Origin of the sequence: Pseudomonas sp. MTM4, assembly GCF_019355055.1 — a bacterium.
In the GTDB taxonomy this organism is placed as follows: domain Bacteria; phylum Pseudomonadota; class Gammaproteobacteria; order Pseudomonadales; family Pseudomonadaceae; genus Stutzerimonas.
In genome coordinates this window covers 1,605,664-1,718,184 of record NZ_CP048411.1, presented here as the reverse complement: position 1 = coordinate 1,718,184, position 112,521 = coordinate 1,605,664, and the positions used below count along the sequence as shown (strand labels likewise).

Annotated in this window: 107 protein-coding genes, 1 tRNA gene and 3 pseudogenes (2 of these 111 cut by a window edge); 78 read left to right on the top strand and 33 right to left on the bottom strand. The window is 60.0% G+C overall.

Annotation, left to right across the window (positions count from 1 at the left end; all coding sequences use genetic code 11):
• The 6 genes and pseudogenes from GYM54_RS07790 to GYM54_RS22005 all read right to left on the bottom strand — a co-directional run.
• Positions 1-396 carry the 5' portion of an SDR family oxidoreductase gene (locus GYM54_RS07790; RefSeq protein ID WP_197445603.1) on the bottom strand. 342 nt of this gene lie to the left of the window's left edge, so 396 of the gene's 738 nt are visible here — the first part of the coding sequence; it begins with the start codon at positions 394-396; its stop codon lies beyond the left edge, outside the window.
• Positions 397-577: 181 nt separating this feature from the next.
• Positions 578-2,104: a sialate O-acetylesterase gene (locus GYM54_RS07785; protein WP_197445604.1), complete on the bottom strand. Its 1,527-nt coding sequence runs from the start codon at positions 2,102-2,104 to the stop codon at positions 578-580.
• Positions 2,105-2,240: 136 nt separating this feature from the next.
• Complete coding sequence (locus GYM54_RS07780; protein ID WP_197445605.1) at positions 2,241-3,842, bottom strand: response regulator; 1,602 nt, start codon at positions 3,840-3,842, stop codon at positions 2,241-2,243.
• An 82-nt stretch (positions 3,843-3,924) separates the two neighbouring features.
• Positions 3,925-5,448 carry an ATPase domain-containing protein gene (locus tag GYM54_RS07775; RefSeq protein WP_197445606.1) on the bottom strand — a complete coding sequence of 508 codons (1,524 nt, stop codon included), beginning with the start codon at positions 5,446-5,448 and terminating at the stop codon, positions 3,925-3,927.
• A gap of 378 nt (positions 5,449-5,826) precedes the next feature.
• Positions 5,827-6,345 (bottom strand): annotated as a pseudogene (locus GYM54_RS22010) (methyl-accepting chemotaxis protein); the annotation flags it as partial.
• Between the two features lie 336 nt (positions 6,346-6,681).
• Positions 6,682-7,818: pseudogene (locus tag GYM54_RS22005) on the bottom strand (cache and HAMP domain-containing protein); the annotation flags it as partial.
• A gap of 213 nt (positions 7,819-8,031) precedes the next feature.
• On the opposite strand from GYM54_RS22005, the gene GYM54_RS07765 reads away from it, so the two are divergent.
• Entirely contained in the window at positions 8,032-8,976 is a 945-nt protein-coding gene (locus GYM54_RS07765; protein WP_197445608.1) for a class I SAM-dependent methyltransferase, read from the top strand.
• Positions 8,977-9,142: 166 nt separating this feature from the next.
• Positions 9,143-11,503 carry a PAS domain-containing sensor histidine kinase gene (locus GYM54_RS07760; RefSeq protein ID WP_231752220.1) on the top strand — a complete coding sequence of 787 codons (2,361 nt, stop codon included), beginning with the start codon at positions 9,143-9,145 and terminating at the stop codon, positions 11,501-11,503.
• A gap of 65 nt (positions 11,504-11,568) precedes the next feature.
• Here GYM54_RS07760 and GYM54_RS07755 read toward each other — a convergent pair whose 3' ends face one another.
• From GYM54_RS07755 to GYM54_RS07725, 7 genes are all read right to left on the bottom strand, one after another.
• Complete coding sequence (locus GYM54_RS07755) at positions 11,569-12,375, bottom strand: outer membrane protein OmpK (protein WP_197445609.1); 807 nt, start codon at positions 12,373-12,375, stop codon at positions 11,569-11,571.
• A gap of 555 nt (positions 12,376-12,930) precedes the next feature.
• The gene (locus tag GYM54_RS07750) at positions 12,931-14,205 is read right to left on the bottom strand and encodes a hypothetical protein (protein WP_197445610.1); all 1,275 of its coding nucleotides are present in this window, start codon (positions 14,203-14,205) and stop codon (positions 12,931-12,933) included.
• Positions 14,206-14,257: 52 nt separating this feature from the next.
• The gene (locus tag GYM54_RS07745) at positions 14,258-14,734 is read right to left on the bottom strand and encodes a curli production assembly protein CsgB (RefSeq protein WP_197445611.1); all 477 of its coding nucleotides are present in this window, start codon (positions 14,732-14,734) and stop codon (positions 14,258-14,260) included.
• A gap of 279 nt (positions 14,735-15,013) precedes the next feature.
• Positions 15,014-15,850, bottom strand: coding sequence for a CsgG/HfaB family protein (locus GYM54_RS07740; RefSeq protein ID WP_197445612.1), 837 nt, complete (start codon positions 15,848-15,850; stop codon positions 15,014-15,016).
• An 18-nt stretch (positions 15,851-15,868) separates the two neighbouring features.
• Positions 15,869-16,282, bottom strand: coding sequence for a curli assembly protein CsgF (locus GYM54_RS07735; protein ID WP_197445613.1), 414 nt, complete (start codon positions 16,280-16,282; stop codon positions 15,869-15,871).
• Complete coding sequence (gene csgE, locus GYM54_RS07730) at positions 16,279-16,662, bottom strand: curli production assembly/transport protein CsgE (RefSeq protein WP_197445614.1); 384 nt, start codon at positions 16,660-16,662, stop codon at positions 16,279-16,281. The genes GYM54_RS07735 and csgE overlap by 4 nt, the downstream gene beginning before the upstream one ends.
• On the bottom strand, positions 16,659-17,309 hold the full coding sequence (locus GYM54_RS07725) for a response regulator transcription factor (protein WP_197445615.1): 651 nt from the start codon (positions 17,307-17,309) through the stop codon (positions 16,659-16,661). Before GYM54_RS07725 ends, csgE begins: the two co-directional genes overlap by 4 nt.
• 240 nt (positions 17,310-17,549) lie before the next feature.
• On the opposite strand from GYM54_RS07725, the gene GYM54_RS07720 reads away from it, so the two are divergent.
• The 4 genes from GYM54_RS07720 (at position 17,550) to GYM54_RS07705 (ending at position 20,617) form a co-directional block, all read left to right on the top strand.
• On the top strand, positions 17,550-18,185 hold the full coding sequence (locus GYM54_RS07720; RefSeq protein WP_197445616.1) for a LysE family translocator: 636 nt from the start codon (positions 17,550-17,552) through the stop codon (positions 18,183-18,185).
• Between the two features lie 91 nt (positions 18,186-18,276).
• Positions 18,277-18,738, top strand: coding sequence for a VOC family protein (locus GYM54_RS07715; RefSeq protein ID WP_197445617.1), 462 nt, complete (start codon positions 18,277-18,279; stop codon positions 18,736-18,738).
• The gene (locus GYM54_RS07710; RefSeq protein ID WP_197445618.1) at positions 18,738-19,562 is read left to right on the top strand and encodes an aldo/keto reductase; all 825 of its coding nucleotides are present in this window, start codon (positions 18,738-18,740) and stop codon (positions 19,560-19,562) included. The genes GYM54_RS07715 and GYM54_RS07710 overlap by 1 nt, the downstream gene beginning before the upstream one ends.
• Before the next feature lie 83 nt (positions 19,563-19,645).
• Complete coding sequence (locus GYM54_RS07705; protein WP_197445619.1) at positions 19,646-20,617, top strand: SDR family oxidoreductase; 972 nt, start codon at positions 19,646-19,648, stop codon at positions 20,615-20,617.
• A gap of 11 nt (positions 20,618-20,628) precedes the next feature.
• Here the strand turns inward: GYM54_RS07705 and GYM54_RS07700 are convergent, their stop codons facing one another.
• Entirely contained in the window at positions 20,629-21,504 is an 876-nt protein-coding gene (locus tag GYM54_RS07700) for a DUF6279 family lipoprotein (protein ID WP_197445620.1), read from the bottom strand.
• A 209-nt stretch (positions 21,505-21,713) separates the two neighbouring features.
• On the opposite strand from GYM54_RS07700, the gene GYM54_RS07695 reads away from it, so the two are divergent.
• Positions 21,714-21,905 (top strand): hypothetical protein, encoded by a 192-nt coding sequence (locus GYM54_RS07695; RefSeq protein ID WP_197445621.1) that lies wholly within the window; start codon positions 21,714-21,716, stop codon positions 21,903-21,905.
• Positions 21,906-21,911: 6 nt separating this feature from the next.
• Here the strand turns inward: GYM54_RS07695 and GYM54_RS07690 are convergent, their stop codons facing one another.
• The 4 genes from GYM54_RS07690 to GYM54_RS07675 form a co-directional block, all read right to left on the bottom strand.
• Positions 21,912-22,445: a hypothetical protein gene (locus tag GYM54_RS07690; protein ID WP_197445622.1), complete on the bottom strand. Its 534-nt coding sequence runs from the start codon at positions 22,443-22,445 to the stop codon at positions 21,912-21,914.
• Between the two features lie 77 nt (positions 22,446-22,522).
• Complete coding sequence (locus GYM54_RS07685) at positions 22,523-23,284, bottom strand: ABC transporter substrate-binding protein (RefSeq protein ID WP_197445623.1); 762 nt, start codon at positions 23,282-23,284, stop codon at positions 22,523-22,525.
• Between the two features lie 158 nt (positions 23,285-23,442).
• Positions 23,443-24,165 (bottom strand): RNA pseudouridine synthase, encoded by a 723-nt coding sequence (locus GYM54_RS07680; protein WP_197445624.1) that lies wholly within the window; start codon positions 24,163-24,165, stop codon positions 23,443-23,445.
• A gap of 117 nt (positions 24,166-24,282) precedes the next feature.
• Entirely contained in the window at positions 24,283-24,462 is a 180-nt protein-coding gene (locus GYM54_RS07675; protein WP_197445654.1) for a hypothetical protein, read from the bottom strand.
• Positions 24,463-24,614: 152 nt separating this feature from the next.
• On the opposite strand from GYM54_RS07675, the gene GYM54_RS07670 reads away from it, so the two are divergent.
• The 14 genes and pseudogenes from GYM54_RS07670 (at position 24,615) to GYM54_RS07610 (ending at position 40,967) form a co-directional block, all read left to right on the top strand.
• Positions 24,615-25,772, top strand: coding sequence for a PQQ-dependent sugar dehydrogenase (locus GYM54_RS07670; protein WP_197445625.1), 1,158 nt, complete (start codon positions 24,615-24,617; stop codon positions 25,770-25,772).
• Between the two features lie 23 nt (positions 25,773-25,795).
• A pseudogene (locus GYM54_RS22000) lies at positions 25,796-25,922 on the top strand (hypothetical protein); the annotation flags it as partial.
• Positions 25,923-26,045: 123 nt separating this feature from the next.
• Complete coding sequence (locus GYM54_RS07665; RefSeq protein ID WP_197445626.1) at positions 26,046-26,882, top strand: S1 RNA-binding domain-containing protein; 837 nt, start codon at positions 26,046-26,048, stop codon at positions 26,880-26,882.
• A gap of 428 nt (positions 26,883-27,310) precedes the next feature.
• A complete protein-coding gene (locus GYM54_RS07660) occupies positions 27,311-28,468 on the top strand; it encodes an outer membrane beta-barrel protein (protein ID WP_197445627.1) in 1,158 nt (385 codons plus the stop codon).
• 42 nt (positions 28,469-28,510) lie between these two features.
• On the top strand, positions 28,511-29,044 hold the full coding sequence (locus GYM54_RS07655) for a polysaccharide biosynthesis/export family protein (RefSeq protein ID WP_197445628.1): 534 nt from the start codon (positions 28,511-28,513) through the stop codon (positions 29,042-29,044).
• Positions 29,044-31,242 (top strand): polysaccharide biosynthesis tyrosine autokinase, encoded by a 2,199-nt coding sequence (locus GYM54_RS07650; RefSeq protein ID WP_197445629.1) that lies wholly within the window; start codon positions 29,044-29,046, stop codon positions 31,240-31,242. The genes GYM54_RS07655 and GYM54_RS07650 overlap by 1 nt, the downstream gene beginning before the upstream one ends.
• Positions 31,243-31,383: 141 nt before the next feature.
• A complete protein-coding gene (locus GYM54_RS07645; RefSeq protein WP_181100714.1) occupies positions 31,384-32,730 on the top strand; it encodes a UDP-glucose/GDP-mannose dehydrogenase family protein in 1,347 nt (448 codons plus the stop codon).
• Between the two features lie 14 nt (positions 32,731-32,744).
• Complete coding sequence (locus tag GYM54_RS07640) at positions 32,745-34,124, top strand: lipopolysaccharide biosynthesis protein (RefSeq protein ID WP_197445630.1); 1,380 nt, start codon at positions 32,745-32,747, stop codon at positions 34,122-34,124.
• Positions 34,121-35,350: a glycosyltransferase family 4 protein gene (locus GYM54_RS07635; protein WP_197445631.1), complete on the top strand. Its 1,230-nt coding sequence runs from the start codon at positions 34,121-34,123 to the stop codon at positions 35,348-35,350. The genes GYM54_RS07640 and GYM54_RS07635 overlap by 4 nt, the downstream gene beginning before the upstream one ends.
• A 168-nt stretch (positions 35,351-35,518) precedes the next feature.
• The gene (gmd, locus tag GYM54_RS07630; protein WP_197445632.1) at positions 35,519-36,643 is read left to right on the top strand and encodes a GDP-mannose 4,6-dehydratase; all 1,125 of its coding nucleotides are present in this window, start codon (positions 35,519-35,521) and stop codon (positions 36,641-36,643) included.
• Position 36,644: 1 nt separating this feature from the next.
• On the top strand, positions 36,645-37,613 hold the full coding sequence (locus GYM54_RS07625) for a GDP-L-fucose synthase (protein WP_181100727.1): 969 nt from the start codon (positions 36,645-36,647) through the stop codon (positions 37,611-37,613).
• A 340-nt stretch (positions 37,614-37,953) separates the two neighbouring features.
• Positions 37,954-39,198 (top strand): hypothetical protein, encoded by a 1,245-nt coding sequence (locus GYM54_RS07620; RefSeq protein WP_181100729.1) that lies wholly within the window; start codon positions 37,954-37,956, stop codon positions 39,196-39,198.
• The gene (locus tag GYM54_RS07615) at positions 39,161-39,925 is read left to right on the top strand and encodes a glycosyltransferase (protein ID WP_131650550.1); all 765 of its coding nucleotides are present in this window, start codon (positions 39,161-39,163) and stop codon (positions 39,923-39,925) included. Before GYM54_RS07620 ends, GYM54_RS07615 begins: the two co-directional genes overlap by 38 nt.
• A gap of 61 nt (positions 39,926-39,986) precedes the next feature.
• Positions 39,987-40,967 carry a phosphoribosyltransferase family protein gene (locus GYM54_RS07610; protein ID WP_181100732.1) on the top strand — a complete coding sequence of 327 codons (981 nt, stop codon included), beginning with the start codon at positions 39,987-39,989 and terminating at the stop codon, positions 40,965-40,967.
• 41 nt (positions 40,968-41,008) lie between these two features.
• Here the strand turns inward: GYM54_RS07610 and GYM54_RS07605 are convergent, their stop codons facing one another.
• Entirely contained in the window at positions 41,009-42,055 is a 1,047-nt protein-coding gene (locus GYM54_RS07605; RefSeq protein WP_181100735.1) for a glycoside hydrolase family 5 protein, read from the bottom strand.
• Positions 42,056-42,169: 114 nt separating this feature from the next.
• Here GYM54_RS07605 and GYM54_RS07600 point away from each other — a divergent pair, with 114 nt between their 5' ends.
• Positions 42,170-43,033: a WecB/TagA/CpsF family glycosyltransferase gene (locus tag GYM54_RS07600; protein WP_231752222.1), complete on the top strand. Its 864-nt coding sequence runs from the start codon at positions 42,170-42,172 to the stop codon at positions 43,031-43,033.
• Positions 43,034-43,115: 82 nt separating this feature from the next.
• On the opposite strand, the gene GYM54_RS07595 is transcribed toward GYM54_RS07600, so the two are convergent.
• The 3 genes from GYM54_RS07595 to GYM54_RS07585 all read right to left on the bottom strand — a co-directional run bounded on the left by GYM54_RS07595 (position 43,116) and on the right by GYM54_RS07585 (position 45,434).
• Positions 43,116-44,339, bottom strand: coding sequence for a lipopolysaccharide biosynthesis protein (locus GYM54_RS07595; RefSeq protein ID WP_181100738.1), 1,224 nt, complete (start codon positions 44,337-44,339; stop codon positions 43,116-43,118).
• 316 nt (positions 44,340-44,655) lie between these two features.
• Positions 44,656-45,222 carry a DUF488 family protein gene (locus tag GYM54_RS07590; RefSeq protein WP_181100741.1) on the bottom strand — a complete coding sequence of 189 codons (567 nt, stop codon included), beginning with the start codon at positions 45,220-45,222 and terminating at the stop codon, positions 44,656-44,658.
• The gene (locus GYM54_RS07585) at positions 45,219-45,434 is read right to left on the bottom strand and encodes a DUF2945 domain-containing protein (RefSeq protein WP_131650545.1); all 216 of its coding nucleotides are present in this window, start codon (positions 45,432-45,434) and stop codon (positions 45,219-45,221) included. Before GYM54_RS07585 ends, GYM54_RS07590 begins: the two co-directional genes overlap by 4 nt.
• A gap of 517 nt (positions 45,435-45,951) precedes the next feature.
• Between GYM54_RS07585 and GYM54_RS07580 the strand changes: the two genes are divergently transcribed.
• The 6 genes from GYM54_RS07580 (at position 45,952) to GYM54_RS07555 (ending at position 52,089) form a co-directional block, all read left to right on the top strand.
• On the top strand, positions 45,952-47,757 hold the full coding sequence (locus GYM54_RS07580) for a glycoside hydrolase family 5 protein (RefSeq protein WP_181100744.1): 1,806 nt from the start codon (positions 45,952-45,954) through the stop codon (positions 47,755-47,757).
• A 446-nt stretch (positions 47,758-48,203) separates the two neighbouring features.
• On the top strand, positions 48,204-49,052 hold the full coding sequence (locus GYM54_RS07575) for a hypothetical protein (RefSeq protein WP_231752223.1): 849 nt from the start codon (positions 48,204-48,206) through the stop codon (positions 49,050-49,052).
• Entirely contained in the window at positions 49,049-49,489 is a 441-nt protein-coding gene (locus GYM54_RS07570; protein WP_177493054.1) for a phage holin family protein, read from the top strand. The genes GYM54_RS07575 and GYM54_RS07570 overlap by 4 nt, the downstream gene beginning before the upstream one ends.
• Entirely contained in the window at positions 49,486-50,295 is an 810-nt protein-coding gene (locus GYM54_RS07565; protein ID WP_197445633.1) for a DUF3618 domain-containing protein, read from the top strand. Before GYM54_RS07570 ends, GYM54_RS07565 begins: the two co-directional genes overlap by 4 nt.
• 95 nt (positions 50,296-50,390) lie before the next feature.
• Positions 50,391-50,466, top strand: a tRNA-Thr gene (locus GYM54_RS07560).
• 300 nt (positions 50,467-50,766) lie between these two features.
• Positions 50,767-52,089: an amidohydrolase gene (locus GYM54_RS07555; RefSeq protein WP_197445634.1), complete on the top strand. Its 1,323-nt coding sequence runs from the start codon at positions 50,767-50,769 to the stop codon at positions 52,087-52,089.
• 318 nt (positions 52,090-52,407) lie between these two features.
• Here GYM54_RS07555 and GYM54_RS07550 read toward each other — a convergent pair whose 3' ends face one another.
• Entirely contained in the window at positions 52,408-53,649 is a 1,242-nt protein-coding gene (locus GYM54_RS07550) for a polysaccharide pyruvyl transferase family protein (protein WP_197445635.1), read from the bottom strand.
• A complete protein-coding gene (locus GYM54_RS07545) occupies positions 53,646-54,917 on the bottom strand; it encodes a lipopolysaccharide biosynthesis protein (RefSeq protein ID WP_197445636.1) in 1,272 nt (423 codons plus the stop codon). Before GYM54_RS07545 ends, GYM54_RS07550 begins: the two co-directional genes overlap by 4 nt.
• Before the next feature lie 395 nt (positions 54,918-55,312).
• Here GYM54_RS07545 and GYM54_RS07540 point away from each other — a divergent pair, with 395 nt between their 5' ends.
• The 5 genes from GYM54_RS07540 to GYM54_RS07520 all read left to right on the top strand — a co-directional run bounded on the left by GYM54_RS07540 (position 55,313) and on the right by GYM54_RS07520 (position 59,523).
• Positions 55,313-56,188 carry a YihY/virulence factor BrkB family protein gene (locus GYM54_RS07540; RefSeq protein ID WP_197445637.1) on the top strand — a complete coding sequence of 292 codons (876 nt, stop codon included), beginning with the start codon at positions 55,313-55,315 and terminating at the stop codon, positions 56,186-56,188.
• 171 nt (positions 56,189-56,359) lie between these two features.
• The gene (locus tag GYM54_RS07535; protein WP_131650539.1) at positions 56,360-57,475 is read left to right on the top strand and encodes a glycosyltransferase family 1 protein; all 1,116 of its coding nucleotides are present in this window, start codon (positions 56,360-56,362) and stop codon (positions 57,473-57,475) included.
• Entirely contained in the window at positions 57,468-58,232 is a 765-nt protein-coding gene (locus tag GYM54_RS07530; RefSeq protein ID WP_181100768.1) for a DUF2334 domain-containing protein, read from the top strand. Before GYM54_RS07535 ends, GYM54_RS07530 begins: the two co-directional genes overlap by 8 nt.
• Positions 58,229-59,224 carry a lysylphosphatidylglycerol synthase transmembrane domain-containing protein gene (locus tag GYM54_RS07525; RefSeq protein WP_131650537.1) on the top strand — a complete coding sequence of 332 codons (996 nt, stop codon included), beginning with the start codon at positions 58,229-58,231 and terminating at the stop codon, positions 59,222-59,224. The genes GYM54_RS07530 and GYM54_RS07525 overlap by 4 nt, the downstream gene beginning before the upstream one ends.
• A gap of 107 nt (positions 59,225-59,331) precedes the next feature.
• Positions 59,332-59,523 carry a CsbD family protein gene (locus tag GYM54_RS07520; protein ID WP_131650536.1) on the top strand — a complete coding sequence of 64 codons (192 nt, stop codon included), beginning with the start codon at positions 59,332-59,334 and terminating at the stop codon, positions 59,521-59,523.
• A gap of 204 nt (positions 59,524-59,727) precedes the next feature.
• Here the strand turns inward: GYM54_RS07520 and rne are convergent, their stop codons facing one another.
• A complete protein-coding gene (gene rne / locus GYM54_RS07515; RefSeq protein ID WP_197445638.1) occupies positions 59,728-62,898 on the bottom strand; it encodes a ribonuclease E in 3,171 nt (1,056 codons plus the stop codon).
• Positions 62,899-63,447: 549 nt separating this feature from the next.
• Here rne and rluC point away from each other — a divergent pair.
• The 3 genes from rluC to GYM54_RS07500 are packed head-to-tail and all read left to right on the top strand — an operon-like array spanning position 63,448 to position 66,062.
• Positions 63,448-64,401, top strand: a complete 954-nt coding sequence (gene rluC, locus GYM54_RS07510; RefSeq protein ID WP_181100771.1) for a 23S rRNA pseudouridine(955/2504/2580) synthase RluC — start codon at positions 63,448-63,450, stop codon at positions 64,399-64,401.
• Complete coding sequence (locus GYM54_RS07505; protein WP_181100773.1) at positions 64,394-65,083, top strand: HAD-IA family hydrolase; 690 nt, start codon at positions 64,394-64,396, stop codon at positions 65,081-65,083. The genes rluC and GYM54_RS07505 overlap by 8 nt, the downstream gene beginning before the upstream one ends.
• Positions 65,073-66,062 carry a S49 family peptidase gene (locus tag GYM54_RS07500; RefSeq protein WP_181100777.1) on the top strand — a complete coding sequence of 330 codons (990 nt, stop codon included), beginning with the start codon at positions 65,073-65,075 and terminating at the stop codon, positions 66,060-66,062. The genes GYM54_RS07505 and GYM54_RS07500 overlap by 11 nt, the downstream gene beginning before the upstream one ends.
• Before the next feature lie 3 nt (positions 66,063-66,065).
• On the opposite strand, the gene GYM54_RS07495 is transcribed toward GYM54_RS07500, so the two are convergent.
• The gene (locus GYM54_RS07495; RefSeq protein WP_181100780.1) at positions 66,066-66,644 is read right to left on the bottom strand and encodes a nucleoside triphosphate pyrophosphatase; all 579 of its coding nucleotides are present in this window, start codon (positions 66,642-66,644) and stop codon (positions 66,066-66,068) included.
• Between the two features lie 103 nt (positions 66,645-66,747).
• Between GYM54_RS07495 and GYM54_RS07490 the strand changes: the two genes are divergently transcribed.
• The 14 genes from GYM54_RS07490 to GYM54_RS07425 all read left to right on the top strand — a co-directional run bounded on the left by GYM54_RS07490 (position 66,748) and on the right by GYM54_RS07425 (position 78,497).
• On the top strand, positions 66,748-67,275 hold the full coding sequence (locus tag GYM54_RS07490; RefSeq protein WP_131650057.1) for a YceD family protein: 528 nt from the start codon (positions 66,748-66,750) through the stop codon (positions 67,273-67,275).
• Between the two features lie 11 nt (positions 67,276-67,286).
• On the top strand, positions 67,287-67,469 hold the full coding sequence (gene rpmF, locus GYM54_RS07485; RefSeq protein ID WP_037021568.1) for a 50S ribosomal protein L32: 183 nt from the start codon (positions 67,287-67,289) through the stop codon (positions 67,467-67,469).
• A 3-nt stretch (positions 67,470-67,472) separates the two neighbouring features.
• On the top strand, positions 67,473-68,543 hold the full coding sequence (gene plsX, locus GYM54_RS07480) for a phosphate acyltransferase PlsX (protein ID WP_131650058.1): 1,071 nt from the start codon (positions 67,473-67,475) through the stop codon (positions 68,541-68,543).
• A 61-nt stretch (positions 68,544-68,604) separates the two neighbouring features.
• A complete protein-coding gene (gene fabD, locus GYM54_RS07475) occupies positions 68,605-69,543 on the top strand; it encodes an ACP S-malonyltransferase (RefSeq protein ID WP_131650059.1) in 939 nt (312 codons plus the stop codon).
• A 14-nt stretch (positions 69,544-69,557) separates the two neighbouring features.
• Complete coding sequence (gene fabG, locus GYM54_RS07470; RefSeq protein WP_131650060.1) at positions 69,558-70,301, top strand: 3-oxoacyl-ACP reductase FabG; 744 nt, start codon at positions 69,558-69,560, stop codon at positions 70,299-70,301.
• A 191-nt stretch (positions 70,302-70,492) separates the two neighbouring features.
• Positions 70,493-70,729: an acyl carrier protein gene (acpP, locus tag GYM54_RS07465; RefSeq protein ID WP_003283670.1), complete on the top strand. Its 237-nt coding sequence runs from the start codon at positions 70,493-70,495 to the stop codon at positions 70,727-70,729.
• Positions 70,730-70,909: 180 nt separating this feature from the next.
• Positions 70,910-72,154: a beta-ketoacyl-ACP synthase II gene (fabF, locus tag GYM54_RS07460; protein ID WP_197445639.1), complete on the top strand. Its 1,245-nt coding sequence runs from the start codon at positions 70,910-70,912 to the stop codon at positions 72,152-72,154.
• A gap of 2 nt (positions 72,155-72,156) precedes the next feature.
• Positions 72,157-72,972, top strand: coding sequence for an aminodeoxychorismate lyase (gene pabC, locus GYM54_RS07455; RefSeq protein ID WP_197445640.1), 816 nt, complete (start codon positions 72,157-72,159; stop codon positions 72,970-72,972).
• Complete coding sequence (gene mltG / locus GYM54_RS07450; RefSeq protein WP_197445641.1) at positions 72,969-74,036, top strand: endolytic transglycosylase MltG; 1,068 nt, start codon at positions 72,969-72,971, stop codon at positions 74,034-74,036. Before pabC ends, mltG begins: the two co-directional genes overlap by 4 nt.
• Positions 74,033-74,665: a dTMP kinase gene (tmk, locus tag GYM54_RS07445; RefSeq protein WP_181100794.1), complete on the top strand. Its 633-nt coding sequence runs from the start codon at positions 74,033-74,035 to the stop codon at positions 74,663-74,665. The genes mltG and tmk overlap by 4 nt, the downstream gene beginning before the upstream one ends.
• On the top strand, positions 74,658-75,647 hold the full coding sequence (locus tag GYM54_RS07440) for a DNA polymerase III subunit delta' (RefSeq protein WP_231752225.1): 990 nt from the start codon (positions 74,658-74,660) through the stop codon (positions 75,645-75,647). The genes tmk and GYM54_RS07440 overlap by 8 nt, the downstream gene beginning before the upstream one ends.
• Before the next feature lie 32 nt (positions 75,648-75,679).
• Positions 75,680-76,036, top strand: coding sequence for a PilZ domain-containing protein (locus tag GYM54_RS07435; protein ID WP_131650066.1), 357 nt, complete (start codon positions 75,680-75,682; stop codon positions 76,034-76,036).
• Positions 76,037-76,126: 90 nt separating this feature from the next.
• Positions 76,127-76,912, top strand: coding sequence for a TatD family hydrolase (locus tag GYM54_RS07430; RefSeq protein WP_131650067.1), 786 nt, complete (start codon positions 76,127-76,129; stop codon positions 76,910-76,912).
• A 187-nt stretch (positions 76,913-77,099) separates the two neighbouring features.
• Positions 77,100-78,497 (top strand): amino acid permease, encoded by a 1,398-nt coding sequence (locus GYM54_RS07425; protein WP_181100799.1) that lies wholly within the window; start codon positions 77,100-77,102, stop codon positions 78,495-78,497.
• 220 nt (positions 78,498-78,717) lie between these two features.
• On the opposite strand, the gene GYM54_RS07420 is transcribed toward GYM54_RS07425, so the two are convergent.
• Positions 78,718-79,851 carry an aminotransferase class V-fold PLP-dependent enzyme gene (locus GYM54_RS07420; RefSeq protein ID WP_197445643.1) on the bottom strand — a complete coding sequence of 378 codons (1,134 nt, stop codon included), beginning with the start codon at positions 79,849-79,851 and terminating at the stop codon, positions 78,718-78,720.
• 70 nt (positions 79,852-79,921) lie between these two features.
• Here GYM54_RS07420 and GYM54_RS07415 point away from each other — a divergent pair, with 70 nt between their 5' ends.
• Positions 79,922-80,542 (top strand): TetR/AcrR family transcriptional regulator, encoded by a 621-nt coding sequence (locus GYM54_RS07415; RefSeq protein ID WP_181100806.1) that lies wholly within the window; start codon positions 79,922-79,924, stop codon positions 80,540-80,542.
• Between the two features lie 158 nt (positions 80,543-80,700).
• Here GYM54_RS07415 and GYM54_RS07410 read toward each other — a convergent pair whose 3' ends face one another.
• The gene (locus GYM54_RS07410) at positions 80,701-81,768 is read right to left on the bottom strand and encodes a M20/M25/M40 family metallo-hydrolase (RefSeq protein ID WP_197445644.1); all 1,068 of its coding nucleotides are present in this window, start codon (positions 81,766-81,768) and stop codon (positions 80,701-80,703) included.
• Positions 81,769-82,252: 484 nt separating this feature from the next.
• On the opposite strand from GYM54_RS07410, the gene GYM54_RS07405 reads away from it, so the two are divergent.
• Positions 82,253-82,858: a DUF4823 domain-containing protein gene (locus tag GYM54_RS07405; protein ID WP_197445645.1), complete on the top strand. Its 606-nt coding sequence runs from the start codon at positions 82,253-82,255 to the stop codon at positions 82,856-82,858.
• 10 nt (positions 82,859-82,868) lie between these two features.
• Positions 82,869-83,435 carry a DUF1285 domain-containing protein gene (locus GYM54_RS07400; RefSeq protein ID WP_197445646.1) on the top strand — a complete coding sequence of 189 codons (567 nt, stop codon included), beginning with the start codon at positions 82,869-82,871 and terminating at the stop codon, positions 83,433-83,435.
• A gap of 92 nt (positions 83,436-83,527) precedes the next feature.
• Here the strand turns inward: GYM54_RS07400 and GYM54_RS07395 are convergent, their stop codons facing one another.
• The gene (locus GYM54_RS07395) at positions 83,528-85,183 is read right to left on the bottom strand and encodes an electron transfer flavoprotein-ubiquinone oxidoreductase (protein WP_131650074.1); all 1,656 of its coding nucleotides are present in this window, start codon (positions 85,181-85,183) and stop codon (positions 83,528-83,530) included.
• 325 nt (positions 85,184-85,508) lie between these two features.
• Between GYM54_RS07395 and GYM54_RS07390 the strand changes: the two genes are divergently transcribed.
• The 7 genes from GYM54_RS07390 (at position 85,509) to GYM54_RS07360 (ending at position 91,515) form a co-directional block, all read left to right on the top strand.
• Complete coding sequence (locus GYM54_RS07390) at positions 85,509-86,258, top strand: electron transfer flavoprotein subunit beta/FixA family protein (protein ID WP_131650075.1); 750 nt, start codon at positions 85,509-85,511, stop codon at positions 86,256-86,258.
• Complete coding sequence (locus GYM54_RS07385; RefSeq protein ID WP_219232619.1) at positions 86,259-87,218, top strand: electron transfer flavoprotein subunit alpha/FixB family protein; 960 nt, start codon at positions 86,259-86,261, stop codon at positions 87,216-87,218.
• Positions 87,219-87,333: 115 nt separating this feature from the next.
• Positions 87,334-88,167: an ABC transporter substrate-binding protein gene (locus GYM54_RS07380; RefSeq protein WP_181101479.1), complete on the top strand. Its 834-nt coding sequence runs from the start codon at positions 87,334-87,336 to the stop codon at positions 88,165-88,167.
• Positions 88,168-88,216: 49 nt separating this feature from the next.
• Positions 88,217-88,528 carry a DUF4398 domain-containing protein gene (locus GYM54_RS07375; protein WP_131650510.1) on the top strand — a complete coding sequence of 104 codons (312 nt, stop codon included), beginning with the start codon at positions 88,217-88,219 and terminating at the stop codon, positions 88,526-88,528.
• Positions 88,525-89,331 carry an OmpA family protein gene (locus GYM54_RS07370; protein WP_231752257.1) on the top strand — a complete coding sequence of 269 codons (807 nt, stop codon included), beginning with the start codon at positions 88,525-88,527 and terminating at the stop codon, positions 89,329-89,331. Before GYM54_RS07375 ends, GYM54_RS07370 begins: the two co-directional genes overlap by 4 nt.
• Positions 89,332-89,443: 112 nt before the next feature.
• Positions 89,444-90,886: a PLP-dependent aminotransferase family protein gene (locus GYM54_RS07365; RefSeq protein WP_131650077.1), complete on the top strand. Its 1,443-nt coding sequence runs from the start codon at positions 89,444-89,446 to the stop codon at positions 90,884-90,886.
• A 116-nt stretch (positions 90,887-91,002) separates the two neighbouring features.
• Entirely contained in the window at positions 91,003-91,515 is a 513-nt protein-coding gene (locus GYM54_RS07360) for a hypothetical protein (protein ID WP_131650078.1), read from the top strand.
• A 31-nt stretch (positions 91,516-91,546) separates the two neighbouring features.
• Here the strand turns inward: GYM54_RS07360 and GYM54_RS07355 are convergent, their stop codons facing one another.
• Both GYM54_RS07355 and GYM54_RS07350 read right to left on the bottom strand, forming a co-directional pair.
• Positions 91,547-94,114, bottom strand: coding sequence for an EAL domain-containing protein (locus tag GYM54_RS07355; protein WP_197446036.1), 2,568 nt, complete (start codon positions 94,112-94,114; stop codon positions 91,547-91,549).
• A 130-nt stretch (positions 94,115-94,244) separates the two neighbouring features.
• On the bottom strand, positions 94,245-94,412 hold the full coding sequence (locus GYM54_RS07350) for a DUF2897 family protein (RefSeq protein ID WP_131650080.1): 168 nt from the start codon (positions 94,410-94,412) through the stop codon (positions 94,245-94,247).
• 162 nt (positions 94,413-94,574) lie between these two features.
• On the opposite strand from GYM54_RS07350, the gene pyrF reads away from it, so the two are divergent.
• Positions 94,575-95,270, top strand: coding sequence for an orotidine-5'-phosphate decarboxylase (gene pyrF, locus GYM54_RS07345; protein ID WP_131650081.1), 696 nt, complete (start codon positions 94,575-94,577; stop codon positions 95,268-95,270).
• Between the two features lie 44 nt (positions 95,271-95,314).
• Here pyrF and GYM54_RS07340 read toward each other — a convergent pair whose 3' ends face one another.
• A complete protein-coding gene (locus GYM54_RS07340; protein WP_197446035.1) occupies positions 95,315-96,319 on the bottom strand; it encodes an NADP-dependent oxidoreductase in 1,005 nt (334 codons plus the stop codon).
• A gap of 216 nt (positions 96,320-96,535) precedes the next feature.
• On the opposite strand from GYM54_RS07340, the gene GYM54_RS07335 reads away from it, so the two are divergent.
• Positions 96,536-97,297, top strand: coding sequence for an SDR family oxidoreductase (locus tag GYM54_RS07335; protein WP_197446034.1), 762 nt, complete (start codon positions 96,536-96,538; stop codon positions 97,295-97,297).
• Between the two features lie 539 nt (positions 97,298-97,836).
• Here the strand turns inward: GYM54_RS07335 and GYM54_RS07330 are convergent.
• Positions 97,837-99,024, bottom strand: a complete 1,188-nt coding sequence (locus GYM54_RS07330; protein WP_197446033.1) for a benzoate/H(+) symporter BenE family transporter — start codon at positions 99,022-99,024, stop codon at positions 97,837-97,839.
• Positions 99,025-99,244: 220 nt separating this feature from the next.
• Here GYM54_RS07330 and fliE point away from each other — a divergent pair, with 220 nt between their 5' ends.
• The 16 genes from fliE to fliQ all read left to right on the top strand — a co-directional run.
• Entirely contained in the window at positions 99,245-99,574 is a 330-nt protein-coding gene (gene fliE / locus GYM54_RS07325; protein ID WP_181100831.1) for a flagellar hook-basal body complex protein FliE, read from the top strand.
• Positions 99,575-99,589: 15 nt separating this feature from the next.
• Positions 99,590-101,374 (top strand): flagellar basal-body MS-ring/collar protein FliF, encoded by a 1,785-nt coding sequence (fliF, locus tag GYM54_RS07320; protein WP_197446032.1) that lies wholly within the window; start codon positions 99,590-99,592, stop codon positions 101,372-101,374.
• The gene (gene fliG / locus GYM54_RS07315; RefSeq protein ID WP_131650088.1) at positions 101,367-102,383 is read left to right on the top strand and encodes a flagellar motor switch protein FliG; all 1,017 of its coding nucleotides are present in this window, start codon (positions 101,367-101,369) and stop codon (positions 102,381-102,383) included. The genes fliF and fliG overlap by 8 nt, the downstream gene beginning before the upstream one ends.
• A gap of 15 nt (positions 102,384-102,398) precedes the next feature.
• Complete coding sequence (gene fliH, locus GYM54_RS07310; protein WP_181100837.1) at positions 102,399-103,175, top strand: flagellar assembly protein FliH; 777 nt, start codon at positions 102,399-102,401, stop codon at positions 103,173-103,175.
• The gene (gene fliI, locus GYM54_RS07305; protein ID WP_131650090.1) at positions 103,165-104,523 is read left to right on the top strand and encodes a flagellar protein export ATPase FliI; all 1,359 of its coding nucleotides are present in this window, start codon (positions 103,165-103,167) and stop codon (positions 104,521-104,523) included. Before fliH ends, fliI begins: the two co-directional genes overlap by 11 nt.
• 3 nt (positions 104,524-104,526) lie before the next feature.
• Positions 104,527-104,979 (top strand): flagellar export protein FliJ, encoded by a 453-nt coding sequence (gene fliJ / locus GYM54_RS07300; RefSeq protein ID WP_131650091.1) that lies wholly within the window; start codon positions 104,527-104,529, stop codon positions 104,977-104,979.
• Between the two features lie 144 nt (positions 104,980-105,123).
• Positions 105,124-105,429 (top strand): STAS domain-containing protein, encoded by a 306-nt coding sequence (locus GYM54_RS07295; RefSeq protein ID WP_181100843.1) that lies wholly within the window; start codon positions 105,124-105,126, stop codon positions 105,427-105,429.
• Positions 105,429-107,135: a fused response regulator/phosphatase gene (locus GYM54_RS07290; RefSeq protein WP_197446031.1), complete on the top strand. Its 1,707-nt coding sequence runs from the start codon at positions 105,429-105,431 to the stop codon at positions 107,133-107,135. The genes GYM54_RS07295 and GYM54_RS07290 overlap by 1 nt, the downstream gene beginning before the upstream one ends.
• A gap of 29 nt (positions 107,136-107,164) precedes the next feature.
• A complete protein-coding gene (locus GYM54_RS07285; RefSeq protein WP_131650094.1) occupies positions 107,165-107,521 on the top strand; it encodes an Hpt domain-containing protein in 357 nt (118 codons plus the stop codon).
• 119 nt (positions 107,522-107,640) lie between these two features.
• Complete coding sequence (locus tag GYM54_RS07280; protein ID WP_197446030.1) at positions 107,641-108,879, top strand: flagellar hook-length control protein FliK; 1,239 nt, start codon at positions 107,641-107,643, stop codon at positions 108,877-108,879.
• A 301-nt stretch (positions 108,880-109,180) separates the two neighbouring features.
• Entirely contained in the window at positions 109,181-109,711 is a 531-nt protein-coding gene (gene fliL, locus GYM54_RS07275; RefSeq protein ID WP_181100846.1) for a flagellar basal body-associated protein FliL, read from the top strand.
• Positions 109,712-109,723: 12 nt separating this feature from the next.
• A complete protein-coding gene (gene fliM, locus GYM54_RS07270) occupies positions 109,724-110,695 on the top strand; it encodes a flagellar motor switch protein FliM (RefSeq protein ID WP_197446029.1) in 972 nt (323 codons plus the stop codon).
• A 39-nt stretch (positions 110,696-110,734) separates the two neighbouring features.
• Positions 110,735-111,202, top strand: a complete 468-nt coding sequence (gene fliN / locus GYM54_RS07265; RefSeq protein ID WP_131650098.1) for a flagellar motor switch protein FliN — start codon at positions 110,735-110,737, stop codon at positions 111,200-111,202.
• Position 111,203: 1 nt separating this feature from the next.
• The gene (gene fliO / locus GYM54_RS07260) at positions 111,204-111,623 is read left to right on the top strand and encodes a flagellar biosynthetic protein FliO (protein WP_131650099.1); all 420 of its coding nucleotides are present in this window, start codon (positions 111,204-111,206) and stop codon (positions 111,621-111,623) included.
• The gene (gene fliP, locus GYM54_RS07255; protein ID WP_131650100.1) at positions 111,623-112,399 is read left to right on the top strand and encodes a flagellar type III secretion system pore protein FliP; all 777 of its coding nucleotides are present in this window, start codon (positions 111,623-111,625) and stop codon (positions 112,397-112,399) included. The genes fliO and fliP overlap by 1 nt, the downstream gene beginning before the upstream one ends.
• 16 nt (positions 112,400-112,415) lie before the next feature.
• On the top strand, positions 112,416-112,521 hold the beginning of the coding sequence (gene fliQ, locus GYM54_RS07250; protein WP_131650101.1) for a flagellar biosynthesis protein FliQ. The gene runs 164 nt beyond the window's last position; the window shows 106 of its 270 coding nt (coding positions 1-106); it begins with the start codon at positions 112,416-112,418; the stop codon falls past the right edge of the window.

The following is a 112,521-nucleotide window of genomic DNA, read 5'->3' as shown; positions in this document are numbered from 1 at the left end:
CTGACGCTGCATGAGCGGCAGTCCAGCGGCGATACCGTGCAGCACGCCGCGGATGTTCACGTCGATCATCCGGTCCCACTCGTCGACTTTCAGCGCTTCGAGCTTCGAAAGCGGCATCACGCCGGCGTTGTTGACGATGACGTCGACACGCCCGAACTGTTGTTCAGCGAAATCGATAAAACCTTGCATCTCGGCGCGGTTCGTAACGTCCAGCGCTCGGACCACCGCACTGCCACCGTCATCGATGATCGAGGCGGCCAGCGCTTCGAGGCGTTCCAGCCGCCGTGCGCCCAGAATCACTCGCGCGCCCTGGCTGGCCAGCAGGCGCGCCGTCGCTTCACCGATGCCGCTGCTGGCACCGGTGATGGCGATGACTTTTCCGTTGATGTTCGACATGCGCAGACCCTCCGATTGCATTCATGGATGCAGCACTGCTGTGCTGTGGAGTGAATGCTAGGGAGGCGTGCAGACCGGGCGTTAGGCGGATTCTGCCCAGTACTTGCCTGATTCTGGCGGTCCGGATTGCTGGATCGAAGTCCGGGCGCTGACGTCGCGCTCGGGGCGGATGTATCAGCTGTCAGCGCGTTCGCTCGGCCTCGTTGGCCTTGGCCTCGATCTCGAACGCGATGCTCCAGTTATGCAGCGGGTAGGGTTCGTCCACCAGCGCGTCGATATTGGCTTCCGGCCACATGCCTTTGTCCGGCAGGTACTCGTAGTGGGCGTCAGCCAGGGTCGGATCGCTGTCACGCAGTTCGCCGGCGCCGCCGACCGCGCGGCTGGCGTAACGGATGCGCGGCGTACCGCTCAGATCACGTCCGGCGGTCAGACGCACAATCGTACCGGCGGCGATCTCGACTCTTTCGATCGGCACCTCACCTTGCTCGTCGCTCATGGTGAAACCCCGGCCGTCGATCATTCGCGCCTGATGGCCAAGGTAGGGTTCTTCGAACGTCAGCGGAGGATGCGGGACGTGAAAATCGATGAGGATTTCACGGCCCTCGACCGTGGCGCCGAGCGGCGACAAAGGCACCCAGTTGCGGCGCTCGACCACGACCTGGTGGTAAACCTTGCCAAGCATCTGGCCGAACCAGCGATAACCGTTGGCCGAAAGATGCGTGCCCTTGTCCACGTAGGGGTAAACCGGACCGGCCAGGTACCAGTTGGGCTCTTCCTGCGCCAGTTCCCACTGGGCCATGCCGATGTCGAGGCTGCCGTTCACGACCGACGTCTTGGCATCGGTCTGGTAGCTGATGAAGGCAGGCATGCGTTGCTGCCCGATGGCCTGCGCGGTGTCGGCGTAAAGGTCATCGCGCAGCTGGCGCATCATTGCCTTGTAGGTTTCCTTGTCGTTGATCCCGCCCTGAACCTCGGCGTAATCGTACTCACCCTGTAACCAGAACAAAGCGCTGAGGCTGTAGCTCGCGCCTTCGTCATCCGCCAGTTGCTTGGCCTGATCGACGGCTTGCAATACCCGATGGTACTCGTTGGTGCCACCAACCTTGGACAGTTGCGCAATGGAACGTCCCGAAGTGGCGGCGTTGCTGGCGACGAACAGATGCTCGGGATCGGCCTCGACGCGGTGCTTTTCCAGATACAGCCGGCGCGCCATGTTCAGCGCGCCGACTTCAACGGACTCGCCTTCTTCCTGGGCGTGCTTTTCCAGCTTCGCGATGGCATCGCCGTCGAGAATGATCTTGGGATCGCGCTTGAACTGCACCACCGCCTTGAGCGGTTTGAATGCTGCCCCTCCGATCGGTACGAAGCGATCGCCGCTGAAGGTTGCCGAACGTGTTGCATCGCCCAGCATCAGATTGTCGTAGCCCGGCTGTTTCGACAGTGCTGGCCAGCCTTCGGCGGCAGAAGCCAGCGACTGGCCGTAGGTGATGATGTGGTTGTACTTGGCGCTCGGGGCGGGGGAGAGGTGATTGGGCTTGGCCATCAACTGTTCAGTGAGGCGCTTGTTCTGCGCATCGCGGTCGATCAGAGATTGCGTGTCGGCCAACGAGGGTAGCGAGCAGGCCATTAGCCACACGCCCAGCAGCGCTGCGGTGCTCCGTTTAGTGGGGCGGGCAAGCGGACAGGGGATATACCGAGGGGCGGGCATGGGCGATTCCTTCTGATTGACACAGGCGAATGGCATAAGTCAGGGCGAACCGCAGCGGCTCGGAACACGCGTTTCGACGGCCCTGCATGTGCTTAGTTCGCGGCGCGGCGAGTCTCGTCGGACAACCGCAGGCGGATCAGAGTGCGGCCAGGCTCGTCAGTTCGGCGCTTTCCATGGCAAGTTTCAATGCCGCGCCCAGCTCTTCGAGGCGGTAGGGCTTAGCCAGCACATGCACGCCTTCGGCCTCCGCCGACTTTCTCGCCGCCTCGGCGTAACCGCTGGTGAGCAGGACAGGAATGCCGAGTTGCCGCGTGCGGATTTCTCGCGCCAGTTCTACGCCGTTCATGCCGCCGGGCATCATCACGTCGGAAAAGACAACGTCTACTCGGTGCCCGTTCGCCAGTGCCCCGAGGGCAGCGGCAGCGCTGGCAGAATGGATCACTTGGTAACCGAGGTGCTCGAGCATCTCGCCCACCAGCGCGGCGACTTCTTCGTCGTCGTCGACCAGCAGGACGCTACCTGCGGACACGTCGGGAGATTCATCGATGCGGGCATCCTCGATGGGCACTTGATCCGGCACATGCGCCGAGCGAGGCAGCATCATGATCACGCTGGTGCCTCGCCCGCATTCGGTATCGAGCCACACCGTGCCGCCGGACTGGCGGGCGAAACCGTAGACCTGGGCAAGCCCCAGGCCGGAGCCTTTGCCGATTTCCTTGGTGGTAAAGAAGGGGTCGAACACCCGCTCGCGCAGATCATCCGGGATACCGGTACCCGAATCGATCACCGCCAGCCTGACGAAATCACCCCGGCAGCCCAGCACCTGCTCGTTCGGCGCATTGGTTGCCTGCAGCAGAATCGAGCCACCTTCGGGCATGGCATCGCGAGCATTTACCGCCAGGTTGAGGATCACCAGCTCCAGTTCACCGGGATCGACCTCGATTGGCCAAAGGTCCGGCGCAAACTGCACCTGAACATGAATATCACCGCGCAGGCTACGGTCGAGCAGTTCGCGCATCTGGCTGATGCGTAAGGCAAGGTCCACCGGCTCGGGGGCCAGCGACTGGCGTCGTGAAAACGCAAGCAACTGGCGGGTCAGGGCGGCGCCGCGTTGTGCGGCCTGACGCATACCGTCCATCAGGCGCTGGCGGCGCTCCGGGTCCGCTCGTCGGTCGATCATGTCGAGGCCACCTGAGATGACCATCAGCAGATTGTTGAAATCGTGAGCGACGCCGCCGGTGAGCTGGCCGATGGCTTCGATCTTTTGTGTCTGGCGCAGCGTTTCTTCGATATGCGCGCGCTCGGCCATTTGTGTGCGAAGTTCGAGGTTGGCCTTTTCCAGTTCGCTGGTGCGCTCCATGACCAGCGCCTCCAGTTCGAGGGATGCCTGTTCGCGCTCCTCGATCAGCGCCCGTACCTCGTACTGGCGATGCCTTCCACGCAACGCGGTCTGGAGCGCACTGCTGAGGGTAATGCTTTGTACTGGGCGTTCGAGCAGTGAGACGTTGCGCAACGCCGCCACCATGCGCTGACGCCAGGCGGCGACGGCCGGTTGTTGATGTTTGCTGGTCAGAACTACGAACGGGAAATCGGACCAGGTCGGTTGTTGATCGACCCAGGCCGACAGCGCATCGAGGTCCTGGCCGAAAAGACCTTCCTCGGCAATGAATACCGCGTCGACATTCGTGTCGGCGTGCTTCAGCACTTCATCGACGCTGTGGCAGACAATAGCGTCCATGCCGCTGCGGCGGAGTAAATCGGCTGAGGCGGGACCGTCCCGCCCAATAGGGGCGTAAATGGCTACGGTCGAGCTTTTTGGCTCAGGCGTCGTCATGCTCGTCTTTCATGAGGGGAGTGGCATCGCCAGTGTACTCAGGTGTGCCCAACAATATGCCGCTGAAGTTTGACAGCGGCGGCCCAACCTTGATGCCGGAAGCGCCAAGCCTGAATTCCCGGATGGTGCTTTCGTGGCGACCACTGCGTTTCTTGACCACCGACAACGCGCGGCGAACGACGCTGGCATGCTCGAAATAGCGCAGCATGATAACCGTATCACTCAGATAGCTGAGATCCACGGGCGTTTCCATCGGTCCGATCAAGCCATGCTGAGCCATTACCATTACGCTCATCACGCCTTGCTGGCCCAGATAGCTGAGCAATTCGTGCATCTGCAATATCAGAAAGCGGCCATCAGGCATTGCATTCAGATAGCCGTTGAGGCTGTCCAACACAACCACCCGCGCGCCCTGTTCTTCGACGCTATGGCGCACTGCGGCAGTAAATTCGCCAGGTGAAAGCTCGGCGGGATCGACCTGTTGCAGGTGCAGCAGCCCTTTTTCGATCCAGGGCTCGATATCGAGTCCCAGCGCCCGACCACGGGCCAGCAGCGTGCCGATACCTTCATCGAAGATGAAAAACCCAACCTGCTCGCCGCGTTGGCACGCCGCGATGGCATAACCCAGCGCCAGCGAAGACTTGCCAACGCCGGCCGCGCCGATCAGCAACGCGTTGGTGCCGCGCTCCAGGCCGCCGCCGAGCATCTTGTCCAGCTCGGCATTGCCGCTGGAGATCAGTTCGCCGATAAAGGTTGCATGATGTTCGGCAGCGATCAGCCGCGGATAAATTTCCAAACCACCCTTTTTGATACTGAAGTCGTGGTAGCCGCCGCGGAACTGGATGCCGCGCATCTTGACCACCCGCAGCCGCCGCCGCTCGGCGCCGTAATCGATGGCCAGCTGCTCGAGCATCACGACGCCGTGGGAGATCGAATGCAGCTGCAAATCTCCGCTTTCCGAGGTCTGGTCATCGATCAGGATGACCGTGCAGCGTCGGGTCGTGAAGAAATGCTTGAGGGCCAGCACCTGCCGCCGATAGCGCAGCGGGCTTTGCGCGAGCAGGCGCATCTCGGACAGGCTGTCGAATATGACTCGGGTCGGGTTGGTTTGGCTGACGCGATCAAACACCTGCCTGATGGTCTCGCTCAGTTCCATCTCGGCCGGGTGCAGCACCGTCAGCTCAAGTTCGGGGTCGAGGCTGGCTTCCGGTGACACCAGTTCGAACACATCGATACCTTCGAGCGTCCAGCCGTGGCGCTTGGCAACGAGCTCCAGTTCCTGCTTGGTTTCTGAAAGGGTCACATAAAGCACCTGTTCGCCTTTGCGCACGCCTTCGAGCAGGAACTGAAGCGCGAGGGTGGTCTTGCCGGAGCCGGGGCTGCCCTCGTAGAGGTACATCCGGTTGGGGTCCAGCCCACCGCCGAGGATGTCATCCAGGCCTTCGCTGCCGGTTGAGATACGCAGCGAGTCGTCGTCTTGGGTGAAGGTAAAATCAGGGGATTCGGTCATTCCATACTCCTTTCGCGGGCTCTGCATAAGGTCGCCGCGTTCCTGTACTTCTGGCGCTCCGACCATCGAGCAGTTGCCGATTGCGAGGCAAAGTATGCCCAACAATAGCCGGGCTAAAGCCGCTCGATAGACGCCTGCGGGGGGATATTGCGCAAATGATATGCGAGAGGCGCCGTTATTCAATCCGACTCGGCTTTTACCAGGCCGTTCCGCATAGCCAGCGCGTTAGCGCGGCATTCCTGGCGTCGCCGCGACGGCGACGCCAGGTGAAAAGCCGGGGTGGTGGGCGTTTCGCTGACGCGGACAGATGCTCGAATGGGGCAGCACTGAAGCCCTCATCACCCATCGTCGACCGCAGCGTTTCCACGCGCTTTCGCGTTACAGCTTGAAGCGGCTCACCATGGCGATCAGGCGGTCGTTGGATGCGGACAGGCCATCGGTGCTCTTGCTCACCGTCACGCCGGATTCCACCAGTTCGTCGACCATATCCCGCACCGCAACCATGTTCTGGTTGATTTCCCCGCTGACGGCACTCTGCTCCTCGGCAGCCGCGGCGATCTGCGCGCTGAGATCGTGGATGCGGTTGACCGAGTCGGCCATTTCATCGAGCCCGCTGTTGACGCGCGTGGTCCGCTCGGCGGTGGCCTGGCAGCTGCCTTTGGTTTTTTCCATCGCGTCTACCGCAGCATCGACAGCGCTCTGCAAGGCCGCGAGCATCTCGTTGATTTCCGACGTGCTCTGCTGCGTCCGCCCGGCGAGCGCGCGGACTTCGTCTGCGACCACGGCGAATCCGCGACCCTGCTCGCCCGCACGGGCGGCTTCGATGGCGGCGTTCAGCGCGAGAAGGTTGGTCTGCCCTGCGATTTCGCCGATCACGCCCAATACATCATTGATGCGGCGGGCGTCCTGCTGCATCGCCTGGACGCGCGCGGTGGCCGAGTCGACTTCATTGACCAGTGCCAGCACGCTTTGCGCCGCTTCGTCGACAGTACGACGCGAATGCGCGGCGTGGTCGTTGGCGGCCTGGGTGAAGCTCGCGGTTTCGTTGGCGCTTTGTGCGACCGAGTCGGCCGTGGAGCTCATTTCGGTGATGGCCGTCACCGCCTGATCCGTTTCGCTGGCATGGCGAGCCAGAATGCCGTTGGTGTGATCAGATTGCTGCTTGAGCTGTTCGAGTTCGACCGAAATCTGGCGGGACGAGGTGGCCAGGTCGGCGATCATTTCCTGCAGGTAAGCGATGAAGCGGTTCACTGCGACACCGATGCGGTCGACTTCATCGTCGCCCTTGATCTCGATGCGGCGGGTCAGATCCGCGTCACCGGACGACAGCGACTGGATGTTGGCCGACAGCAGATGCAGCCGACGCATCAGATTGCGCAGCGCGACGACCATCAGCAGCAAAAGGAAACCCACCAACGGCAATTGCAGCCAGCCCAAGGTGCCGAGCACCGAGCGGGTCTTCTCGGTCAGCAGGTGGCTGGGCAGCGCGGTAGCGAGCAGCCAGGGCGTGCCCTCGATGGGCTTGAGGAAGAACGAGGTCTGCTCGCCATTCTGGCCTTCGAACTCGGTGAAGCTGCGCTGGTCGCCACGGTCCAGCGCGGCCTTGATCTGCGCCACGAACGGCGTGCGTGACGCCAGCTCGGAGACGTTTTTCAGGACGATCTGTTCGCTCAGGGCGGGCAGGTTGCTAAGAATCTTGCCGTCCGCTTCGACGATCATGATCTGGCCCTGGATTTCCCTTTCCTTGGTCGCGACCAGTTCGTTGAAGAAGCCCAGCGTCAGGTCGATGGTCGATACGCCGTAGACGCTGCCGTTCTTGTTGATCGCCATGGCGCAGTTGGTGCGTGGTTCGGCACTGGCGTCGTCCTTGTAGGCGGCCGCCCAGGCGCAGCGCCCGCTTGGTGTTTGCGCGCCGGCCCGGTGCCAGGGCTGCTCGAAGTAGTTCAGCGACTCGGCGCTGTTCCAGTGCGTGTTGATCTTCAGCTGACCGCTGGCGTCACGGTGATAGAAGGTGCTGTGTTTCGCCACGCCGGGCGTCCGTGCGTTGGGCAGCGGCCAGATGCCGCCGCCGAACACCTTCTGATCGCCGTACTGGTCAATCAGGCCCGGCAACACCGCGTCGATCTGGTCGCTGTCGAGCAGCGCGACGGTTTGGGTAATAGCGCGGGATTGGCTTTCGATCCGCGCCAAATTGAGCCGAATTGCCTGGGCGATTTCGTCGACTTTTTCTTCCACTAACTGGACTTCGGTGGCTTTCAACTGGGGCGCGACGAATTGGTTGATGCCTAACAGCGTCAGCCCGATGGCGACGAGGATGAAGGCCGCAAAAGTGGTGAGGTAGCGTGCCTGGATCGTTTTCAAGAAGGTCATGGTTGTGCTCGTTACAAGGGGCTACGGCGGAAGAACGCCCATACGTTTGCGTTATCGGCGCACCCTACTGAAGCTGTAGGGCTATTGGTCGACTCGGTACGTTTGGCGAGCCGGCGACACGAGCTTTTCGGGGTGGTTGCATGGGCGGCAGGCCCGCAAGCGCTTCGAATCCTGTTTAAAATCGCGCGCTTTCTCTAATTAACGATGACCTTCATGCACGCCGATGCCCTTGTCACTTTGCAGAACCACCTCGCCACTGCCTTGGTGCAGCTGCCCGATGAGACCCGCCGTCTGTTTCATGGGCGCGGTCGCTGCTGGGAGGGGCTTGAGCATGTGACGGTCGATTGGCTGCAGGGCATCGTGCTGGTTTCGTTGTTCCGCGCACCGGCGGACGCCGAGCTGGATGCGCTAAGGCTCGGCTTGTCGGCACTCACCCAAGGCGCCGAGTGGCAGAACAGTGGGGCGCATAGCCTGCTGTTGCAGCACCGCTATCTGCCCGACAGCCACATGGAACAGCTGTTGGGCGAGCCAGTCAGCGAATGGCTGATCAGCGAGAACGGGCTGCGCTACAAGCTCGATCTCGGCATCAAGCAGAACAATGGGCTGTTTCTGGACATGCGCTACGGCCGTCGCTGGGTGCAGGAACAGGCGCAGGGCAAGCGGGTACTGAACCTCTTCGCTTACACCTGTGGTTTTTCAGTAGCGGCCATCGCGGGCGGCGCCGAGCATGTGGTCAACCTCGACATGGCGCGCGCAGCGCTCAGTCGCGGGCGCGACAATCATCGGCTCAACGAGCATGACCTGAGCAAGGTCAGCTTTCTCGGCCACGAGCTGTTCAAGTCGTGGGGCAAGGTGAAGAAAAGCGGCCCTTACGATCTGGTAATCGTCGATCCGCCATCGTTCCAGAAAGGTAGCTTTGCGCTCGACAAGGATTACCGGAAGATCCTTCGGCGCTTGCCGGAGCTGCTGACCTCCACCGGCACGGTGCTGGCCTGCATCAACGATCCCGACGTGGGCCCCGAATTCATCATCGAAGGCGTTGCGGCCGAGGCGCCGGACTTGGTGTTTCAGCAGCGTTTGCCGAACCCGCCGGAATTCCCGGATGTCAGCCCCGACAGCGGGCTGAAGGCGCTGGTCTTCAGCCGCACGCCGGGTTAGCGTCGCCTGCGTGGCATGGAGTCGTTACATCAAAGTCACTAGGTATGGCTGCTATCCTTTTTTGCTGAAGCTTCACCGGCAAATTGCCAGCAGCTAATCTTGGCGCCTTGCATCTTGGCAAGGCCAGCCGAACTCCACACCAACCGTCGCGGGGTCTCGAGGATCTGTGACTCGACCAGCTACAGGAGACAACGCCATTCCTGAACCAGAACGGCAAGTGCAGGCAATCTTCGATGCCGCCAGCGATTGCGCCATGCTCACCACCGATCGCGAAGGCATCATCACGGCGTGGAGCGTGGGCGCCGAGCGTGTCTTCGGTTGGACAGCGCAACAGATGTGCGGACAGCCGTTCGATCATCTATTCAGCGGCGGTGAGCGCAATGCGGAACTGCTGCGCGAGCAGATGCAACGCGCGCTGAAGGATGGCAGCACCAGCCATGAACGCTGGTATATCCGTGCTGATGGATCACGCTTACGCGGGGCGGGCACGCTCACGCCACTGCTTGGCGAGGAGGGCCATTTCGGTTTCCTGAAGATCCTGCGTGACCGCACGGCGGAAGACGAGGCCGCGCGCCGGCTGGCCGAGAGCGACGACCGTTATCGACTGCTGTTCGAGGCGATCGATGCGGGCTTCTGCATCATCGAGATGAAATTCGATGCGCAGGGCAAGCCGATCGACTATAGCTTCGTCGAAACCAATCCGGCCTTCGAGCGCCAGACCGGGCTGGTCGATGCGGTCGGCAAATGGATGCGCGACCTAGCGCCTGCTCACGAGCAGCACTGGTTCGATATTTACGGCGAGGTGGCGCTGAGCCGCCGCCCGGTGCGTTTCGAGAACAATGCCGAGGCGTTGCAGCGTTGGTTCGAGGTGCAGGCTATGCCGATCGGCGAGCCGTCCGAACAGCGTGTCGCGATTTTGTTCAACGACATCTCCGCACGTCGCAACGCGGAGCAGGCCCTGCAAGCCCTGACCGTCTCGCTGCGCGAGGATGTCGCAACCCGTACCAAGGACCGCGACCAGCTCTGGGAGTTGTCCAGCGACGTGATGCTTCGCTGCCGTATCGATGGCAGCATCGTTGCGGTCAATCCGGCCTGGGAACAACTGCTGGGCTGGTCGGAAGAGCAACTGCTGGGCGCCAATATTCTCGACTTCATACATGCGGACGACCTGGCGGACACAAGCGCGACCGTTCGACAGTTGTCGGAGGGGCGTTCTTTTCTGCATTACGAGAATCGCTACCGCTGCACCGATGGCAGCTATCGCTGGCTCACCTGGTCGGCCCGGCCGGCGGATGGTGTGATAAATGCCGTGGGGCGTGACATCACCGCCGAAAAGGAACAGGCACAGGCGCTCGCTCAGGCAGAGGCGCAACTGCGCCAAAGCCAGAAGATGGAAGCCGTCGGCCAATTGACCGGGGGCCTGGCGCATGACTTCAACAACCTGCTGACCAGCATCGGCGGCAGCCTTGAACTGCTCGAAAAGCGCATCGAGCAGGGCCGTGTCGAATCGATCGCTCAGTACGTGACAGTCGCCCAGAACGCGACCCGCCGAGCGGCGGCGCTGACACACCGATTGCTGGCATTTTCTCGCCGCCAGACGCTCAACCCGATGGGTACCGACGTCTGCGAACTGGTCAGCGACTTGCGCGAACTGCTCAGCCGCACGGTCGGGCCTTCGATCTTGCTTGAAACGCAGTGCGCTGAGGGTCTTTCGCCAACGCTGGTGGACCGTAATCAGTTGGAAAACGCCTTGCTCAATCTTGCCATCAATGCGCGTGATGCGATGCCTGACGGCGGGACGCTGTCGATCGGCGTCAGCAATACCTGGCTGAAAGACAGCGAGGCGTTGGAGCTCGATGTGCCGGCTGGGCAGTACGTGCGCATATGCGTCGCGGATACCGGCGTCGGCATGTCCAAGGAAATCGCAGCGCAGGCATTCGATCCGTTTTTCACCACCAAACCCTTGGGCATGGGAACCGGTCTGGGATTATCGATGGTGTACGGCTTTACCCGACAATCGGGCGGGCAGGTGAAGATCCAGTCCGAGCCGGATAATGGCACCACGATCTGCCTGTATCTGCCGCACGTGGTCGCTAATGTGCAGCGGAGCGATACGGTAATCGACCCCAGGGCGGCATTTCAGGTAAGCGGTGGGGCAGGCGAGACGATCCTGGTCGTCGATGATGAGCCGGCGGTGCGCCTGCTGGTGGTGGAGGTTCTCGAGGAGCTGGGCTATCGGGTGCTGCATGCCATCGATGGCAAGAGCGCGCTGAGCATTCTCCAGAGCGATGAGCCGGTTGCGCTGCTTGTCACGGACGTCGGGCTGACGGGCGGTATGAATGGCCGTCAGTTGGCCGATGCTGCTCGCCAGACCGACCCCGCACTGAACGTGCTGTTTATCACCGGATACGCGGAAAGTGCGGTGATGGGCAAGGGCCAACTCGAGCCAGGCATGGGCCTGTTGACCAAACCCTTCACGATCGATGCGTTGGCAGAGCGCATCGAAGAGCTGCGTGGCCGAAACTGATGCCGCCTCCGAGCCACCCGTTTTCGGCGGTTTGGCTCGCGGCGACACCTGAAGGACCAGTGAGGTCAGTAGTGGGCCTTGACGATGAAGTTGGTGACGTTGTTGTTGGTGTTGAACGCAGCGCTGTCCTGCACGCCATATTTGTCCGACCAGTAGTCGTACTCGATACCGACGTAGAGCTTGCCCGGGGTGTAGTCCAGCGCCTTGCCCAGGTCGTACTTGATCTGCGGGTTGATGTGCAGGTTCTTGGCGACGAAATCGTTGCTGGATTTGGAGCCGGCATCGTTGACCACCCAATCGATATAGCCATCGAAGAGGATGTCGGATTTGCCCAGCGGGAACGTCATGGCCCAGGTTGGCGTGATCTGCCATTGGCCACTGGCCTGGCCGGTGATGCCGTCCGGCTTGCGGTAGTAGGTGTTGATCGACAGACGATCGAAGCCCGGTACGGCCAGGTCGATGGCCGGGCCGAGCAGGTAGTTGCGATTGCGTCCTTCGCCTCGCTCGTAGGTCGCCGAAAGCAGGACGTCGGTGACCGGCCCAAACGATAGGTCTCGCCCGGTGATCTTGCCCAGTGACAGACGCGGGCTGAATTCGCCGTAATACGTGCGTCCGTCGTTGCCCGAGTGACCGTTGAACCACTTGTGATCGACGAACAGGAACATGTCGCCCCAGGTCCAGCCACTGGCGTGTTCGAAGGTAATGGTCTGCTGGATATCGGCCTCACGCCCGTCCTCGCCTGAGTCGACGGCGAAATTTTTGCCGTAGAGGTAGGTCAGGCTGTTGTTCTGCCAAAGCATTGGGTCGGCCATGGCCTGGCTGGCGAAAGTCAATCCCGCCGCGAAGACGGCGGTGCTGAGGCTGCATTTCATCGATGTGCTCCCTTGTTGCAGTTGCGGCTGCTTTATTTTGAGCGTTGTCCAAACGGGCGGGCGTTGTGCTCGAAGCAGTACCGCGCCAGTCGATCAAGCGCAGCGGAAATACCACAGAAATCGTTTTATTTCATTGTTTTGTGGAGGCGCAACGCTGTCCCGTGCGGTGGTTTTAAGACGGTGGCAGATACACGCAAGCTCGAAGCGTTTAGCTGTTCGCTGCGATTCGGCCGCAGACGAAGTGCCCAAGAGAAGATTGATTTGGTGGAGCGCACACTGCTGCGGCTAGGTGTTTGGTCCCGTTTCAGCCTAAACGGCTGGGCTAAAAAGATTGTTTTGGACGCTCAAGTCCGTAGGGCCGAATTTATTCGGCCAGAGGTTTGTGAAGGCCGAACAAGTTCGGCCCTACGGTGATGCGTTCACCCGAAGAGCCGAAAGCGTGGGTTCCGTCGAGAGCGCAGCAAAACGGGAACAGTCTCTAGCAGAAGCACTAATCGCTGCCGCAGAAAACGAAACTGCCGGCGCAGGGCCGGCAGTTGTGGGTATTGCAGGGGATCAGTGTTGGGTAACGATCGCCATGTTGTTGAGGCCAGCCTGGCTTATTAACGCGTTGTTGCCCATACCGCTCTGGTCGACCAACGCCTCGTGGCCGGTGCCATTCTGAATGACGGTCGCCAGATGGCTTTCGCCGTACTGGGACAGGATGGCCATGTTGTTTACACCGTCCTGGGTGATGCTGGCCAGGTTGAGGTCGCCGTCCTGGACGATATCGACGTCGTTACCGGCGTTGTTGCTGGATCCGGTGATGCGGTTGCCTTCACCTTCCTGTACGGCGCTGAGCATGTTGTGCATGCCGGACTGGTTGAAGTTCAGCTCATTGGCATTGCCTAACTGATCGACCGTAGCGTCGTTGTAGCTGCCATGTTGATTAACCGTGGCGACCTGATGACGACCGTCCTGATCGATCACTGCCTCGTTGCCGAATCCGTACTGATTGGCAGTGGCGGTGTTGCCATTGCCGCGCTGGGCGAGGTTGGCGTCGTTCTCGTTGCCCTGCTGATAGACGAAGGCATTCTGGTAGCGGCCTTGCTGATCTACGTTCAGGTTGTTGTCGTTCCCGCCCGAGTAGGTGTAAGCCTCTTGGTTGGCGCCAGTCTGGCTGACATGTGCGGTGTTGAGGTTGCCGACCTGCTCGACTTCGGTGATGGAGCCGGAGCTCCAGTTCTGAGCGATTACCGCAGCGTTCTCTTTACCTTGCTGGTCGATCATGGCGCGGTCATTCGAGCTGAACGACTGGCTGACGCTTGCATCGTTGAGGTTACCGTCTTGGTAAAGCTCGGATTTGCTGCCGTTGGCCAGCGCCTGATAGCTGTTGGCGTAGTTCCGGTTGCCCAGCTGCTCTGTAACGGCGTCGGCGCCACGGGTGGCGACCTGTTCGGTTTCGGCGATGTTGGCGTTGCCCTGCTGATGCTGGTCAGCGCTGCTGTCCCAAGTACCGCCCTGGCTGATGCTGGCCTCGTTGCCTTTACCGTTCTGCCATTGCTCCGCGGTGCTGCGCAAAGCGACCGTCTGGTTGACCTCGGCCTTATGGAAGTTGGCTATCTGGGTTTGCAGGACCGAGGACGAGAACGAGCTGTTCTGCTCGACCATCGCGTGGTTGCCCAAGCCGCTCTGCAACTGAGTGGCGGTGTTCGAGCTGCCAGCGATTTGACTGACCTCGGCGATGTTGTCGATGCCGTTCTGGCGTTGTTCGGAGGTGTGCTCAGCGGCGAAGGCCTGGGCAGTGGCGATAGTCAGGATGGCAGCTACAAGGGGTTTGATCTTGAACATTGTTATCTCTCCATGGAATGTTTTCAGCGGTACTTCCTGGTGGTGCTTTGTTTCAGCGGTACTGGCGAACCAGCACGCTCAGACCCTGGCCGTTCTGCGTGACGCTACTGCGATGCCCGGTACCGGTCTGTTCGATCAGCGCGTTGTTGTGCGCGCCGCATTGCTCGATCCGGGCCTGGTTGTAGGCGCCTGATTGAACAATCAATCCCTGGTTGTGGTTGCCGTGCTGCTCGATGGATGCCTCGTGCGCATAGCCGCTCTGGAGGATGAGGGCTTCCAGTGCGTTGCCGATCTGCGTGATGTCCCCGGTCAGGCTGTTTCCGGCCTGGGCAATGAAGGCGAGGTTGCCGGCTATTGGGGCGACGGCTGGCCGGGAGAGTGCAATTGCGTGGACCTGACTAGCGGCGAATTCATTGGTAGCCAGATCGAGCGAAGCGGGCAGGCCGGCTGCTTGAAGAGCGGGGCTGGCTAGCGTTGCGAAGAGCAGTGGCAGCAGTGCTTTTCGGGCAATCCATTGCGCGTGCTTCATCAGTCGTCCCTGGTTGAATCGCGGTAGGTCATCCTGTCCCAAACCGTGATTCGGCAAATCCATCAAACGGGTGAAACCGCTGCGTTTGTTCGTAGCCGTTCACTTAAGCCGTTAGGCAAAACACCAAGGCATGATGGCCCTGTCTGTAGAGGCGAGGGGGCGTCGGATTCGCTAGGCCAGAAAAACGCCGCAAACCCGTACGGGGATGCGGTGCTTTCTAAGTGAACGGCATTATGCGTTTGCTCGGGCCTGGAGCAGGCCCGATGAAACAGAACGAACCTACAGCTTGGTCGGCGTGGTGAGATATTTCGCCAATTCGGCTTCGACCGCAGGCGTGTTGTCGGCGGTCTGCCAGAGGCGACGGTCGACGCCCTGGGCAATCAGGTGGGCAACGGCCGCCTCGATCGCCGACAGCACGCAAAGCTGCGCCGGCTCGTTGGTGGTGTAGCCGGCCTCGGCTTCGAGCAGTTCCTTGAACTCGATGAACTTGTAGACGTTGGCGCTGCGCCCGATGGAGTAGATGGTCTTGGTCGTCATCACGTTGGAGAGCACCTGGCCGCTGCGCACGTCGACGGCGCGGAGATTGACCGTGACCTGATCGACCCGGTACTCCTGCGATACGCCGATACCCAGATAGCGCGCGCCCTGGCCACCGCTGCGCACGTTGGTTTCGTAGGCGACGATGGCGCCTTCCATGATGATGTTGGCGGCCAGCAGCGAGGGCAGTTCCGACTGTATATTCGGCGCCACGTCCGGCTTGGCCTGGGACGCGCGAATGATCTTGCGCTCGGTTAGCACGTTCTGCAGGCCCTCGCGCTCCAGCACGATGAACCAGCCGCTGGCCTGCATGGCATCGACCAGCATGCTCGCCGCGCCTTGGGTGACCGCTGTGGAAAAGGAGCTTGCCGGGCTCGGTTTGTATTGCCCCGTTTGGTCGCGGAAGCCGTAAACGGCGGCGACTAGCGGACCTTTGGGGCGGGGCAGTTGAAGCAGGTCCTGGTAGGTCGAGGTGCGCGGGGTAAGGGTGGGTGTTTCCTGGTCTGCGGACATCGGTTCGCGCACTGCGCAGCCCTGCAGAACGGCCATCATCCCGATGGCGATGAATAGGCTTCTCATGGCCTTTGCTCTCCTTGATCAGTTCTCGCCGATAACGATTTCGGACACTTCGCCGGTCAACCGGTCGGTGATGCTCACAACCAAGTTGCCGAGGTCGTCGTTGATGACATTTACGATGAAGTCATCCGTCGTGACCGACCCGGTTTTGCCGTCTCTAGCATCATTAAGCAGATCGCCAAGCAGCCGTGACTCCAGCTGGCTGGTGAAACGGTCGAGCGCTGAGGTGCCGGTCAGCGAGGAGCGGTCGATCGCGTCCGGATCTTTGGTGTCGTTCTGGGCCTGGGCGTTGCCCAACAGCCAGGCACCGTTCAAAGGACTGCCGCCAAAGGACGGGTTGACTGGGGTGTAGACCAGTTCGGTTGCCGTAACGGCGGAGCTGAGCAATAGCCCGGCCAGGAGAATGCCGGTGGTTTTTTGTTGTGGCCGGTTCATAACTCATCCTTCGCAAGATCAATGGTGTCTTCGAACATTGCTTCAACTTTCTTACGGTTTATCTCTTGCAGCACGTAATCCGCCGCGTCATAAGCGGTTTGCTCCATGTCGCCGACGTTCGGTTGCAGAAAGCGGCGGTAGAGCGGCTGGTTGTCCTGCTCGACCCAGACCAGAATGCCCCAGCGTGCCGACGGTCTTTCCTTGACCGCCAGGTTGAAGTCCAGGGAACTGGTGTCGTTCAGGCGTTCGCAAAACTTGCGATAGAACTCCTGACCGGATCGGGTAACGGTGTTGTTGGTAATGAAGCCCTTGAGCTCTGCTTCTCCGGCATATGCCTGAGCCGCGAGCAGCAGCATCAGGCAAAGGCACGCGGCTCTCATGTGCCGGCCTCGCTCACATGTCCCAGCACCAATGACGCACCTTGCGCGCGGTTGGACGCGCCCAGTTTGCCCAGTGCGTTATGGATATGGCTCTTGATGGTGTGAGTGCTCAGGTGCAGGCAGTCGGCGATTTCCGAGTTGGAAAGCCCCTTGCCGGCGAGCGCAAGGATCTGCTTTTCGCGCACCGATAAATCATCGATGGCGCGCGACGCATGGGTCAGCTGGCGATAACGGCCGAGCAGTTTTTCCATCAGCGCGCGGGGCAGCCAGTCGCCACCGTTGAGCATGACGGTGACGCCGCGGCTGAAATTGCTGCGGCTTGTGCTCGGGTAGAAGACGCCCTTGATCCAGGGGTGTAACTCCAGCAGCCGGCGTGCCTGTTCCGGCTGCGCATTGACCAGCGCGGTGACCGTATCGCGCAGCTGCCGAAGCAGGCGAAGGCATTCTTCGTCGGTGAAGCTGCCGACGTCGATCAGGATCAAGTCTGCATCGTTCACTCCCGGGCGGAGCGCGTTGCTACGCGTCAGGCGCAACTGGGGGCTATCGTGAAGATGTTGGTGGAACGAGCTGTCCAGCAGTTCGCTGTTGGACAACAGGACGAGACGAGCGGAGGGGGCGACGAGTGCCGCGCTGGCTTCATCGATCATGAGCATTTCCTTTGCTATTCATGGCTGTGTCGGGCTGCGCCCGCGTTCCTGACCGGGGCCGTGGCGCTTTGACATTAACGCTAACAAGGTAGTTCAGCAGGGTGACAATAAAAAGTCGGAACTGTGAGTGAATGCCAGTTTTCCGACGAACTGCCTGCGTGGGTGCGAAATGCAAGTCTGGAAAGCCGAAGTTCGCTCGACTACATTCAGTGTCTTTCTTCGCTCATGACTGGGGCCGAAATGTCTGATCCGGCGTTCTGGTTGGTCTTTTTCTCGGCTGCTCTGGCGCTGAACCTGTCGCCCGGTCCCGATCTGCTGTTCGTGCTGTCGCGTACGCTCTCCGGTGGGCGGCGTGTCGGCGTGGCCTCGGCATGCGGCGTGTGCAGTGGTGCTCTGGTTCATGTGGCCGCCGCGGCGCTGGGGATTTCGGCGATTCTGGCTACTTCGGCGCTGGCCTTTACGGTGGTCAAGTATGTCGGTGCGGCCTATCTGCTGTACCTGGGCATCCAGGCGTTGCGCTCTGCGGGCGTCGGTACGCAGCTCAACCTTGGAACGGCGCCGCGGACTACCGCCTGGCAGGCTTATCGCCAGGGCATTCTGGTGGACATTCTCAACCCAAAGGCTGCGATCTTCTTCATGGCGTTTCTGCCGCAGTTCGTGCGTCCGGACCAGGGCGCAGTGGCGCTGCAGCTGCTGGTGCTGGGTGTGTTGGTCGTTCTGGTGGCGATCGTCGTGGAATGCATGCTCGTGCTGCTGGCAGCTCGCGCCAGTTCGGCGCTACGCGGCAATCAGCGACTGAGCCAATGGCTCGATCGTGTCCTCGGGTCGGTGCTGATCGGCCTGGGTATTCGCCTCGGGTTGGCCGAACGCGCATAACCGTGGGAACGTCGACGCCGTTATCGGTCTGAATGCGTATGCGGTGCGTCTTGTACGACGGCGATGGCCGCGGCAATCGGAAGGAGCTTTCATGTCCCTGTACAGCAAAAACACCACATCCAATCTCATTCCCTGTCTGCATTACCGTGACGTACCCGCGGCGCTGGACTGGCTGTGTCGAGTATTCGATTTCGAGCAGCACCTGGTGGTAGAGGATGCGCAAGTGGGCGTCATTCACGCCCAGCTCAACTTCGGCAGCGGCATGCTGATGCTCGGTCCGGTTAGCGATTCCGAGTACGGTCGCCAGGTGAAGATGCCGGACCAGGTGGGCGGTGTTTCCACGCAGAGCATCTATGTCATCGTCAACAGCGCCGATGCGCTCTATACCAAGGCCAAGGCTGCCGGGGCGGAGATCGTCATCGAGTTGAAAGACGAGGATTACGGTGGGCGAGGCTTCAGCTGCCGCGACCTGGAGGGTCACCTGTGGAATTTCGGCACCTACGATCCCTGGGCCGAGCCGGTCGCCGAGCAGAGCGTGCGAGGGAACGGCTGATGCGTACCCTGACACTGACAGATGGAACCGAAGTCCCTGTGATCGGCCAGGGCACCTGGCACATGGGTGAGAATCCGGCCGAACGCAACAACGAGGTCGCAGCACTGCAGCTCGGCATAGAGCTGGGCATGACGCTTATCGATACCGCGGAGATGTACGGCGAAGGCGGTGCGGAGGAGGTTGTCGGTGAAGCAATACGCGGTCGTCGAGACCGGGTCTTTCTGGTCAGCAAGATTTATCCGCACAACGCCAGCCAAAAAGGCGTACCGGAGGCCTGCGAGCGCAGCCTGCGTCGGCTCGGTACCGATTGCATCGATCTGTATCTGCTGCACTGGCGCGGCCAGTATCCGCTGACGGAAACCGTCGAAGCCTTCGAGCGGCTCAGGGAGCAGGGCAAGATCCGTCGCTGGGGCGTGTCGAATCTCGATCTGGACGACATGCGTGAGCTGAATGCGCCCGCTTGTGCAGCCAACCAGGTGCTCTACAACCCTAGCGAACGGGGGATCGAATTCGACCTGCTGCCCTGGAGCCAGGCGCAGGGTATGCCGGTCATGGCGTATTGTCCGTTGGGGCAGGGCGGTGCGTTGTTGCGGCATTCGGCAGTGGTCAACGTCGCTCGCCGTCACGGAGCGCAGCCCGCTCAGGTGGCGTTGGCCTGGGCCTTGCGCCAGCCCGGCGTTTTGGTGATTCCGAAATCTTCCAACCCGACTCATCTGCGCGCCAACGCGTCCGCCGCAGAGCTGCAGTTGACGGCGGAAGACCTGAGCATCCTCGACGATGCCTTTCCGCCACCGTCTCGCCGACAGGCGCTGCAGATGGTTTGACCCCGACGATCCTCCGGACGGCGGGGAATGTTTGCCTCGCCGCGGCTGTCAGCTGTTAACGACAGCAAACCGGAGAATCGGGCATGACTGAAAACAGACTCGAAGGCGCGGTGGTGGTTATCACCGGTGCGTCCAGTGGTATTGGGCGCGCCACCGCGCAAGCATTTGCACGTCGGCGTGCCCGTGTGGTGTTGGCTGCACGTGACGAGGAGGCGTTGCAGGAGGCGGCTGAAGAATGCCGGGCGCTCGGCGGCGAGGCGCTCGTGGTGCCAACCGACACGACCATCAGCGACTCGGTGGAACAACTGGCCACGGCAGCCGCCGAGTTCGGCCAAGGGCGCATCGACATCTGGATCAACAACGCCGGTGTCGGGGCGGTCGGCACATTCGACGAGACGCCGCTGGATGCTCACGAGCAAGTCGTGCAGACCGATCTGATCGGCTATCTGCGGGGCGCGCATGTGGTGTTGCCTTACTTCAAACAGCAGAACGCCGGCATTCTGATCAATACGCTCTCCGTCGGCAGTTGGGTGCCGCAGCCATTCGCCGTGGCCTATTCGGCCAGCAAGTTCGGCCTGCGCGGCTTTTCCCAGGCGCTGCGCGGTGAGTTGGCGCAATGGCCGGGAATACATGTATGCGACGTATACCCATCGGTGGTCGATACCCCTGGTTTCCGCGACGGTGGCAACTATGCCGGGCGTTCGCTGCAACCGCCGCCACCGCTGTGCGATCCCCGCCAAGTGGCCGAGGCGATGATCAGCCTGGCGTTGCATCCTCGGCATACCACCTCGGTTGGGATGGTGGCGACCTTGCTGCGCTTCGCGCATTTCGTGACGCCTGGTTTCAATCAGTTATCGGGGCTGCTGACCGGTGCCGCGCTGCGGCGTGCCGATCGAGTGGCGCCTTCTTCCGGCAATCTGTTCCATCCGGCACTGGGTCAGCGGCGAATAGATGGCGGATGGCGTAAAGGCAGCCACTCGCAGCGCACCTTGATGCTGGCCGGAGGAGTTGCGGTAGGCGTAGTCGGACTGCTGTTGTGCTGTCGTAAACGCTAAAGAGGCTGCAGTCAGCGCGACTCCGGCAAGCAGGCCAGCGAGCCCAGATCCTTGCGCAGATTCTCCAATTGCCGGTCGAGATGACCTCGCTGGTCGGCACCGGACATCGCGTAGAGATCGCTGGCCAAGTCCAAGGCAGCCTGTTCGATGCGGTCGAAGGCCGCTCGGTACTCGTCAGTCCAGAAGGCTTCGCCGCCTTGCAGCAGCCGCGCGATGCGGTCATCGAAACCTGCTTCGCGACGCTGGGCGACCGCGGCACTCAGGGCGTGTTGCCACTGCACCCGGTTGTCCAGCCACACCCGGTTATGTTCTCCAAGCGTATGCGCCCAGACGAGGATGCGTTGCCGTTGCGCCGCGCTGATCGTGCCCAGCCAATGCTCGACCCGCTCGCCCATGCGTTCGGCACGCTCTCTGATCTGGCGGTCCAGTGGTGGCTGCAAGTATTTCTCGGCCCGCTCGCGACGGTCTTTCTCGAGCGCCTCGTTGAGCGTTCTGACCTGTGCATCGTCAAGATCACGCAGAAGCTGCGTGGTGGTCGGGGTGATTTCTTCGGTAATTGCCTGAATCGCCTGTTTCGCATATTGATAGTGATTGCGCAGCGTGGCCTCGTTGATTTCATCCCGCCGAACCTGGTACTGCAGCTGTCCGAGGATGTCGAGATAGACCGGTAATTGCGTTTGGCAGTGCCAGCTAAGATGGTCGCGCAGCTGCGAGCGGAAGCGCTTCTGCTGATCGCGATTCAAATCCAGATAGTCATCGATCCACCACGGGATCAGCGTGTCCAGGTTGCGGTACGCGAGGTTGATGCGGCTGCAGCCGGCGAGGATAAGCGTGAGCGCCACCAACAACAGCAATGTCTTGCAGCCACGTGTCTGACGGATCTGCATCGGAGCCCTCGTCGTCTTGATATGGGCATCTCTCGATAAGGACGAAACGGCCTTCTCGCCTATTAATAGAACGACAGGACGTCCCGGCAGTTCGAGCCAAAACAGCAACGGTTTGTTTCGGCGAGAAAAACGGCCGAACTTGTGGTCCCTTTATTGAAGAGGGTGTGTCGCCGGCACGCCTGCAGCAACGTACTAATGTGGAGGTAGGCATGCAGACGACGATCAAACAGCTGACCGGAGACCAGGTACCGCAGGGTTGGCGCCCGACCTGGGTGACTTGTTGGGTGGTGGAAATGGACGGCAAGACGATTGCCGGCCCCTATGCCACGCGTGAAGAGGCGCAAGCCGTGATGGACGGGGAGCAGGAGCCCAAGGTATCGCAGACACCTACACCCCGGTGAGGCAGTTCACAGGCATTTAGTGGGACAGGGATCGACCCGCTCGGGTATTGGCGGCGGCGGCTCAACGAGCTGGGAGACCAGCTCCAGAGCTTTATCGAAGGAGGGATAGCCGCTGCGCGCGACATCCAGCTCGGCGTAGGCCTGGCGATATTCCTCGGCCTTGGTGGCGTCGCGTTCGTCCAGCAGATAAGGCTCCTGGTGCATTTTGTAGAGCAGCGCCGCGGCATGCGGGTGGCCCTTGGCGCGCGCCTGTTCGAGTAGGTTCAGCACGCCCGCCTGTTGCGGGCCCTGGCGTATTAGCAACAGTGCCTGATAGAACTCGACTTCGCCGTGCTCGTCGAGATGAGCGCTGCGCTCGAGCAGAGCGTCGGCGAGCTCGTAGCCGTCTTCGTCGCCGATGGAAATGAGAATCTTGGCCTGCAGAAGATCGTTCTGATAGAGCAGTCGCTCTGCACGACAGGAGCTGCCCGGTTGGTCACAGGGTTGAGAGGCGCAGCCCCCAAGGACGATGAGCAGTCCGAGTAGTAATGAGTTCTTCATCGCTGCCTTGTTCTCTGAATTGTTTATGTGTGTCAGCGCCAGTTCTGACCTGCGAGTTTCGTTTCTGTTCAGCCGACTCATGGCTCGCTGGCGATGGGCTTGAGGCCATAGTGAAACAGAAGGACCTGCCACTCGGGGTTGGTTGGAAGGGTGCTGAGCAATTGATCAAGATAGTCTTTCACCGCTTCGCCAAGCGTGTCGGTTATCAGTATGTGCCGAGCGAACTGGTACAGGGGCGTTGCCGAAATGTATAGCTCGCCCAGCTTATGTTCCTTACGGTAATGGAGCAGGGTGGAGCGAGCGATCAATAAGGTATTGATGCGTCCGGAGAGCAGCTTCTCGAGGTTCTGCAGATCGTTATGTACATTCTGGCGTTCTATCGCGCCCTTGGCGATATCTTCCTCGAGTCCCTGATACCGGTGGCCGAGCACGCCGCCCAGAACCAGGCCGTGCAATGATTCGGGCCCTTCATATTCAACCGGCGCATCGGGTAGTGAAACGAATACCTGTTGATCGATCAGCAGCGGTTCCGACCACTTGGCGTTTGCTGTCTGCGCGGCAGTGAAAAAGCTCGGCGTGGCCCAGAGCAGGATGCCCGGGCGGTTTCGGGCGAGGCGAATGTCCACACGCTTGCGCGGTAGCTCTACCAGCTCGAAGCGGAAGCGGCCACGGTTGGCCGGGTCGCGATTGAGCAGATCGACGAACGCGTGCGAAAGGCCCTGCCCATCGTTGAGTATGAATGGCGGCGAGAAGTGATAGTTCCAAACCTCGATCCGCTGCTGCGCGGTGCAGATCGAAGGCAGTAGAACGAGCACGAGCACCACAACGAGTCGTTGCATGGCGCACCTTCAGAATGATGGCGAGGCGGCCGTTCGCGGGCTCGGTGATACTGCCCGCGGATGGCTTTTGCCTGTTCGATGATGAACAAGCATAGTCGACAGGCGGCAAGGAGGGAGCAGCTGGGCAGGTTCGTTTTTTGGCGTGCTGCCGTTTCGCTCTAGAAGCGTTCGTGCTCGCCGAGAAAGCGCCACTCGCCCACTGGCAGCTTAGCCATCGACAATCGCCCGACGCGTATGCGCTTGCAGTTGAGCATCTGCAGGCCGATGGCCTCGCAAAGCTGTCGCAGATCGCCCGGCTGCGGTGCCTTGAGCACGATGCGCAGGCGGGTTTCGTTCTGCCAGCTGGCCTTGGCTTTGGGCAGGATCCGGCCTCGGTGCCCGATGCCTTTGGCCAGCAACGCCAGCCCACCTTCCTCGGGTTCGCCGGCGACCTCCACAATGTATTCCTGCTCGAGTTTGTCGCGAGGGTCGGCAATTTTGCGGATAACCTCGCGCTGCTGGCTGAACACGACCAATCCACTGGCATCCGGCTCCAGCGGTAGCAGTGCGGTCTGACGAGCGAAGTGTCGATCACGTGGTGCGAGACGAGCATCATCGCCGGTCCAATGGCTTGCCTTGGCGAGCTGTTCCATGGCGACAGCCGGATCTGCTGCGGTGGCCTGGCCGGCCGGTTTGTGCAGCAGCAGCGTGACGGGCGGCAGCTCGGCTGCGATGGCGCCAGGCAGGAGTTCGATTCGTTGGCCGCCGACCTTGAAATAGGGGGCTTCGATGATTTGCCCGTCGACGCTGACCCAGCCACCCTCGATATACAGCTCAGCCTCACGCCGGGAACAGCCGAGTTGCTCGGCGAGGCGTTTGGACAGGCGTATCGGATCGGTCATGGGTAGCTCGGATGTCGCGGGAGGGGAAACCCGGCGAGCCGCTGCAGTACTGCGTCACAGCTGAAGCTCGCGGTCGAGTGTTGCGGGTTTACTACTTGGCTATTTATTTCTGGTTATCTATTTCTTACTGATGGTGATCTGCCGCGAAGGGCCTTGAGTCTGACCACTGACACCGTTGGGGATCTTCTGAACTTCACCACCGGCCTTCAGAAAGGCCGCCATCTGCTCGGCCAAGGACTGGCTGGTTTCGCTGGCGGGTTCGGGTTTGCGTTTCGCGGAAGTGGTCTTTGCGGCCATCGTCATCGGATTCCTGTGGATCAGTCGAACCGGCCATTATACAGATATGGCTAGTTTTTGTTCGATTTTTCCTTGAACGGTCATCAGATGAGCAAATCGCTTCGTCTATGGTCTTCATTAGATATTGCCCGTTTCGCTCCGGAGGATTCTTCATGCCGCGCCATGCCATTCGCGCCATCATCTGTTGCACCACGCTCTCCTGTTCGACCCTCGCGGTCGCCGATGTCGAATACTTTGACAGCGAGCAGGGTCGTGTCTCCGTCGAAGAGATCGCTACCGGTCTGGAGTACCCCTGGGCCGTTGCCTTCCTGCCGGACGATGCTGGCATGCTGGTCACGGAGCGTCCCGGCAGGTTGCGTGTGGTTGACGGCAACGGCCAGCTTTCCGAACCGCTCGACGGCGTGCCCGACGTCTATGCGCAGGCGCAGGGCGGATTGCTGGACGTGCAGCTATCGCCCAGCTTCGCGCAGGATCGGTTGGTCTACCTCAGCTATGCCGAAGAAGAAGAGGGCAAGGCCGGCACCACCGTGGGTCGTGGTCGGCTGGCCGACGACCTGAGCGGGCTGGAAGATTTCACGGTCATTTTCCGCCAGCAGCCAAAGCTTTCGAACGGCATCCATTTCGGTTCGCGGCTGGTCTTCGATGGCAGCGGCCACCTATTCATAGCGCTGGGGGAAAACAACCAGCGGCCTACCGCTCAGGATCTGGACAAGCTGCAGGGCAAACTGGTGCGGATTCACCCGGACGGCAAGGTTCCGGACGACAATCCGATGGTGGATACCCAAGGCGCCCGGCCAGAAATCTGGTCCTACGGTCATCGCAATCAACAGGGGGCCGCGCTCAACCCTTGGAGCGGCGCGCTCTGGACGCATGAACACGGCCCGCGAGGCGGCGATGAAATCAATATTCCGCAACCGGGGCTCAATTACGGCTGGCCGCTGGCGACTCATGGCATCAACTACAGCGGTCAGCCGATACCTGAAGCCAAGGGTAAATCCGTGGACGGTACCGAGCCGCCGCACTATGTCTGGGAACGTTCGCCCGGCATCAGCGGCATGGCGTTCTACGATGCGGAACGCTTCCCCGCATGGCAGCACAACCTGTTCTTAGGCGCGCTGGTGGACCAATCGCTGATTCGCCTGCAACTCGATGGCGACAAGGTGACCCATGACGAGCGATTGCTGAAAGACCTCGGCGCGCGAGTCCGCGACGTTCGCCTGGGGCCCGACGGCTATCTTTATCTGCTGACCGACTCGGCCAGCGGCAAGCTCCTGCGTGTTGGTCTCGATGCGAGCGAAGGCGGACGTTGAGAGCATCTCATCGAGAATGCCTGCACCTGCGCGCCTACGACGTCACCACCGGCAAGGAATTGCGCAAAGTGGCGGTCGCCGGCCGGCGGTCATGGCTCGCTCGGAACCAAAGCGAGCGATTCGATCATCGCCTATGCATTGCCGCAATGAGTTACTCGGGGCGGACGTATGTCCAGCCTCGCCCTTGTTTCAGGGTGATTCAGCTGACCGGGCGGGCGCTGGCGTCCGACCGGCCTGCTAGAATCGCCGCCTTCGACCCACAGGATTTTTCACATGGCCGCAATCGGGCGCTTCAACAGCATGCAAATCGTCAAGCACACCGGTTTCGGCCTTTACCTGGACGGTGGGCCGGATGGCGAGATCCTGCTGCCCAATCGTTACATTCCGAAGAATGTGCCGACTGAGGTCGATGACTGGCTGAACGTCTTCGTTTACCTCGACAGCGAAGACAAGCTCATTGCGACCACGGAGAAGCCGAAGGTACAGGTGGGCGAGTTCGCCAGCCTCAAGGTCAAGGAAATCAACCGCGTTGGGCTGTTCCTCGACTGGGGCCTGTCCAAAGATTTGCTGCTGCCGCATTCCGAGGAAAAACGTCAGTTGAACGAGGGCGACTACTGCGTCGTTCACGTCTACCTCGACAAGCACACCCGCCGCATCACCGCGACGGCTCGGCTAGATCGCTATCTCGACAAGACCCCACAGCGCTACAAGGTCGGCGAAGCCGTTGACTTACTGGTCGTGGAGGCCACCGATCTTGGGCACAAGGCAATCATCAACAGCAAGCATTGGGGGCTGATCCACAAGAACGAGGCGTTCAAGTTCCTGCGCAGCGGTATGCACGAAAAGGGCTTCATCAAGGAAATGCGCGCCGACGGCAAGATCAGCCTGAGCCTCCAGCCGGTGGGCAGCGAAGCCGCTGACGCCCTGCAGGCGCTGATTCTGCAGAAACTGCAGGAGAACCAGGGCAGCCTGCCGGTCAGTGACAAAACCGCAGCCGACGAGATCGCTCGGCTGTTCGGCGTCAGCAAAGGCAATTTCAAGAAGGCCATCGGCGGCCTCTACAAGCAGGGCCGCATCGTCATCCATCCGGATCGCATCGAGCGCACCTGATCCGTCGGCGCGGGCGTAGCAGCCAGGCGCCGACTTCCTTTCTCGATCTCTACGACACACACGCAAGCGGTGGGCTTTAGTGCGCCAACTGTTTGCGTGGTGCGGCGGCGCAGCGATGTGGCTCGTCTAAATAGTCGTTGCCGAATGTTACGAGCCTGCCGTTCGAACGCTGATCGAGGCACTCACGGCTATGTCTGTAGCAATGCCGGTGCGTCTGTACTTCCCTATGGGGCTGTAACTCGTGGCACTAGCCTGTCTTGAAGGGCGGAGCACGTGCGTTTTTGCCGCTTTGATCTACGTCGCTCATAGATTCTGCAACTGTCCGGGATATTTGCGGTCTGTTGCGTGTCTATGCCTCCTCACAAGAATGGGCGTCGCGGCCAGAGTGAAGGCATGAACAACAATTTATCTCCGAGAAGGGATTCCATATGAGGAACATCACGCTTCCAGGTGTATCGCTACTGTGCCTTGCAGCTACCAATAGCTGGGCCGCTAACGATCCTCAGGATATTCGCATTGGTGGTTACGAGTTCACCCCGACGCTGGTCGTGCGTGAGAGCTATGACGATAACTATCGCGGACTGGCAGATAACGAACGGGCGTCCTGGGTAACTGGAATCAACCCGACCTTCTTGCTTGGGACGGGCAATCGCAACAGCGAGTACGAACTCGAGTATTCCTTCAACAGCGATATTTTTCATTCGGATTCCGAAGCCAGTAACACCGACCACCATCTCAATCTAAGAAGCGTCATGGAATTCACCTCACGCCATCGTTTGAGCTGGGGGCTGGCCTACCACCGCGTAGAGGAGACGGCCGACACCGAGCAAGCTATTGAAAACGACAAGTACAGCCGGACCATCGCTCGCGCCGCTTATCGTTTCGGTGCACAGAGCGCACAAAATCAGCTCGAGTTCGGCACTAATTACGAACAGCGCCGCTACTACAACAGCGGCAACATCAACGCGTCCGAAGAACGCAACAGCCTGATGTTCAACTCAGTCTGGTTCCATCGTCTGGGTTCCAAGACGCGCTCGCTCATTGAGATACGCCATACCGATCACGACTACAAGCTAAGCAGTGCGCTGCGTGACAGCACCAACGTGGCGTTGCTTGGCGGTGCGACCTGGGATGCCGGCGCGAAGACCTCCGGCATGTTCAAGCTTGGCGCCGAGCGCAAGGACTTCGATAGCGATCAGCGTGAAGACTCCACCAGCCCCATGTGGGAAATCGGCGTCACCTATAAACCCCGTAGTTACTCGGCGTTCACGCTCAATTCCCGTCGCGCCTTCGACGAGGGTGACAACGGTGCCAGCACCATTAATGACTGGACGACGCTCGCCACCTGGGATCACGAGTGGACCTCGCGTGTATCGACCGAGCTGCTCTACCGCTTTTCCGATCGCGAGTACAAAGGTATCAATCGAGACGATGAGCGCAGCGGCTACGGTGCCGGCGTGACCTGGTCGCCAGACCGCTGGGCCGACGTGACCCTGTCATATCTCAGAACGGAAAACGACTCCAGCCTGAGCTCGAGGACCTACGACCGAAACGTTTACTTGCTGAGTTTCGACCTGAGCCTTTGAGGCCGGGTAGGACATTAACCAGTGCCTAAGGAGGAGCCAACCATGCGCATCCCGAACATTTTCAAATTCCTTTCTCTGCTCGTGCTGCTGGCGTTCAGTGCGGCGGCCAGCGCCGCGCAGTATCAGCTGGGGTCAGGGGACATCATTCGTATCAACGTACACGGCGAGCCGGACCTCACCTTCGAAGAAATTCGCCTGACGGACGCCGGAACCTTCACCTTTCCATTCATTGGCGAGGTCGATGCCAACGGCAAGACACCGGGCGAGGTGCGCAACCTGCTGGTCGAGAAGCTGAAGGATGGCTATCTGGTCGATCCGCGCGTGTCGGTATCGGTTGCCAACTATCGCGAGTTCTACATCGCTGGCGAAGTGAAACTTCCCGGTGGCTACCCATTCCAGCCCGGACTCACCTTGGATCGGGCCATCGCTTTGGCAGGAGGGCTGACCGAGCGTGCATCGACCAGACGCATGACCATCGTTCGCGGCTCCGAAGGCAGCCGCGCCGAAGAAAAAGCCACCATGAACACACTGGTTCGCCCCGGCGACACGATTAACATCGATGAAGGATTCTTCTGATGAACAGCCCAGTTCGCCCGGATCGGCCATGGCAGCGCCCCGTAGGGCCGGCAACCGATAGCGATTTCATAGACCTTAAGAAAATCTGGCACGCAATCTGGTCACGCAAGTGGGGTATCGCCCTGCTGGTGGTGGGCGTCGTGCTGCTGACAATCGTGCTGCTGTCGCGGATGACCCCTATCTACAAGGCCGTCGCGTCGGTGCTCATCGAGACGAAGGGCACACCGGTATTGTCCTTCCAGCCTGCTGCGGACACGCCCGTCGAGCTCAGCGAATATTTGCAAACTCAGCTCAGCCTGATGCAGAGCCGCGGCGTTGCCGAGCGTGTGGTGCGCGATCTGAATCTGACCGAGCACCCGGAATTCGATCTGCGCCAACAGCCTGGGCCGCTGATCGACTTTAGTGGTATCGCCGCTGCCCTGACCGGTGAAGAGGAAGAGGCGCCTACCGAAGCGCAGATCCTCGACTACGCCACTCAATCCTTGATGGAGCGGACGTCGGTATGGGTCGAAGGCAAGAGCCAGCTGGTCTATCTGTCCATCGCCATGGCCGACCGCATGACCGCTGCGGAAGCGACCAACCAACTGGCGCAGGCCTATATCGAAGCGCAGCTGGAAGCCAAGGTCGACATGTCGATGACAGCCGCCAGTTGGATGAACGAGCGCCTGGTCTCCCTGCGTGAAAATCTGCAGGACTCCGAAGACCGTCTCCAGGCCTACCTGGACGCCGAAGGTCTCGTGGATCTGGATGGTGTCGGCACCATCAGTGCCAACGAGCTATCTCTGACCGGCGACCGCATGATCGACGCGCGTCGTCAGCGGGCCGAAGCCGAGAGCCAGTACCGTCAGGTGGAATCCATGCGCAGCCAGGGCTGGGAGCGTCTCGCCAGTGTGCCGGCCGTGCTGGGTCACCCCCTGATTCAACAGTTCAAGGCGGATCAGGCACATGCCCGGTCGCGCGTCGAAGACCTGTCCCGTCGTTATGGCGATCGTCATCCGGCGATGGTTTCCGCACGTTCCGATCTTAATGCGGCCACTGCCAGTCTCCGTCAGCAAGTCGAGCAGGTAGTAGCGAGCATCGAGCGCAACTATCAACTGGCAATGGCTAACGAGAACTCCCTGCGTGCTTCGTTCGACGAGAACAAAGGCCGCATCCAGGATATCTCCCGCAAGGAATTCAAGGTGCGTGATCTCCAGCGTCAGGTCGAAAGCGACCGCGCGCTGTACGACACCTTCATGACCCGCCTGCAGGAAACGACCGCGACCTCGGATCTGAGCTCCACCAACGCCCGTGTGGTCGATGCGGCCATCCCGCCGACCGAACCCAGTGCACCGAACAAGAAGTTGATTCTGGCGGTGGCGTTGTTCCTGGCGCTGGTACTGGGTATTGCGCAGGCCATCATCCGCGAAATCCTCGACAACACCTTCAAGAGCTCCGAAGAAGTCGAAAACAAGCTCGGCTTGCCAGTCATGGGCATTGTGCCGATGGTGCCGCGCAAGCTGCGCAAGGAAGTCAGCCATCTGTTCGAGCGCAGCGGCGACAAGCGCTTCTGCGAGGCCGTGCGCACCATCCGTACCAACTTGTTGCTGAGCGAAGCCAATCAGCCGCGTCAGGTGCTGGTGATCACCTCCACCGCGCCGGACGAAGGTAAGAGTGCGGTCTCGGCCAACCTAGCGTTCGCCATGGGGCAGCTGCATCGTGTGCTGCTGATCGACGCCGACCTGCGCCGCGCGACCCTCGACAAGGCGTTCGACTTCAAGCCGGGCACGCCGGGGCTGGTCAACCTCATCGGCGGCAATGCCAAGCTTGAGGAGTGCATCCACACGGTCGGCAACGTCGACATGATCGCCGCCGGTGCAGTGCCTTCCAACCCACTGGAGCTTCTGTCGTCGCCACGCTTCGCGAAACTGCTCGAAGTGGTCAAGGGCCGCTACGACCGCATCATCATCGACTCGCCACCAAGCCAGGCGGTCAGCGATGCCGCCGTGTTGTCGACCCTCGCCGATGCTGTGATCTATGTCGTCAAGTCCGACTCCACGCTGATTCCGCATGTGCAGAAAGGTGTAAGCCAGCTGCAGAACAGCAACGCGCCGCTGACGGGTGTAGTGCTCAACGCCGTCGATATCGAGAAAGCCAAGAAGAACGGTCAGTTCCGTGGCTATTACGATCACTACGGCTACAGCGAGCAAACGGTCTAAGCCGGCTCGTTCATCCGCCTGGGGTCAGGTTCGGCCAGCAAGGAACCTGACCCGTTTGAATCTGCCCAGTTTTGCGCCACCGGCCACCGAAAGGGTCGCGCCGAGGCATGCCTGTTTCAATGTTTAATCGAGGATCTTGCTATGAACATCACCGTCGTTGGAAGCGGCTACGTTGGGCTGGTTACCGGTGCCTGTATCGCTGAAATGGGCAACACGGTTTACTGCGTCGACGTCGACAAGACCAAGATAGAGAACCTCAAGCAGGGCATTCTGCCGATCTATGAGCCAGGCCTCGAAGATATCGTCGTCGAGAACCACACGTCCGGACGTCTGCACTTCACCACTTCGCTGAGTGAGGCGGCCGAGCAGTCTGAAGTCTTCTTCATCGCTGTCGGCACCCCGCCTGGCGAGGACGGTTCGGCGGACTTGCGCTATGTGCTGGAAGTCGCTCGGCAGATCGGCGATACCCTGAGCGGTCCGGCGATCGTGGTGAACAAATCCACCGTGCCGGTCGGGACGGCGGACCTGGTGCGTACAGCGGTGGCGGAGCGTCTCGAAGCGCGCGGCGTCGACATCGAATTCTCGGTGGTATCGAACCCGGAATTTCTCAAGGAAGGTGCGGCGGTCGATGACTTCATGCATCCCGATCGGATCGTGATCGGCGCCGACAACGATCACGCCCGCGAGGTCATGAGTGCCCTCTACGCGCCCTTCATCCGCAACCGCCCGCGCACCATGTTCATGGGCATCCGCGATGCGGAAATGACCAAGTACGCCGCTAACGCGATGCTGGCGACCAAGATCTCCTTCATGAACGAAATCGCCAGCCTTTGCGAGCGCCTCGACGTGGACGTCGAGAACGTGCGCCTGGGCATCGGCTCGGATGAGCGCATCGGCTACCACTTCATCTATGCCGGTTGTGGCTACGGCGGCTCTTGCTTCCCGAAAGACGTCAAGGCACTGATCAACATCGCTCACCAGAACGACTTCGAGCCCAAGCTGCTGCAGGCGGTCGAGGCCCGTAACGAGCAGCAGAAGCACTCGCTGTTCAACAAGATTTCCACCCACTTCAACGGTGATCTCAGCGGCCGCACCTTCGCCGTCTGGGGCTTGGCGTTCAAGCCGGGTACCGATGACATGCGCGAAGCGCCGAGCGTGGTGCTGATCAACAGCCTGATCAATGCCGGCGCCAAGGTTCGTGCTTTCGATCCGGTCGCCCGCGAGACAGCGCGCCGCGAGTTCCCGGAAAGCTGGTTTACCGAAGGTCGCCTGCAGATCGTTGAAGGCCAGTACGAGGCTGCCATCGATGCCGACGCCCTGTGTCTGGTGACCGAGTGGAAGCCATTCCGTCGTCCGGATTTCCGTGCGCTGAAGCGCTTGTTAAACACTCCGCTGATCATCGATGGGCGTAACCAGTACGACCGCGAGCAGGTCAAGCGCGAAGGCTTCAGCTACTACGGCGTCGGCCGTCAGCCGGTTCAGGCTTGAACGAGGGGTAGCGAGTGAGCGCCATCGATCAGTCCAGCATGCGCAGTGGCTCCCCCCAAACCAGGGAACGGCTGGCCGCGCTGTTGCATGGAGGCATGCGTAGCAAACTGCTGCGCAACATCCTCACCGTGGTGACCGGTACCGCTGGTGCGCAGGCGATCACGCTGGCCTTCATGCCGGTGATCACGCGTATCTACGGGCCGGAAGCCTATGGCGTGTTGGGCACCTTTCTCAGCGTGACCATGATGCTGATTCCGGTCGCGGCGCTGACCTATCCCATCGCCATCGTGCTGCCCAAGCGCGATGGCGATGCGCGGGGCCTGGCGCGGCTGGCGCTGACGATTGCGCTGGCGCTGGCGTCGGTGGTTGCGCTGGGCCTGTATCTGTTCGGTGCGCAGCTGACGACCGCGCTGGAGATGCAGATCATCCAGCCGTTCCTGATGCTCATCCCGTTCGTGATGTTCTGTGGCGCGGCACTGGAAATCTGCCAGCAATGGCTGTTTCGCACCCAGCGCTTCCGCATCACGGCGAGCGTGGCGGTCGGGCATTCGCTGCTGTTCAACTCCATGCGGACCATTGCCGGCCTGGTGCAGTCCTCGGCGCTGGTTCTGGTGTGCACCACTGCGCTGCAGCAGGCGTTGCACGCGGCCATGCTGGGTCTGGCGATACTGCGGGCCAAGCCCCACGAAGATAATCACGCCGGTGAAGCGGGGCAGGAGCGCCCCGGTATGCTCGAACTGGCCCGCCAGCATAGCGACTTTCCCAAGTTCCGCGCCCCGGTGATGCTGATCAATGCCGTCTCGCAGCATCTGCCAACCCTGGTGCTCGCGGCGTATTTCGGTCCGGCGGCCGCTGGGTTCTTCGCCTTGTGCAAACAGGCGCTGACCATGCCGACCAATATGATCGGCAAATCGGTGGCCGATGTTTATTACCCGCGCATCAGCCGCGCCATTCACGATCGGGAACCGGTCGCAGCCATGCTGCTGAAGGCGACCACCGCGCTGGCGTTGGTCGGTCTGGTGCCGTTCTCGTTGGTGGTGGCGCTCGGGCCCTGGATGTTCGCGCTGGTGTTCGGCGAGCAATGGCATGTGGCAGGCGAGTATGCCCGCTGGCTGGCGCTGGCCGAGTACGTGATCTTTGTCTCGCGCCCGTGCGTGGTGGCGGTCCCGGCGCTGTCGCTGCAAGGCCGTTTCCTTCTATTCGAGATATTCAGCACCAGTTTGCGCGTGCTTTCGCTGTTTGTCGGAGCACTGCTGGTCGGTAGTGCGCTGGCAACTGTGCAGGCCTTTGCCGTCGCCTGCATCGTCATCTATTCGTCGCTGATCGCGATCGTGCTGATTGCCGCGCGCCGGTGGTATGCGGCCCAGCGTATTAAAGAGAGCCTAGATCAATGAAGGTTTTGCATTTGGTCGCTGGCGAATTGACCGGAGGCGCTGCTCGCGGCGCGTACTGGTTGCACCAGGGGCTGCGCTCGCTGGGGGTCGATTCCCGCGTCTATACCAATAGCCAGGTCACCCATGGCGATACCTCGGTGGTATCCGTCAGCCGCAGCAAGAAAGACAAGATCATCAGCATCGCCAGAAGCCAGGCCGACCAGGCGTTCGCCAGTTTCTACCGTGGACGCCAGTCGGGCATGTTCAGCGCTGGCGTGATGGGTGCCGATTTCACCAAGAGCGATGAGTGCCGTGAGGCTGACGTGGTGCATTTGCATTGGGTCAACGGCGGTTTCATCGATATGAAGCACCTGGCTCAGCTGCGCAAGCCGGTGGTCTGGACGATGCGTGACATGTGGCCGATGACTGGTGGCTGCCATTACGGCATGGGCTGCGAGAAATTCACCACCGGCTGCGGCAGTTGCGATCAACTCGGCAGCCGCTCCGAGCGAGACCTGTCGCGCTTCGTGCTTAACCGCAAACGCAAGTATCTGCCCAAATCGATGAAGATGATCGGCATCAGTGACTGGGTCTCCGAACAGGCCCGGCAGAGCCTGCTGTTCCGCGACTTCGACGTGCGCACCATTCATAACAACGTCGACGCCAGTGAATTCTTTCCGCTGGACAAGTCCTTGGCTCGGCAGCTGCTGGGGCTCAATACTGAGAAGAAGATCATCCTCACCGGCAGCACAAGCGCCAAGGACACTTACAAGGGCTTCGGCAAATACCTCGAGATGCTCAAGCACCTCGATCCGGCCAAGTATCACCTGTGCTTCTTCGGCAAGCTGGACCAGTCCATCGCCGATGGTTTGGGCTTCGACTACACCTCGTTCGGCTATCTGCACGACAGCATCTCGCTGCGCCTGCTCTATTCGGCCGCCGATGTGTTCATCGCGCCGAGCCTGATGGAGGCGTTCGGCAAGACGCTGGCCGAAGCCATGGGGTGCGGTACTCCCGTGGTGTGCTTCGACGCCACCGGCCCGAAGGACATCGTGACCCATAAGCACGACGGCTATAAGGCAGCACCCTTCGAGGCGCAGGGCCTTGCTGACGGCGTCGAGTGGGTCACGGGCGAGGCGGACTATCCACAGCTCGTACTCAATGCGCGGGAAAAGATCACCAGCACCTTCGACAGTCCGGTCATCGCCAGGCAATACCGGGCGCTGTACGAGGAAATGCTCGCATGAGAGGCCCGTCTGTCCGCACCAGGCCGCTCGGTAACGCCTCGTTAACCTTGGCTGCCAACAATCAATCGAAACTGCCGTCTGGCGGAGCAGGGCGCCTGGGCGCCGATGCGTCGTCCGTTCGGTCTTGCATCAACACCCTTGTCATCTGGAACCTACAGGTACATTGAAATGGAAAAGAAACGCGCGCTGATCACCGGGATTACTGGCCAGGACGGTTCCTACCTCGCCGAACTCCTGCTGGAAAAGGGCTACGAAGTGCATGGCCTCATACGCCGTGCCTCGCAGTACAACACTCAGCGGGTCGACCATATCTGTCAGGACCCGCATGTCGAGCATCAGAACTTCGTTCTGCATTACGGCGACCTGACCGATTCGTCCAACCTGACCCGCATCATCCAGGAAGTGCAGCCGGACGAGGTCTACAACCTGGGCGCGCAGTCACACGTCGCGGTCAGCTTCGAGTCGCCTGAATACACGGCCGACGTCGATGGCATGGGCACTCTGCGTATCCTCGAAGCCATTCGCCTGCTGGGGCTGGAAAAGAAAACGCGTTTCTACCAGGCCTCCACCTCTGAGCTCTACGGTCTAGTACAGGAAATCCCGCAGAAGGAAACCACGCCGTTCTATCCGCGTTCGCCCTACGCGGTGGCCAAGCTGTACGCCTACTGGATCACGGTCAACTACCGCGAAGCCTATGGCATGTACGCCTGCAACGGCATCCTGTTCAATCACGAATCACCGCGCCGCGGCGAGACCTTCGTGACGCGCAAGATTACTCGTGGCCTGGCGAACATCGCCCAAGGTCTCGAGAAATCTCTGCATATGGGCAACCTCGACGCGCTGCGTGACTGGGGCCATGCCAAGGATTACGTGCGCATGCAGTGGATGATGCTGCAGCAGGAGCAGGCCGAAGACTTCGTCATCGCCACCGGCGTGCAGTATTCGGTGCGCGAATTCATCAAGTGGTCGGCAGCCGAACTGGGCGTCGAGTTGCGCTTCGAAGGGAGCGGCGTGGACGAGCGCGCCATCGTCGCCAGCATCGAGGGTGACAAGGCGCCGGCGCTCAAGGTCGGCGACGTCATCGTCCATGTCGATCCGCGCTTCTTCCGTCCGGCTGAAGTGGAAACCCTGCTCGGCGACCCGACCCGTGCCAAGGAAAAGCTCGGTTGGACGCCGGAAATCAGCGTGCAGGAAATGTGCGCCGAAATGGTCCGCGAAGACCTGAAGATCGCCCAGCGCCATGCCCTGCTCAAAGAGCACGGCTTCGACGTTCCAGTGTCTGTGGAGAACTGATATGAATCGTGATGCACGTATTTTCGTTGCAGGACATCGCGGCATGGTGGGCTCCGCCATCGTCCGTCGTCTGCAGGCGCTGGGGTACGACAACCTCATCACGCGTGGACGTGAGGACCTGGATCTGGTCGATCAGGCAGCGGTAAACGCATTCTTCGCGGAGAACAAGATCGATCAGGTGTACATGGCTTCGGCAAAGGTTGGCGGCATTCATGCTAACAACACCTATCCGGCCGAATTCATCTACCAGAACCTTATGGTCGAGGCGAACATCATCCACGCGGCGCACTGCAACGACGTCAACAAGCTGCTGTTCCTCGGCTCGTCGTGCATCTATCCGAAATTCGCCGCACAGCCCATGAAGGAAGAGGCGCTGGTCACCGGTGTGCTCGAGCCGACCAACGAGCCGTACGCGGTCGCAAAGATTGCTGGTATCAAGCTCTGCGAAAGCTATAACCGTCAGTACGGTCGCGACTATCGCAGTGTCATGCCGACCAACCTCTATGGCCCGAACGACAACTTCCATCCAGAGAACAGTCATGTAGTGCCGGCGTTGCTCAAGCGCTTCCATGAAGCGACCCAGCGCGGTGATGACGAAGTGGTGATCTGGGGCAGCGGCAAGCCGCAGCGCGAGTTTCTTCATGTGGACGACATGGCCGCCGCCAGCGTGCACGTGATGGAGTTGGATGACGCGACCTACCAGGCGCATACCCAGCCGATGCTGTCGCATATCAACGTGGGTACCGGCGTCGATTGCAGCATTCGCGAACTGGCCGAAACCATTGCCCGGGTTACCGAATACCAGGGCCGGCTGGTTTTCGACAGCTCCAAGCCGGATGGGACACCGCGCAAGCTGATGGACGTATCCCGCCTCAAGGCGCTGGGCTGGCAGGCCAGCATCAGTCTGGAAAATGGCTTACGCGATGCCTATCGCTGGTTCGTCGAGAACCAACACCAGGCTCGGCACTGATTGATCGACAGCGCGGCAGCACAGTAGAACTGTGTGCGCTGCGCAGCAATACAGGGAAAGGCAGGGAAGAGGGCGGAACAGAGCAGACGCGCATCTTTTGGCGACTGAAAAGCAGAGGCCGGTAGCGCCTGGATGACGAACTCGGTGCCTTTTGGCCACGGCGGCGGACTTTTTTGCCGCTGTCGTTGTCCATCCATGGCACCTGATTCCTCGCCGTGGTGAACCGTCCTCCAAGGTCGTCAATCCAAGCCGGTTCGGTTCTGTGTTCGCCACGTCACATCTGGAAAATTGGGGAAAGCGCTTGTTAAGGAAAGTTCTGGCGTACAAGAATCTACTGTTCATGCTTCTGTTGCTGAACTCCACCTGCTTCTTCCTGACGGATGATAAGCGGGCCGGAATTCCATACTTTCAGGAGCTGTTCCTGCTGCTGGTCGTGGCAGCGACCGCCTGCCTATTCGTCGCATGGAAGTGGGTCTATCAGTCCAAAACGAGCCTGTGGATCATTTTCATGGGCGTCATGCTGCCGTTGATATCGGCAGTGCTTGCAAACCTGAATTTTGGCCAGCCGCTGGTGTACGGGTTGTTGGAAGAGCGCCGTTTCCTGCAATACCTGGTGTTCTTCCCGACGCTGTTCCTGCTGATCATGGCGTCTCCGACCCAAGAAGAGCTGGGGAAGTACTTCCTCTATGTAGCGTTGTTCTGCGCGACCCTGGGTTTTGCCTATTACCTGGGGATCATTCCCCAGAATAAAGGCGTTTCCTTCACCGTAGATGACTGGACGCAGTACGAAGATCTGTTGCGGCCGGATCGCTTCCGTATCGGCTCGCCCTTCGTCACGATCTCCGCATTCATGGTGATGTACAGCATGCGGGACCGCGTGACGGTCGGCAGGTTGCTGATTCTGCTCTACTTCATCGCCTATCTGTGGTTGGTGCTGCAGACCCGGCAGACCATGGTGGTTTGGGCCTTGGCGGGTATGTGGATCTTCCGCAAGCGCATCGACTCGCTGATGAAGATGAGTGCGCTTGGGGTGGCGATTCTTGTTGTTTCCTATCTGCTGGCGCCGGAGTTCTATCACGCGCAATTTGCTCGATTCGATGCGTTGCTTTTCGACGCTACGTCCGGGCCGGGCGTACGGGAAAGAACCGTAGCGATCATTCTGGACGCCATTAGTGCGAACAGCTACTTCGGTATGGGCGCGTTGTCTCTGCAATGGGACGGTGGATTCTCACGAATCTACAATTCGCATTTCTATCTTGCCGACGTCGGAATATTCGGTGTGTATTACCGATTCGGATTCCTGGCGCCTATCGCCGCTCTAGTGTTCTATGGCGGCTTCATCTGGATCATGCGCCAGTGCGCGGATAAAGGCGCTCTCCTGGCTGCGCTGCAACTGTCATTTGTCGTCAGTATGCTTAACTTTGCGCTTTCCAACGCGTTGACGTTTTCTGGCGATATTTATGGCATGGCTGCAGCGTTCTTCCTTTATTACGCCAAGCTGCAAACAGAAAACTCGACTCTTACGGCAAATCTCGAACAGGTGAATTATGGTCAGTTTCAGTATCGTAACTATAAACTGGAATAATTTCGACGGCCTGAAGGAGACGTATCGGAGCCTGGCCGCCCAAACTTACCGGAACTTCCGCTGGATCGTTATTGACGGCGCATCCAAGGATGGCAGTGGTGAGTGGCTGAAAAGCCTGGATGATAGTCAGGCGGAAATCACTATCGAGCCGGACAAGGGTATTTACGACGCGATGAACAAAGGGCGGCTTCGTGCAGTCGAGACGCCCGGCTATACCTTGTTTCTGAATAGCGGAGACTCGCTTGCCGACTCGAAGGTACTTGAGCGAATAAGTGAACAGCTGTCTAAAACGGTTATTCAGCCAAAGTTCATCTACGGTGATTTCTATCGCAAAGAAGCTAACGGCGATTTGAAACTCACCAGTGCTCACCCCATCGAACGTGCTCCGCTGGGTTTGCCCGCCAGCCATCAGACCATGTATTTCGAAAACGAGCGGCTGCGCACGTTCGAGTTCAGGCTCGATTACAAGTTATCGGCAGACTACTGTCTATTGCTTGAATTTCTGAAAGGGCTGGATCTTCAAAGCGAAGTGATGCAGTTGTCGTTCCCATTGTGCATCTTTGACACTTCCGGTGTTTCGCACAAACGACGCTTCGAGGCGATTCGAGAGGATATGGATATCAGAACGCGTTTTCTGAACTTTTCCAAGCCCAACGCACTGGCCCTCTATGTACTTCACTATGTGCACACCCATACAAAGCAATTACGTGCGTCGTTAGGGCGCTGAACATCGACAGGTTTGTCATCTGGAAATGGACCGTTAAAAGAACAGGACACAGGAGTGCTCGATGAATTACCGAAGCCTGAATGATCTATCACGGCTCAGCAATGAATGTGCCAGCAAGATTCCAAATGATATCGACCTGGTGGTTGGTATCCCACGAAGCGGGATGCTGGTCGCCAGCATCATCGCGCTGAAGCAGAACCTGCCGCTGACGGATCTCTATTCGTTCCTGCGCAATGATGACCTGAAGAAAGGTAACACTCGTACTTACAAGCATGCCGAACTGGTCAAACCCAGGGATGCGAAAAAAATACTGCTCGTCGACGACAGTATCTCCTCGGCCAAATCGATGCGGGCCGCCGAAGAGCAGATACGGGCTATCTACAATGGCAACGTCGTGACGATGGCAGTGTTTGCCGAGCGGCATAACCGCCACCATGTGGATATGTATCTCGAGCTCGTCGAGCAGCCCCGCGTATTCGAATGGAACATCATGCATCACCCGTTTCTGACCCAGGCCTGTCTGGATATCGACGGTGTGCTTTGTGTCGACCCGACGATCGAGGAAAACGATGACGGGCCGAACTATCGGGATTTCCTCAGTTGCACACGGCCCCTGTTCATTCCTTCGGTCAAGGTCGCGCATCTGGTGACCAGCCGCCTGGAAAAGTATCGCGCCGAAACGGAAGAATGGTTACAGCGCAATGGTGTGCAGTACGGAACCCTGCACATGCTCGACCTTCCCACCGCTGAAGAGCGTCGCCGGCTGAATATTCATCACAAGTTCAAGGCGGAGGTGTATGCCAAACAACCGCTGACCCGTTTGTTCGTCGAGAGCGAGGTCAAGCAAGCTATCGAGATCATGAAACTCAGCGGCAAGCCGGTGTACTGCATCGAAACCAACGAGATGTATGTGCCGGGCCAGGTCTACAACCTCAAGGCCAATACGCTGCGTAAAAGCTATAGCCTGAAGGCGAAGCTGATCGGCAAGGCCAAATCGATACTCGGCAGAGGAGTGCCGGTAGCACCTTCTTCGAAGAGCTGAAGAGAGAACTCTCGGCTGCCTGCGCAGCCGAGAGATGTCATTCAGGCGTTTGGCCCGATGCGGGCGCATTCGCCCTGACCGACGTACTTGCTGAGAATGTCCCACTGCGGGCGGTCCTGACCGTCCTTCGGCTCAATGGACAGTTTGTATTTGCCCCATGCCGATCCTGCCGCCCAATACGTCATCGGAATGCAGTGTTCCTGCAAATAAACCAGCAGGTTATCCATCGCTTCCAGCAAGCGCGGTTCATCTGCCGGAATACCAAACTCACCGATATGGCCTTGCCTGTCATGCTTGATCAGCCAATCGATGAAAGGTTTGACCCGTTTGACGCCGAGCATGGTGTCGAAGTCGTCTTCCAGCGGTTCCTTGTATTGTCCGCTACTGTGTTTGTCCAGATACAAGTGGGCGGAAAATATCAACTTGTCGGAGGGGTCTTTCAGTTGCAGCAGCGGATCATTGAACTTGGGCCAAAGAAAACTGCTCGACCAGAAGTTTCCTTCGATGAACAAGGGGCGCTTCTCGTCATGTTTTCTGATGGCGTCGATACCGGCCTGGGCTGCTGCCGGCCAGTATTCGTCGGCGCCGTGTGGCTCGTTCATGATGTCGTAGGCGTAAAGCCCTTTCTGATCTTTCCAGCGCTTGGCGATGCGTTCCAACAAGTCCTCATATGCCGATATCGGTACGGCTTCGGTTCCTATGATCTGTTTCTGATAGCGGGCATAGTTATGGATATCGAGGATCACGCGTATGTCATGGTCGGCGGCTTGTTGGAAGGTTTGCTCGATCAACTGTGCGTAATCTTCGTCAAGCTCTGCATACAATTCTCGTTGCAGGCGTTCCCACATGATTGGGAAGCGAATGGTCTTAATTCCCTTCTCCTGCCACTGGGCAAAGTAGCCGGGGGCGGGGAAGAAATAATTTGTTTTATATTTTCCAGGAATGACATTCCCGGAGAATGCGGCTCCGCCAATGTTGAGGCCGATCAAATCGATATTTTCTGCCTCGCTTGCGGCACTCCCGAGCACAAGTGCGAGTCCGAGGAGTATTCCTTTTGACCGTTTCGAAGCGCTGCGTGTCCTTATCATCTGACTACCTCTTCTTGCTCTTTGAGAAGGTGCCGCAGGGGCGGCTGCTTCGTTTGTCCGACATGGGCGGGCAATGTTCAGTTTTTTCTAAGCGAATCTTCCTCACCGCGGTGTGTGATCCATGACTTGTCGCGGCGGGTATCCAACGAGTTTTCAATCGAATTACAGACAGAGAAGCTATTTATGAAAAATCCCCTCACCAAAAGGACGGATCCTTTGATAGGGAAGCTGAAACTACTGGATGAAGTGGAGACCGGGCATTTCATTTCCGAGCTGAGAAAGCGTGAGTCGCCAACGATTCTTGGTTTTCTCAATCAGCACGGCTACAACATTGCGCAACGTCACCCTTCGGTTCGGGATAGTTTTCTCCAGGTCAATTACCTGCTGCGCGATGGCATAGGCATCAAGATCGCCTGCATGCTCAACGGTTTGGAACCGAAGGCCAATCTTAATGGTTCTGACTTCATTCCAGAGTTGATCGACGATCTGGTAGGTGACTCCGAGGATCGTTACGAGCTGTTTGCGATGGGCACGCGAGAGCCGTGGTTGAGCGATGGCGCCCGCAAGCTGTTTGGGAACCGCATGTTCCATGCGATAGATGGATTCAAGCGTTCCGAGGATTACCTGGCGTTTTATCGGCAGCACCATGTACCGGGTCGCTATCCAATCATCGTTCTGGCTATGGGCATGCCGAAGCAAGAGCATGTGGCTCTGCATCTTCAGAAGGCGATGGACACTCCTGCTTTGCTGATCTGTGGCGGTGCGATTCTGGATTTCACGGCGCAGCGCTTCCCGCGTGCGCCGATGTTTTTTCGTCGATTCGGACTGGAGTGGGCGTTCCGCATGCTCATGGAGCCGCGCCGGCTGTTCAAGCGTTACGCCGTGGGTATCCCGCTATTTTTCTATTATCTGTCGCGTAATGCCTTCGCTGGATCTCGGCGCGTCGGCGGCTTCAACGCACTCAAGCGCGAACCCTGAACACAGACGAAAGGACGGACGCGTTATCGGCGCGTCCAGCAGCCCCTTGAAACTTCCTGCAGTTGCCCTTTTCACTGACTCGCTAGCGGGGAATGACCCGTAGCGTCATTAGCAAGCTGAACAGGTAGTGGCCCGAAAGCGTTATTGCATAAAGCAGCAGCACCGAGGTGATCGGTAAGTCCAGTAGATGCGCGCTGACGAAACAGGCGACCGTCAGGATTGCACGCTGCACGTTCAACATCAGGAGCAGGCGCTGGCCTTCGAATATCGATAGCAGATGCGACGCTGGCGCGTGTATGAACTGGAACAGAAGGTAGATCGCCAGGATCGATGCCAGCTCACCCGCCAGCTCCCACTGAGCCCCGAACGCAAGGGAGAACAGCGCCGGGCCGAAGACCAGCAGCAATAGCGTGGGAGCGACCGCGAGTGCAAGCAGCCGTTTGATGACCGAATAGGTGACCACGCGAATTTCGGCCGGGCGTTTGCGTCCCATCGAGGCGATTTCGGCGTAATAAGCCTTGCTTGTGGAATGCCCCAGCAGATTCATGGGCAGCGCCAACGTCATCATTGCCAAACCCAGTTGGCCGGTGGTTCGGGCGTCATAGACGGATGCGGTCAGTAATAGTGGCGCCTGGCTTGAGAAAATTTGCAGCAACTGCGATGGCAAGCGGTAGGCGGGAAAGCTCCTGTAGCGCTGCAACATGTACCAGCCTCGCCTCAGCGTAACGTGGCGCCAGTAGCGTCTCACGTCCGCGCGAAACGTCCGTATCAGTGTCATCGTTCCCGCGCCGGCGCCCAAGACCTGGCCCGCGAGAAGCCCGAGCGGCTTCAGTCCCACCATTCCCAACGCAATCTTGGCAATCGACCCGATGACGCTCTGCTGCAGCTGAGTCCGAGCGATGGTCGAATAGGCGCGTCGGCGTACTGCCCAGATCAGCAGCACCTCATATATACCTGCACTGAACAGGGCGAAGATCAAAATCCAGCGGTACGGTATCAGTGCCTCCACCGAGGCCACGGTCAGCAGAGCGGGGCCGACCAGCGCGAGCATCACGCTCAAGGCCAAGGTCATCAGGACGATGAGGAGGGCGGACAGCGCCATCAGGTTCATGGCCGTGCTGTCTCGGCGGGGCAGCGGGACGGCAAGCTCGTAACGCAGCGTCATCAAGGGCGTCAGTATCAGCAGCAGGGCGGTGAAAACCGAAAGAATGCCGAAGTGCTCGGGGCTGTAGATCCGGGTAAGGAACGGTATGGCTACCAAGCCCGCGATTCTCGCCAGCCCATTGCCGACGGCGAGAGTCGCCATACCTTTGAATATCTTCGCGGAAGAACCGCCTGCGAACCGTTGTGTGGCCGCAACGAGCTTTTCTGACAGGCTTAGAGTTGGCAATTGCAGTTCTCCCTGAGCGTGCCGTTTAGAGCAAGCGGGTCCGTCGCGGTCCTATGAGGGTGTTGCGCAGTGGCGTTTGGCTCTATTGCTGGAGCCGGAATGCGGCGGCTGCGAGCGATCCAGCCATATGAAGCTATGAAGACAGAAAAGTTTCGCCCCGCTCCAGCCCGAGCAGGCTTCGCATGGATGCGGCTGCGGCCGCTGCTTCACTGCCTCTCAGCGTTGGCTGCGCTCAGGATGCGCCAGGCCCGGTTGTCTTGAGCGGCTCACCCGCACCTTCGTCGTAGGTCAGCTCGCCACGTTCCAGTCTTGCCGGCGAGGTGTAGGGATGCAGCGTCAGCCGTTGTTCGTCCTGGATATGCCATACCTCGATACCCTGCAGCTTCAGCACGTCCGACACCATGGAGCGATGGCATCGCCACCAGAGAACCTCCGCGCACATCATGGCGGTTGGCTGGCGGGCGGCCAGACGCAGGAGCCGTTGCAATCCGCTGGCGAACTCCTCGCTTTTCAGATGCTCGGCGTAGCCGCGGAACGAGGTGTTGCGCCACGCACTCATGCTCGGCCCTGGAGGAGCTCGGCGGCGGCCGCCGAGCTCCTCTATCCACTCATAGCCGATGCCATGCTGGGCGAGCGAGGCTTCCAGATTCGCCGACATGAACTGAGGCAGGCGTCTCGACCCCGGGAAGCGGCGAACATCTGCGATCGCCTCGATACGGTAGTGGTGTAGCAGCGCGATGAGCGCCTCGGGCGTGTGCGTGGAATGGCCAATCGTCCAGATCTGTTGGGGCAGGGTCATCCGATTTTGCTCAGCGCGCTTCCTTTGTGCATCGCAACGTGGTCGGTCTTGTCGCTTTTGATCTCGTATTGGGGCTCGTCGGGGCTGGCCCTGCGCGTGTGCCCTTTGTAGTCGGTATCGCGCGTATGGACCTTGGTGATATGGCCAGTGACATGGCCGGCTTCTGAATTCCAGCGGACGTGATCACCAACTTTGAACGTGTGCTGCGTCATGGTGGCTCCGATTGCTGTCGTGGGGGTTCGTTTCGGGAATTACCGGGGCGGAAATCTCCCTTCCTCTCCTATCAGCCGACCGGAAATTAGAGGGTCTTGCTGTGACCGTTCGTCGGTTCTCCCTATAGCCGAAAGCGAACCTGCCGAGGGCGGAATTCAAAAAAATGACGCCGACTTGGCGAGTAAATAAACGATCTAAAGCGGCTGGGATACTATTAAGCGCAATATCAAAAAGCCACATTCTAATAGCGCATTAATGGCTGGCCAAAAAGATGGCGGAGATTTGGCGATCTAATGACGTCAAAAAAATTTTGAGTTCTTTTTAAAACCTATTATAAAGCCGCCACGCAACGGATTGCCGGGTTCACCCACTAGGTAATCCGGCGTCCTTTGCCAAGCGGTTCGTCCGGTTGCGCGTAGTGAGATATCTGCCAGTAAGCGCCTGTACGACTTAATTAACTCCCGCACTTTTTTAAAGGCTCCGGCCTTTCGAAGTATTAAGTTTCGGAGAGACTGAATGTCTATCAATGTTTTTACTGGTGCCCCTAAGGCACTTGTTCGCTCCATCGCTCTTGCTGCAGCATTTGGCACTTTCGCCATGAGCGGTCACGCAGCTGCTGATATTTCGATAACTGCATCGTCGGCGACTGCCTTCACCTCCTCGATCAACAAGTTCAACAGCACCGATTTCCTCAATGGTGTCTGGCGCAAGTCTGCAGGCCTTTCGGTCCCGGCATCGTCCGCTGCGATCGCCGCATTCAAGCCGGGCGTACAGATCAAGTTCGCTGACGGCCAGGTGCGCAAGATCACCCGCGTCTACGTGGTTGGTAAGAACATTAGCCTCTACGTCGACGGCGGCCTGCTCGATGGCGCCAAAGTTGGTGCACCGCGCACTGTCAGCACCGTAGTCAGCTCGAATACCGCGAAGCCAGCGCCGGCGCCGACTGCGCCCGCACCGACTCCGGCTCCGACTGCACCTAGCAGCAGCTACACGGCCAGCATGAATAGCTTTACCAACGCAGATTGGGAAAATGGCATCTACCGCAAGTCGGCTGGCTTCTCGATCCCTGATAACGCCGCTAACAAGTCCGCGTTCGTTGTCGGTACCTCGGTGAAACTGGCCGACGGTCAAGTGCGTCAGGTCGCTGCGGTCTATGACGTTGGCGCTCACCTGTCGGTGATGCTGAAGGGCTCTGCACTGTCGGCCAGCGCTGTGGGCTATCCGAAGACCATCAGCGTGGTGTCCGGCACTGGCGCGACCACGCCTTCGGTATCGAAACCCGCTCCGGCTCCGGCTCCAATGCCTGCTCCGACTCCAGCTCCGGCGCCTACCCCCCCGGTGGTCTCCGACGGCGGCGGCATCGACCTGGTTGGCGTCAACTTCGGTTCCGGCGTGTTCGATCCGGGCACCGTTCCGGGGGTCTACAACAAGGGCTACACCTACGCTGACGAGTCCTACTACAAGCGTCACAGCGAGCTGGGCTTCAAGCTGGTCCGTCTGGGCTTCCTTTGGGAACGTATCCAGCCCAAGCTCGGTACAGAGCTGAACGCGGCTGAGCTGGGGCGCATCAAGCTGTCGCTGGATCATGCACAGAAGCACGGCATCAAGGTCATCCTTGATATGCACAACTACTACCGCTATTACGGCAAGGTAATCAACTCACCGGAAGTACCGCGGGCGCAGTTTGCCGAGACCTGGCGCAAGATTGCCGTGGAGTTGTCCAGGCACCCAGCGCTGTATGGCTACGGTCTGATGAACGAGCCGTACAACACCGGCAATAACATGTGGCCGCAAACTGCCCAGGCAGCTGGTCAAGCGATCCGCAAAATCGACCCCACCAAGTGGATCATGATTGCCGGCGATCGTTACTCCAGCGCCTTCCATTGGCAGAAGTACAACACCCAGCTGATCAACGATCCGTGGATGCGCGATCCGAAGAACAACCTGGTCTACGAAGCGCACCAGTATCTGGACTTCGATTACTCGGGTACCTATACCAAGCGCGCCGAAACCTTCCATCCGATGCTTGGCGTCGAGCGGGTCAAGCCGTGGGTGGAGTGGCTGAAGAAGAACAAGCTGCGTGGTTACATTGGCGAGCATGGCATCCCGGATTTCTCTCCGTCTGCTGTCGTCGCTACTGACAACCTGCTGGCCTACTTGAACGAGAACTGCATCCCGAGCACCTACTGGGCAGCTGGTCCGCGCTGGGGTGAGAACATCATGTCGCTGGACGTTCGGAGCGGTAAGCACCGCCCACAATTGGCTCCGCTGCAGAAGCATGCAAAAGCCAAGAAAACTTGCTCCACCATCGGTCCGCTGTAAACCGCGACCAAAAATGAAAACGGGCCTACGGGCCCGTTTTTTTATGCTTTGAAAAAGGCGGCTACAAACAAGAGTGCTGCTCGTCGGATGCGGTTTCGCTCGGTGGGAAGGGTGGGGCGCGACTTCGGTTTATCGGAGCTGTTTAAACTATCGAGCAACCGTTTCGCTTGTTAGCTACGCCGTTACGCTTAAACCCATTAGTTTGGCGGCATTGCAAAGAATTGCGGGCAAGTTGCCATTAGCCGGGTTTGGAAAAGTTAAGAAAAAAGAGAAGTTTACGCAACTAACTATCCCGGTCGGGGGGCTTGCCGAAATAAGGGAACTCGAAAATACAGACCCGGTCACCATATATGTGCGCACCGAAATTACACAGTTCGCGGTTCTGCAATTGCTGTTTTTCTACGGACCGTGGTCTTCCGGCCAAGCCATATAAAAGGTGAATCAAAATGACGACACCCGACGAAGAAATCACTGGTTACGGTGGCCAGCCCAAGACCGGCCCCAATTCTGCTTCCAGCACTCCAACCTCTACCTCCAGCCAGTCCACCACCGGCTCGACGATGGGGCATGCAGCTGAAGACGCGAAAGCCAAGGCTCGGCACGCTGCCGATGAGGTGAAAACTCAAGGCAAGAGCCAGCTTGAAGGCTATCGCGAAACAGCTGCCGATGAGCTAGAAGCTGTCGCTCAAAGCGCGAAGGCAGCTGCTCAAGAACTGGAAGGTCAGGATCGTCTGGGCTTGTCCACTTATGTTTCAACCATGGCGCAAAGCATGGTCAAGCTCTCGGATGATCTACGCGGAAAGAGCGTGGATCAGCTGTTTCAGGACGTGAATCGGCTGGCACGGGATAACCCGGGCTTGTTCATTGCCGGCAGCGTTGCCCTCGGTTTCGGGCTGACCCGGTTCGCTCGTGCCTCCAGCAAGCGAAGTTCCCATGGCGACTATGGCCATCACGATAGCTCCACTTCGTTTTCATCCTCGGGCCGGGGTGGCCATTTCTCCGATCAGGATGAGCTGAACGAACGTCTGAACACCGGTGAGTCTGGAACGATTGGCAGCATCAGTAACGCCGGGGTTTCCTCAGCCACCAGTTCGCGTCCCGCTACGTCTACGAGCGGAACAGGCGCCGGTATCGGTAGTGGCACCACTGGCGCAGGCGTCGGGTCCGGTCTTGGCACCAGCAGCACTGGGACCAGCACAGGCACCGGTAGCGGCCTGGGTTCGACATCGGGCGCTGGTCTGGGCTCCACAACCAACCGCGACGGCAAAGGTACTGACGGAGGGCTTTTCCCATGAGCGAAGCACGTAAGACAACCACGACCACGGTGACACCGGAGCCAGGCATGCGCACCGAGAACGACACCTCCGTAGGAGGGCTGCTGCGACAGCTGACTCATGAAGTGCCGTCTCTTGTGACCAAAGAGCTGGCGCTGGCAAAAGCCGAACTGAGCGAATCCATCCGCGCCACCAAGGCCGGAGCTGCCAGCGTTGCGACCGGCGGTGCGGTGCTGCTTGGTGGTTTCATCGTCCTGCTCATGTCGGCGGTGTATGGCCTGAGTACGGTCATGGAGCAATGGCTCGCCGCGCTGATCGTTGGCGGTGTCGTCGTAGTGATCGGGCTGGTGATGGTGTCTGCCGGCAAGAAGAAGTTCGAGGCCTCCTCGTTCAAGCCTGAGCGCACCATTCACTCGGTCAACAAGGATAAAGAAGCCGTCAAGGGGCACACATCATGAGCACACGTAATCAGATAGATGCCGAAGCACAGAAGGATCCCGCCGAGCTGGAGCGGGAAATTGATCAGCAGCGAGCCGAGATAGGCAATATCGTTCACGCGCTGGAGAGCAAGTTGTCTCCGGGCGAGCTCATCGACACCGCACTGGGGTACGTGAAAGGTGGTGGCGGAGAGTTCTTTTCCAACCTGAGCAATACAGTCAAGGCCAACCCTGTGCCGACGGTACTGACATCGATAGGGTTGCTTTGGATGATGGCGGGGCAGAATCGTCAGCCGCATTCGAATGTCACCACTACCAGCTATGGCGCCTCAACCGGACCCTCGATGGGTGAGAAACTTTCGGCCAAGGCCGCTGGGGTCAAGCAACAAGGCGCTAGCATCAAGGACAAGGCCAGTCAGATGAGCCACAACATGTCCGAGTCGCTCGGCAATGCCCGTACACGGGCCAGCGACTCTGGGCGCCATGCCTCCGAAAGGCTGCGCGGTGGCGCTGACCGGGCGCGTGGTGGCTTCAATCACCTGCTCCAGGAGCAACCCTTGGCACTTGGTGCCATCGGTATCGCGTTGGGTGCGTTGCTGGCTGCTTCGGTGCCGCCGACGCGGCGTGAGGACGAGATGCTGGGTGAGGCCAGTGACCGCATGACCGACAAGCTTCGCCACAAGGCTGAGGAGGGATATCAGAAGATATCCGCCAAAGGCGAAGAGGTCGCGGCTCAGGTCAAGCAGCAAAGCGCCGAACACAGCGAAGCTCCTCGATCGAACTCGAGTTCGGCCAGCACAACCGGCTCGACCTCGGCTGGCTTGTGACGTCACGCAGCGTCGCTTCCGGCTCTGCCAAGCGGTAGATTTCGCCGGGAAGGGTTTGAGCCGCACCGGCGAAACTCAATGATGCGCCGCTTGTTGCCGGTGTAGCTCAGTAGGTAGAGCAGCGCATTCGTAATGCGAAGGTCGGGGGTTCGACTCCTCTCACCGGCACCAGTAAATTCAAGGCCTGCAGCGATGTGGGCCTTTTCTTTTCAAGCGACTGGAGTGGCTTGCATCAGGTAAGCAGAGGCTGAAACTTCCAGGCCGCCAGCGATGTCCAGAATGGGAAGGCGGTACCTGCCCACACGGCAAGCAAAGGCGCATGAAGCCGTGCCTGATCGCCCGGAATCCGGGATTGATCGTAGCGCTGCTAATCCAGCCAAGCCGTTGGGGCTCATCAGAGTTGCACAGGGCAAGACATGCTACGGGACAGTGCAACAACGTCCTTTCACACAACCTGATCAGGTACAGCATATGACCTTTCTACCCAAGCCCTTTTATCCAGCCCTGTTGGCAGGCCTGCTGCTCAGCCTGGGCGTCAACGCCAATACCCAGCTGGAGCAGCAAGTGCGCAAGGATGCCGCCGCGATAGAGCCCCAGCTGATCGAGTGGCGGCGGGATATCCATCAGCACCCTGAATTGGGCGAGCAGGAAACCCGCACCGCCAAGCTGGTCGCCGATCATCTCAAGTCGCTGGGCCTGGAAGTCACGACCGACATCGCCCGTACCGGCGTCATCGGTATCCTCAAGGGCGCCAAAGCCGGGCGCACGGTAGCGTTACGCGCCGATATGGATGCGCTGCCCATCAAAGAGCCGGCGGGCTTGCCCTTCGCCTCCCAAGCGCGGGGCGACTACCACGGCACTGAGGTGGATGTGATGCATGCCTGTGGCCACGATGCGCACACGGCCATGCTGATGGCCACTGCCAGTGTGCTGGCCGGGATGAAGGACCAGCTTGAAGGCACGGTCATGTTTATCTTCCAGCCCGCCGAGGAAGGTTCCAGCCTGGTCCAGCCAGGACCAGACGCCAGCTGGGGCGCAAAGAAAATGCTGGAGGAAGGGCTATTCGAATCGTTGAAGCCGGACGCCATCTTCGCCCTGCACGTTATGCCGGGCCCATCAGGGCAGATTAGCTGGCGCACCGGTGCCACCACCGCCGCCAGCGACATGCTCAATATCCGCGTCACCGGCAGCCAAGGCCACGGCGGCATGCCCTGGAATACCGTTGACCCCATCGTCACGTCGGCTCAAGTGATCAACGGCATCCAGACCGTAGTCAGCCGCAAAGCCAACCTCACGCTCTCGCCGACGGTCATCACTATCGGCACCATCAACGGCGGTAGCGGGCCGAATATCGTCCCGGAAACCGTAGAGATGTCCGGTACCATCCGCACCTACGACGAGGGTGTCCGCGCGCAGGTCGGTGATGACCTGAAGCTCAGCGCGCAGAAGATTGCCGAAAGCGCTGGAGCAACGGCGCAGGTATCGGTCGAGCCCATGTACAGCACTACTATCAACGACGCCGAACTGGCCGAGCGCATGGCCCCTGCCATCGAACGGGCTGCCGATGGCAAGGTGGGCACTGCCGAACTGCCAGGCGCGGCTGAAGACTTTTCCTTCTTTGCCCAGCAGGTGCCTGGTCTCTATATGTTTCTCGGTATCACTCCGGAGGGCCAGGATCCGGCTAACTCCGCACCCAATCACAATCCTGAGTTCTTCGTAGATGAGAGCGCGCTGGTGGTGGGAACGCGAGCGATGTCTACGATGGTGGTGGACTTTCTGTCAGGCGGGAACTGACAGGGCTTGCTCCGCTGCTTGCTTAACCGCCAGTGAATCCATTGGTTAGGCTGTTATGCATAGGAACGTTTAAGCAGAGCTGCTGGCACGAGCAGTTTTGTAGAAGCAGCTTGCTGGCGTTTGGCGACCTGTTCGGAGCGATCGCAGCAAGCCGGCTCTTACGGCAACGAGGAGCAGACTTCCTGCCCCTATCGCCAATTATCGTTGGCCGCTCCAGAGGGAGCGACCTTGCAGGTAGCCCGTTAGCGGGCGTGAATTTCGTCAACCGCATCGTTACGGGGTGTTTGTCGCTGTTTTTCACGTGCTTTGTCGGGAAGCTCAGTTCGCGGCGAGAGCTTCTGAGTCGGGTTGTCCATTTGTCGCCGTCTCGCCTCGAGCCGGCGCCTGCTCGTAAAGCTTGACCATATGGTCGAGGTTGGCGCGCACGCGACTTTTCATGGCCTCGACCACGGCCCGCAGCTCGGCTCGCTGGGTGTCGCCGAAGGCGTTGATCAGGTTTGAACCGATCTGGCTGATCTGCGGGACCTCCGCAAATCCGCAGGACTGCTTCGGCACCCAGGTTTCGAGAAAACTCGACAGCTTGACGACGCGCTGCGGAAGCAGCGCGATCTGCGGAACGGCATATGCCAGGGCGGTGATGGCGCCATGCAGGCTGGTGCCGCAGTAGAGCTTGCTGGTGGCGATGCAGCGGATGATGTCTTCGATGTTGCCGCTGTCGACACGGTAAGCGCGCTCGTCGCCCAGCAGGCTGTGCAGCTTGTCGAGCGGGCCGTCGTCGGAATGCCCAGGGGCTTTACCGATGGTGAGCAGGGCGATCTTCAGCCCGGTGCTGACGTTGAGTTCGGTCAGTTGCTGGGCGATCGCCTCGATGCGCCGCTTGGCGTGGTGATCGGATATATGGAAGACGATATGGCCGGGCTCGGTCGAGTCGACCTGCTGCGGGAAAATATCGGATATGAGTATGGCGCTGTCGGGCACCAAGTTGTGCTCGACACCAAGCTTGTCCAGTTCGGCCGAGGTTTCGCGGTCACGCACCGAAACATAGGTGCAATCCTTGAGATTTCGGCGAATGGCTTGGTGGATCACGGGTTTCTTCCGGCTGATCTCGTTACCGCCCACGCTGTTGTACATCACCTTGTAACCGGGCAGGTCGCGCTCGCCCAATACCAGCGGGATATCCGACGGAATCGAGGTGAACAGTCGGCTCAGGCGAATGAATGCCTTGTGGCCGATGAGGTAGGGGCTGGCCTTGATCGGGTAGTAGATCGCCTGCGGCGCGAGGTAGCCGATGATGCTTTCCCATTGCGCGGTCAGGCATTCGCCGCCGGCGACGATGAGCATGGTTTTAGGCTGGTCACGGGTTATTTCCAGTGCTTTCTTCAGCGGAATGGTAGGTAGCGCGCCATAGCTCGAAAGATCGGATTTCTTGGTCGCCGCGACCAGTACGGAAAAGCGGCCGTCCGCTTCCAGGTAACGTTTGAGGACGATTGCAAAGAGCAGGTCGCCATAGTTGTGCCGGTCATAGGCTCCATAAGCAATTACGTTTACCCGGTCAGTCATGGCGTCGGACTCCTTTCGATTTGTTTGAACTGGACGTAGAGCAGGGCGTTCTTCAGTGTCAGCGCCACGGCGGTGGCGAAACAGGCGCCATTGACGCCGTAGCGCGGAATCAGAATCAGGTTGAGCGCCACGTTGATCACACAGGCGGCGATGTTGTTGTGCAGGTAGCGGCGATGGTTGCCTGTCATGGTCATGAAGATGCCAAGCGGTCCTGCAGCCAGCACGAAGAAATAACCAGCAGCCAGCACCAGCAACGGGTAGACGCCCTGTTCCCGATACTCGGCGCCGAACACGGCCAGGATGTATTCGCGCAGCAGGCCGATGGCGAGCAGGATCACCAGGGCCAGCGCAAGCATGAAGCGCGAATACTTACGCACGATGGCGAATGCCCCCGCACGGTCGTTCCGGGCCCAGCGTTTCGAGATGTCGGGGGCGATGGTGCCGTTGATGATGAACAGCAAGGTCGTCGAGAGCGCGGCGATCTTGGCAGCTATGTAATAGATGCTGACCTCGCTGGCCGAGCGCAGTACGCCGAGCATCAAGGTGTCGGACAGCTCGATGATGCTGTTCATCACGGCGATGAGCATCAGCGGTACGCACAAGGTGAGCATTTCCTGCCAGCTGAGCGCGTGTTCGGAATCGGACGCCGGTAAGCTGGAATGGGCGCGCCATATCGAGCCAAGAATGGCCAGGCCATAGCTGATCGCAAAGCAGCTGGCTACAGTGGTCAGGTCATTACCGGAGATCGCGACCAGCAGCAACGTCAGCGTTGGTTGAAACGCGGTCTGCCAGAACAGTCCCTCGCTGGTTCTATGTTTGGCTTTCAGCGTCTCGCTGGAGATGCTGAGCAACGACAGGCCGAGCGCGGTGACTGCGAACAGTACGGTGGCGTGAGCGAAATGCGCCTGGGTGGTTTCGGAGAAATACACCACCGCCAGGCCGATCAGGAAGACCGGAACGTTCATCAGCGTGGCGAGGCCCAGCGCACGGTGAAAGTAGCGACGTTGCTGGCCATCGCTCAATGAAGAAATACTCTTCAGACAGGCGATGTCCAACCCAAGCCGCGCCAGCAGCGAAAGAAAGATGCCCAAGGCGACGCAAAAGAACACCGTACCGGCGAGCTCGGGAACCAATAGGCGCGCCAGCAGAATATTCAGGCCGAGCGTAGCCGCGGCGCCGCTGCCTTTGGTAAAGATCAAACGGGCGTATTTGAGAAGGTCTGCGCTCATTCGTGGCTGTGGGGCGTCCGTTGCATATCCCGATTTCATTCGATGCTCCTGCGGCCGCGAAAGCGGCATAAGCCATATCTGGCGTATCCGCGTGGCAATTTTCGGGGCGAGCCGAGATTCGCCGACAGATCAACCGCATGTTCCGGTCGTTGCGCTGCGCGGTTGCGCCTGCAGTCAGCGATGCACTGAACTGAGACTCCATCAAGAGCGTTGGCGAGGCCGAAAGTTCCTTGGTTACCGTCGCCACACGCAACAATTACGCTCCGCTCAGGCCGATAACGCGGGCCACTCCGGTACGTCATGGATACCGGCGCAGGCGGATTTCACGAGTCTCTGTCTGGGCGACAGCCGGAGCGGCCGTAGGAGAACTCTTGTACGGTCCGGTCGTCCCATTTTTTGATGGTTTCGGTTTTTATCAGCTCGGGGGTAACGCAATGGCATTGCTGGATACGCGCGGCATCGGCAGTTTCGAGTTGCTGAAACGCACCGTGAAGGAGTTCAGCAACGATGACATGACGACCTATGCATCGGCGCTGGCCTATCGAGCGATTTTTTCGTTGTTCCCCTTCCTGCTGTTTCTGATTGCCATGCTGGGCATGCTCAATCTTGAGGATTTCTTCGCCTGGCTGCGCGAGCAGGTATCGCTGATGCTTCCGCCCGATGCACTGCAGCTGGTCAATCCGGTGATCGACCAGATGCAGGAGCAGAAAAGCGGGCTGCTATCGATAGGTATTCTTGTTGCGTTGTGGTCCGCGTCGATCGGCGTTCGCTCGCTGATGAATGCCATGAACAAGGCCTACGACGTCAAGGAGGGCCGGCCGACCTGGAAGCTGATGCTGTTGGCGGTCGTTTATACCGTCGGCCTGGCGCTGATTCTGCTCTCGATGGCAGGTTTGATGGTGACTGGACCGCAGGTGATCGAGTGGCTCGCCGAGCAGGTAGGCCTGAGGGACATTGTGGTAACGCTGTGGACGTGGCTGCGCTGGCCGGTAATCGTGTTTCTGATGATGCTGGTCGTGGCGTTGCTGTATTACGTCACGCCAGACGTCGAGCAGGAGTTTCGCTTCATCACGCCGGGTTCAGTGCTGGCGGTCATCGTCTGGATTGCCGCATCGGTGGGCTTCGGTATCTACGTGCAGAACTTCGGCAACTACGACGCCACCTACGGCAGTATCGGGGCGGTCATCGTGCTGCTGCTCTACTTCTATATTTCCGCAGCGGTGCTGCTGTTCGGAGCGGAGATGAATGCTGTCATCGAGCATGCGTCGTCCGAGGGCAAGGATGAGGGGGACAAGCGCGTCGATGGCTAAGGTCGCCGACTCGGCTCGCGCGAACAACTGTCAAGGCTGGTGGTCCATTGATTTCATTGCAGAATCTTTCGGGCGCAGCCGGCGCTAGCCACGGCGGGTTCCGGCTGAGCGAGTTAGCCGTCGCTCGTCTTCCGAGGGTGCTGCATCGAGACCTTACGGAGACGCTCCATCTTGCATATCGCCGACATGACAATGTTCTACGCCCCCGCCAGTGGTGGGGTGCGTACCTATCTCGAGGCCAAACACCGCCGGCTGCAACTGTATTCGGGGGTGCGCCACAGCATCTTGGTGCCGGGCGACAGTCATAGCCATAACGGCGGTATTTATCAGATACCCGCACCGGCGCTGCCTTTCGGCAAGGGCTACCGTTTCCCGGTACGGCGCGCTCCGTGGCGCAATCAGTTGCGCATCTTGCGCCCCGATGTGATCGAAGTCGGTGATCCGTACATGACCGCCTGGGCGGCGCTGGACGCGGGACGACGTCTCGACGTTCCGGTCATCGGGTTCTATCACTCCGACCTGCCGCTGCTGGTAAGCAACCGCATCGGCGGGTGGCTGGGCACGAACATGAACGGCTACGTCTCGCGGCTGTACAGCGGCTTCGACCGTGTGCTTGCGCCGAGTCGGATAATGGCCGAAAAGCTGCAGGACCTTGGCGTCGGCGATGTCTATGTGCAGCCCTTGGGCGTGGATCTGGAAACCTTCCGCCCGGACCGACGCGATCCTGAACTGCGCCGGAAGCTGGGGTTGCCAGACGAGGCGCGGCTGATGATCTTTGCCGGACGCGGTTCCAGAGAGAAGAACATCGATGTCCTGCTGGACACCGCTCGGTCACTTGGCAAGCCCTACCATCTGTTGTTGGTTGGGTCGCGCATGCCTCACCGGGTGCCGGAGAACGTTACGGTGATCGACCGTTTCTGTCCGGCAGCCGACGTGGCGCGTTATATGGCCAGCTGCGATGTGTTGCTGCATGCCGGTAACCAGGAAACGTTCGGGCTGGTAGCACTGGAAGCCATGGCCTGTGGCATTCCGGTGGTTGCTGCGCGAGCCGGTGCATTGCCTGAGCTGGTGCCGTTTCATACCGGCCGCCTGTGCCGCCCGCTGGATGCACTGGCGATGGCGCAGACGGTGCGCGAGATCTTCGAGGACGACCCACGCTTACTGGGTGCCCAAGCCCGCCAGCACGTCGAAGCTCATCATGCCTGGGACGCCGTAGTGGCTGGTCTGCTGGCGCACTATCACGCGGTAATGGGGACTGTCGATCTGCCGGTCGCCGTGCATGGCTGAGCGCAGCCTGATGCTGGTGCTGCATGACGTGGCGCCGGAAACCTGGCCTGACTACGAACCCTTTGTCGAAGCCGTCGATGCGCTGGGCCGGATTCCGATTTCCTGGTTGGTGGTGCCGGATTTCCATCACCGCAACCGACTCGAAGACCATCATCAATTCAGGCATATGCTCGATGGGCGTCTCGCCCGCGGTGATGAGCTGATACTGCACGGCTACCATCACGCAGACGAGGCGCCGGCGCCTCGCACGCCTCGCGAGTGGTTCATGCGCCGGGTGTTTACGCATGAAGGCGAGTTCTATTCGCTGAATCGGCACGAGGCAGCCAGGCGTCTGCAGCGAGGCATCGAGCTGTTCGAGCGAAACCAGTGGCCCTTGCACGGTTTCGTCGCGCCGGCGTGGTTGTTGGGTACCGGCGCGCGGCAGGCCTTGGCGGCAACTGGTCTGAGCTATACCAGCGATCCGGGGCATTTCTACCTGTTGCCCGATTACACCGCAATAGACGCACCCGGCTTGGTCTGGAGCGCGCGCAGCGCCTGGCGCCGCGGCATGTCACATCTAGTCAGTGAAAAAATGCTCAGCCGGCACCGTCAGGCAGCGGTGTTGCGTCTCGGGCTGCATCCGGTCGATATGCGCCACGAGTTTTCTCGTCGCTACTGGCTTGATTTGCTGGCTCGGCTGCTGGCGGAAGGAAGAACGCCAATGACCAAAATCGAGTGGTTGCGCCGGCACGCACCTGTATCGAGCGCCGTGGCATGAACCGCCGCTGGTGGCTATTGTTCGGCGCCTTGCTGATCGCGGCACTGGTTCCGTTTCTGTTGGGCGGCAGCGGACTGTTCGAGCGGTTGCTGCGCTTCCCGCCGGGGCTGTTGTTGGCGATGCTTGGCATGATCGTGCTCGGCTGGTATCTCAATGCGTTTCGGTTGCGACTGCTGATCGGGCGCCGTCGCCTGCGGCAGCCTCGCGCGCTGGGCATCGTCATCGCCACCGAGTTTGCAATCTGCGCCACGCCGGGCGGGGCCGGCGGGCCGCTGACGATGATGGCATTGTTGCTTCGCCAGGGCGTGACGCCTGCCAAGGGCACCGCAACCTTTGCCGTCGAACAATTGGCCGATCTACTGTTCTTCAGCTGCGCGCTGGTGGGTGTGTTGATTTACGCGGTAACTCACTCGATCAACACCTATATCGCCAGCCTGCTGGGTTTCAGCGCTGCGTTGCTGCTCGGCCTGATGGTGCTGCTGGCGTTGCTTGGGCGTTTCCATCGGCAGGTATTTTTGATCAACGGTTGGCTGGCCGGTCGTCTGGGCATGAAGGCCCCACGAAAGCGCTTCTGGGCGCGCAAGGTGTTGAGCTTCCGCAATGCTCTGTTGGATTGTTTCCGGCTGCCGCGGGCGATCCTGCTTGGCGTGTTCGTACTGACGACACTGCACTGGCTGCTGCGTTACAGCGTGCTTTACCTCACCCTGCAGGGGTTGGGTAGCCAACTCGCCTGGGCGTGGACCTTCATCATCCAGCTACTGGCCCTTACTGCCGGGCAGTTGAGCTTGTTGCCGGGTGGTGCAGGCAGTGCCGAGTTGGCATCGGCTGCCTTGCTCGCGCCTTTGGTAGGCAAATCAACCGCTGCGGCCGCCATCCTTGTCTGGCGCTTCGTTACCTATTACTTCTATCTGATCGTTGGCGCGCCGCTATTTTTTCACCTGGCCGGACGACCGCTGTTCAACCGGCTGATGAAAAAAGCACGTAGCGGTTGAACCTTTCTGGCCTGGAAGCGTGTCGATACCGCTTTTCGGAAAAGCGAAACTATCGCGCGATTGGCTCGGTCCATTGTTCATAACCCACGAAGCGAGAGGAACATGCCATGAGCAGCTCTGAAGACAAAATGAAAGGCAACCTCAATGAAGCGGCCGGAAAAGTAAAACAAGGGCTCGGTGAGGCTACCGACAACCAGCGCATGAAGAACGAAGGGCAACGTCAGGAAGTCAAGGGTGAGGCGCAGCAGGTGAAGGGAGAAGCCAAGGACACCCTGAAAAAAGGCATCGATCGCGCCTGATGACGCCATGAGAAATGCCCGCTCCCTGCGGGAGTGAAATGACGAACCCCACTTAAGAGTGGGGTTCGTCATTTTTGGCGAGCCTGAATGCGTGGCGGTTAGCCTGCTCGCAGCGAAGCGAAGCCGCTCAAATAAAAAGCCCCGGCTAGAAACCGGGGCTTTTAGTTGGAGGCCCTGCATGCAGGGCTTCAACAGCTGTGGCTATCAGCTCTGACGCTTCTTGTCGTCGTCCTGCTCGTCGGCTTCGTCAGCCTCAGGATCCGCTTGCGTGGCGGGCTTGAACGGCTCTGCCTCGGGTTGCGTGGTCTCGGCGAAGACTTGTTCGACTTCCGGCTCTGTTGTGAACTGCTCAGGCTGTGGGGCGGCTTCAGCAATCTTTTCCTCGCCGCTGGCTGCGCTGGCCGTTTGTTCGGCTGGTGCATCGCCAATTGGCGCGCTCACGATCTCCGGGCTGGCCAGGTCTGACGACAAGTCTGCTTCGGCTTGAGTTTCGGTTGCTGTCTGAGCCCGAGTTTCGACTGCTTTTGCTTCAGTTTCAGCGGCTTCCTTTGCCAGACGCTCCTGCTCGAGGCGGCGACGACGTACCTCGCGCGGATCGTTAGGCGCACGACCGGTCATGGTCGGGGCTGGTGCCGGCTCGATCGACGCCGGAGCAGGCTGCTCAGCGACAGGTGCGGCTGCTTCAGTGGGCGTGGGCTCGCTCACGATCGACTCAGGCTGACCGGCTACCTGTGGGGCAGACGCAGGGGCAGGCTCGGCTTGCGCAGCGAATACCTCAACGGTGTCTGCCTGAGCAATCGGTGCGACGCTTTCGGCTGGCTCAGCCACTTCGGTTTCGGCAGCGGTCTCGTTGGCCGTTTCAGCTTGTATCGGTGCTTGTGGAGCAGCCTCGACGTCTGCCTGGGCTACAGCTGGCGCCGTATCGGTATCGGCAGTGTTAGCAGCGAGAGCCGCTGCGGTCGCAGCAATGGCGACCTGCTCGGATTTCACCGGAGCATTGCTTTCGTTGACTTCGGCTGTGGTGGTCTCGCTTTCGCCGTCGATCTCGTTCCCGTTAGCGTCGCGCTGACGATCACGGCGGTTGCTGCGACGACGCTGGCCACGGGAACGGCGCCGTGGGCGATCACCGTTCTCGGTCGAATCCTGCTCGTCCTGGGCGTTCTCAGTCGTTTCGTTCTGTTGCAACTCTTCCGCGCTCACGCTTTGCTCCGCGCGCGGCTTGCGATCCTCGCGAGGCGGGCGCGGCTTACGCTCGGTAGTTTCCTCACCGGTGCCGGCGTTTGGAGCGGTCTGCGTTGGTTCGTCGAGCGGTGCGCGCAGTTCGCGCTTGCGCTCTTCGCGGGGCTGACGGTCTTCACGAGGGGTGCGTTCGCGGCGTGGCTGCTGCTGCGAAGGGCTATCGTTGGCCTCGATCGACTCACGGGCTTCGCGTGGCTTGCGCTCTTCGCGTGGCGGGCGCGGCTGACGCTCTTCGCGGGCCTGACGTTCTTCGCGAGGGGCGCGCTCTTCGCGCGGAGCACGTTCCTCGCGTGGCTTGCGCTCTTCGTCACGATTACCGCGTGCGTCGCGACGGCGGTTTTGTTGACGACCGCTACGGCGCTCATCGTTGCGTTGCGGGCGGCTGCTCGCGGCAGGTTTCTTCTCGGCTTCGACCGTCGGAACTTCCTGCTTGCCGGCGAAGAGGCCAACCAGGGATTTGACCAGCCCCTTGAACAGGCTCGGCTCCGGAGCGACAGGCGCAGCTGCTATTGGCGCGGGGGCGGGCGTCGGTGCAGGGGCGGTGCGCTGTGGTGCAGTTTTCACTGCGGCTTCCTGGCGAACCAGCGTACGTGTAGAGCTGACTGGCTGAGCTTCCTCGACCTCGGTCGGGCTCATCTCGTAGCTGGCCTGGCCGGCGACGATTTCCGGGCTGTCGTCACGCAAACGCTGCACTTCGAAGTGCGGCGTTTCCAGGTGATCGTCCGGCAGAATGAAGATCCGCGCGCGGGTGCGCAGTTCGATCTTGGTAATGGCATTGCGCTTTTCGTTGAGCAGGAAGGCTGCGACCTGGAACGGCACGCGGGCGCGAACTTCGGCGGTGCGGTCCTTGAGTGCTTCCTCTTCGATCAGGCGCAGGATGGCCAGGGAGAGTGACTCGACGTCACGGATGATGCCTTGGCCGTTGCAACGAGGGCAGACGATGCCGCTGGTTTCGCCGAGCGATGGACGCAGACGCTGACGGGACATTTCCAGCAAGCCAAAGCGCGAGATGCGACCGACCTGAATGCGTGCGCGGTCGGCTTCGAGAGCCTCGCGTACCTTCTCTTCCACGGCGCGCTGGTTTTTCGCTGGAGTCATGTCGATGAAATCGATAACGATAAGACCACCGATGTCACGCAGGCGCAGCTGACGAGCGATCTCCTCGGCTGCCTCCAAGTTGGTCTGCAGCGCGGTTTCTTCGATATCGCCGCCTTTGGTGGCGCGTGCCGAGTTGATGTCGATGGACACCAGGGCTTCGGTGGGGTCGATGACGATGGATCCGCCGGACGGCAACTTCACTTCGCGCTGGAAGGCGGTTTCGATCTGGCTTTCGATCTGGAAGCGGTTGAACAGCGGCACGCTGTCTTCGTACAGCTTGATCTTGCTGGCGTACTGCGGCATCACTTGCTGGATGAACGAAAGGGCTTCGTTCTGCGCTTCGACGCTATCGATCAACACCTCGCCAATGTCCTGGCGCAGGTAGTCGCGGATGGCGCGGATGATGACGTTGGATTCTTGGTAGATCAGGAAGGGAGCGGGGCGGTCCTGGGAGGCTTCCTTGACTGCGCTCCATAGCTGCAGCAGGTAGTCCAGGTCCCATTGCATCTCTTCACTGGAGCGACCAAGGCCGGCGGTGCGGACGATCAGCCCCATGTCAGCGGGTACGTTGAGGCCGTTCAACGCTTCGCGCAGCTCGTTACGCTCTTCGCCCTCGATGCGGCGGGAAATACCGCCTGCTCGCGGGTTGTTCGGCATCAGTACCAGATAGCGGCCAGCCAGGCTGATGAAGGTGGTCAGAGCAGCGCCCTTGTTGCCGCGCTCTTCCTTCTCGACCTGGACGATGACTTCCTGACCTTCGCTCAGAACGTCCTTGATATTAACGCGGCCTTCCGGAGCCTTTTTGAAGTACTCGCGGGAAATTTCCTTGAGGGGGAGGAAGCCGTGGCGGTCGGCTCCGAAATCAACGAAAGCGGCTTCAAGGCTGGGCTCGACGCGAGTGATCTTGCCCTTATAGATGTTGGCCTTCTTCTGCTCGCGGGCGCCAGATTCGATATCGAGATCGAACAGGCGCTGGCCGTCGACCAGTGCAACACGCAACTCTTCGGGTTGAGTTGCGTTAATCAGCATTCTTTTCATGTAGTACCGTCGGTTTCCAGGGCAGCGGAAACGGCGTTCGGCACACACGACTCTCGCGGTCGGTGTCAGGTGAGTCAGGAATGGTTGTAAGGCACTCCAGTGTCCAGCGATGTGAGGCCAGTTGGGCCGGCGTCGCGACGACGTCTCCTGCTTCTGTCGGAACAGAGGCAATTGTTCGGGGAGGAGGAATCAGCAATCGGTAGCGGACGGAATGAAGCGTCTGTGAAAGCCTTTGCTACGCAATCCGATGGCTGTGCATCTCCACCCAACACTCATACTTTGAAAATCGGGTGCCGCTCACAGAGTCCGGGAGCGGGTTATCGATTATCGCGATTCCCCAGCGGGGGCACGCATCATGTCTTCAAGGCTTGTTTCGGTGCCTCTGCTACTGAGAGAAGCTCCGTCGGACGGCCTCACGTCCTCGAACAGTGCTGAGTCGGGAATGGCGGTTTCGCTGGCATCCCTCGACTTGGCCGCTTTTGGCGGCGTCTGGACTATAACAGCAATGTTTCGGTGCTTCAAATAAGGGAAAATTGCTATCATCCGCGGATGACCAATACCCCCTCTCAGACCTCCGGCGTGCAACTGCTCGAGGTCTCGCCGGAGCTTGCCGGCCAGCGCATCGACAATTTTCTCCGTACTCAGCTCAAGGGCGTGCCCAAGACGCTGATTTACCGCATCCTGCGTAAAGGCGAGGTGCGTGTGAACAAGGGGCGGATTAAGCCCGAATACAAACTCCAGGCGGGTGACGTCGTTCGTGTGCCGCCGCTTCGGCTGTCAGAGCGGGACGAGCCGGTTCCGCTGGCGCAGGGGCTGCTCGAGCGGCTGGAAGCAGCGATCGTCTACGAAGATAAGGCGTTGATCGTACTGAACAAGCCTGCAGGGATCGCGGTGCATGGTGGCAGCGGTCTCAGCTTTGGTGTCATCGAAGCGCTGCGCCAGCTGCGCCCGGACGCAAAGGAGCTGGAATTGGTGCATCGCCTGGATCGGGATACGTCCGGGCTGCTGATGATTGCCAAAAAACGCAGCATGTTGCGCCATCTGCATCAGGCGCTGCGCGGAGACGGTGTCGACAAGCGCTACATGGCACTGGTGCGTGGCCGCTGGGATGCCGGTAAGAGGCAGGTGAATGCGCCACTGCTGAAAAATACCTTGCGCTCAGGTGAACGGATGGTCGAGGTCACCGAGGACGGCAAGGAGGCGCTGACGCTTTTCCGTGTGCTACGTCGTTTCGGTGACTTTGCCACGCTGGTCGAGGCTAAGCCGGTGACGGGACGTACTCATCAAATTCGTGTGCATGCGCGTCATGCCGGTCATGGCATCGCTGGTGACAGCAAATATGGTGATGAAGAGTTTTCCCGAGTTATCCGTGAGCTGGGCGGCAAACGCCTGTTTCTCCACGCCTATGCCTTGAAGGTGCCTCTGCCGGACGGTGGTGAACTGAGCCTAGAGGCGCCGGTCGATGATACCTGGGCGCGAACGTTGGAGCGGCTTGGTGAATAGATACGACCTGTTGATCTTCGACTGGGATGGAACCCTGGTGGACTCGATCGGGCGCATCGTCGAGTCGATTTCCGTCGCGGCGGCGAACTGTAGCCTGCCCGCCCTTGACGAAGACATCATCAAAGGCATCATCGGGCTCGGTTTGCCCGAGGCGATCGCCGCGCTGTATCCGCATGTGACGGATGTGAAAAGGGTCGAGGCGTTTCGTCGTGCCTATGCCGATCATTATCTTCTACTGGAAGCTAAGCCATCGATGCTCTATCCGGGGGTTGCGCTGGCATTGCAGCAGTTACGCGAGCAGGGACACCTGCTTGCCGTTGCGACTGGAAAAGGGCGGCGCGGGTTGGATAGGGTGCTCGCAGGTCAGGGTTGGAGCGATTTTTTCGATGTGACCCGCTGCGCGGATGAGACCGCGAGTAAGCCTGATCCGTTGATGATTCACGAGATTTTGGCGCACTGCGGCGTCCGTCCTGAGCGGGCCTTGATGATCGGGGACTCGTTGTTCGATCTCGAGATGGCCAGGCGGGCGGGGGTAGATAGTGTCGCTGTCTCCTATGGTGCGCAGACTCTTGAAGTATTGCAGGCCTGTGCGCCGTGCATGTCCATCAATCACTTTTCGGAGCTCGGTGACTGGCTGTGCTCCACTGATACCGCTCTCGAGGTAGTTGAATATGTCGGATGAATGGAGCGCGCCCGTAGTCGAGTCTGAGGACAAGGAAGAGCGCAACAGCTGGAAGGTACTGGAAAAGACCTTGCTTGCCGGTGTGCAGGAACAGCGGCGAGCTCGGCGCTGGGGAATATTCTTCAAGCTGTTGACCTTCATCTATCTCTTTGGCGCTCTTTTGCTGTTCTCCCCGTTGTTGCAAGTCGGTGACGGCAAAGGTGCGAGCGGTAGCCATACTGCGGTAATCAACGTCCGTGGAATGATTGCCGATGAGGAGTCGGCGAGTGCGGACAATATTGTCGGGGCGCTGAGAGCGGCCTTCGAAGATTCCAGCACCAGGGGCGTGGTGTTGCGGATCAATAGCCCGGGCGGTAGCCCAGTGCAGTCTGGCTACATTTACGACGAGATTCGCCGGTTGCGTGGCGAATATCCTGCCGTCAAGGTCTATGCAGTGATTACCGATCTGGGTGCGTCGGGCGCCTACTACATCGCTAGCGCCGCGGATGAAATCTATGCGGACAAGTCGAGCCTGGTCGGTTCCATAGGAGTCACGGCGGCTACCTTCGGATTCGTCGAAACGATGGATAAGCTTGGGGTGGAGCGCCGGGTCTACACCTCGGGTGAGCACAAGGCGTTTCTTGATCCATTCCAGCCGGAAAAACCGGAGGAAACCGAATTCTGGCGAGGTGTGCTGGGAACCACTCATCGCCAGTTCATCGAAAGCGTCAAGCGGGGTCGCGGAGATCGTTTGCGGGTCGCTGAGCATCCCGAGCTGTTTTCCGGGCTTATCTGGTCTGGTGAACAGGCGCTGGAGCTCGGCCTGATCGATGGGCTTGGAAGCACCAGCTACGTTGCGCGCGAGGTGATCGGAGAGGAAGAGCTGATGGACTTCACCGTCAAAGATTCCGCTCTGGATCGTTTTACGAAGAAGCTGGGTGCCAGCGTCGGTTCACAGCTGGCTTTGTGGATGGGGTTTCAAGGGCCGCAGCTGCGCTAGCTGTCAGGGCACCTCGATCCCAGCGTTATTGAGCATGTCGACCAATCGAATCAGGGGGAGCCCGATCAGACTCGTGGCATCGGGGCCTTCCGTGGCTTGGAACAGGCTAACCCCCAGTCCTTCGGCCTTGAAGCTGCCTGCGCAGTCAAAAGGCTGTTCGGCTTGCAGGTAGCGCTCGATCTGTTGATCGTTGAGCTCTCTGAAGCGCACCGTAAACGGCGTGCAGTCGACCTGGATGGCTCCGCTTCGGCTGTCCAGTAGTGCCAGTCCTGTCAGAAAGCTTACGCCTTTGCCGCTGCAGGCTCGCAGTTGCTGCGTTGCTCGTTCGAATGTGTGAGGTTTGCCTAGGATTCGTTGTCCCAAGACGGCGACTTGGTCGGAGCCGATGATCAAATGATCCGGGTAGGTGGCTGCCAAGGCTCGAGCCTTTTCACTGGCCAATCGGCGTACCAGATGTTCGGGTAGCTCGCCTGGGCGTGCGGTTTCATTTATTTGCGGGGCGCTACAGTCGAAAGTCAGCCGCAGTCGTGAAAGCAGTTCGCGTCGATAGGGCGAGCTGGAGGCGAGAAGCAGGCGGCGCATTTTTCTTCCTTTATATGGGTGTCTGGTTGCCGGTCGGCTAAGCTCGATTGTGGGATTGAATTCCTTTGACAGTCGAGGGGTGCGTCCCTAGAATGCCGCGCTTATGTTGAAAGGACCAATACCACCGCACGTTGAACCGCGCAAGCTCGCTGACCGAGCGGCCACTTTGAAGGGTGAGCTGCAATTGTCGGAGCTGAAGCGGCTCGTCGATCCTCTCGAGGATGACAAGGGTGTGGTGCGCGCCAGTTTAGTTTTCGGGCGCGACGAGCAGCACACAGTGGTAATTCACAGTGCGCTGGATGTTGAGGTCACGATGATTTGCCAGCGTTGTCTTGAGCCGGTTGTTCTGCCTATTCACAGCGAATGCGTCTACGCCGTGGTGAATGAAGGCGCGAGCAGTCAGCACCTGCCTAAGGGCTATGACGTGCTGGAAGTGGGAGAAGATCCGTTGGATCTGCTGGCGCTGGTTGAAGAGGAGCTTCTGCTTGCTCTTCCGATTGTTCCACTCCATGACCAAGAAGTTTGCCAGCCGCCGGTTGGGCCTGATGAGCCCGAGCCGAATGAGGACGAGGTATCGCGGTCCAACCCGTTCAGCGTACTGGCTCAGTTAAAGCGTGACCCAAACGTTTAGGAGTTGATCCAATGGCTGTTCAGCAGAACAAAAAATCTCGTTCCGCCCGTGACATGCGTCGCTCGCACGACGCGCTCGTGCCGAACGCCCTGTCCGTGGAAAAGAGCACCGGTGAAGTTCACCTGCGTCACCACGTTTCCCCGGAAGGTTTCTACCGTGGTCGTAAAGTGATCGACAAGGGCGCTGACGAGTAAATCTTGTCTGCTCCGATCATAGCGATCGATGCAATGGGTGGGGACTTCGGTCCCCACTGCATTGTTCCGGCCAGCCTCCAGTGCCTGGCTGAAATTCCCTCGCTGCACCTGGCCCTGGTTGGCCAATCTCCAGTTCTTGAAGAAATCATTGCTCGGCATCCGGCTGTGGATCGCGCTCGTCTGGCGATTGTCAGCGCCGACGAGGTGATTGGCATGGATGAACGCCCGACGCAGGCGTTGCGTGCCAAACCGCGCTCTTCCATGCGTGTTGCGCTGGAGTTGGTGCGTGACGGTCATGCTCAGGCCTGTGTCAGCGCCGGCAATACGGGTGCCCTGATGGCGCTTGCTCGTCACGTATTGAAAACGCTGCCTGGTGTCGATCGTCCGGCCATGATGGCTGCAATACCCACGATCGAGGGTGTCTGCTTGTTGCTTGATCTTGGCGCGAATGTGGACTGCACTGCCGAGCAGCTCTATCAGTTCGCGGTAATGGGGTCGGTTGCGGCAGAGAGTCTCGGTATCGAGCGTCCGCGGGTTTCGTTACTCAATGTCGGCACCGAAGACATCAAGGGCAACCAGCAGGTCAAGGCGGCTGCTGGGCTTTTGCAGCAAGCTGGCGATATCAACTATCGAGGCTTCATCGAGGGCGACGGGCTGTTTCGTGGAGAAACCGACGTGGCGGTGTGCGATGGCTTTGTTGGGAATATCCTGCTCAAGTCCAGCGAAGGATTGGCGCATATGGTCGCCTTGCGTGTCGAAGCGCTTTTCCGTCGCTCGTTGATTTCACGCGCGGTGGGGGCATTGGTGTTGCCATTGTTGCGGCAGTTGCGCGCCGATCTACGGCCGGCGCAGTACAACGGTGCGAGCTTTCTCGGGCTTCAGGGTATCGTGGTCAAGAGCCACGGTAGTGCGGGCGCGGAGGGATTCCGGTCGGCGATCCTGCGCGCGGCTCGGGACGTTCAGCATAATTTGCCGGAGCAATTGCATAGTCGGCTCGAGCACCTGCTCGTGACCAATCGGTCAATAAGCGGCGCTGGTGATGTGACCGCTGCCGGCAGCTCGCCATCCAACTGAAAATTCGGTGCGTCCCCGCGGCGTATTCATTCTGACGAACAACCACAAGAGAGCCGTTTTCATGTCCGCATCACTTGCATTCGTCTTTCCAGGCCAAGGATCCCAGGCCCTCGGCATGCTCGCCGAGCACGGCGCACGGCAGTCCCTGATCATCGATACCTTTGCCGAGGCCTCTTCGGTGCTTGGTTACGACCTCTGGGCACTGTCTCAGCAGGGCCCAGAAGAGCATCTGAATCAGACCGACAAGACCCAACCGGCCATTCTCACTGCCTCGATTGCGCTGTGGCGCTTGTGGATGGCCGAAGACGGCGCGAAGCCGGCATTCGTCGCCGGGCACAGCCTTGGCGAATATTCAGCGCTGGTCGCGGCAGGTAGTTTGCCATTCTCTGATGCGGTGAGGCTCGTCGAGCTACGCGGTCAGCTCATGCAGCAAGCTGTTCCGGCCGGCACTGGTGGTATGGCGGCGATACTTGGACTGGAAGACGCGGATGTCCTGGCGGCTTGCAGCGAAGCTGGGCAGGGTGAGGTCGTCAGCGCGGTCAATTTCAATGCGCCGGGCCAAGTCGTGATCGCGGGCAGCGCCGCGGCTGTCGAGCGTGCTATCGATGCCTGCAAGGCCAAAGGCGCCAAACGAGCGATGCCATTGCCGGTCAGCGTGCCGTCGCATTGCGACTTGATGCGTCCGGCAGCAGAGCGTTTTGCCGATTCCGTCACTGGGGCGGCCTGGCGGGCTCCGGAGATTCCATTGGTCCAGAATGTCAGCGCGGCGATCGTTTCGGATCTCGATACGCTCAAGCGTGACCTGCTGGCCCAGCTCTACAGCCCGGTTCGCTGGGTCGAGACCGTTGTTGCGTTGAATGCGCAGGGCGTGACCGAGCTGGTCGAATGCGGTCCGGGCAAGGTGCTCTCCGGTCTCAACAAGCGGTGCGTCAAAGGCATCAACACTTACAATCTGGACGCCCCGGAGGCCTTTGCTGCCGCTCGTGGCGCTCTGGTCTGAACAAGGAGACATCTATGAATCTGCAAGGCAAGGTTGCTCTGGTAACGGGCGCCAGTCGTGGTATTGGTCAGGCCATCGCGTTGGAGCTTGGTCGTCAGGGCGCCATCGTGATCGGCACGGCGACTTCGTCTGCCGGAGCTGAGCGCATCGCCGAGACGCTCAAGGAGAACGGTATCGAAGGTGCCGGTCTGGTGCTGGATGTTTCCAGTGACGAGTCGGTAGCGGCCACGCTGGAGCACATCCAGCAGCATCTCGGTCAGCCGGCCATCCTGGTCAACAACGCCGGCATTACTCGTGACAATCTGATGCTGCGGATGAAAGACGATGAATGGCACGATGTCATCGATACGAATCTCAGCAGTCTCTATCGCCTGACCAAGGGGGTTTTGCGCGGTATGACCAAGGCGCGCTGGGGACGGATCATCAGTATTGGTTCCGTAGTAGGTGCGATGGGTAACGCGGGGCAGGTAAACTACGCTGCGGCCAAGGCCGGGCTCGAAGGTTTCAGTCGCGCACTGGCTCGTGAGGTCGGCTCGCGTGGTATCACGGTCAATGCCGTGGCGCCAGGTTTCATCGATACAGACATGACGCGTGAGCTGCCAGACGCTCAGCGTGACGCTTTGCTGGGGCAGATCCCGCTGGGTCGCCTTGGGCAGGCGGAAGAGATTGCCAAGGTCGTCGCTTTCCTTGCTTCTGACGGCGCTGCCTACGTTACCGGGGCCACGGTTCCGGTGAATGGCGGCATGTACATGAGCTAATGTGACGTCTAACGCAAGCATGCAGTCATAACGGCTGATTCGTTTCGTTATAAAACTGCGGTTAGCTTATAGACAGAAGGTTGAAAGCAGGTTCATGCTTGCCCGCTTTCAGCTTGAAATGCGGAAAACGCTTTCTATACACTACCGCGCAGATCAGCTGCCTGATTTTTCCATAGGAGTGAAAACAAGGTATGAGCACCATCGAAGAACGCGTCAAGAAAATCGTTGCCGAGCAGCTTGGCGTCAAGGAAGAGGAAGTCACCAACAGCGCTTCCTTCGTCGAAGACCTGGGTGCCGACTCCCTTGATACCGTTGAGCTGGTCATGGCTCTGGAAGAGGAATTCGAGACTGAAATCCCGGACGAGCAAGCCGAGAAGATCACCACTGTTCAAGAAGCTATCGATTACATCAACGCCCACGCGCAGTAAGTTGTAATCCTGCTTCGAACCAGTAAGCCGCACTGCCTCTGAACGGGGCAGTGCGGCTTTTGTTTGAGATAGTTAAAATCGGCTGGTCGTGCACCTGTGCGATGCCTGATGGTTCGTCTTCCGTCCGTTGCGAACGTTGAAGAGTGGAACGAGCCAAATATAGACGTAAGGAGAATTGCTGTGTCGCGTAGACGCGTCGTAATCACCGGGATGGGGATGCTATCACCGCTGGGTAACGATGTGCCGAGCAGCTGGCAGGGGATTCTCGCCGGCCGCAGTGGCATCGGCCCAATAGAACATATGGACCTTTCTACCTATTCCACGCGCTTTGGTGGATCGGTCAAGAACTTCGATGTCGAACAGTATCTGCCTGCAAAAGAAGCGCGCAAGCTCGACCTGTTTATCCAGTACGGTTTGGCAGCCAGCTTTCAAGCTGTACGTGATTCCGGACTGGAAGTTACCGATGCCAACCGTGAGCGCATCGGTGTCGCCATGGGCTCGGGAATCGGCGGCCTGACCAATATTGAAAACAGCTGCAAGGCCTTATTCGAACAAGGCCCGCGACGAATTTCGCCGTTTTTCGTGCCTGGCTCGATCATCAATATGGTTTCGGGTTTCCTATCGATCCATCTGGGTCTGCAGGGGCCCAATTATGCGATCGCCACGGCTTGCACTACCGGTTCACATTGCATTGGCATGGCTGCACGCAATATCGCTTACGGCGAAGCCGACGTCATGGTTGCTGGCGGCTCGGAAATGGCCACCAGCGGTCTCGGCATCGGCGGATTCGCCGCAGCGCGCGCTCTGTCCACCCGCAACGATGATCCGGCCGCAGCCAGTCGTCCGTGGGACAAGGACCGTGATGGCTTCGTATTGTCCGACGGCGCCGGCGCACTGGTTCTGGAAGAACTCGAACATGCCAAGGCACGCGGCGCGAAGATCTACGCCGAGCTAATCGGTTTCGGTATGAGCGCCGATGCCTTCCACATGACCTCGCCGCCGGATGACGGCGCTGGTGCTGCTCGCTGCATCCGCAACGCTATTCAGGATGCCCGGATCGATGCGGCTCAGGTGGATTACATCAACGCTCACGGCACTTCCACGCCGGCCGGCGACAAGGCCGAAGCCGCGGCGATCAAAACCGTGTTCGGCAGCCATGCTTATGAACTTTCGGTCAGCTCGACGAAATCGATGGTCGGTCATTTGCTAGGTGCAGCGGGTGCTGTCGAGGCGATTTTCAGCGTGCTTGCCCTTCGCGACCAAGTTGCGCCGCCAACCATCAACCTCGACGAGCCCGATGACGGCTGCGATTTGGATTTCGTACCTCACGAAGCGAAGCAGAGAGCGATCGATATCGCTGTCTCCAACTCCTTTGGATTCGGTGGCACCAACGGCTCTCTGGTTTTTCGCCGGTTCGCCGAGTGACATTGAGCTGGGTAGACGGACAGCCTGCCAATGGGCTGCCCGTTCATGATCGCGGATTCGCATACGGTGACGGCCTGTTCGAAACCATAAAGGTAGTGAACAGGCGACCGGAGTTGCTCGATCGTCATCTGAATCGCCTCGGTCTCGGTTGCCAGCGTTTCGCTATCCCTTTTGATGTAGATGCTCTGCGTTCGCAGATCATGGCGTTCAGCGCCGTGCTGGAGACGGGTGTAGCCAAGTTGATTCTGACGCGCGGCGATGGTCAGCGGGGCTACGGTCCGCCGTTAGCCTGTCGGCCCCGGACAGTGCTGACGGGCGCGCCGCTGCCGGCCTACGCGCCTGAACACTCTACGGTGGGCGTGCGCCTGTACCCCTGTAAAACTCGTCTTGCCGAGCAGCCAGCTCTCGCTGGGCTGAAACATCTGAATCGCCTGGAGCAGGTACTGGCGCGCGCCGAATGGCATGACCCAGCTTTTGCCGAAGGATTGATGCGCGATACCTCTGGACGTATCGTCGAGGCTGTTTTCAGTAACCTGTTCATCGTTGAAACCGGTGTACTGCTGACGCCATCGCTCGAGCGATGTGGCGTGGCTGGCGTGATGCGTGAAGAGATTCTCGATCGGGCGCGACAGGCCGGAATGCCGCTCCAGGTCTGTGATCTCTCGCTCGAGCGAATGCTCGGTGCTGACGAAGTCTTCGTGTGCAACAGCCTGTATGGCATCTGGCCGGTGCGGCAGTTGGAAGCGCGCGTCTGGCCGGTAGGTCCGCTCACACGTAAACTTCAACGCCTGGTTGATGATCTGTCGAGTAATACGTGATTCGAAAACTGACTTTCGCATTCCTGGGCGCTGTGCTGGTCGCCGCGCTGGCGCTCGGCCTGGCCGCCTGGAAACTCCACGCCACGTTAGAGCAGCCGTTGCAGCTCAGCGAGGCGCACACGCTGGAGGTCCGATCCGGTGATACGCCCAGTGGCTTGTTCCAAAGGCTGGAGCAAGAGGGAACGCTAAGCGACTCGTTCTGGCTGAGGTTGTACTGGCGGCTGAATCTCTCCGGGCAAACATTGCATAGCGGGGAGTATCGATTGCAACCAGCGATGACCGCGCGCGACATGATCGGGCTGTGGCAGCGCGGCGAGGTTGTGCAATACGCTTTGACAATCGTCGAGGGCTGGAGCTTTCGCCAGGTTCGCGTGGCGCTGGAGACAATGCCTACGATCCAACAAACGATCAAAGGTCTGTCCGATAACGAAGTCATGGAGCGGCTCGGCCGTCCCGGTCTGCATCCTGAAGGACGCTTCTTCCCCGATACCTACAATTTCACCCGGGGTGTAACCGACCTCGATTTGCTTAAGCTGGCCTTTACGCGCCTGGAAACCGTTCTGGCGCAAGAGTGGCAGCAGCGCAGCGAAGGTTTGCCTTATCAGGATCCGTACGAGGCATTGATCATGGCTTCGATCATCGAAAAGGAAACCGGTGTGCCATCGGAGCGCGGCGAGATTGCCGGCGTCTTCGTGCGCAGGCTGGAGCGGGGCATGTTGCTGCAGACCGATCCTACCGTCATCTACGGCATGGGCGAGCGATACAAAGGTCGGATTACCCGTAACGATCTACGCAGGCCGACGCCTTATAACACCTATACCAACAGCGGGTTGCCACCGACGCCGATTGCTATGGTCGGGCGCGAGGCCATTCATGCTGCGTTACATCCGGTCGACGGAAAAAGCCTTTATTTTGTGGCGCGTGGCGACGGTAGCCATGTTTTCAGCGAGTCGTTGAGCGAGCACAACCGTGCGGTGCGTGAATATCAGCTCAAGCGCCGCGCCGACTATCGCTCCAGCCCACCGCCGCAGCAAGCTCCGGCACCGACCGAGACTAACCAGTGACAGGACTCTTTATTACCCTGGAAGGGCCGGAAGGTGCGGGCAAGAGCACCAACCGTGACTATCTCGCTCAGTGTCTTCGCGACCGGGGACTTGATGTCGTACTGACCCGAGAACCCGGCGGGACGCCGCTGGCCGAACGAATCCGGGACCTCCTTTTGACGCCTGCGGATGAGCCCATGTCCAGCGACACGGAGTTGCTGTTGATGTTCGCGGCGCGGGCGCAGCATCTGGCTCAAGTCATTCGACCTGCGCTGACGCGGGGCGCCATTGTGCTATGTGATCGGTTCACCGATGCCACCTATGCCTATCAAGGCGGTGGGCGTGGCCAGTCGGTTCAGCGCATCGAGCAGCTTGAGTGTTTCGTGCAGGGTGACATGCGTCCGGACCTGACGCTGATCTTCGATCTGCCTGTGGAAGTCGGGCTGAGCCGTGCCGCCGCGCGCGGGCGTCTCGATCGCTTCGAGCAGGAAGGGCTGGAGTTCTTCGAGGCCGTGCGTAGCGCTTATCTCGACCGCGCCCGCCAGGCTCCGCAACGCTATCGCGTGATCGATGCGGGGCAGCCATTATCCGCAGTGCAGCAGGATCTGGACGCGCTGTTGCCTGAGCTGTTCGAGCGTGCCCGTGGCTGAAGGCATCCTTTCGTGGCAAACCGATCTGTGGCGCTTGCTCGCAGGCCGCCAGCAACATGCCCACGCCTACCTGCTGCACGGTCCGGCCGGCATCGGCAAGCGCGCGCTGGCCGAACGCCTGATGGCACTCTTGCTGTGTCAACAGCCGGCGCCGAGCGGAGCCTGTGGGCAGTGCAAGAGCTGCATGCTGCTTGCCGCTCAAACCCACCCCGATCATTACATTCTGGAGCCGGAAGAAGCGGACAAGGCGATTCGTGTCGATCAGGTCCGCCAACTGGTCGGATTTGTCAGCCAGACCGCGCAGCTCGGCGGGCGCAAGGTGGTGCTGCTCGAACCGGCCGAGGCGATGAATCTGAACGCTGCCAACGCGCTCCTCAAGAGCCTCGAAGAACCAGCAGGCAATACCGTGTTGCTGTTGATCAGTCATCAGCCCAGTCGATTGCTACCGACGATCAAAAGCCGCTGTGTTCAGCAGAGCTGCCCGTTGCCGGTCCGTCAGCAAAGCCTGGACTGGCTTGCAGGCAAGCTTCCGGAGCTGTCGGCGGCTCAGCGCGAGGAGCTGTTGACGCTTGCGGCGGATTCGCCCTTGGCGGCGCTCAAACTGCACGCTGTAGGCGTGCTGGAGATGCGTGTGCAGGTGGTGGATGGGGTGAAGAAGCTGCTAAAACGGCAGCAATCGCCCAGTCAGTTGGCCGAAGCCTGGAACCCGCTATCGCTGATTCTGTTGTTCGACTGGTTCTGTGAATGGGCCCACCTGATTCTGCGTTTTCAGATGACCGGTGATGAGGAAGAGCTTGGCGCCGCCGATATGCAGAAGGTCATTCAGTACCTGGCGCAGAAAACCTCACCTGCCAAGCTGCTAGCGTTGCAGGACTGGCTACTGGCCCATCGACAGAAAGTGCTGGGTAAAGCCAACCTCAACCGTGTCTTGCTTCTCGAAGCGCTCTTGGTGCAGTGGGCAAGCTTGTCCGGACCAAGCTAGAATCCTTTGGAATAGTCGTTAGGGAATACCGCATGAGTCTGCCTGCAAACCTTGGTCCGCGTAACGGCATTCTGTCTCTGACGATCAAGGACAAGTCGGTGCTCTATGCCGCGTTCATGCCATTCATCAAGCATGGCGGGTTGTTCATCCCCACCAACAAATCCTACAAGCTCGGCGACGAAGTGTTCATGCTGCTGAGTCTGATGGATGAGCCGGAAAAGATTCCGGTCGCCGGCAAGGTCGTGTGGATTACACCTAAGGGTGCGCAGGGCAACCGGGCAGCCGGTATCGGCGTGCAATTCAACGAAGGCGATTCAACCGCTCGTAACAAGATCGAAACCTATCTGGCCGGCGCGATGAAGTCCGATCGACCGACACACACGATGTAAGCGAGCTCCAGCGCAGCCCTCTCTGATCGCTTGCAGCTTCCTTTCTTCTACAATGCACGCCGGTCATGGCTTGATGAGTAGCGTGTTCAAATGCTGGTAGATTCCCACTGTCATCTCGATCGTCTCGATCTCACTGCGCATCAAGGTTCTCTTGATGCGGCCCTGGTCGCTGCGCGTGAACGTGGCGTTGGCCACTTTCTCTGCATTGGCGTCAGTGCCGACAATACGGCGGCTGTAAAGGCTTTGGCAGAGCGTTACGACGATGTCGACTGCTCGGTCGGTGTACATCCGCTGGACCTCGATCCGGGTGCGGAACCCGCGCTTGAGTGGCTGCTGCAGGAATTGGAACACCCTCATGTCGTGGCAATCGGTGAGACGGGCCTGGATTACCACTACGAACCGGAAGCTGCTGCGTTGCAGCGACAATCCTTTCGTCTTCACCTGGACGCGGCGAAAGCGAGCGGCAAGCCGGTAATCGTTCACACCCGTGCGGCTCGTGCCGACACGCTGGAACTGCTTGGCGAAGCGGCGTTGCCGCAGGCTGGAGTACTGCACTGCTTCACGGAGGACTGGGAGATGGCGAAGGCCGCGCTGGATCTTGGGTTCTACATCTCGCTGTCCGGGATCGTCACCTTTCGAAATGCCGACGCACTTCGCGACGTCGCCCGCCGCGTCCCAGCGGATCGCTTGCTGGTCGAGACGGATTCGCCCTATCTGGCTCCGATTCCCTACCGTGGTAAACCGAACCTTCCGCAGTACGTACGTGAGGTCGCCGAGTTTCTTGCGCAGTTGCGTGGTGTCGATTTCGAGGTCCTGGCTGAGCAAACCACGAATAACTTCAAGCGGTTGTTTCCCTTGGCTCGGGTCCGTGGCTGATTAACACCTATCAGTCGAAGCGATGCGCTTGTTTGAATCTCTTGATCGCTGATGCCGTGTACAATTCGCGCCGCTTCGGTGCGCATGTCGACAATCGGCATGCGGACACGATGGTTCCGCTTGGCTCCGTATCTCCACTCATCACGGGCCGCGCCGTTTCTCGTCACAGACCCAACAAGGTGACGCCATGTCCAGCGATTCGCTGCATACCGGGCCGCTTCAGCGCGGCCTAAAAAACCGGCACATCCAGCTCATCGCGCTCGGTGGCGCTATCGGCACGGGGCTCTTTCTCGGTTCGGCAGGCGTGCTTCGCAGTGCCGGTCCGTCGATGATTCTCGGCTACGCCATTGCAGGATTGATCGCCTTTCTGATCATGCGGCAGCTGGGCGAAATGATCGTCGAGGAGCCGGTTGCCGGCTCCTTCAGCCACTTTGCGCATAAGTACTGGGCACCCTACGCTGGCTTTCTTTCGGGCTGGAATTACTGGGTGCTCTATGTGTTGGTGGGGATGGCTGAGCTAACCGCGGTCGGTAAATACGTGCAGTTCTGGTGGCCGGAAGTGCCGACCTGGGCCACTGCGGCGGCATTCTTCGTGCTGATCAACCTCATCAATCTGGTAAACGTGAAGGCCTTCGGTGAAACCGAGTTTTGGTTCGCGATCATCAAAGTCGGCGCCATCGTCGGCATGATCGCGTTGGGCCTCTATCTGTTGCTGAGCGGCAAAGGCGGCGAGCAGGCCAGCTTCAGCAACCTGTGGAGCCATGGCGGATTCTTTCCCAACGGCATCAGCGGTATGGTCATGGCGCTGGCGATCATCATGTTTTCCTTTGGCGGGCTTGAACTGGTCGGGATCACCGCTGCTGAAGCATCGGATCCGAAAACCGTCATTCCCAAGGCCATCAATCAGGTTGTCTACCGCATCCTGATTTTCTATATCGGAGCGCTGAGTGTGCTGCTGGCGCTGTATCCCTGGGACAGCCTGCTGGAAACGCTGGGGGCCGCTGGCGATCCTTACAGCGGTAGCCCCTTCGTGCAGATATTCTCACTGATAGGTAGTGATACCGCTGCGCATGTCCTGAATTTCGTGGTGCTGACAGCGGCGCTTTCTGTCTACAACAGCGGCGTTTACTGCAACAGCCGGATGCTCTATGGCCTGGCCGAGCAGGGCGATGCGCCCAAAGTATTGATGACTGTGAATCGTCGTGGGGTGCCGGTGCTGGCGATCGCTTTCTCGGCGGCAGTGACCATGCTCTGCGTATTGGTGAACTACTTGCTTCCCCAGAATGCGCTCGAACTGTTGATGTCGCTTGTGGTTGCTGCGCTGCTGATCAACTGGGCAATGATCAGTCTTGCTCATCTGAAATTCCGCAAGGCGATGAGGGAGCAGGGCGTCCAACCTTCGTTCAGGGCGTTTTGGTACCCGTTCAGCAACTACCTTTGTCTGGCGTTCGTGGCCCTGATCGCAGCCATCATGCTCTCGATGCCGGGGCTCCGTACGTCGATTATCGCCATTCCGTTCTGGGCGCTATTCATCTGGGTCTGCTTTCAGCTTCGGCTCGTCAGTCGGCGCGCCAGGCATGCCTGAAGAGCCGTTCAGCTGGCTAGGCAAAAAAAACCCGGCCTCAAAGGAGCCGGGTCAAGACCATTAGGAGTATGAGGTCACGTTCCTCGCTCCCTCAGCTGGCCGAGCATTGGGGGATTGCGCGGCCAGTGCTTGAAGTATTGGTCCTGATCGGTAACTTTGCAGGCGCGATTGATGCCGTTCTTAAACGGATTTGGAATAGCTGCCCGTACCTTGATTGCGCTCACTTTGCGAGCAGGCCACGAATCACTGCCAGCGACTGCTCGATGACCTCCGGGCGCGTGTAGAAGTGTGGCGAAAACCGTATCCCTCCGCCACGAAGCGCGCAGACGATCTGCTCCGCCTTGAGGCGTTCGAACAATGCTTGATTGTCCCAACCATCGATCTTGAATGTGATGATGCCGGCGCGCCGCGTCGGGTCGGCAGGACTCAGTAGCTCGACGCCGGGCATGGCTGACAGTTCGTGCTGCAGAAAGTCGACGCGCTCTGCTAGCGCTAAGCCTACTTCGTTCATGCCGACTTCTTCGAGCAGGGACAGGCTGGCGTCCAGCGCCATGGCCCCTAGCAGATTCGGACTGCCGCATTCGAAGCGACGTGCGCTGCGGGCTGGCTGCCAATCGCTGCGCTCGTAGTCGCCAGCATGTTCGAGCATGTGCCAGCCGTATTCATGAAGTTTCAGCTTGGCGCGCAGATCGCAGCGGCAGTAAAAGACGCCGAGCCCCTCGGGACCCAGAAGCCATTTGTGGCCATCGGCCATGGCGAAGGCGCAGCGGTATCGCTGAACGTCGAATGGTTGGGCTCCCAACTGTTGGATCGCATCGATACAGAGCAGGACTCCGCGTTGTTCGCAGCCTTCGCCAAGGCGCGGCAAGTCAAGCCGCAATCCGCTGGCGTACTGCACGGCGCTGATCGCCATCAGGCGCACCTTCGGACCGCAGGCGGCCAACAGGTCAGCCTCAGGATCATCGCCCTTCAGGTTGACCTGTAGCACTTCGACACCCTGAGGTTTCAATGCCTCCCAGACCACGCGGTTGGACGGGAACTCTTCGTTACTGATAACGATCTGGTCACCTGCTCTCCAGTCCAGGCCGAATGCCACGAACGAAAGCGCCTCGGAAGTGTTCTTGACCAAGGCGATATCAGCCGACGACGGAGCGTTGAGCAATCTGGCCAGGCGGCCGCGCAGGCTGGTTTCGACCGCAAGCCATTGCGGATAGTCGCGCGCGCCGAGCGTTGTGTTCTGCTGGGCGAACGCAGTGACGGCGTCGGCGGCTCGGCGCGGCCAGGGCGCGACCGCAGCATGGTTCAGGTACCGCAAGCCTTCGATCTGAGGAAATTCGTCATTCAATGTGCTCATGGGAATGTTCCGTGCATTTTCTGACTGGATAGGCATAATCGTCTGCTTCTACTCTGAGCTGCAGCTTCTTATGCAAACTGAACCCCGGAAGGTCCGCGAATTCCGCCGTCGCGAGCAAGAGATTCTCGATACTGCGCTCCAGCTGTTCTTGGAGCAGGGAGAGGACAGCGTTACCGTCGAGATGATCGCTGACATGGTTGGCATCGGCAAAGGCACCATCTACAAGCATTTCAAATCCAAGGCGGAGATTTACCTGCGGCTTATGCTCGATTACGAGCGGGATCTGAATGAGCTTCTGCATGCGCCCAACCTAGACCAGGACAAAGAGGCGCTGTCGCGTGCCTATTTCGAGTTCCGCATGGGTGATCCGCAGCGTTATCGCCTGTTCGACCGTCTCGAGGAGAAAGTCGTCAAGGGCAATCAGGTGCCGGATATGGTCGAGGAGCTTCACCGCATTCGCGCCTCCAACTTCGAGCATCTGACCCAGCTGATCAAGGGCCGCATTTCCGAAGGCAAGCTGGAAGATGTGCCTCCCTATTTTCACTATTGCGCCGCCTGGGCGCTGGTGCATGGTGCGGTAGCGCTTTATCACTCGCCGTTCTGGAGCAACGTGCTGGAGGATCAGGAAGGTTTCTTCCAGTTCCTAATGGATATTGGTGTGCGCATGGGTAATAAGCGCAAGCGCGATTAGCCCACCGCGTCAGGTGAAAGGCGCCGGGCAAACAGAGCTGTAACCCGTTGAGTGCATCCCCATCCGCGATATCGAGCCGGTCGTTCCGGTTGGGGGACGCTCTCCGAATGACGGAATGGCAACAAGCTTGTATCCCGACGACCGGCAAATGCGGCGCGCTATTCGAGTGAAACCAGATAATCGACCAGCGTTCTGGCACACGCATCCATGCTCTCTTGCAAGATGACCTCGTAGCCGTGCGTGTTCTCGGTTGGAATCGCCAGGCAAGCGGCGCGGGGTGAGGATCCCGAACCGAGCACGGCACTGGCATCCGACGCGAATCCGGGCATTAAGGCAGGCTGTGGACAGTAACCGCAGCGTTCAGCCGCTTTAAGCAGGCCATCCGATACCTGCTTTGAGTAGTAGCCCTTCTCATCACCGGTCAGCACGATGGGGCCGAGGGCCAGGCGCGTATCGTACTCGGCGGCTATCGGCCCGACCTCAAGCGCGATGCACACCGAGCCCGGCAAGGTCCGGGCTGCGTACTGCGCCCCGGAGTTGGTTTCCTCTTCATTGGTCGTCAGGACAATTAGCACGTCACCGCGCAACTCATCCCGTCGCTCTGCCAGGCGCCTGGCAGCTACGAGCGCCGCGACGACAGGCGCTCGGTCATCGAGGAAGTGGGCTGCAACGCAATCTCGTATTAGGAATGGCTTGCGCCAATGCTGGCTCAGCACCACCCGCGTGCCGGCGCGCACGCCTAGCTCGCCGAGTTCCGCCTTGCTGTATCGGGTAATCACATGCACGTCGGTCCATTGCACGTCTCCCTTGAGCACGTGCATCGACTGGCTCGACTCGCTCGTCCCGTGCATGGTACCGAAGGACAGCGCGCCGGCAACCGTTTGTGTGTCTGCGAGAATATCCACCGGACACATGCCGAAGTTGACTGGAAACGCCCCGCCCAGCGCCACAACTCTCAAGCGACCATCAGCGTCTATGCGTTTGACGACCATCGCAATCTCATCCTGATGGGCCATCACGCGCGTTGAAAGGCGCTCCGCTTCATCACGCGGAACGCCGACAGCCTTGATGCGGCCGATGAGGTTTGCTGCTGGATCCTGCCAGACCTCGTCGCAGCACTGTTCCAATTCGCGCCGGCAGATTTCCCTGACCTCTTCCTCCTGGCCTGCGGGACCACGCGCAAGCAAGAGCTCCTCAAGCAGGGCCAGTTGTTCTTGATTGGTCATTAAGCCTCCAGATCCGTTTCGTCAGGCTTATGACTCGATCAGTCACCAGCCGTGCGACGGAATCGCCACGCGCGGTTGATCGAGCCAGCTTCACTCCATTGCAGTGCTTAAGAAATGGAACAAGTTACCGGGACGACCACTGCGACTTTGACTCGACCGCAGCTGGCGTATTTGACTACGCTTGTTGCAGTTTCCCGCGGTGTTAGGGCGGCTTTCGTCAGAAAGAGCTGCGCTCAGTAAGCGCTCTTTGTTGAACGTGTTTTCTATCGTCGGAATGCATTCGTGTTTCGCTGCGGATATACGTCCGCTATCGAGCGCCCAAAGAATGTTTTTAACCCGGGCAGGCGGTTTGTCGGCGCAGACCGCAGCGCCATTGCAAATCCGCTGCGCTATGCATGGCGAGGTGGTCTTAGCGCTTGCGTAGAACTGGCTCGTTTGCTGCATCGCTTTGCTATCCGCCGGTTTTCCGTCAGAGGCAGGAACGATGATGAAAGTGTGGAGCCTTATCGCAGCCGTGTTGCTATTGAGCGGGTGTATGAAGGTCAGCGATATGGCTGAGGGTACTCGCCATCAACTGCGAGACGTGGGCATTCTCAATCACAGTGAGACGGTGAGATCGGCATCCTGGCGTCTGCAGCCCGATTCGTTCATCTACATCGCTCAGGGCCACTTCGTCCCGCCGGGCGATGCCTATCCGCGGCCAAACGTGGTTGCCGAGGAGGCGTTCAAGGGCTTCGTCGAGTACTTTCCGCTCGTCCGTCGTGCCCCTGAACCTGCCGGGTTGGAGGAAGCGTTGAACCAGGCGGCCTCCGCAGGTGCCCATTACTTGCTATACACACGTTTTGCCGCTGCAGACGACCGCATCGGTAGTTTCGATGAGTTCAACGATCAGCGCGCTCTGGATCGTCTGGGTGTGGACACCAGCGTGATTCAGCTGATGCTCATCGAGACCGGCACTAGATATTTGGTCGATACGGCGCGTATTCGAAGCCGTGGCGGACTGTTGAACATTTATGACGCGACACCACAGGTACTGTTGGGGCCGCCTTTGCGCGACTATGCCCGGCGCCTGACAGGCCTTAGTCGCTGAGGAGTCGCTTATGAGCAATTCTGGGAAAGCTGCGGATCTGCTGAGCCAGATTCCGAAGGCCGAGAAGAAGGGCATGCCGCCGGTACACCTGTGGAACCCGCCGTTCTGTGGCGATCTGGACATGCGAATCGCCCGTGACGGCAGCTGGTTCTACATGGGCACGCCGATCGGCAGGCCTGCGATGGTACGGCTGTTTTCCACGGTCATCCGGCGCGACGGCGATGATTACTTTCTGGTGACGCCGGTAGAAAAGGTTGGCATCAAGGTGGACGATGCGCCTTTCGTGGCGGTTGGGCTGGAAGTGGAGGGGAGTGGCGAGGCGCAGGTGCTTCGCTTCGTCACCAATGTCGGCGATGAAGCCGAAGCAGGGCCGGAGCATCCCATACGCGTCGAGTTCGACCCGGCGACCCAGGAGCCGGCGCCCTATGTACATATGCGTGCCAACCTCGAAGCGCTGATTCATCGCAACGTCTTCTATCAGCTGGTGGAGCTGGCCGTGCCGCGAGAAATTGACAGTGCCGGTTGGCTGGGTGTCTGGAGTAGCGGGCAATTCTTTCCGATCGGGCGCGCTGAATAGTCATGATTGAATGAGGCGATCCGTCCGATACGCATTTTGGACCAGCCGAAACAATGGATATGAAAAAGGCTCCCGCAGGAGCCTTTCTTGTTTTACATGTTGGGGTAGTTGGGCCCCCCGGTTCCCTCCGGCGCTACCCAGGTGATGTTCTGGGCAGGGTCCTTGATGTCGCAGGTCTTGCAGTGCACGCAGTTCTGCGCGTTGATCTGAAAGCGCTTGCTGCCATCGTCATTGGCTACCACTTCATAGACGCCGGCCGGGCAGTAGCGCTGCGCGGGCTCGTCGTACAGTGGCAGATTCTTCTCGATGGGAATGCTTGGATCGGTCAGCTTGAGGTGAACCGGCTGCTCTTCTTCATGGTTGGTGTTGGAGAGGAACACCGAGCTGAGCTTGTCGAAGCTGAGCTTGCCGTCAGGCTTGGGATAGTCGATCTTCTTCGATTCTGCTGCGGTCTTCAGGCATGCGTAATCCGGCTTGGTGTCATGCAGCGTGAACGGAATCTTGCCGCCGAAGATGTTCTGATCGATGAAGTTGAACGCGCCACCCTTAACCGCACCCCACTTGTGAATCGCAGCGCCGAAATTGCGGCTGGCGTATAGCTCCTGGTAGAGCCAGCTGGCCTTGAAGCCTTCTTCGTAGCCGGTCAGCTCGTCACCACCCTCGCGGCCCGCGAACAAGGCGTCAGCCACCGCTTCGGCGGCCAGCATGCCGGACTTCATTGCGGTATGGCTGCCCTTGATCTTGGCGAAATTCAGTGTGCCGGCGTCGCAGCCGATCAGTGCGCCACCGTTGAAAACCATCTTCGGCAAGCTATTGATGCCGCCCTTGGCGATGGCACGTGCACCATAGGAAACACGCTTGCCGCCTTCCAGGTACTGCTTGATCACTGGGTGATGCTTGTAGCGCTGGAATTCATCGAATGGGGATAGGAACGGGTTGCTGTAGGACAGGTCGACGATCAGGCCGACCACCACTTGGTTGTTTTCCAAGTGATAAAGGAAAGAGCCGCCGGTGTTTTCGTCGTCGAGTGGCCAGCCTGCGGTATGCACGACCAGGCCCTGTTCGTGCTTGGCCGGGTCGATGTCCCACAGCTCCTTGATGCCGATGCCGTAATGTTGCGGATCGACATTGGCATTGAGCTGGAAACGATTGATCAGCTGCTTGCCGATATGACCGCGGCAGCCTTCGGCGAACAGCGTGTATTTTGCGCGCAGTTCCATGCCGGGTGTATACATGCCTTCCTTCGGGTTGCCTTCACGGTCCACGCCGAGGTCACCGGTAAGAATGCCGCGAACCACGCCTTGGTCGTCGATGAGTGCTTCCTGGGCGGCAAAGCCTGGGTAGATTTCGACACCCAGGTTCTCTGCCTGCTGGGCCAGCCAGCGGCAAAGGTTGCCGAGCGAAATGATGTAGTTGCCCTCGTTATGCATGGTTTTGGGGACCAGTGCATTGGGCAGCTTGCGAGCCGCTTCGGCGTTCTTGAGCAGATAGATGTCGTCGCGCTTGACCGGGGTGTTGAGCGGCGCTTCGAGTTCTTTCCAGTTGGGGAACAGTTCATTCAGCGCGCGCGGCTCGAACACGGCGCCAGACAGAATGTGGGCGCCTACTTCGGAACCCTTCTCGACGACGCAAACGCTGATTTCCTTTCCGGCATCAGCGGCTCGCTGCTTCAGTCGGCAGGCAGCGGACAGGCCCGCGGGGCCGGCGCCGACGATGACTACGTCGAATTCCATGTATTCGCGTTCCATTGGCTATCTCCTACTCAAGGCTTGATTGTTCTATAGATGGAGGGCTGGATCGTGTCCCTGATCAAGCCGAGCTGGCGCATTATATATAGCCGCCGTAAAGGGTCCAATACAAACGTTTGTTTGAATTTTCCTCGAGCCTGTTTAGTATGGCGAAACTGCGTTTATAGCTGGGTATATGCGTTATTGACCCCGGCTATTGCCTGCAGTCAAGATACGGGCAGTTTGCGCTCGCCGAACAGTCCATGGCCGATCGATGGCCCGGATCTCGAGCACGGCTCGGTTCGCCTCGGCGAAATTCTATTCACCGGAGAGTAACGAGGAATCCATGAAGGTTCTTGTAGCTGTCAAACGAGTGGTCGATTACAACGTCAAGGTTCGCGTCAAGGCGGACAACTCCGGCGTCGACCTCGCCAACGTCAAGATGTCGATGAACCCCTTCTGCGAAATCGCCGTGGAAGAAGCCGTGCGCCTGAAAGAAAAGGGCGTGGCGAGCGAAATCGTCGTGGTTTCCATTGGTCCGACCGCTGCCCAAGAGCAGCTGCGCACCGCGCTGGCACTGGGCGCCGATCGCGCTGTGCTGGTCGAATCGACCGAAGAACTCAACTCCCTGGCCGTGGCCAAGCTGCTCAAAGCGGTCGTCGACAAGGAGCAGCCGCAGCTGGTCATCCTTGGCAAGCAGGCCATCGACAGCGACAACAACCAGACCGGCCAGATGCTCGGCGCGTTGACTGGCTACGCCCAGGGCACCTTCGCCTCGAAAGTCGAAGTGGAAGGCGACAAGGTCAAAGTCGAGCGCGAAATCGACGGCGGCGCACAGACCGTTGCGCTGAACCTGCCGGCGATCGTTACTACCGACCTGCGCCTGAACGAGCCGCGCTATGCGTCGTTGCCGAACATCATGAAGGCCAAGAAGAAGCCGTTGGAAGTTCTGACTCCAGACGCGCTGGGTGTCACCACCACCTCCACCGTGAAGACCCTGAAAGTCGAAGCACCGGCTGCCCGTAGCGCGGGCATCAAGGTCAAGTCCGTGGCTGAACTGGTCGAGAAACTGAAGAACGAGGCGAAGGTAATCTAAATGACTATCCTGGTTATCGCTGAACACAACAACGCCGTTCTGGCTGCTGCGACCCTCAACACTGTGGCTGCCGCAAAGCGGATTGCCGCCCAAACCATTGGCGGCGACATTCATGTACTGGTCGCTGGTAGCGGCTGCGGTGCCATCGGCGAAGCAGCTGCCAAGATCGAAGGTGTGACCAAGGTACTGGTCGCCGACGATGCAGCCTACGCCCACCAGCTGCCGGAAAACGTCGCGCCGCTGATTGCCGGCCTGGCGCAAGGAGCCTCGCCGGCCGCCTACAGCCACGTACTGGCTGCCGCGACCACTAACGGCAAGAACTCCCTGCCGCGGGTTGCAGCGCAGCTGGACGTCGACCAGATCTCCGAGATCATCGCCGTCGAGAGCGCTGATACCTTCAAGCGCCCGATCTATGCCGGTAACGCCATTGCCACAGTGCAATCCAGCGCGCCGATCAAGGTGATCACCGTGCGTGCCACCGGTTTCGATCCGGTCAAGGCAGAAGGTGGTTCGGCTGCCGTCGAGCAGGTTTCGGGCACTGGCGACAAGGGCATTTCTTCGTTCGTGGGTGAAGAACTGGCCAAGTCCGACCGTCCCGAGCTGACCGCTGCCAAGATCGTTGTCTCTGGCGGTCGCGGCATGCAGAACGGTGAGAACTTCAAGCACCTGTACTCGCTGGCCGACAAGCTCGGCGCTGCCGTTGGCGCCTCGCGCGCGGCGGTCGACGCCGGCTTCGTACCGAACGACATGCAGGTCGGTCAGACCGGCAAGATCGTTGCGCCGCAGCTGTACATCGCCGTGGGTATCTCGGGGGCCATTCAGCACCTGGCCGGTATGAAAGACTCCAAAGTGATCGTCGCGATCAACAAGGACGAAGAAGCGCCAATCTTCCAGGTCGCCGATTACGGCCTGGTGGGTGACTTGTTCGAGATCGTGCCGGAGCTCGAGCAGCTCGTTTAATCGAGCCGCCTCAAAAGAACCCGCTCTCGCAGCGGGTTTTTTGTGGGCGCTCGGCTGCGGCGGCCAGTGGTAACATCCCGTCTGGCGCCGATGGGTGCCTGTCCGAATTCGAATGATGAGGTTCTCGATGCGCAGTGCCGTTCAGTTCGCTTTGATCGCCTTGCTGCTGGCAACACCCTTTGCAGCGGGCGCGGCGGCTTCGAAGTGCGACCGGCTAATCGCGACCGGTGGCGCGGATAACCCGCCATTCCTGTGGCGCGACCCGCAGAACCCCAAGCGTCTGGTGGGCGCGAACGCCGAGCTGCTGAAGAAGATCACCGACTCGCTCGATCTGAAACTCGAGGTTCTTTACACCGGCGATAGCGGCAAGGCGCTCGAGGAGGTTCGCAGCGGCCGGGTAGATCTGCTGGCCGATGCGCTGCTCAGCCCGAAAGAACTGGCGCACCTAGACTTCATCCATCCTTCCATCACCGTTCTGGAAACGGCCGCTTGGGTACGCAACGAGCCGGGTTTTTTCTATTCCGGTCGAGACGATCTAAAGGACAGGCCTGGCGCCTATGTCGCAGCGACGCGTTTCGGTGGTGAGTTAGCGACCTATGCGAAGAACAATCTTCGCTTGAGTTCGGCTCCCTCCCTGGCGGAAGCCGTGAAAAGGCTGATGGCTGGCCAGGCCGATTACATACTGCATGAGCGCTACAGTGCCGTCGCGCAAGCTGGATCGCAGGGGGTGCTGGACGACATGCAGCGGCTTGAGCCATCGGTCGGTAGCCGCGGCATGCATTTCGCTGTGGCACACGATTCGGCCTGCAACGGCCCTTGGCTACGCGGACAGCTCGCAATAAAAATGACAGAATTGCGCGCCGCCGGCGTGCCGCAGCAACTGCTGGTAGAGAATCTCGAGCGGTGGAAACAACGCCAACCGGCACCGTCAGGCGATTCGCAACGCTAGGAATCCAATCTTGATAAGACTTCTTCCATGCATGCTGGTGCTGGCGATGATGGCCGGCTGCGCCAGCGATCCGGCACCCACCGAACAGCTGCGTCTGACCGAGCAGGCGTTGATCCAGGCTCGTTCAGTTGGTGCTTCGCAGGCGACTCCAGAGTTGGTATTGGCCGAACAAGCGTTCGCAGCTGCCGTCGCTGCGATGAAAGACGAAGATTATCGGGAAGCACGCCTGCAAGCCGAGAAAGCTGAACTGGACGCTCGGCTGGCGGAGGCAAAGGTGCTCAACGATAAAAGCCAGCAAGAACTGGCAGAAGTGAACCGCCGCATCGAACGGCTCCGTGAGCAATTGAGGGCCTTGCAGTGAAGCCTATTCTTCTGGCCTCTGTATTGCTGGCGTTGCTCGTCGGGCTCCAGGGTTGCGCCACGCACGCATCGCAACAGCAACTGGAACAAGCGGCTGCCATGTTCCAAAGCGTCAGTGAGGACCAACAGGTGCTTCAAGATGCGCCCAAAGATGTGATGCGCGCGGCCGAATCGCTGGATAGAGCCAAGCGGTTTGCCAGCTATTGGGGCAGCACGGAAGATGTTGGCCATTACGCCTATCTCGGCAAGCGCTACAGCGAGATCGCTCGCCAGCACAGCGAGCAATTGCAGAATCAGCGGCTCGCCACCCAGCAGGCGATGGAATGGGAGCGCCTGCGCCAGGCTCTGCAGGAAGCCAAGCTGCTCGATCTGCAGCAACAGGGCCGTTGGCTCGAAGACCAGATGATTGGCCTGGCGGCAGCCGAAACCGAGCGCGGCTTGGTGATGACTCTGGGCGATGTCTTGTTCAGGGCCAACAGCGCCGAACTGGGATCATCGGCCAATCGCACCTTGCTCAAGGTCGTGCATTTTCTACAACTCAATCCCAAGCGCAAGATCCGCATCGAGGGGTACACCGACAACCGGGGCGGTGCGGCCGAAAATCTCGTCTTGTCTCAGGCACGCGCCCAATCGGTGGGTAATTTTCTGCAGAGCCTGGGGATCGACGCAGCGCGCATGGAAATGGTCGGCTACGGCGAGCAATACCGCGTCGCGGAGAACGCGTCGGCGCGTGGCCGTGCGCAGAACCGGCGGGTCGAGATCTTGTTTTCGAACGAACAAGGGCAGCTGGGCAGCGCTCGTTGATCAATTGGCGGCAAACGTAACTGACTGTGTCGGCGAGTTCGCCGGTAACTGTATTGGTTTCGTATAACGGTGTTGTACTACTGTTATGGTTCAGTTGCCGGAGCCGGACGAAATGACCAATCTGTTGCTTTATCAGCGCATCGCACACCAGCTTGCCGAAGACATTCGCCGCGGCGTCTACCGTCCGGGCGAGCGCGTGCCCTCGGTGCGCAAGATGAGCATGCAGCTGAATGTCAGCCATGCGACGGTCCTGCAGGCCTATGCCAATCTCGAAGATCAGGGAATGATCCGGGCGCGTCCGCAATCAGGCTTCTACGTCCACCACACGCCGGCGCTGACCGCGCCCACACCGGATATTGCGCAGGTCGAGCGGCCAACCCTGGTCACACGCAGCAGCATCATCAATCAGGTTCTCAGCGAATCACGCCGCGACGGGCTCATTCCGCTGGGGGCCGCGGTGCCTCATGTGGACTACTTGCCGGCTCGCGCCCTGCATCAACAGCTCGCCAAGGTCACTCGCTTTCAGAGCCAGCGGGCGTTCAGCTATATGTTCAGCCCCGGTTACGAGCCGTTGCGCCGGCAAGTGGCGATTCGCATGCGCGACGCCGGCGTGGTCGTCGGGCCGGACGAAGTGGTGATCACCCATGGTTGTGTCGACGCGCTGCAGATGTCGTTGCGGGTGCTGACCAAACCGGGCGACCTGATCGCGGCCGAGTCGCCCAGCTACTACGGGTTGCTGCAGTTGGCCGACCTGCTCGGGCTCAAGGTCATCGAAATTCCCTGCGATCCGGATACCGGACTCAGCCTGGAAGCGCTGCAGCTGGCCGCCAGCCAATGGCCAATCAAAGCCTTGGTCTTGACGGCGCGCTTGAGCAATCCGCTGGGAGGCAGCGTACCCGACGCGCGGCAGAAGCAGTTGTTGAAACTGGCGGCGAGTTTCGACATCCAAATCGTTGAGGACGATATCTACGGCGAGCTACTGTTCGATGCGGGATCGATCAAGGCGCTCAAATCCAATGATCGAGAGGGGCGAGTGATCTACTGCTCGAGCTTCTCCAAGACGATCTCGCCAGGTGTGCGCATCGGCTGGATCGTTCCCGGTCGTTATCGAGAAGAAATACAGCGCCTGCAGACGTTCAGTACGCATTCGGCCTGCAGCGTCACACAGATGGCGGTTTCGGCGTATCTGGAAAATGGTGGATACGATCGCCATCTGCGATACATCCGCCATGAGTATCGAAAGAATCTAAGTGCCGTTCAGTTGGCGGTGCAGCGTTACTTTCCAGAGGGCACGCAAATGACGCGGCCAACGGGCGGTTTCATCCTCTGGGTCAGCCTGCCGGCTCGGGTCAATGCCAAGGAATTGCATCAGCAGGCCCTGAAGCGCGGAATCAGCATTGCGCCCGGTCTTATTTTCAGTAACACCGAGCAGTTCAACCACTGTGTGAGGCTCAACTGCGCATTGCCGTTGACGACCGAAGCGGAGCGGGCATTGAAGACCCTTGGCGAGCTGGCAGGGGAGCTATGTCGGCAGGTTAGTGAACCGATCGGGTAGGCGGGAACCTAGAGCAAGGCACGGCAAACAGGCTGTCATGCGTGTGCGTTAACTGCGGGGAAATCGGTTGGTCGAGTGCCGTGGTTTTACATCGTCTGGAAGGAGGGCGTTGGCAGATGAAATGGTCGAGTTTGCTGCTTGCGCTGCTTTTTCTGAGCGCCTGTGATGGAGACGATCTACCGTCCCAGCCTGGTCCACCGGCTGCGCCTGAGGTCCAGCCTTCGGTCGATCGCAACGCCGCAACCGCGCCCGTGCAACGAGAAACTGATATCCCACCTAAAATCGAGATCGAACTCGAGCCTATTACTACCGGCGATCCCGAAGAGCTGCCATCCGAGCGAGTCGTGCCGGCAACCGAATCGAAGGCCGTTTCGGCCGCGCCGAAGAAAAAGGTCGCGGTCGAGCAGGTCAAGTTGCCCGAGCCGGAGCTGGATTTGAGCCTTCCCGAGGATTGGGCCGAGGAGCTCGAACCTGCCCCGGACGCAGCGGCCTTGAAGCTACTGCCGCCGTTGTTCGAATCAGGCGAGGACTCTCGCTCGGTGCAAATGAGCGGCAGTCTGTTGCCGGGGCTGGAACGCGACGACGCGCTGATCGACGGGGCTCAGATCAATTTCGAACTCAAGCGCTGACCGGTCGGGCACCGTTATGCAGGGTTCCGACCTATGGCTCGGTCTCGACGCCGCTCAACAGGGCACGGAAGTCCGTGGTCATGAGCGGATGGCTCATGTAGAAACCCTGCATTTCGCTGCATCCATTGGCGAGAAGTCGTTTCAATTGTTCCGAGGTTTCAACGCCCTCGGCCGTGACGCGCATGCGCAAGCCATGCCCGAGTTCGATCAGCGCCTTGACGATGGAGTGGTCCTCGACGGAGTGCTCCATGCCGGAAACGAAGCTGCCATCGATCTTGATGGTGTCGAACGGGTAGTTGCGCAGGTTGCTGAGCGATGAATAGCCAGTACCGAAGTCATCCATGGCAAGCCTTACGCCAAGTGTTTTTAGCTCGCTGAGCACCGCCAGTGTGCGCTGGCTTTCCTGGAGCAGCGCTGTTTCGGTTACTTCGAGTTCGAGGCGATTGGCCGCAAGCCCGCTCTGTTCCAGCGCCGCTTGAACTACTTCAACCAGCTCATCGTTGCGTAACTGTAAGGGCGAAAGGTTGACTGAAACCATGATGTCGCTTGTCCAGCTTGCCGCCTCGATGCAGGCCTGACGTAGCACCCATTCGCCGAGCGGATCTATCAGCCCGGTTTCTTCTGCCAGCGGAATGAAATGCTCGGGCAGCAGCAGGCCGTGAGCGGGATGTTTCCAGCGCAGCAGGGCCTCTGCGCCGATGATGTGCATGCCGTCGCCGAAATATCGAGGCTGGTAATGAACCTCGAACTGATCCTCGCTGATCGCTTGACGTAGGTCGTCTTCCTGTCGGCGTCGCTCCAGCAGTCGTTTATCCATCTCGCTGCCATAGAACCGCCAGGTCCCTCGACCACCCGCCTTGGCCTGATACAAGGCGATATCCGCACAGCGCAGCAGCTCGTTGGCTTGCGTCGCATCGGTAGGCGCTATCGCGATACCGATGCTGGCACCGATATGAATTTGTGTACGTTCATAGAAAAAGGGTTCGCTGATCGCATCGACGACGCGCGCGCAAAGCTGCTCGATGTCTTCGTTGTGCTGCAGGCGACTCATCACCATGACGAACTCGTCGCCGCCTAGGCGCGCGACCAGGTCGTCTGCTCTGATGCACTGCGTCAGGCGGCTGGATACGCCGGTCAGTACCTCGTCGCCAGCACTGTGGCCCAGTGTGTCGTTCACCGGCTTGAAACGGTCCAGATCGATATACAGGACGGTCAGTCGGGATGCGCTGGTGAGCGAGGCGAGTTTGGTGTCCAGATAGTCGCGCAAGTGGTTTCGATTGGGCAGGCCGGTCAGGGCGTCGTGCTGCGAAAGGTACTGAACGCGTGCCTGGGCTCGGGTTTCCTCGGTGACATCACTGGCGGTGCCTCGGTAGCCCAACAGCTCGTCGTTTCGGTAGATCCCACGGGCGGAAAGCCGGCAGTGGCGCTCGCAGGCGTTCGCCGCGTGGTAACTGCAGCGCAATGGTGTCTTGTGCGGAGCGGCCAGCCAGTCCTGCAGCGCCGCGTGATCAGTGATCAGAAGGTCGATCAAGGGGCGGCCAATCCAGGCGGCTGGATCATGGCCGGTAATCTCCTCGAAACGCCGGGAGAGGTACGTCAGGCGGGCATTCTGGTCGGTTTCCCAGATCCAGTCCGATGCAGCTTCCGCTACGTCGCGGAAGCGCTCTTCGCTGGCGGCCAGTGCGCTACGGCTTCTTGCCAGGCGCTCGTAGTTGACGTCCATGATTCTTACGGTCTTCATCGCCTGGCGCAGCAGCAACCAGGCAAGCAGACCAAGGCCAAGGGTGACCGCCGCGAGCACCGGCAAGGTCATCCACAGCAGATACCGGCCAGGCCGGGATAGCGTCCAGGTAAATGATAGGGGCGATCCATCAAGCGTCCGCAGGGCAAGCACTTCATCCTTGCTCCGGGCGGTTTCGCCGTTCAGGCGCAGGCCGTTGATCGCATAAGCCTGACCCAAGTCGAGCAATCTTTTTGGCTCCAACACATCGGCGAAAACCAGGATCGAGGCGGGATCGTCCATTTCCTCGACGTCGCTGTCGCCGGACGTCATCACGGCGGCGGCCACCATGGCCGGGTGGCCTTCGGCCCAAAGCATGCCGACGGCGGTCTCTCCCTGTTCCAGCGCTTCGCGGGCCTGGGCGAGCAATGTGTCGAGTCCGTTGCCAAGCCAGGCGCGCGCATCGATACGCACCAGCTCCCCGCGAATGACCGAGTAGGTCGTTTCACCGCTGGCGTCGATCACCAACACCGCCTCATAGCCGAAATCGTCATACAGCGAAGGGCCGAGGTTCGCCTGCTCGTAGGCCCAGTTCAGATTGACCTCTTTGCTCAGGTTGGCGTAGGCGTCGCCCCAGAATCCATTGTCGGCGACATGGCGGGACATGCCATTCATCTGCGCCTCGAATGCTTTGCCAGCGAGAAAATGTTCCAGAGCCAGGGCGTCGTGATCGATGGTGCGGGCGATGTGTATCACCGCGATCGCCGCGGCGAGCAGGGCTGCGGCCAGTAGGCAGGCGATGCCGGGCAGAATCCGTCGGGAGAAAGCGACCTGCGCCTTCGGGCTGCCGGCTCCGAACGAAGAGAAAACTGATGCCATTGATGCTTCCTTCAAAGGAGGCAGACGGATTACTTGGATGAAGGCCTAAAAGCCCCCCCTTTTTACTGCCGGGCCAGCCGGCGTGATGGGGTGGGTGGGACATGACCGGCGGTTGGCTGTCCAGCAGGCGCTACCTGTTCCGCGCGTCTTCGGCATCCGCTTCGGCGTTGCGTTGGGCAATTCGTTGTTTCTGCTCTTCGGTGAGCGGGATCTTGCGGGCGCCGGCGCGCAGCATCAAAAGCCCGCCAACGATCGTACCGAGCACCAGGGCCAGCAATAACCAGATATACCAAGGCATGTTCTTTACTCCTGATGACGACGCGGTTCATTTCACCTTACGTCACGAACCGTAGCGGCGCCATTATGTGATTGGACTGCCTGGCGGGCGACGCCCTCGCGTGCCGCCTGGACGATGTTTTTTCTGCGACAATGCGCGCCGAAAATTTGCCGAGGAATCGCTATGACTTGCCAGACTCCCATCATCGTTGCGCTCGATTTTCCGTCCCGTGATGCTGCGTTGGCGCTGGCCGGCCAACTCGATCCGGCGCTTTGTCGCGTCAAGGTCGGCAAGGAGCTGTTCACCCGTTGTGGTCCGCAAATAGTCGAAGCGCTACAGGCACAAGGATTCGAGGTGTTTCTCGATCTGAAATTCCATGACATCCCCAACACCACGGCGATGGCGGTCAAGGCGGCGGCGGAGCTGGGCGTGTGGATGGTCAACGTGCACTGTTCGGGTGGCCTGCGGATGATGGCGGCGTGTCGCGAAACGCTGGACAAGGCGAGCGGGGCGAAGCCGCTGCTGATCGGCGTCACGGTGCTGACTAGCATGGAGCAGGCCGACCTTGCCGATATCGGCCTCGACCTAGCACCGCAGCAGCAGGTGTTGCGTCTGGCAGGCCTGGCGGAGGAGGCCGGGTTGGACGGCCTGGTCTGTTCGGCGCAGGAGGCCCAAACATTGAAGGCGCAATTCGCCCGGCTGCAGTTGGTGACGCCGGGCATTCGTCCGGCTGGCAGCAAGGCGGATGATCAGCGGCGGATTCTCACGCCAGCCGAGGCCATGGCGGCGGGTTCGGATTATCTGGTAATCGGTCGCCCTATTGCGCAGGCGGCCGATCCGGCCCAGGCGCTGGCCGCAGTAGTCGCCGAGCTGGCGTGAATGATGAGCCGGTCGCCTGACGCGGCCGGCTCGGTCCATACGGCTTAGCTGACCTTCAACACCAGCTTGCCGAAGTTGCCGCCGGTGAAGAGCTTCATCAGCGTGTCGGGGAAGGTTTCCAGCCCCTCGACGATATCTTCCTTGCTCTTCAGCTCGCCGCTCTGCATCCAGCCAGCCATGTCTGTCATGGCCTCGGGGTAACGCGGCACGTAATCCATCACCACCATGCCCTGCATGCGCGCGCGGTTGACCAACAGGGACAGGTAATTCGCCGGCCCCTTGACCGCCTCCTTGTTGTTGTACTGACTGATGGCGCCGCAGATGACGATGCGGGCTCCGACGGTAATGCGCGTCAGCACTGCGTCGAGAATATCGCCGCCGACATTATCGAAAAATACGTCGACGCCCTTCGGGCAGGTGCGTTTCAGGCCGGCGGCGACGTCTTCACTCTTGTAGTCGATGGCCGCATCGAAACCGAGCTCCTCGGTAAGGAAGCGGCACTTGTCGGCGCCGCCTGCGATGCCGACCACGCGACACCCTTTTATCTTCGCGATCTGCCCGGCTACGCTGCCCACCGCACCGGCAGCGCCGGACAGCACCACGGTTTCGCCGGCCTTCGGCTCGCCCACCGCCAGCAGGCCAAAGTAAGCGGTCATTCCGGTCATGCCTAGCGCCGACAGGTAGCGCGGCAGCGGTGCCTGGTTCGGATCGACCTTGTAGAAGCCTTTCGGCTCGCCGAGGAAATAGTCCTGCACGCCCAACGCGCCGTTGACGTAATCGCCTTCGGCGAAATGAGGATGCTGCGAGGCGATCACCTTGCCCACGCCCAACGCGCGCATCACTTCGCCAATGCCGACCGGCGGGATATAGGATTTGGCATCGTTCATCCAGCCGCGCATGGCCGGGTCCAGCGACAGATACTCCACCTTGACCAATATCTGGCCGGGCCCGGGCGCACCCACGGGATTCTCGACGAATTCGAAGGTGTCGCGGCTTGGCGCGCCGATCGGGCGCTTGGCCAAAAGGAACTGGCGATTGGTCGTGTCCATGTAAACCTCGGTCTATGTAAGAACCTTGGTTTAGCCCGCCGAGGCCGGTCGCGCAAGCAAGGCGAGAATCTTGGAATGCAGTGGCATCCGCCTGAGTGATATCGCCCTTGAACCCTTAATCCGTGCCTGGGATGGCGGTATAACCATGACCCGCGTTTGGCTTGTGGTCATTTTTCGGACTCGGCGCCTTCATTTCAATCGATTAGGGTATCTAGCATGAGCATGTCTTTTTCCGGTCAGGTCGCGTTGATAACGGGAGCTGCGGCGGGCATTGGCCGCGCGACGGCGCTGGCGTTCGCCGAGCAGGGGTTGAAGGTGGTGGTGGCGGATCTGGATGAGATGGGCGGTGCGGCATGCGCCGAAGCCATTCGCGAAGCCGGCGGCGAGGCGATATTTGTGCGGTGCGATGTCACTCGCGACGAGCAGGTCAAGGCGATGGTCGAGCAGGCCGTCACGACCTTCGGGCGCATCGACTATGCGTTCAACAACGCCGGCATCGAGATCGAGAAGGGCCGTCTGGCTGAAGGCAGCGAGGCGGAGTTCGACGCCATCATGGGCGTCAACGTCAAGGGTGTCTGGTTGTGCATGAAGCACCAGCTGCCGGTGATGCTGGCGCAGGGCGGAGGTGCCATCGTCAACACCGCGTCGGTTGCTGGGCTTGGTGCGGCGCCGAAAATGAGCATTTATGCGGCGTCCAAGCATGCGGTGATCGGACTGACCAAGTCGGCGGCGATCGAATATGCCAAGAAGGGCATTCGCGTGAATGCGGTGTGTCCGGCGGTGATCGATACCGATATGTTCCGCCGTGCCTATGAGGCGGACCCGCGCAAGGCGGAGTTCGCGGCGGCCATGCATCCGGTTGGGCGGGTCGGCAAGGTTGAGGAAATCGCTGCTGCGGTGCTTTATCTCTGTAGCGACGGTGCGGCTTTCACCACTGGCCATGCGTTGGCGGTGGATGGTGGGGCGACGGCTATTTAGGGTTTTGGTTCGGGCAATCCCTGTGTTTGGAAGGTTTGGGTTTATAAGTGTTTATTGAGTTGTTTGATGGCTTGGTTTCGCCCTGCTGGGCGAGTTTCTTTTGGCAGTCGCCCCAAAAGAAACCAAAAGGTCTTGCCCCTGCATCCGGCCCCGGCTGCGCCGGGGTTCGTTCGCTCCATCGTCGCTCCAGGGGCCGGCTTACAAGGGCCATCCATGGCCCTTTAAGCCTCTCGCCGCATCCATGCGGCTCGCTCCCTTCCGCGACGATTGCGCTCACCCTCCTGAAAGGGGCGATTGATGTCGCCTGACGGTTCGTGCAAAAGAAGCTAAGCAAAGCATCAACGATCTTTCAGGCAACTCGGACCCTGTTCCCCTTCAGGAGGCCGGATGTTGGGGCGGCCTTCTTTTAGGTTCCTTTTTCTTGGCCAAACAAGAAAAAGGGACTCGCCCAGCAGGGCGAAACCTGAACTGTCAGCACACTCAGCAATCATCCCGGCAAAGCGATTCATGCCATCTGTTTCTGAAAACAGCACGCGTTTTCAAACCCGCCTCCCCAAGATCACCAACGTCACCACCCCAGCAATCAACCCCCACAGCGCCGCGCCAATCCCAAACAGCGTCAGTCCGGAAGCGGTGACCATAAAGGTAATCAGCGCCGCTTCGCGCTCGTGCGGCGTCTGCATGGCTTGGGTCAGGCCGCTGCCGATCGAACCGAGCAACGCCAACGCCGCGATGGACAGCACCAGTGCTGCCGGAAAGGCCGCGAACAGCGCTGCCAGCGTCGCCCCGAAAATGCCGGCGATGCCGTAGAACACCCCGCACCATACCGCGGCCGTATAGCGCCGGGCGGGATCGGGATGCGCTTCGGGACCCGCGCAGATCGCCATGGTGATCGCAGCCAGATGGACACCATGCGAGCCGAACGGGGCGAGCAGAACCGACGCGATACCGGTGACCGAAATCAGCGGCGAGGCCGGCACCTGATAGCCCTCGGCGCGCAGCACGGCCAGCCCCGGCATGTTCTGCGATGCCATGGCGATCACGAACAGCGGTATGCCGATGCTGAAAATGGCCGCGAAAGACAGGCTCGGCGTGGTCCACACCGGTACCGCGATTTCCAGGCTCAGATCGCTGAAGTCCAGCAGCCCCAGCACGCCGGCGAGCACACAGCCAACAATCAGCGCCGAGAGCACGGCGTAGCGCGGCACCAGACGCTTGGCCAGCAGGTAACTGAAGAGCATGCTCAGCACCAGCGCAGGCTGGACGTCTACGGCGCGGAAGATCTCGCTGCCGATGTTGAACAGCACGCCGGCCAGCAGCGCCGCCGCCAGCGAGGCGGGTACCTTGCGCATCAGGCGTTCGAAGCTGCCGGTAAGTCCACATACCGCAATCAGCACCGACGCGAAGATGAAGGCACCAATCGCCTCGCCATAAGGGACGCCGGGCAAGCTACTGATCAGCAGCGCCGCGCCGGGAGTCGACCAGGCGACCACCACTGGCGTGCGATAGCGCAGTGACAGGCCGATGCTGCACACCGCCATGCCGATCGACAGCGCCCAGATCCACGAGGAAATCTCCGCCCCGCTGAGCCCTGCTGCCTGTCCGGCCTGGAACATCAGGACCAGCGAACTGGTATAGCCGGTAAGCATGGCAATGAAACCCGCCACGACGGTCGAAGCCGAACTGTCGGCGAATGGGCGGGATAGCGAGTGGGCGGCGTCCGGCATGGTTATCTCTGTTGGGTTTTTTCGGCCTAGCCTAGGGGCGCCGGTCGCATGCGTCACCATACAGTCGATGGGACGATCTACGTTACAGAATCGATAAGCGCTGGAAGCTGGACTACCGAGCAGTCGCAAGCGGCTAGCCACGAACTTATCTGGCACCGATGTTGCAATTACCCCTGTGCTTGCTGCGAAGCGTCAAAAAACCGCGGCTGTTGGAGGAATGATGAGCCAGGGTATCGAATTCAATCGCTTGATGCTGGAAATGCGGGCCATGCAGACCGATGCGATGGCGCGCGCCAAGCCCGTGACCGCTACCCCCGAGGTTGGCGCTCCGAGCTTTTCCGACATGCTCGGCCAGGCCGTCAATAAAGTGAGTGAAACCCAGCAAGCTTCCAGCCAACTGGCGACCGCCTTCGAGATGGGGCAGGGCGGCATCGATCTGACCGAGGTCATGATCGCTTCGCAGAAAGCCAGCGTTTCCATGCAGGCCATGACCCAGGTGCGTAACAAACTGGTCCAGGCGTATCAAGACATCATGCAGATGCCGGTTTAAGGCAGGGTTTGAATAATGGCTGAAGCGCTTAGCAAAGTTCCTGTAACGGTCGATTCGGACGCTCCGAAGAAGCCGCTGTTTGGCCTGTCCTTCCTGGAAAACCTTTCCGAAATGACGATGTTGCGGCAGGTCGGCCTGTTGGTCGGGCTGGCTGCGAGCGTCGCCATCGGCTTTGCCGTGGTGCTCTGGTCGCAACAGCCGGACTACCGTCCGCTGCTCGGCAGCCTCGCCGGGATGGACGCCAACCAGGTGATGGAAACCCTCGCTGCTGCCGACATCGCTTACACCGTCGAGCCCAATTCCGGCGCCTTGCTGGTCAAGGCCGATGATCTCGCCCGTGCGCGGCTGAAACTCGCCAGCGCTGGCGTTGCACCGACTGATAGCAACATCGGCTTCGAGATTCTCGACAAGGAGCAGGGCCTCGGTACCAGCCAGTTCATGGAAGCCACCCGCTACCGTCGTGGTCTGGAAGGGGAGCTGGCTCGTACCGTCTCCAGCCTGAACAACGTCAAAGCGGCGCGCGTGCATCTGGCGATTCCGAAGAGTTCTGTATTCGTGCGCGACGAGCGCAAGCCGAGCGCTTCCGTGCTGGTCGAACTCTATCCGGGCCGCAACCTCGAGCCGAGTCAGGTGATGGCGATCATCAACCTCGTCGCTACCAGCGTGCCGGAGCTGACCAAGTCGCAAATCACCGTGGTGGATCAGAAGGGCAACCTGCTGTCCGACCAGCAGGGGCTGACCGAGCTGAGCATGGCCGGCAAGCAGTTCGACTACAGCCGTCGGATGGAAAGCCTCTACACCCAGCGCGTGCACAACATCCTGCAACCGGTGCTGGGCAGCGGTCGCTACAAGGCCGAAGTCTCCGCCGATGTGGATTTCAGCGCCGTCGAATCGACGTCCGAAACCTTCAACCCGGATCAGCCGGCGCTGCGCAGCGAGCAGAGCGTCAGCGAACAGCGCCAGAGCAGCGTCGGCCCGCAAGGCGTTCCGGGTGCGCTGAGCAATCAGCCTCCAGGCCCTGCCACCGCGCCGGAAAATGCGCTGGCTGGACAAGCCGCCGCGGGTGCGGTCGCACCGGGGCAACCTTTGCTGGACGCCAATGGTCAGCAGATCATGGACCCGGCGACCGGCCAGCCGATGCTGGCGCCGTATCCGGCAGACAAGCGTGAGCAAGCGACCCGTAATTACGAGCTGGACCGTTCCATCAGTTACACCAAGCAGCAACAAGGTCGCCTGCGCCGCCTGTCGGTTGCGGTGGTACTCGACGACCAGGTGACGGTCTCTGCTGATGGGCAGACCACTCGTGTGCCGCGGACCGCCGAAGAATTGGCGCGCTTCACCCGTCTGGTGCAGGACGCCGTTGGTTTCGACGCCAGCCGTGGCGACAGCGTCAGTGTGATCAACGCACCCTTCGCCGCCGACTCGCTAGAAGAGACCTTCATCGACGTCCCGTTCTACTCGCAGCCGTGGTTCTGGGACATCGTCAAGCAAGTGCTTGGAGTACTGTTCATCCTGGTGCTGGTGTTCGGTGTGCTGCGGCCCGTACTGAACAACCTGACCAATGCTGGAAAGGGCAAGGAGCATCAGCCTGTCGGTAGTGACGGCGAACTGGCTGACATGGACGGTTTGGATGGTGCGCTGAGCAATGATCGGGTCAGCCTGAGCGGGCCGCAGAGCATCATGCTGCCGAGCCCGACCGAGGGGTACGATGCGCAACTGAATGCCATCAAGAATCTGGTAGCAGAGGATCCGGGCCGGGTGGCTCAGGTCGTCAAAGAGTGGATCAACGAAGATGAGTGATGCACGAGTTCCAGCCAAGCTGAACAAGGTCGATAAAGCCGCAATTCTGTTGCTCTCGCTGGGTGAAGCCGATGCTGCGCAGGTTCTGCGCCATCTCGGTCCCAAAGAGGTACAGAAGGTCGGCACCGCCATGGCGCAATTGCGCAACGTCCAGAAAAACCAGATAGAACAGGTGATGGGAGAGTTCGTCGAGATCGTTGGCGACCAGACCAGCCTCGGGGTCGGCTCCGACGGTTACATCCGCAAGATGCTCACCCAGGCGCTGGGCGAGGACAAGGCGGGCGGCCTGATCGATCGCATTCTGCTGGGCGGTAACACCAGTGGCCTGGACAGCCTCAAGTGGATGGAGCCGCGCGCGGTCGCCGACGTGATTCGCTACGAGCATCCACAGATCCAGGCGATCGTGGTGGCTTATCTCGACCCCGACCAGGCGGGCGAGGTGCTGTCGCATTTCGATCACAAGGTGCGGCTCGACATCGTGCTGCGCGTGTCCTCGCTCAACACCGTCCAGCCGGCGGCGTTGAAGGAGCTTAATCTGATCCTGGAGAAGCAGTTCTCTGGCAACTCCAATACCACCCGCGCGACGCTGGGTGGCGTCAAGCGCGCGGCGGACATCATGAACTACCTCGACAGCTCGGTCGAAGGCCAGCTGATGGACGCCATCCGCGATGTCGACGAAGATCTGTCGTCGCAGATCGAAGACCTGATGTTCGTCTTCGACAACCTGGCGGATGTCGATGACCGGGGCATCCAGGCGCTCATGCGTGAAGTATCCTCCGATGTGCTGGTCATGGCGCTCAAGGGCGCGGACGAAGCGATCAAGGAGAAGATATTCAAGAACATGTCCAAGCGCGCCGGAGAACTGCTGCGCGACGACCTGGAAGCCAAGGGGCCGGTGCGCATCAGCGAAGTCGAGGGCGCCCAAAAGGAAATTCTCACCATTGCCCGCCGCATGGCCGAAGCCGGGGAAATCGTTCTCGGCGGCAAAGGCGGCGAAGAAATGATCTAGGTCTAAGCGAGCCGTATGTCCAAGGAAAATCCCAGCGATGTGATCCGCGCGAAGGACGTCAATCTCTTCGATCGCTGGGCCTTGCCGAGCTTCGACCCGCTAGGCGGGGAACCGGCGGAGCCGGAGGCGCTCGAGGAATCGGGTGCGGACCAGGACCTGTCGCACAGCGAGGACGTCCCGGTCGAGGAAGTCAAACCGCTGACGCTCGACGAACTCGAAGCGATTCGCCAGGAGGCCTACAACGAAGGTTTCAGCACGGGCGAGAAGGACGGCTTTCATGCCGGACAACTGAAAGCCCGGCAGGAAGCCGACGCGGCGCTGGCGCCCAAACTCGCGAGCCTTGAGCAGGTGATGACGCAATTGCTCGAGCCCATCGCCGATCAGGATCGCAACCTCGAACACGCCATGGTCACGTTGATCTGTCAGCTGACACGCGAGGTGATTCAGCGCGACTTGCTGATCGATTCCAGCCAGATCCGCCAAGTGCTTCGGGACGCCCTGAAGCTGTTGCCGATGGGCGCCAGCAACGTGCGCATCCACATCAATCCGCAGGATTTCGAGCTGGTCAAGGCGCTGCGCGAGCGCCACGAAGAAACCTGGCGAATCGTCGAAGACAGCGATCTGCTGCCGGGCGGCTGCCGGATCGAAACCGAACAGAGTCGCATCGACGCCAGCGTCGAAACGCGGCTGAGTCAGGCGATCAAGCAGCTATTCGAACAGCAGCGGGAAAACGCCACCAGCCCGCCGGAAGCGGATCTGCACCTGGATCTGGACAGCTCAGATGCGCCTTGAACGCACCAGCTTCGCCAAACGCTTCGAGACCTACAGCGAGGCGATCAAGCTACCCAGCCAGCCGATCCTCGAGGGTCGGCTGTTGCGTATGGTCGGCCTGACGCTGGAGGCCGAAGGCCTGCGTGCCGCCGTCGGCAGCCGCTGCCTGGTGATCAACGACGACAGCTACCACCCGACCCAGGTCGAAGCCGAGGTCATGGGCTTTTCCGCCGGCAAACTTTATCTGATGCCGGTTGGCAGCCTGGCCGGCATCGCGCCGGGCGCGCGTGTCGTGCCGCTGGCCAATACCGGACGCCTGCCGATGGGCACGTCGATGCTGGGGCGCGTGCTCGACGGTGCCGGCCGCGCCCTGGATGGTAAGGGCGGAATGAAGGCCGAGGACTGGGTGCCGATGGACGGGCCAGTGATCAACCCGCTCAACCGCCACCCGATCAGCGAGCCGCTGGATGTCGGCATCCGCTGCATCAATGGCCTGTTGACGGTCGGCCGCGGGCAACGTCTTGGCTTGTTCGCCGGTACCGGTGTGGGCAAGTCGGTGTTGCTAGGCATGATGACCCGCTTCACTGAGGCGGACATCATCGTCGTCGGGCTGATCGGCGAGCGTGGCCGTGAGGTTAAGGAATTCATCGAAAACATCCTCACCGAAGAGAGTATCAAGCGCTCCGTAGTTGTCGCTTCGCCTGCGGACGATGCGCCCTTGATGCGCCTGCGCGCGGCAATGTATTGCACGCGCATCGCCGAATATTTCCGTGACAAGGGCAAGAACGTCCTGTTGTTGATGGATTCGCTGACCCGCTTCGCCCAGGCCCAACGGGAAATCGCGCTGGCCATCGGCGAGCCCCCGGCGACCAAGGGTTACCCGCCTTCGGTGTTCGCCAAGCTGCCGAGTCTGGTGGAGCGCGCTGGAAACGCCGAGGCGGGCGGCGGTTCGATCACGGCGTTCTATACCGTGCTGTCCGAGGGTGATGATCAGCAGGACCCCATCGCCGACTCCGCGCGGGGCGTGCTCGACGGCCACATCGTGTTGTCGCGACGGCTGGCTGAAGAGGGCCATTACCCGGCGATCGACATCGAGGCCTCTATCAGCCGGGTCATGCCGCAGGTGGTCAGTCCCGAACATGTGCGCAGCTCGCAGCGGTTCAAGCAGCTGTGGTCGCGCTATCAGCAGAGCCGCGATCTGATCAGCGTCGGCGCGTACGTACCGGGTGGCGATCCGGAAACCGATCTGGCCATCGCGAGGCAGGCGGAGATGGTCCGCTATCTCCGGCAGGGTCTGGACGAAGCCGAACCCCTGGCGCAGAGCGAGGTCGCACTGATCAACGTCTTCAATCCCAAGGCCGCAGGCTAAACCTTGGCGACGAGTCGTGCCGCGCGGCTGGCGCCCGTGATCGACATGGCTGAACGGGCCGAGCGCGACGCCGCGGGGCAATTTGGACAGGGGCAAACCCAACTGTCCCAGGCCGAAACCAAGTTGGGCGAGCTGCGCCAGTACTTCAGCGACTACCAGCAGCAATGGATGAGCCAGGGCAGCCAGGGCGTATCCGGGCAATGGCTGGTCAATTATCAGCGGTTCCTTTCACAGCTCGAATCGGCCATCGCTCAGCAGCAGCGCAGTGTCGACTGGCATCGCAACAATCTCGACAAGCTCCGCGAGCAGTGGCAGCAGCGACGCGCACGGCTCGATGGGCTGCGCAAATTGGTCGATCGCTATATTCAGGAAGCGAGAACGGCGGCCGACAAGCGCGAGCAAAAGCTGCTCGACGAATTCTCGCAGCGGCTGGCAAGTCGGCCCAGACAGGATTGATGCTTGCTGTGCCGGGGTTTGGGTGCTAAATCTTCATCAGTTTGTTTACTGCAGTACGGCCAGCCCTAAAAGGCGCCGGCGGATGCGCCTCGTTCGTCCGGCAAAACACGGCTGCCACGTTTCCGCTTGGATCAGGAGTGCTACATGACCATCAGTTCACAGCTATCGGCAGATGGACAGGAGCTGACGATTACCATCCAGGGGCGCTTCGATTTCAATGCTCATCAAGCATTCCGCGATGCCTATCAGCGTGCTGATTGCACGCCCAAGCGCTACGTGATCGACCTCGCTGGCGCGACCTATCTCGACAGTTCGGCCCTCGGGATGTTGCTGCTGCTGCGCGATCACGCCGGCAGCGATAAGGCCGATATCCGCCTGATCAACTGCAACCCAGATGTGCGAAAGGTCCTTTCGGTATCCAATTTCGAACAACTGTTCGCGATAGCCTGATGCCTCGCCGGCTCTCCATACTCATCGCCGAGGATGGCGCGGCCGACCGCATGCTGCTGGCCGCCATCGTCGGTCGTCAGGGGCATCGTGTAACTACGGCGTCCAACGGTGCAGAAGCGGTCCGACTGTTCGAGAGCGAACGGCCACAACTGGTGCTGATGGACGCGCTGATGCCGGTGATGGACGGCTTCGAGGCCGCGCGGCAGATCAAACAGCTGGCCGGCAACGAGCTGGTGCCGATCATCTTTCTCACCTCGCTCACCGAGCACGAAGCGCTGGTGCGCTGCCTCGAAGCGGGGGGCGATGATTTTCTCGCCAAGCCCTACAACCCGGTCATCCTCGAAGCGAAGATCCAGGCCATGCATCGTCTGCGCAGGCTGCAGGCGACGGTGCTGGAGCAGCGTGATCTCATCGCGCGACGCAATCAGCAATTGCTCGACGAGCAACGCGCCGCCAAGGCGATCTTCGACAAGGTGGCGCATGCCGGTTGCCTGAGCGCACCCAACATCCGTTATCGACAGTCTCCGCGCGCGCTGTTCAATGGCGACCTGCTGCTTGCCGCGCATGCGCCTGCCGGCAGGATGTTCGTGCTGCTGGGAGACTTCACCGGCCATGGGCTGCCGGCCGCCATCGGTGCCATGCCGCTGGCCGAGACCTTTTACGGAATGACCGCCAAAGGCTATTCCAGCGGAGAGATCCTCTGCGAGCTCAACGCCAAGTTGAAGCTGATCCTGCCGGTGGAAATGTTCTGTTGTGCCGCCTTGCTGGATATCAACCTCAAGCAGGGCATGTTGCGCGTCTGGAACGGCGGGCTGCCGGATGGTTATCTGCTCAGGGCCGCGAAGGGCGAGCGGCTGCCGCTGCGCTCCAGGCATTTGCCGCTTGGCGTACTCGATGCGCTCCATTTCGATGACAGTCTCGAGACCTTGCCACTGGCGATCGGTGATCGCCTGCTGCTGATGTCCGATGGTGTGCTGGAGAGCACCAGTGCCGATGATGAATTGTTCGGCGAGCAGCGGCTGTTGGCGGTCATGGATGCCAACACCGAGCCCTCGACCTTGTTGGATGAAATTCAAGCCGCGCTGCATGATTTCCACGGTCAAATACTTGACGACCTGAGCCTCGTCGAAGTGAGCATGATCGAGGCGGAGGATGCCGTTGCGGCGCAATCGCCGGCTGTTTTCCCACTCGGCGCGCCAGAGTTGCGTGCGAGGGATTGGTCCGCCAGTTTCGAGCTGCGCCCCAGCAGCTTGCGCGAGTACAACCCACTGCCGATGACCATGCAGCTGCTGTTGCAGATAACACCCCTGCGCCACCGTGCCGGCGCGATTTACACGGTGCTGACCGAGCTTTATGCCAATGCGCTGGAGCATGGCGTGCTGCTGCTCGATTCCTCCATGAAGTGCGACGCCGACGGTTTTGCCAACTACTATCAGGAACGCCAGCGGCGACTGGGTGAGCTGACCGAAGGCTCAGTGTCCATCGAGCTGAGCGTCAAGTCCGAAGAGACCCGAGGCTATCTACGCATCGCGGTGCGCGACAGCGGACCGGGATTCGATGTGCAGCGGGCGCTGGACCAGCAGTACTGTGCCGGATGCCTGGGCGGGCGGGGGCTGCGGATGATTCGTCAGATGAGTGAACGCTTCTACTGGGAGCCGGACGGCAAGGTTCTGAATGTCGAGTTCCATTGGGCCGCTCATGCATAATTCGCTGCTTTCCAGCCAGGAGCCTATCGATGGTCGATCATCTCGACACTAGCGTGCTGGCGACCCTTCAAGAGGTGATGGAGGCGGAGTATCCGGTGCTACTGGATACCTTTCTGGTCGATTCGGAAGAGCGGCTGTGGTTGCTTCAGCAGGCCTGCCGCAGCGGTCAGGCGGAAAACCTGCGTCAGGCTGCCCACAGCTTCAAGGGCAGTTGCAGCAACATGGGCGCAGCGTTACTGGCGGATCTCTGTCGCCAGTTGGAAGAAGCGGCGCGGCTCGAACAGATCGACGAAGCCCCCCACTTGATCGAACGCATCGAGCGTGAATTTGCCATCGTACGGATTCTCTACCGAGCCGAACGCCAGCGCTACGGCGGGCTCGGCTGACTGGCGGGTGCATTGGCGTGTACCTTCGGTGGCCGGGCTACGGATACAGGCGTCTATAAAGCGTATGGCCTGGACTTTGCTTGAGTAAACGCAATGTCATCATCCTGAGCGGAAGACCCATGGCCGTTTCCCCCGATCTATTGCTCAACATCAAGGCTCCCACGGCTGTCGCAAAGGCAGCGGGCGCGTCCCCTCAGGCCGCCCGCCAGCCCAGTCGGGACGAGCCTTCCAGCTTCGCCAACGTCTACGCCAAGGAGCGCCAGCCCAAGCCGGTCGAACGTCAGGACTCTTCGGCAAAACCTGTCCGGGACAAGCCGGCTGGCGAAAAGCCGAGTCAGGAAACCGCCGAGGTTGGCGGCAGCGAAAAGCCGCCCGTGGCCGAAGCCGGCAATGAATTGCCTGCTGACGCCGAGATGGCCGATGACGCCCCGCAAGATGGCGAGGCCGAGCTCGATCCGTTGCTGTTGTTCGGCATGGGCGGGCAGGTGCCAGTCAGTGACGAATCGCTGGCCACGCAGCCGCCGACCGGCAGCGAGTTTCTGGCTGGGCTGGGGCTAACTCAGGCCGGCGTAGAGTCCGCTGAAGCAGAGGCCGAGCCGGCTATGGTGGGCACGCGCTCCCTGGATATCCAATCCGCTGCTCAGAAGAGTCCGTTCGCCAACGCCGTGATGCCGAATGAAGCCTCCGAGCAAACCCAGGAAACGCTCTCGGCGAGCCTGTTGGTGGGCGAGGAACTGACGGAAGAGTCCGACGAGCTCTCGCTGGAGGAAAGTTTCAGTGATCTGCTGGACAAGCTGGATGCCCCGAAGGAGAGCCGCACGAGCGCCACCGATATGGCGGCCAATCGGCTCAACCCGCTGACCCAGGCGATTGCACAGCAGACCCAGGCTCAGCAGGCGCAGCGGCTGACGATGGTGCCGGGCCAGCCGGTGCAGATGCAGCAGTCAGGCTGGAGCGAAGCGGTGGTCGACAGGGTGATGTGGTTGTCGAGTCAGAACCTCAAGTCCGCTGAGATTCAGCTCGATCCCGCCGAGTTGGGTCGTATGGAGATCCGTATCGACATGAACAAGGATCAGACTCAGACACAGGTCACGTTCCTCAGCCCTCACGCTGGCGTACGCGACGCATTGGAAGGGCAGATGCAGCGCCTGCGGGATATGTTCGCGCAGCAGGGCATGACCATGGATGTGAATGTTTCCGATCAGTCCAAGGGCTGGCAGGGCGACGGTAGCGAGTCGCGCAGCCGGAGCGTAGCCGGCGTATCGGCTACCGGGGATGAGGAAATCGTTGGCGGCACGCTTGAAGTCAGCACGAGCCGTTCCGGGGGCGATCGCGGTCTGGTGGATTACTACGCCTGAGTGCTTTGTGATTGACCTAGGGAGCCGGGCTCGCGCCCGGCCCAAGACGCTGCACACAAACGCCAGACCCGGAGGTCTGGCCTCCCACTAAAAAGTCCGTTGCCCTAGTCCTACGCCGACGCTGTTCGTCAGAGGCGCGCCCTTGCGGCGAACGCGGACTTCGCGCCAACTATTCGTCTACAAATCAGCGCGGGCTTGTTGCAGTCGTTTACGGCTCCGCGTCCCTGGCCGATACTGGCACAGCAGTTGCTCGTAGCGCTTCGTTGCGAGTGAAATCACCTTGTGATGACGGATATTTGGCATGGCTAAGAAACAGGGACCCCCAGACGTACCGAGCCCGGCGGCTACGAGCGGTGGCAAAGGCAAGCTCAAGCTGATTGTCCTGATCGTACTCGGCCTGCTGCTGGCGGTCGGATTGTCGATCGGCGGCACGTTCTACTTCATGAGTCGGGGCGATACTGAAGCACAGCCGGAAGCCGCTTCGGATACGCCGACTGCACCGCTGCGTCAGCCAGCGATCTACGAAGTGTTGGCGCCGGCATTCATCGTCAATTTTTCCAACACCGGTGGCCGGCAGCGTTACATGCAGGTTAGCGTGGCGCTGATGTCGCGTGATCAGGCGGCACTCGACGCGCTGAAGGAACACATGCCGCTGTTGCGCAATCAACTGGTCATGCTGTTTTCCAGTCAGGAGTTCGCCAGCCTGGCTACACCGGTCGGGCAGGAGATGCTTCGGCAGCAGGCCACAGCCAGCGTTCAGGAGCTGGCACAGAAGGAAATCGGCAAACTTGCCATCGAGCAAGTGCTGTTCACCAACTTCGTATTGCAATAGGGGTCGTTGTAGATGGCTGTTCAAGACCTGCTTTCGCAAGACGAGATCGATGCGCTCCTGCATGGAGTCGACGACGGTCTGGTCGATACCGAAAGCGATTCCGAACCGGGCAGCATCAAGAGTTACGACCTGACCAGCCAGGACCGCATCGTCCGCGGGCGCATGCCCACGCTGGAGATGGTCAACGAGCGTTTTGCCCGCTACACCCGCATCAGTATGTTCAACCTGCTGCGCCGCTCGGCCGATGTGTCGGTCGGTGGCGTGCAGGTAATGAAATTCGGCGAGTACGTGCATTCGCTGTACGTACCGACCAGCCTCAATCTAGTGAAGATCAAGCCGTTGCGCGGCACATCCCTGTTCATCCTCGACGCCAAGCTGGTGTTCAAGCTGGTGGACAACTTCTTCGGCGGCGACGGGCGCCACGCCAAGATCGAGGGGCGCGAATTCACGCCGACCGAGTTGCGCGTCGTGCGCATGGTGCTGGATCAGGCCTTCGTCGATCTGAAGGAAGCATGGCATGCGGTGCTCGACGTCAACTTCGAATACGTGCATTCGGAGGTGAACCCGGCGCTGGCCAACATCGTCAGCCCGAGCGAAGTGGTGGTGGTGTCGACCTTTCATATCGAGCTCGAAAGCGGCGGTGGCGACTTCCATGTGACCATGCCGTACTCGATGATCGAGCCGATCCGCGAAATGCTCGATGCCGGTTTCCAGTCGGATGTCAGCGATCAGGACGAGCGCTGGGTCAACGCCTTGCGCGAAGACGTCCTCGACGTGAACGTGCCGCTCAGCGCGACGGTGGTGCGGCGTCAGCTGAAGCTGCGCGACATTCTCAACATGCAGCCGGGCGATGTGATTCCGGTGGAAATGCCGGATGACATGATCATGCGCGCCAACGGCATGCCCGCCTTCAAGGTCAAGCTCGGCGCGCACAAGGGCAATCTGGCCCTGCAGGTGCTCGAGTCCGTATTGCGGCCACGTTGATAGCTTTCAATTCATTTACCAGCCGGTCGAGGACTAACGATGGCAGACGAACACGAAAACACTTCCGCCGAAGAGCAGGCGCTGGCCGATGAATGGGCATCGGCGCTGGCCGAGGCGGGCGATGCCAACCAGGACGATATCGATGCGCTGCTGAATCAGGGGCCGGCCACCGCGCCGGCACCGCCACGTGCGCCATTGGAGGAGTTTGGCAGCGGTCCGAAGTCGGCCGCAACGGCCGGTCTCGACGGCCCGAACCTGGACGTGATCCTCGATATTCCGGTTTCCATCTCCATGGAAGTCGGCAGCACCGAGATCAGCATTCGCAATCTACTGCAGCTCAACCAGGGCTCGGTGGTGGAGCTCGACCGCCTGGCCGGCGAGCCGCTGGACGTGCTGGTCAACGGCACGCTGATCGCCCACGGCGAAGTAGTGGTGGTGAATGAGAAGTTCGGCATTCGTCTGACTGACGTGATCAGTCCAAGCGAACGCATCAAGAAGTTGCGCTGAGATGAAAGCCCTGGTTTTCCTTTCGCTCGCGCTGGCATTGCCGGCAATGGCCGCCGAACCCGCGGCAAGCATGAGCAGCACGGGCATGGGCACGCAGATGACCAAGCTGCTGTTCGGCCTGTTGCTGGTGATCGGGCTGATCTTTCTGCTTGCCTGGCTGCTGCGTCGGATGCAACAGATCAATCCGCGCAGCAACCAAGCCATCAAGCTGATCTCCAGCCACGCCCTTGGGCCACGCGAGCGCCTGGTGCTGGTACAGGTCGGTAGCGAGCAGGTACTGCTCGGCCTGAGTGCCGGGCGCATTACGCCGCTGCATGTACTGGAAGAGCCGGTTCATCTGCCGGATGCGGAGCCGGCAAACCCCGAATTTGCCCAGCGCCTGATGGAATTGCTCGGCCGGGATCAGAAGGACAAACCCTGATGCTTCGATTGTTGCTGGCGGTCCTGCTGGTATTGGCCGCTCCTTTTGCTGTGGGGCAGGATGCCGGCGGTCTGATTACCCAGGGCGATAACCCGCTGTCGATCCCGGCCATCACGTTGAGCACCGACGCCGAGGGGCAGCAGGAATATTCGGTCAGCCTGCAGATTCTGCTGATCATGACGGCGCTGAGCTTCATTCCGGCGTTCGTCATGCTGATGACCAGCTTCACGCGGATCATCATCGTCTTTTCCATTCTGCGTCAGGCGTTGGGCCTGCAACAGACGCCCTCGAACCAGATCCTCGTCGGCCTGACGATCTTTTTGACACTGTTCATCATGGCGCCGGTGTTCGAACGGATAAACAACGAGGCGGTGCAACCCTATCTGAACGAGCAATTATCCGCGCAGGATGCGATCGCTCGGGCTGAGGTGCCGCTGAAGAACTTCATGCTCGCGCAAACCCGCGAAAGCGATCTCGAGTTGTTCGTACGGCTTTCGCGGCGCACCGACATCCAGTCGCCGGATGCCGCTCCCCTGACGATTCTGGTACCGGCATTCGTGACTTCCGAGCTGAAAACCGCGTTCCAGATTGGCTTCATGATCTTCATTCCGTTTCTGATCATCGACATGGTGGTGGCCAGCGTACTGATGGCGATGGGCATGATGATGCTGTCGCCACTGATCATCTCGTTGCCGTTCAAGATCATGCTGTTCGTGCTGATTGACGGCTGGGGTTTGATCATCGGCACGCTCGCCGGCAGTTTCGGCACGCTTTAGCGCGAGGAAGACGCCCATGACACCCGAAGTTGCGGTGGATCTGTTTCGCGAAGGCTTGTGGATGACGGCCATGATCGTCGGTGTGCTGGTGGTCCCGAGTCTGCTGGTGGGGCTGGTGGTGG

Excerpts from the sequence above, each read along its gene's own strand:
- GYM54_RS07785 (WP_197445604.1), bottom strand. The coding sequence starts at position 2,104 with ATGCCCGCCCCTCGGTATATCCCCTGTCCGCTTGCCCGCCCCACTAAA.
- GYM54_RS07780 (WP_197445605.1), bottom strand. The coding sequence starts at position 3,842 with ATGGACGCTATTGTCTGCCACAGCGTCGATGAAGTGCTGAAGCACGCC.
- GYM54_RS07775 (WP_197445606.1), bottom strand. The coding sequence starts at position 5,448 with ATGACCGAATCCCCTGATTTTACCTTCACCCAAGACGACGACTCGCTG.
- GYM54_RS07765 (WP_197445608.1), top strand. The coding sequence starts at position 8,032 with ATGCACGCCGATGCCCTTGTCACTTTGCAGAACCACCTCGCCACTGCC.
- GYM54_RS07755 (WP_197445609.1), bottom strand. The coding sequence starts at position 12,375 with ATGAAATGCAGCCTCAGCACCGCCGTCTTCGCGGCGGGATTGACTTTC.
- GYM54_RS07750 (WP_197445610.1), bottom strand. The coding sequence starts at position 14,205 with ATGTTCAAGATCAAACCCCTTGTAGCTGCCATCCTGACTATCGCCACT.
- GYM54_RS07745 (WP_197445611.1), bottom strand. The coding sequence starts at position 14,734 with ATGAAGCACGCGCAATGGATTGCCCGAAAAGCACTGCTGCCACTGCTC.
- GYM54_RS07740 (WP_197445612.1), bottom strand. The coding sequence starts at position 15,850 with ATGAGAAGCCTATTCATCGCCATCGGGATGATGGCCGTTCTGCAGGGC.
- GYM54_RS07735 (WP_197445613.1), bottom strand. The coding sequence starts at position 16,282 with ATGAACCGGCCACAACAAAAAACCACCGGCATTCTCCTGGCCGGGCTA.
- csgE (WP_197445614.1), bottom strand. The coding sequence starts at position 16,662 with ATGAGAGCCGCGTGCCTTTGCCTGATGCTGCTGCTCGCGGCTCAGGCA.
- GYM54_RS07725 (WP_197445615.1), bottom strand. The coding sequence starts at position 17,309 with ATGATCGATGAAGCCAGCGCGGCACTCGTCGCCCCCTCCGCTCGTCTC.
- GYM54_RS07720 (WP_197445616.1), top strand. The coding sequence starts at position 17,550 with ATGTCTGATCCGGCGTTCTGGTTGGTCTTTTTCTCGGCTGCTCTGGCG.
- GYM54_RS07715 (WP_197445617.1), top strand. The coding sequence starts at position 18,277 with ATGTCCCTGTACAGCAAAAACACCACATCCAATCTCATTCCCTGTCTG.
- GYM54_RS07710 (WP_197445618.1), top strand. The coding sequence starts at position 18,738 with ATGCGTACCCTGACACTGACAGATGGAACCGAAGTCCCTGTGATCGGC.
- GYM54_RS07705 (WP_197445619.1), top strand. The coding sequence starts at position 19,646 with ATGACTGAAAACAGACTCGAAGGCGCGGTGGTGGTTATCACCGGTGCG.
- GYM54_RS07700 (WP_197445620.1), bottom strand. The coding sequence starts at position 21,504 with ATGCAGATCCGTCAGACACGTGGCTGCAAGACATTGCTGTTGTTGGTG.
- GYM54_RS07695 (WP_197445621.1), top strand. The coding sequence starts at position 21,714 with ATGCAGACGACGATCAAACAGCTGACCGGAGACCAGGTACCGCAGGGT.
- GYM54_RS07690 (WP_197445622.1), bottom strand. The coding sequence starts at position 22,445 with ATGAAGAACTCATTACTACTCGGACTGCTCATCGTCCTTGGGGGCTGC.
- GYM54_RS07685 (WP_197445623.1), bottom strand. The coding sequence starts at position 23,284 with ATGCAACGACTCGTTGTGGTGCTCGTGCTCGTTCTACTGCCTTCGATC.
- GYM54_RS07680 (WP_197445624.1), bottom strand. The coding sequence starts at position 24,165 with ATGACCGATCCGATACGCCTGTCCAAACGCCTCGCCGAGCAACTCGGC.
- GYM54_RS07675 (WP_197445654.1), bottom strand. The coding sequence starts at position 24,462 with ATGGCCGCAAAGACCACTTCCGCGAAACGCAAACCCGAACCCGCCAGC.
- GYM54_RS07670 (WP_197445625.1), top strand. The coding sequence starts at position 24,615 with ATGCCGCGCCATGCCATTCGCGCCATCATCTGTTGCACCACGCTCTCC.
- GYM54_RS07665 (WP_197445626.1), top strand. The coding sequence starts at position 26,046 with ATGGCCGCAATCGGGCGCTTCAACAGCATGCAAATCGTCAAGCACACC.
- GYM54_RS07660 (WP_197445627.1), top strand. The coding sequence starts at position 27,311 with ATGAGGAACATCACGCTTCCAGGTGTATCGCTACTGTGCCTTGCAGCT.
- GYM54_RS07655 (WP_197445628.1), top strand. The coding sequence starts at position 28,511 with ATGCGCATCCCGAACATTTTCAAATTCCTTTCTCTGCTCGTGCTGCTG.
- GYM54_RS07650 (WP_197445629.1), top strand. The coding sequence starts at position 29,044 with ATGAACAGCCCAGTTCGCCCGGATCGGCCATGGCAGCGCCCCGTAGGG.
- GYM54_RS07645 (WP_181100714.1), top strand. The coding sequence starts at position 31,384 with ATGAACATCACCGTCGTTGGAAGCGGCTACGTTGGGCTGGTTACCGGT.
- GYM54_RS07635 (WP_197445631.1), top strand. The coding sequence starts at position 34,121 with ATGAAGGTTTTGCATTTGGTCGCTGGCGAATTGACCGGAGGCGCTGCT.
- gmd (WP_197445632.1), top strand. The coding sequence starts at position 35,519 with ATGGAAAAGAAACGCGCGCTGATCACCGGGATTACTGGCCAGGACGGT.
- GYM54_RS07625 (WP_181100727.1), top strand. The coding sequence starts at position 36,645 with ATGAATCGTGATGCACGTATTTTCGTTGCAGGACATCGCGGCATGGTG.
- GYM54_RS07620 (WP_181100729.1), top strand. The coding sequence starts at position 37,954 with ATGCTTCTGTTGCTGAACTCCACCTGCTTCTTCCTGACGGATGATAAG.
- GYM54_RS07615 (WP_131650550.1), top strand. The coding sequence starts at position 39,161 with ATGGTCAGTTTCAGTATCGTAACTATAAACTGGAATAATTTCGACGGC.
- GYM54_RS07610 (WP_181100732.1), top strand. The coding sequence starts at position 39,987 with ATGAATTACCGAAGCCTGAATGATCTATCACGGCTCAGCAATGAATGT.
- GYM54_RS07605 (WP_181100735.1), bottom strand. The coding sequence starts at position 42,055 with ATGATAAGGACACGCAGCGCTTCGAAACGGTCAAAAGGAATACTCCTC.
- GYM54_RS07595 (WP_181100738.1), bottom strand. The coding sequence starts at position 44,339 with ATGGCGACTCTCGCCGTCGGCAATGGGCTGGCGAGAATCGCGGGCTTG.
- GYM54_RS07590 (WP_181100741.1), bottom strand. The coding sequence starts at position 45,222 with ATGACCCTGCCCCAACAGATCTGGACGATTGGCCATTCCACGCACACG.
- GYM54_RS07585 (WP_131650545.1), bottom strand. The coding sequence starts at position 45,434 with ATGACGCAGCACACGTTCAAAGTTGGTGATCACGTCCGCTGGAATTCA.
- GYM54_RS07580 (WP_181100744.1), top strand. The coding sequence starts at position 45,952 with ATGTCTATCAATGTTTTTACTGGTGCCCCTAAGGCACTTGTTCGCTCC.
- GYM54_RS07575 (WP_231752223.1), top strand. The coding sequence starts at position 48,204 with ATGACGACACCCGACGAAGAAATCACTGGTTACGGTGGCCAGCCCAAG.
- GYM54_RS07570 (WP_177493054.1), top strand. The coding sequence starts at position 49,049 with ATGAGCGAAGCACGTAAGACAACCACGACCACGGTGACACCGGAGCCA.
- GYM54_RS07565 (WP_197445633.1), top strand. The coding sequence starts at position 49,486 with ATGAGCACACGTAATCAGATAGATGCCGAAGCACAGAAGGATCCCGCC.
- GYM54_RS07555 (WP_197445634.1), top strand. The coding sequence starts at position 50,767 with ATGACCTTTCTACCCAAGCCCTTTTATCCAGCCCTGTTGGCAGGCCTG.
- GYM54_RS07550 (WP_197445635.1), bottom strand. The coding sequence starts at position 53,649 with ATGACTGACCGGGTAAACGTAATTGCTTATGGAGCCTATGACCGGCAC.
- GYM54_RS07545 (WP_197445636.1), bottom strand. The coding sequence starts at position 54,917 with ATGAAATCGGGATATGCAACGGACGCCCCACAGCCACGAATGAGCGCA.
- GYM54_RS07540 (WP_197445637.1), top strand. The coding sequence starts at position 55,313 with ATGGCATTGCTGGATACGCGCGGCATCGGCAGTTTCGAGTTGCTGAAA.
- GYM54_RS07530 (WP_181100768.1), top strand. The coding sequence starts at position 57,468 with ATGGCTGAGCGCAGCCTGATGCTGGTGCTGCATGACGTGGCGCCGGAA.
- GYM54_RS07525 (WP_131650537.1), top strand. The coding sequence starts at position 58,229 with ATGAACCGCCGCTGGTGGCTATTGTTCGGCGCCTTGCTGATCGCGGCA.
- GYM54_RS07520 (WP_131650536.1), top strand. The coding sequence starts at position 59,332 with ATGAGCAGCTCTGAAGACAAAATGAAAGGCAACCTCAATGAAGCGGCC.
- rne (WP_197445638.1), bottom strand. The coding sequence starts at position 62,898 with ATGAAAAGAATGCTGATTAACGCAACTCAACCCGAAGAGTTGCGTGTT.
- rluC (WP_181100771.1), top strand. The coding sequence starts at position 63,448 with ATGACCAATACCCCCTCTCAGACCTCCGGCGTGCAACTGCTCGAGGTC.
- GYM54_RS07500 (WP_181100777.1), top strand. The coding sequence starts at position 65,073 with ATGTCGGATGAATGGAGCGCGCCCGTAGTCGAGTCTGAGGACAAGGAA.
- GYM54_RS07495 (WP_181100780.1), bottom strand. The coding sequence starts at position 66,644 with ATGCGCCGCCTGCTTCTCGCCTCCAGCTCGCCCTATCGACGCGAACTG.
- GYM54_RS07490 (WP_131650057.1), top strand. The coding sequence starts at position 66,748 with ATGTTGAAAGGACCAATACCACCGCACGTTGAACCGCGCAAGCTCGCT.
- rpmF (WP_037021568.1), top strand. The coding sequence starts at position 67,287 with ATGGCTGTTCAGCAGAACAAAAAATCTCGTTCCGCCCGTGACATGCGT.
- fabD (WP_131650059.1), top strand. The coding sequence starts at position 68,605 with ATGTCCGCATCACTTGCATTCGTCTTTCCAGGCCAAGGATCCCAGGCC.
- fabG (WP_131650060.1), top strand. The coding sequence starts at position 69,558 with ATGAATCTGCAAGGCAAGGTTGCTCTGGTAACGGGCGCCAGTCGTGGT.
- acpP (WP_003283670.1), top strand. The coding sequence starts at position 70,493 with ATGAGCACCATCGAAGAACGCGTCAAGAAAATCGTTGCCGAGCAGCTT.
- GYM54_RS07435 (WP_131650066.1), top strand. The coding sequence starts at position 75,680 with ATGAGTCTGCCTGCAAACCTTGGTCCGCGTAACGGCATTCTGTCTCTG.
- GYM54_RS07430 (WP_131650067.1), top strand. The coding sequence starts at position 76,127 with ATGCTGGTAGATTCCCACTGTCATCTCGATCGTCTCGATCTCACTGCG.
- GYM54_RS07425 (WP_181100799.1), top strand. The coding sequence starts at position 77,100 with ATGTCCAGCGATTCGCTGCATACCGGGCCGCTTCAGCGCGGCCTAAAA.
- GYM54_RS07420 (WP_197445643.1), bottom strand. The coding sequence starts at position 79,851 with ATGAGCACATTGAATGACGAATTTCCTCAGATCGAAGGCTTGCGGTAC.
- GYM54_RS07415 (WP_181100806.1), top strand. The coding sequence starts at position 79,922 with ATGCAAACTGAACCCCGGAAGGTCCGCGAATTCCGCCGTCGCGAGCAA.
- GYM54_RS07410 (WP_197445644.1), bottom strand. The coding sequence starts at position 81,768 with ATGACCAATCAAGAACAACTGGCCCTGCTTGAGGAGCTCTTGCTTGCG.
- GYM54_RS07405 (WP_197445645.1), top strand. The coding sequence starts at position 82,253 with ATGATGAAAGTGTGGAGCCTTATCGCAGCCGTGTTGCTATTGAGCGGG.
- GYM54_RS07400 (WP_197445646.1), top strand. The coding sequence starts at position 82,869 with ATGAGCAATTCTGGGAAAGCTGCGGATCTGCTGAGCCAGATTCCGAAG.
- GYM54_RS07395 (WP_131650074.1), bottom strand. The coding sequence starts at position 85,183 with ATGGAACGCGAATACATGGAATTCGACGTAGTCATCGTCGGCGCCGGC.
- GYM54_RS07390 (WP_131650075.1), top strand. The coding sequence starts at position 85,509 with ATGAAGGTTCTTGTAGCTGTCAAACGAGTGGTCGATTACAACGTCAAG.
- GYM54_RS07385 (WP_219232619.1), top strand. The coding sequence starts at position 86,259 with ATGACTATCCTGGTTATCGCTGAACACAACAACGCCGTTCTGGCTGCT.
- GYM54_RS07380 (WP_181101479.1), top strand. The coding sequence starts at position 87,334 with ATGAGGTTCTCGATGCGCAGTGCCGTTCAGTTCGCTTTGATCGCCTTG.
- GYM54_RS07375 (WP_131650510.1), top strand. The coding sequence starts at position 88,217 with ATGGCCGGCTGCGCCAGCGATCCGGCACCCACCGAACAGCTGCGTCTG.
- GYM54_RS07365 (WP_131650077.1), top strand. The coding sequence starts at position 89,444 with ATGACCAATCTGTTGCTTTATCAGCGCATCGCACACCAGCTTGCCGAA.
- GYM54_RS07360 (WP_131650078.1), top strand. The coding sequence starts at position 91,003 with ATGAAATGGTCGAGTTTGCTGCTTGCGCTGCTTTTTCTGAGCGCCTGT.
- GYM54_RS07355 (WP_197446036.1), bottom strand. The coding sequence starts at position 94,114 with ATGGCATCAGTTTTCTCTTCGTTCGGAGCCGGCAGCCCGAAGGCGCAG.
- GYM54_RS07350 (WP_131650080.1), bottom strand. The coding sequence starts at position 94,412 with ATGCCTTGGTATATCTGGTTATTGCTGGCCCTGGTGCTCGGTACGATC.
- pyrF (WP_131650081.1), top strand. The coding sequence starts at position 94,575 with ATGACTTGCCAGACTCCCATCATCGTTGCGCTCGATTTTCCGTCCCGT.
- GYM54_RS07340 (WP_197446035.1), bottom strand. The coding sequence starts at position 96,319 with ATGGACACGACCAATCGCCAGTTCCTTTTGGCCAAGCGCCCGATCGGC.
- GYM54_RS07335 (WP_197446034.1), top strand. The coding sequence starts at position 96,536 with ATGAGCATGTCTTTTTCCGGTCAGGTCGCGTTGATAACGGGAGCTGCG.
- GYM54_RS07330 (WP_197446033.1), bottom strand. The coding sequence starts at position 99,024 with ATGCCGGACGCCGCCCACTCGCTATCCCGCCCATTCGCCGACAGTTCG.
- fliE (WP_181100831.1), top strand. The coding sequence starts at position 99,245 with ATGAGCCAGGGTATCGAATTCAATCGCTTGATGCTGGAAATGCGGGCC.
- fliF (WP_197446032.1), top strand. The coding sequence starts at position 99,590 with ATGGCTGAAGCGCTTAGCAAAGTTCCTGTAACGGTCGATTCGGACGCT.
- fliG (WP_131650088.1), top strand. The coding sequence starts at position 101,367 with ATGAGTGATGCACGAGTTCCAGCCAAGCTGAACAAGGTCGATAAAGCC.
- fliH (WP_181100837.1), top strand. The coding sequence starts at position 102,399 with ATGTCCAAGGAAAATCCCAGCGATGTGATCCGCGCGAAGGACGTCAAT.
- fliI (WP_131650090.1), top strand. The coding sequence starts at position 103,165 with ATGCGCCTTGAACGCACCAGCTTCGCCAAACGCTTCGAGACCTACAGC.
- GYM54_RS07295 (WP_181100843.1), top strand. The coding sequence starts at position 105,124 with ATGACCATCAGTTCACAGCTATCGGCAGATGGACAGGAGCTGACGATT.
- GYM54_RS07290 (WP_197446031.1), top strand. The coding sequence starts at position 105,429 with ATGCCTCGCCGGCTCTCCATACTCATCGCCGAGGATGGCGCGGCCGAC.
- GYM54_RS07285 (WP_131650094.1), top strand. The coding sequence starts at position 107,165 with ATGGTCGATCATCTCGACACTAGCGTGCTGGCGACCCTTCAAGAGGTG.
- GYM54_RS07280 (WP_197446030.1), top strand. The coding sequence starts at position 107,641 with ATGGCCGTTTCCCCCGATCTATTGCTCAACATCAAGGCTCCCACGGCT.
- fliL (WP_181100846.1), top strand. The coding sequence starts at position 109,181 with ATGGCTAAGAAACAGGGACCCCCAGACGTACCGAGCCCGGCGGCTACG.
- fliM (WP_197446029.1), top strand. The coding sequence starts at position 109,724 with ATGGCTGTTCAAGACCTGCTTTCGCAAGACGAGATCGATGCGCTCCTG.
- fliN (WP_131650098.1), top strand. The coding sequence starts at position 110,735 with ATGGCAGACGAACACGAAAACACTTCCGCCGAAGAGCAGGCGCTGGCC.
- fliO (WP_131650099.1), top strand. The coding sequence starts at position 111,204 with ATGAAAGCCCTGGTTTTCCTTTCGCTCGCGCTGGCATTGCCGGCAATG.
- fliP (WP_131650100.1), top strand. The coding sequence starts at position 111,623 with ATGCTTCGATTGTTGCTGGCGGTCCTGCTGGTATTGGCCGCTCCTTTT.